Genomic DNA, 115,343 nt, shown 5'->3' on the forward strand with positions numbered 1-115,343 from the left:
GCACCTTGCCGTGAAAGACGTAACCCGCCTGCAATTCTTCGAGGACTGCGCCATCCGGTTTTTCCGTGGTTTTGACGTGTTCGATGGCGTGATGGAAATTCGGATCGAAGGGCTTGCCTTCTGTCTCGATTTTTTGCAGGCCTTGCTTGGCGAGGACGTCGAACAATTGCCTGCGGATCAGTTGCACGCCTTTGCGAAATTCGTCGTGCGCCGCGTCGCGATGCGCGGCGATGGCGCGGTCGAAGCCATCGAGAACGGGCAGCAGATGCTCGATGAGCGTCTCCGCGCCGCGATGGCGATCCTGATGGCGCTCGCGGTCGATGCGCTTGCGGTAATTGTCGAAATCGGCCTGCAAACGCTGGAGCGTGTTTTTCAAATCAAGTTTCTCGGCGACCAAGCGCTCGATTTCGCGGTTGACGGCGGTTTCGAGCGGCGACGGACTGTCTTCGCTGGACGCGGGGTCATTCTTCGGATCCGCGGCGTCGCCGGCAGCTAGATGCTGATCTTTTTCCGAATTGTTTCGCCGGTTCACGACGACTTCTCCTTCTCCGAATCTTCCGAGAAAAATTGCGACATCAGCGCGACGACGGTGATCACGCGCTCGTAGTGCATGCGCATCGGGCCGAGAATGCCGACCGTTCCCTGCGCTCGCTCGCCCGGGCGGCCGGACTCGCCGCGCGTGTAGGGCGCGCTGACGAGCGCGAGATGCTTGCCTGCACTGGACATTTTTTCCACGCCAAGCTCGATGTGCACCGGCTCGGGCGTCTCGATGCAGCCGCTGAGCAATGCGAGCAGACGATCGCGCTCCTCGATGGCGCTGAGCAGTTCGCCGAGCTGCTCCTGATCTTGAAATTCCGGCGCCGTCGCAAACTGCGCTGCGCCGCCGATGTAGATCACGCGGTCGGAATCCTCAGCGAGCAATTTCGGATCGCACAACATCAGCGCGCTGCTGGCAAGTTTTTCGTAGCGCTCGCGGTCGCGTTTCAACTGCGCCTTCAAATCGGCGCAGATCGCTTCGAGCGTCCAGCGCGGGTAATGCTTGTTGAGATATTCCGCGATGTGGTCCAGTTCACCCTGTTGAAATGTGCGCTCGGGGCGAATGCATTTGTCGCGCGTCATGCCGCCGCTGGTGACGAGCACGACGAGCACGCGGCCGTCGGGCAGAACCAGAAAACGGATGTGCTCGACGACGGTGCGCGCAAGCGGCGGCGAAACGATGATTCCCAGTCCGCGCGAAACGGCGGCGAGGACATGGCTGGCGCGTTCCATCACGCCTTCCGGCGTCGTCGCGGAATCGAGCTCGCGGCGAATCCATTCGCGATCCTCGACGCGCGGCGTGGCCTGCATGGCGATTTGCTCGACGTAAAAACGATACGCCGAAGCCGTCGGCACGCGCCCCGCGGAAGTGTGCGGCTGATAGAGATAGCCTTCGTCTTCGAGGTCGGCCATGATGTTGCGCATCGTGGCGGAGCTGAGCTGCTCGGCGTGCATGCGCACAATCGTGCGCGAAGAAACCGGCTCGCCGGTTTCGATGTATGCGCGGACGACTTCCGCGAGCACCTGACGATGGCGTTTTTGCTGTAGCGCGGGAACGGTTGTCATTCTTTCCGGACCATTGCGACCATTACAGGCAGCTTGCCTGTTCGAATCATTCTCGAATGCCTATTTTTAGTGTAAACGCCGCGCGCAGAAGCGTCAACTTAGGCACGGACCTAGCGTATGCTCATCGGGAAACGGTACGACTTAATGTCAACGGGCACCCTTATATGGGGCTATTCGTCGCCGTAACAAAACCAGAAGTCTCAGTTACGGATCACCTGCGCTCTTGCGAACGGCGCGCAGCATGTCTCGCGCCGCTGGATGGTCGTTGTCGACATTTGCTCGTTGGAATAATTTTCTAGCGTTCGGAATTGAAGCTCTCACGCCCTTGCCTTCGAGATACGCAATCCCGAGAAAGAAGAATGCGTCCTCTCTTGATGCTTCGCATAGGTTCTCCCCTTTTGTTGCCCTGCGAAAACATCGAACTGCTGCTGTGGGATTCTTCCTAACCCCTCTTCCCCAGAAATAGTGAATCCCGAGCTGGACCAGGGCATCCTCGTCGCCTGTGGCAATGGATTTTCGGAACCATCTAACAGCTGCCTCTAATTTTCGGTTTTCCCGATACGTCATTGCAATATTACTCGCAGCGCAGGCATCTCCGGCGTGAAATGCTTTTCTAAACCAGTAGAGTGCTTCCTGAACATTCTTTGTCACACCGTTCCCGTCACTGAATAGAATCCCTAGGTTATTTTGGGCGGACGCAACACCATGCTCTGCCGCGCGCCGAAGCCATTGCGCGGCTCTTCGAGCGGAGCGCCTAACAATAACCTTCCCTTTGTTATCTTTGCACCCGTCACCATATCGATCTGCGACGCCCCATTCCGCCTCTGGGTCGCCCCGCTTCGCTCGGGCAAGCAAGATTTGCCATTCCGAGGCGGACATCTTATAGCCACCCTGGAATCCAAGGTTTCTTCGCGTCATCTTCCAAGGAAATTCAGAGTCAATCGCCTCGCGGGATCCATCAAGTGATCGTTTCACGGTGTCCGTCTCAAAAGTCCTATGTTCCTTTACCGAACTATCCGTCTGCTACGAAGTGGAGTTGTCGATTTGCGCGCGCTGGAGGTGATCCGAATAGTCGACGTAAATCGTCTTCCACTCGGAGTAAAAGTCGATGGCGGCGAGGCCGGATTCGCGATGGCCGTTGCCGGTTTGTTTCGTGCCACCGAACGGCAGATGCGTCTCCGCGCCGATGGTCGGCGCATTGACGTAGACAATTCCGGTGTCGAGATCGCGCTGCGCGCGGAAGGCGTTGTTGACGTTGCGCGTGTAAATCGAGGACGAGAGGCCATACTTCACGCCATTGGCGACTTCGATGGCTTCGTCGAGGCTGCCGATGGGCATCACGGAAACGACCGGCCCGAAAATTTCCTCCTGGCTGATGCGCATTTTCGGATTGCAGTCGAGGAACACGGTCGGCTCGTGGAACCAGCCCTTGGCATATTTGCCGCTGTCGAGGCGATGGCCGCCGGCGGCGAGTTTTGCGCCTTCGCCTTTGCCGATTTCGACGTATTTCATGACCGTTTGCAATTGGCTTTCGCTAACTGAGGGGCCCATATCGACATCCATATCGAGACCGTTGCCGACGCGCAATTTTTTCGCGCGCGCGACGAATTTCTCCGTGAACTCGCCGTAGACTTTCTTGTGCACGGCGACGCGGCTTGCGGCTGTGCAGCGCTGGCCCGTCGTGCCGAATCCGCCCCAGATGGCGCCGTCGACAGCGAGGTCGATGTTCGCGTCGTCCATCACGAGGATGATGTTTTTGCCGCCCATTTCCAGATGCACGTGTTTGAATGCCGGCGCGCAGGCTTCGTTGATAAGGCGGCCCGTATCGGTCGAGCCGGTGAAGCTGATGAGCTTCACGTCGGGATGCTTGACGAGCGGCGAGCCAGCGGACGAGCCAGCGCCGGAGACGATGTTGACGACGCCTTCGGGAATGCCAGCTTCTTCGAGAATCTGCACAAGGTAATAGGTGGAAAGCGGCGTATCCTGCGCGGGCTTGATGACCACCGTATTGCCGCAGACCAGCGCTGGCATCATTTTCCACGACGGAATGGCGATGGGAAAATTCCACGGCGTGACGAGGCCGCAAACGCCAATCGGCGAGCGCACGCTCATCGCAAATTTGCTCGGCAATTCCGAAGGCGTGGTCTGGCCGAAGAGCCTGCGGCCTTCGCCGGCCATCAGATAGGTCATGTCGATGGCTTCCTGGACGTCGCCGCGCGTCTCGGCAAGCACTTTGCCCATTTCGCGCGTCATGTCGCGGGCGATATCCTCCTTGCGGCGCACGAGAATTTCCGCGGCGCGATAGAGAATCTCCGCACGCTTCGGCGCGGGCACGAGCCGCCAGGTCTCGAACGCGCGCTTGGCCGCTTCGACGGCTCGATTCACATCCTCTTCGCTGGACGCCGGAAAAATTCCCACGAGATCGTCGGTGTTCGCCGGATTGCGGTTCTCGATCGCCTTTCGGCCTACGGCGTCGACCCACTCGCCATTGATGTAATTTTTCTGCGCGTTCGGAAAGACTGCGGTTGCCATGAACGGGCCTCCTCGGAAGATTCGCCTGACTTATGAAGTTAACAGACCGCGCGAGGCAGCGTCAACGCGGCGAACGCTCGCGGTTTGGGACGGTTTCCTGCATCTCAAGCGGCAGGCAAACCTGGTATTGGATCGGCGTCGCTGCAATTTTCGAGGTTCAGGACGCCTCGGCGGCAGCATTTTTCCCTGCGATGCGCCCCTGCACGCTGCACCGCGCCAGGCCGTGCAAGCTGAATCCGCCCGCGCTCTCACCTGCGCAATAGAGTCCCGGAATCACATTGCCGGAAAAATCGATGACCTGGCATTTTGCGTTGATGCGGAGCCCCGCGCGCGTGTCGTGGACCACGGGCGTGGCCCAAGCGGCATAGAACGGCGGCGTGTCGACTTTGTACTTTGGCGCGGGCTTGCCGAAGTCCGCATCCTTGCCATCGTCCACGAAAGAATTGTAACGCGCGACCGTACTTTCCAGCGCGTCGCCGGGCATGGGCTTGCGCTGATGTTTGTTCACGATGGCGGCGGCCAATTCGGCGATGCTGTTCGCGGAGAAAAAATACCCTTCGGCGATATCCACGTAGGGCGGTTCGACCGTCCACTCTTCGCGCTTCGCAGCGTTGGCGTCAAAAATGGCCCAGATGGGCCCGCCGCCATTGACCGCATCGCCGGTGCCGGCAAGCGCGGCGTTGAGAAAATTGGCGGGGTGGTACTTGATGTCCGCAGCATTCAAATAACTTCCCTGCGTGTAAGGCCGAAGCGAGTTGTAGTTGTTGGATGTGTACGCGCCCTGCGTCTCGTCGTAGAAACGCGATCCCACCTGATTCACGAGGATCACATTCTGGTAATTGCGGACCAGAAGGCCACGCGCACGGGCGAGGTGGAATACGGGGCTTCCGGGTTCCCACCCCAGATTTCTATACCCATACTGACACCCGATGCGGCCCGCCTTGGCGAGGCGCAGGCCAAATTCGCCCGAGTCGTTGTACGCACCCCAGAGCGACGCCCCGACGGCGAGGCCGGCCAGTTCGCCACTCGCATCCTGGAAGGAATAAGGTTCGCCAGCAACGCCGTTGTATTCCTCGGTCAGGCGCGTATCGAAAATCCTGCGGAAGTTCACGTTGCTGCTGGAGCCGCCCGTGGCAAGGATGACGCCCTTGCGCGCGAGAATGTGCAGCGTCTCGCCCTCATGCATGGCCACAATGCCCAAGATTTTCCCCGCCGAAGGCTCCCCTCGAACGAGGCTCGACATTTTGTGTTTCAAGAGAATCACCACGCCGGCCTTGCGGGCCGCGACTTCGAGCGGCCGGATGAATCCGACGCCGGAGGATTCTGTAGCGGCAATCGCGGGGTCGACCGGCTTCCCAGTCTGCATCTGCGGCCAGGCCATGGGCGCGGCGTGGTTTTCGCGCGGAGCAGAGTTTCCGTCTGCTGTTCCGCCCGCGCCGTCAGGCGCTTTTTCCACAAAGATCACGCCGTGCGCGACCAGCCATTCATAGGTCGGCGCGCTATTGTCGGCGAAAGCGCGAATGATTTCCTTATCGTTGTAACGATAGTCGGGGAAGCCGTTGGGTTCGACAACGGACCAGTCGGTGAGGTCGCGAAATACCATGTCCGGCGAATCCTCGATGTTGTATTTCTTCTGCCGGCTCGTGCCGCCGCCGAGAGCGACGTTGCCGCCGCTGAGGATGGCGTGGCCGCCAACGTCAAAATTGGCTTCGATCAAAATGACCTTCGCGCCGTGCTCGGCGGCTTCAATGGCTGCGGGAAGACCCGAAGCGCCCGCGCCGACCACGACGACCTCCGCTTCCTTGTCCCAATGCGGCGTCCGGCTTTGCGCTTCGCCTTCCTTGAGGCCCAGGCCAGCCAGAACCGCTGTGCCGACTCCTGCGCCCGTTGTCTTGACAAAATCGCGGCGCGACAAATTTCTCTTGTCTTCTGGATCGCCCTTCATGATGGCACCCTCCAGATTCCGATTTGAATTTGCTCTCTGCCGCAGCGATCAGCTACGGCTTCACCGGCAAAAGCTCGAGTCGGTCGGTGGTCTGCGCTTCAACAGCCTGCCGGGAATACGTCAGCGGAAAATATTCGCCGTCGCGCCACAACGGAAGCAGGTCGGAGTAATGCGGGCTTCCGGGCTGGCCGCTTTCGCCGGGAACGTTCACGCCTTCGGAATGGTCCCAGTCGCTGAGGTCGAAAATCTCGCGATAACTCGCGCCGCCCAACTGATCGTAATTGTCCGGCAAATGCCACGTCGCATCGACGGTATTGTCGTCGCCGGGCCGCGCGACTGGCGGCGGATCGAGGAAGCTCGCGAGATCCTCGAGCGGATCGAGCACGTGCCGAAAACGCATAAAGTGCAGCTTTCCCCAGCCCCACGATTGCGGATCGTCGCCCATTCTTTTTTGCGCGTCGGCGTAGGCTGCGTCGAGTGTCTGGCGGAAAATCTCGTCGCGCATTGAGGTCGGATTGTCGCCGAAAAATTCTGACGTGGGATGACCGAAAAGCCTTGCAAAGGTTTCCGCGCTCAGGTAGATGGGGAGGGCCGCTTTGTCTGGCGCGATGATTTTCAGCATGGCATCATGGAGTTTGCCGAGCCAGATTTCATAGAGCGCGGCCGCGGGCGAATCGCGATGGAGCGCGCCGTTCCAGCCGATAAGCAGCTTCGCATGCGGATCGTCCGCCGCTCCGCTCGCGGCCAGCACGCGCACCAATGCCTGCGCGGGCGCCGAGACGACATCATTCTGCAGCGCGGCCATGTCACCGACGTCGAGCGCATGCTCTTGCGCCGCCGAAAGCACCTGCTCAATGCGAGCGATGCGGTCGGTGCTCCATTCAAACCCAACCGCGTACGGATAATTCTCAGGAATCGTTTTGTTATTGGCCGTGGCGATGAATCCGCGCGCAGGATTAAGTTGCCGCGGCAATTGATCGAGCGGAATGTAGCCCGCCCATTCATAGCCCGCCCAGCCCGGCGCGGGCAACAATCCACTTCCTTTTTTGCGCAGCGGGGTCAGGCCTGCGGATTGCTCACCGATATTTCCCTGCCGGTCGCCATAGACGAAATTTTCCGGCGGCGTTTTCCAGCGCCCCATGGCGGCAAGAAATTGCGTCCAGTTGTGCGCGCGGTCCACGGAAATTCCCGTGAGATACGGCGCTGTGCCCGGCTCGGCGCCGACCCAGTGCAGCGCGAGAGCGCGCTTTCCGTCCGACCAAAGCACCGGCCCATGCCGCGTGAACTTCAAATCCACGGTCACGTCTGCGCCGCCCTTGACGTGAAAGACTTCTTTCTCGACGCGCATGCGCGCCCAGCCCGAAGCCGTCCGATATTCGAGCGGGTCCTTCGGATTCAGCGCCTCATAAAAAAGATCTTCCTGATCGACAGGAAAAACCGTCAGTCCCCACGCGATGTCCTGATTGTGTCCAATGCTGACGCCCGGCAGAGCGGGTTCCGTGGCTCCGATAACGTCCCAGCCCGGGGCAACCAGATGCACGACGTAGCGCAGCGATGGCAGCGCCAGCGTGCGATGCGGATCGTTGGCAACGAGCGGCTTTCCGGTTTTCGTCAGTGCGCCCGCAATCGTCCAGTCGTTGCTGCCCTCGACTTTGTCGGGAAATTGGATTCGGGAGTCCGTACCGACGAATCCGCTGATCAAATTCGGCATGAGGCCCTGAAAATCTTCGCCTGGAAATGTTTCGAGCTTCGTGGGCGGGTCAAAACCTTCGAGATCCGTCGCCTTCTGCGCGCCGACGAGAGCCACAAGCTGCGCATCTGCCAGCTCTTCCGGCGCGTTTCCCGTGACGCTCAGCGTGGCCATGCGCGTGAGGCAATCCTCCGGCCTCCACATTTCCGGCGCAAAGCCGGCGAGCTGAAATTCAATCGGCAGCTTTGGCCCGCCGTGCGCCATGCGCCGGCGAATGTATGCATTAATGCCTTCGGTGAACGCTTCGAGGATTTCGCGCGTATCGGGCGCGTAGCTCGCATACTCTGCTTCCATCGAACCGCGGTAGCGCAACAGACGCGCAGCAATATCGCGCGGTAAGGCCGATTTGCCTGTAACTTCCGCGAGGCGCCCCTGCCCCGCACGCTTCCACAATTCCATCTGGAAGAGCCGGTCCTGCGCGGTGACAAATCCCTGTGCGAAAAACAGATCATGCGTATTCTGCGCGTAAATGTGCGGCACGCCCCAGTGGTCGCGCAAGACTTCGACTGGCGCGCGAAGTCCGGCGAGACGGAGTTGTCCGCGCGTCGTCGATAGCGCGGCGCGCGCCCTTTGCTCAAGTGAGTTCGTGGACGCGTCCTTTTGAGCTCTCGCCGAAAACGCAAATATCGCGCAGAGAAGGACAAGCGTTGGAAAACCCGCGAAGAACAAAACCGCAAATGCCAGGCGACTCGTCGGTTTCATGCGCGGGAGTATACAACTCTCCCGGGTTGAATCAATTCCGTAAAGTCTCTAGTTTAGCGGGAGCGATTTTAGAGACCGGGCGTCTTGGGTATGGAAGGTGAAGGACCGGCAGGATTCGCGGGCGGCTGATTTCCCGTTCCGATTGGCCGCGGCGCGCTCACGCCGGCAACATCCGAGCCGAGCCCGAGCTTCTGCAAGCTCAGCGCATCAAGCTTGCCGGTTGGAGGCAGCCCATTCGCGTCCTGGAAACGGCGCAGCGCAGCCTGTGTGTTCGCGTCCCATTTGCGGCTGGGATCTCCGGAGTAATATCCGCCGCGCTCGAGCGCCGATTGAATTTCATCCGTGCGGTCCGCGGAAGGTGCCTTCGGAAGCGTCACATGGTGGCGCCGCACCCTGCGATAGCGGCGGCGCCTTGTCGGCGTCTTGGAAAGGCTGCGCAGACTTGCGTTGCGCAGACTCCCTTTGCTTGACTTCATTTCCTTCGCGGAATTACGCCCCGAAGCGGACTTGGAAGGATGCGCCGCGCTCGCTTGGGATGGCGCGAAGCAAAAGGCGAATGCAAGCAAGGCAATTCCTGCGACGCCATGCATCGCCCACTTTCGCCAGGTTTGCCACGGGACTGTCATTATTTTGGCCCGATTTTCCGTCACAATTTCGTTTTTCGCTTCAACCTCTACTGGCCCGGCTGAGGAATTTTTCCGGCATGGAACAGAGTGTAAACCGGCCCGGTACCGTCGCCATAAATCACTTTGAAAAGGACATCTTCGCCGGGCTTCAATTTTCCGATGGCCTGTTTGTAATCCTGAATTGTATTGATAGCCACATGGTTGATTTCGACGATCACTTCGCCGCGATGGAAGCCCAGGTCTTCGGCGAAACTCGTCGGGTCGGGTTCGCTCGTGACGATCACCCCTGATTGCGCCGACTTCATGCCCAGGTGGCGCGCCACATCGGGCGTCAGCGCCTCGACGTGAAGCCCAAAGGTCGTCGGTCCCTGCTCGACATCGGCATCCGCCGGAGTCGAATCGTCGCCGGTATCGTCGGGGAAAATCTTATTCATGTCCGCAACATCCACGGACACATTTGCGGACCTCCCATTGCGGTAGTACGTGAGACTGACGGCACGCCCGATGGGCGTATCCACGACGGGATCAATCAAGTCGGATCCGGCGTGCACCTCATGGCCGTTGATCGCGGAAATCACGTCGCCGGGCTGAAGGCCCACCTTCGCCGCCGGGCCGCCGGGCGTCACATACTGGACCACAACGCCATAGGGCGCGGCGAGTTCTTTGTGCAGGAGCGCGTCTTGCGTCTGGTCGTCTTGGAATTTGATTCCGATCGATCCGCGCGTCACATGGCCTTGCGTCACAAGCTGGTTGTAGACGCCCACAACTGTATTCGACGGCAATGCGAAACCCACGCCTTCGAATCCCCGGCTGCCGGTGTAAATCGCCGTGTTGATTCCGATGACTTCGCCCGCGAGATTGACCAGCGGCCCGCCCGAATTCCCGGGATTAATCGCTGCGTCGGTCTGAATGAAATTCTGGAATTGCTGCCCGATGTGTTGCCGGTTCTTGGCGCTGACGATTCCGGCGGTCACCGTGCCATTCAGCGAGAACGGGCTGCCGAACGCCAGCACCCAATCGCCGACCTTCACGCCATCGGAATTTCCCATGTGCGCCACGGGCAAGGAACGGTCCGTATCAATCTTGATCACCGCGAGATCGGTCATCTTATCGACGCCGACCACCTTCGCCGTGTAGTGCGTGTCATCACCGTCGACGGCGACTTGAATCTTCGTCGCTCCATCAATCACGTGGTCGTTCGTCAGGATGTAGCCTCTTTTGTCGACAACCACGCCGGATCCCAGGCTTCTTTCCGCTTGCTCGGTCTGGCCTGCGTCCGGGTTTTGCTTGAAAAACTTATTGAAGAAATCCTGGAAGGAATCCTGGCCTTTTTGGCCCGGGCTCAATTTGCCTTTAGGCGTCTCGAAGACTTGCGTCGTCGAAATATTCACAATGGCGGGCTCGACGTGCGATACCACAGTGGCGAAACCATTCGAGAGATTGACGGGATCCGGAATCGTGAGCAGGGCGGGGGAAATCGGACTCACCGAGCGCGTCGCGGCCGCATGTCCGGGAATCAGAGTCCCAATGATAATCCCGATCCCCAGCGTCAAAACCAGCAGGATGCTGGCAAAGGCTTTCCGCTTGTTTATCCACGCGACCAACTCACGAATTTGAATGCCCATTCTCCCGCTCCCTTCAACATCCACTGCCGCTCAATGCTCTCAATAGGCTTGGTTAAATTATGATTATAACACCGCTCCGCGCGTTGCTTCTGTCCTCATCCGTATTTTCGAGCGCTTGCTGATTTGGCGTCACCTGTTCGAGCGGCCAGCCTTCCGTAACTGCCCGCAGGCACAGGACATGCCGGCGACGGACTCACTTCGTACCTGACATTGGGCAAGCGCCACCCCGCGAGATTCCGGTAAGCTAGCGCAAACATTAGAAATTGACAACCTCCGGCATCGAGGCATAGCCTCGCGATTGGATGTCTTCGGAACTAAACACCGGCCCCTTCCAATCCCGCCCTCACCCACACCTCTACGAAATTAACACCTGGGCGTGGCTCGAGGAACTTAGCGCAAGATTCAATCGCCACATCACACTTCGCGACGTGCCGGACTCCGAATGGAACTCGCTCGCCAGCCTCGGTTTCGATTTCCTCTGGTTGATGGGTGTTTGGGAACGTAGTCCTGCGGGGCGAAGGTATTTTCAAACCGATCCCGGCAGTTTTCCGAGTTTCGACGAGGCGCTTCCCGAATGGAAACTGAGCCAAATCGTCGGCTCGCCTTACTCCATTCGCCGGTATCAGCCAGACCCGCGCATCGGTTCCTGGGCGGACATTGACCAGGTTCGCGCGAAGCTCCGCGCTCGCGGCATCGGCTTGATTTTGGATTTTGTGCCGAATCACACGGCTCCGGATCACGAATGGACGACCGCGCATCCGGAATACTATATCCGCGGCACGCAGAGCAATTTTCGAAAAGACCCTTCCGCGTTTTATTTACAGCAAACTTCTGGCGAGCCGCAGCTCTTCGCCCACGCGCGCGATCCATATTTTCCGCCGTGGCGCGACGTCCTTCAGATCAATTATTTTGAGCCTGCCGCGCGCGCCGCTCTTCTCGCGGAGCTGCGGCAAATCGCCGGCCATTGCGATGGCGTGCGCTGCGACATGGCCATGCTTGTCTTGAACGATATTTTCGTCCGTACCTGGGCGCCTTTTCTCTCCGGCTATAGAGTTCCCGCGACCGAATTTTGGAGCGAAGCGACGGCCGCGGTTCCCGGATTTGTGTGGCTCGGCGAAGTCTACTGGAATTGCGAAGGCCCGATTCAGCAGCTAGGCTTTCAGTTCACTTACGACAAGGGACTCTACGACGCTCTGCACGACGGCGACATCAACGACGTTCACTCCCGCCTCGCGGCGGATTTTTCAAGCCAGTCCCATGCCGCGCGTTTCCTGGAAAATCACGACGAAGCGCGCGCCGCCGCAGCCTTTGGTTCGGCGAAGCTTGAAGCTGTGGGCACGCTCATCGCCACGCTGCCCGGTATGCGCTTCTATCATCACGGCCAGCTCGACGGCCGGAAAATTCATCTGCCCATGCCGCTGGCCGCCGCGGCGGCGGAAAAACCCGATCCCGCAACGCGCGCTTTTTACGAACGCATTCTGAGACTCTCGAACGATCCGGTTTTTCACTCCGGCCAATGGAATTTCCTGGAGCTCAGCTCCGCGGGCGACGACACGTTCCGCAATGTCGTCGCATATCAATGGCTGTCAGCGAACGCGCGAAAAGTTGCCGTCGTGAATCTCGGCGGCGTGACGTCGCAGGGCCGCGTGCCGTTTCCCAGGGGAATTTCGCCTTCCCAGGAATACAAATTCCTCGACCAGCTCCACGATGTGGCGTATCCGCGCGCCGGCGCGGAAATCGCCGAATCCGGCCTCTACGTCCGTCTCGACGCTTATCGCGCTCACCTTTTCGACGTCACCCCGCTCTAAGATCCATTTTGCAATTGCCGGACTATCCAGCTCTATTGTGTGTGCCCTTGCGCCGCGCGCAGCATCGCTGCAATGCTCTGTTCGACATCTTCATCCGTCGTCGACCAGTTGCTTACGCTGATGCGCATCGCCGTCTTTCCCTGCCACACGGTTCCTCCGCACCAGCACGTGCCATCCTCCTGAATTGCGGCGATGGTCCGTTGCGTCTGCTCTGCGGTGCCGAAGGAAACCAGCACCTGATTCAGCACCACATCATTGAGCACTTCATATCCAGCGGTGCGCAGCGCATCGGCGAATCGCCGCGCCTGGCGGCAATTGCGCTCGATCAATTCCGCGTAACCCTCGCGTCCTAGCGACCGCAGGGCCGCGTAAACTGGCACAGCCCTCGCGCGCCGCGACTCTTCCGGCACAAATTCGTGCGGGTCGCGCTCACTTTCCGTTGCCACAATGTACGCCGCCGCGAGAGACATCGCGCCGCGGTGCGCAGCCTCATCCGCGCAAAAAGCAACTCCGCAGTCGTAAGGAACGTTGAGCCATTTGTGCGCGTCTGTGGCGATTGAATCGGCCTTTTCGGCGCCGCGCACCAGCGCCGCATATTTGGGCGACGCCGCAGCCCACAGACCGAACGCCCCATCGACGTGCAGCCACGCGCCGCGCTCCTTCGCGCATTCCGCGATTTCGTTGATCGGATCGAATGCGCCCGTGTTCACGTTTCCTGCCTGCGCGCAGACGATGCACGGCCCTTTGCCTCCGCGCAACGTCGCAGCCAGCGCGTCCGCGCGCATCCGGCCTTGATTGTCTGTGGGGATTTTGCGAACGCGGTTCGCTCCCAGCCCCAATAACCGCAGCGCCGTCGAAATCGTATAATGCGCTTCTTCGCTGACGATCACTTCGATTGGCGGCGCTCCGAAAAGACCGTCCGCTTCGGTGTCCCATCCGGCATTGCGCAAGACGCGATGCCGCGCGGCGGCGAGCGCCGTGAAATTCGCCATGTGGCAGCCGGTGACAAATCCAAAACTCATTTTCGAGGGGAGCCCGGCGAGTTCGCGCAGCCATTCTCCTGTGATCTGCTCAATCACGGAAACCATCGGCGACATAATGTAGAGCCCGGCATTCTGATCCCACGCCGAAACCAGCCAGTCCGCGGCGAGCGCGGCCGGAAAACTTCCTCCGATCACGAATCCAAAGTATCTCGGCCCTGCCATGGCGACTGTCCCTTTCGTTCCCGCAGAGGCAAGCGCTTCCACCACTTTCTCCGGCGCTTCTCCTTTCTTCGGAGACGCGCCACCCAGTTCTTGCCGCAATTCATCAGCCGATGCCGTCGCGCGCACCGGTCGTTTGTCGAGTAACGCAAACCACGTCGTCGCATGCCGCTGCACACTGGCGAGCAAATTCGGAACATCCTCGCGCATTTCTGCAACCTTCATTTTTGCATCCTCCGCCGCACACGGATCGCGATTTCTTCCCTTTCATGCTGCCAGACTTCATCGGCGCGAGTCTAAATCCGATTCGTTATTTTCTGCCGTCGCCAAAGACATTTTGGCTGGTGATGGACATCAAACAAACAAAGTTTGTCATTCCGCCTGGCCTGAGTGCAGTAGCGAAGGGAACCCGGCCGCTTGCCTTTGACGGACGGTGTGAGGAATCTGCCTTTGCCTTTCCAGCCACTTCGCTCTCTCGACGCGAGGCGCTCTGTATGGCAAACTTTCTACTAGCCACTCAGCACGGGGAGCAGACAATGGCAAAGGCCACATTTGCCGCAGGATGTTTTTGGGGCGTCGAAGAAGCGTTCCGCCAAATCAAGGGCGTCACTGCAACGACTGTCGGCTACACCGGCGGCACGACGAAAAATCCGTCCTACAAAGACGTTTGCACTGGCGCGACCGGCCACGCCGAAGCCGTCGAAGTCGAATTCGATCCCGCGCAGGTTTCCTATCGCGAACTTCTCGCTGCGTTTTTTCAGAATCACAATCCCACGACGCTCAATCGCCAGGGCCCCGATTTCGGCACGCAGTATCGTTCCGCAATTTTTTATCACGACGCCGAACAGGAAGCGGCCGCGCGCGAAGCCGTCGCCGCGCTCGAAAAATCCAGCGTCTTCAAGCGTCCCATCGTCACGGAAATCAAGCCCGCGTCGGAGTTTTACCGCGCCGAGGAATACCATCAGCAGTATCTCGCCAAACGCGGCGCCGCCTCCTGCCACTACTGAGTCTTATGGTGGCTCATCCCTGGCGTAGGCCGTGGCTGTGCTGCTACTCCAAGCGCTCTTAACGCGCTTTCAGGAAGCTCTCAACACTGATCCCAGCTTCGCGCAAAATCGCTCGGAGCGTTCCTTCTGCCATGTCGCCTGAGTGATGTGGGATCGTAGCTTTCCGCCCTGTCTCCGCATGACGCTAAACTTCATGACTTCCAGCTCCAGAGCGATCGAAGCGAAAACCGAACACACGGAGACGCTGGACGACTTCGCGATAACGGAATCCTGATAGACGACCCATCAGGGCATTGGCACAGGCACGAGAAATTCGCGGGTCTTCTTGCGGTCTTTTGAGAATACAGCAGGGAGAGGATCCCCATGCTCACGGCACGATTCGACAATTTTGCGAGCGAGATCTTGTGCAATCTCGATCGTCTCGGCGATGCTGCGGCCTTCGGCTATGAGGCCCGGAATATCGGGACTCGTTCCGAGGTAGCGCCCCTCTTTGAGCGCCTCGATTCGGATGCGAATCGCTGCCTCTTCAACTTCTGTGACATGCTCTTGCCGCTTCATGCTCGCCTCTTTCGTTTCATCCTACCACAGTGCGCATTGAAACTCGTTGAATTGCAGCGCGCGGTTCACTATCATGCCGCTCTTCGCACCGCGCGAAAATGCCCACCGCGAACGGCACTTCCAAAACGCCGGTTGCTCTTGCAAGCGGAGTTTTTCGCCAAATCGGTTTCCTTCCGCTGCTCGCTGTTTTTTTCGGCTACACCTGCGGCGGGCCATTCGGCTACGAAGAAATTTTCAAGGACTCCGGCCCGGGCATGGCCATTGTGTTTCTCGCGCTCGTGCCGTTTTTCTGGAGTATTCCGATTTCGCTCGCGTCCGCCGAGCTGAACAGCATCATGCCCGTGCAGGGCGGCTTCTATCGCTGGACGCGCGCGGCGTTCGGCGACTTCTGGGGATTTCAGTGCGGATGGTGGAACTGGACGGGAACGTTTCTGCTGAACAGCGCATACGGCGCGCAGTTGATGGATTATGTGAAGAACTACTATCCGCAACTCACCGACAACGAACGATGGCTCGGCGCGTGCGCGATTCTGATTCTTCTCGCCATCGTGAATGCGCGCGGAATCAAAGTCGCGGGCTGGTTAGCGGTCGTGTTGCAAACCGCGGTCTTCATTCCGGTGATCTGGCTGTGCGTGGTTGCGCTTTTCCACTGGCACCACAATCCGATGCTTCCGTTTTCTCCGCCGGGAAAACAATTCGTCGGAGTTTTCGGTTCCGGCCTCGCGATCGCCATGTGGAATTATGCCGGCTACGAACAACTTTCCAGCGTCACGCAGGAAATGAAAGATCCGCAGCGCACGTTCACGCGGCTGATTGCGTGGAACACGCCGCTCTGCGTCATCACCTACATTTTGCCCGCGGCGCTGGCGCTCGCCGTGCTCGGCAACTGGCACGACTGGATCACCGGCTACATCGTGGATGCTTCGCGGCTCGTCGGCGGAGAAACGCTCGGCGCGGCGATGCTCGTCGCATCCATCATCGGGACGCTCGCGCTTTCGAACAGCACGATTCTTTACACCACGCGAATCCCCGCGACGATGGCAGAAGATGGATTTCTGTCCGCGTGGCTCGGCAAGATTCACGCACGATGGGGCACGCCGGCGCGTGCGATCGCGGTCTCGGCGATCATCTATTGCGTCCTCGCAAAGTTCGATGTTGTCCCGCTGGTGGACATTTATATCTGGACGCGCATCGCAACTTCGATGTTGACGCTGCTTTCGGCGTGGCGCATGCGGCGAAAAGCTCCCAACGCGCCGCGGCGTTTTCGTGTGCCCGCCGGAAAAATCGGCATGGCGTATGTTGTGATTGTGCCGGCGATTTTGTGTGCGATAAAAATCGCGTACAGCGAGCCGTTCGTGATGCGCTATTCGCCGTTGCTGCTCGCCACCGGCCCCGTCGCGTATTTAATTTTGCGCTTCGTCTTCCGAATAACCCCGCGGCCGACCATCGAACCGGTTGGAAGTGCTGCCCCGGAATAATTCTGTCACTTCGCGGGGAGTTTTTCGGCGACGACTTTGGCCTGCAGGAAAAGGAGCAAATAATCCTGGCCGCCGGCTTTGGAATCCGTGCCGGACATATTGAAGCCGCCGAAGGGATGGACGCCAACTTTTGCGCCGGTGCACTTGCGGTTCAGATACAAATTGCCGACGTGAAATTCCTTGGAAGCGCGCGCGAGTTTCTTTTTGTTTTTCGTGTAGACGGCGCCAGTAAGGCCGTATTCGGTGCCATTGGCGATATCGAGCGCGTCGTCGAAATCCTTGGCGGGCATGATGGCGAGGACAGGGCCGAAAATTTCTTCCTGTGCGATTTTCGCGCCGGGTTTGATATCGGCGATGACGGTCGGTTCGATGAAATAGCCGTCGCCCGCGGCTTTCGCGCCGCCCGCGAGCAAGCGGCCTTCTTTTTTGCCTGCGTCGATGTAATCGAGAATCGTTTTCATCGCGGATTTGTTGATGACCGGGCCCATGTAGTTGTCGGGATTTTCAGACGGGCCGACTTTGAGCTTCTTCACCTGCGGAAGCAGCTTCTCGATGAATTTGTCATAGACTTTTTCGGCGACGATGGCGCGCGAGCAGGCGGAGCATTTCTGTCCCTGAAAACCGAAGGCCGATTGCGCGACGCCTTCGGCCGCGGAATCGAGATCGGCTTCGTCATCGACGATGATGGCGTCCTTGCCGCCCATTTCGAGGACGGTACGCTTGATCCAGATTTGCCCCGGCTGCTTTTTGGCGGAGAGTTCGCCGATGCGGAGACCAGCTTCTTTCGAACCAGTGAAGGCGATGAAGCGCGTCTTGGGATGCGCGACGAGCGCTTCGCCGGCGGTGGCGCCCGGGCCGGTGAAGAAATTCACGACGCCATTCGGAACGCCCGCTTCGCGCATGATTTCCATGAAAAACGCTGCGACGGTTGGCGAGTCGCTTGAAGGCTTCAGGACGACCGTGTTCCCAGTGACGATGGCGGCCATGGCCATGCCGCCCATAATGGCCGCGGCGAAATTCCACGGCGGAATGACGATGCCGACGCCGAGCGGGATGTATTTCAAATAATTCTGCTCACCCGCGTTGGGGATGAGTTTTTGCGGGCCGGCGAGGCGGAGCATTTCGCGGCCATAGAATTCGCAAAAGTCGATGAGCTCAGCGGTGTCGGCGTCGGCTTCGGGCCAAGTCTTTCCGGTTTCGTAGCAGAGCCAGGCGTTCATTTCGAAGCGGCGCTTGCGCAGGATTTTCGCGGCGCTGAAGCAGCATTCGGCGCGCTCGTCGGCGGGTACCCATTGCCAGGAAGCGAATTCCTTGTGAGCGGCTTCGACGGCCTGATTGGCCATCTCGACAGTTCCCTTCTGAAAAATTCCGACTACCTGATCGGGATGCGAAGGATTGGTGGAGTGCGTTTTTTCCGCGGTAAAGATTTCTTCGCCGCCGATGAGGATGGGATACTCGCGGCCGAGTTCGCCGGAGACTTTTTTCAGAGCCGCTTCCATGGCCTTGCGATTTTCGGATTTGGAAAAATCCTTGATCGGCTCATTTTTGAATTCGCCGCGACCGAGGGACCGTGCCGGGGATGTCATGCCAATGCCTCCTTAGGATTGCGCTGCGCAAGAATTGTGAAACGACAATTATAGCGCAGGAAGGCAGTGGCGAGCGGCCCTTCGGGTTGCCTCAGGGCAAGCGAGTGACAAGTGGCCAGTGACGAGGAGGCAAAATGCAAGGAGCGATGAATCTGCCGGGCGCAAAATGCTCCAGCCCGGAAGCGGAGAGAATCGACGGCGAAAAGTGCGTATCTCTGTCGATTAGAAACGGACCCGAGCGTTTGTTTTGTGTGAGTTACGCGAGTTTCTAATAAATCATAGGTCTGTCGATTAGAAACGGAGCGGCGAGCTGTCACTGAGCGTGGGAGAGCGGAAATCCTAATCGAGTTAATTCCGAAAAAATTGCAGAAATACTCGATTAGAAGTGACCTGGATCCTTTGTTTTCAGTGAGTTGGCTCAATTTCTAATTCCCCGTATTTCCTCGATTAGACTCCTAAAAGCGCATGAAAAGCGAAAGGCCGCCGATGAGGCGGCCTTTTGCACGGGCGAATTGCCCGCGCGAAGACATGTTTACCACTTTAGAACTAAATTGTCAAGGCAGATATGGGGAACGCCAGAGGCGAGTTGAATCGTCGAGAGTAAAAGCGACAGCAGATTCCTCGTCGGATGCTGGTCGCATCCTCGCTCGGAATGACAAATGGCGCTGGTGGCGCGAGTTGGAATTAGGGCAAGCGACCGTGTGCGGTCAAAAGTAGACAAATAGGGTCAGAAATACACAGGCTGATAGCCCGTGCCACGCGAGCGGGCAACCGTTCGGAATCGTGAGAATGGGCGGCAAAGCGGCGTCGAGTTCCGGTTGCGTGTACGGATCGCAACCGGAATCCGCGTAGCGGACCGCCGCACTCCGAAAAAGGCAAAAGCAGATCCCTGCCTGCGGCAGGCAGGCCTCACACCGCTCGCAAACAACACGAGCGAGTTCGGGATAACAAATTGGGAGTCATGGGCGAGGTTGGCGCCGGAGGGCGCGGAGGATTTCGCGGGAGGAGTTGAGGGCGGAGGCGGCGGCGAGGGCGACGCCGGGATGAGTCCCGGAGCCGCAGAGAAAGAGATTGCGGATGGGAGTGCGATAGCGCGCGAAGCCGAGAAGCGGACGCATGGTGAAGAGCTGGTCGAGAGCGAGTTCGCCGTGGGAGATGTGGCCGCCGGTGAGGCCGTAGTCGATTTCGAGATCGAGCGGCGTGATGACGCGGCGGGCGAGGATTTTCGAAGGGAGATCGGGAGCGTATTCCGCGAGAGTTTTGATGACGGCGTCGGCGAGAGCGTCGCGGAGTGCGGGCCAATTTTTGGGAGAGGCAGCAGAACCAAAAGCAGGTTCCTCACCGCCGTTCGCCAGCCGCGGGCGACCGGGTTCGGAATGACAATTTGGGGAGGCTTCGCGAGAAGCCGTGCTCGGCGGCTTCACTTTGTAAGGCGCGTATTGCATGGAGATGGCCATGACGTGCCGCGCCTTCGCGGGCGAAGCTGCTTCGGCGGGCGAGCTTGCCTGAACCAATGATGGATCGAGGAGCGAAGGAATGGAGGCATCGAGATACGGCGCGGCGGAGAAATTGCCGTACTTCGAGGCGTCGAAGGCGCGCTCGAGATAATCGATCTCCGGGCCGATGTGGATGCGGCCGGAGAGCGCGGCGACGGCCTCGGCGGGAGATGAATTTTTGAGCGCAGTGAAATTCGGGAGCGCGTCGAGAGCAAGAAAAACGCGCGCGACAGTTCCCTGTGCGCGATAGTGCTGCATCTTTACGAGGAAGCTCGGTGCGAGGTGCACGGGCTCGAGCAATTGGAGGAAAGTGCGCTTGGGATCGGCGCCAGAGACGACGGCGCTGGCGGCGATCTCTTCGCCGTTTTTGAGCAGGACTCCCGCCACCGCGTCATTCTTGACGAGGATGCGAGCGACTTCGGCGTTGGTGCGGATTTCGGCGCCGGCGCGGATGGCGGCAGCGGCCAGGGCTTCGGAAAGAGCGCCCGCCTGCGCAAAAGAACCCGCCACGGCGGACAGGCCTGAGACGGCGGACGGTTTGCCATCGGGTAAACCTCCGGCGCCGAGACGCAAAAGCAGAAGCGCGGCAGTTCCCGCTGACCACGGGCCCGCGGCGGTGCCGGAAATTCCGGGCGCGGCGATGACGGCGCGAAGAAGTTCCGTCTCGAAAAATTCGGCGGCGAAATCGGCGACGGCCATCGGTCCCCAGCGGAGCAGGCGGCGCATGTTTTTCTTGCCTAGGCCGCGGAACGTTTTCCCGGTGCGAAGCAAATCCCAAATGGCGGAGGAAGTGAGGGTGTCGACGTCGGGCGGCGTCATGAGGAGGAGATCGCGGATGAGGCCGGAGGCGCTTTCGAAGATTTGCGCGAGGTCGAGGTAGCTCGCGGCGTCGGATTTGGAGAAGGCTTCGATGTTTTTCGCGGAGCGAGCGGCGTCGGCGTAGAGGAGAAGAGAGAGCGCGTCGGGCAAGGGAGCGAAAAGGCGGGCGGCGTCGCTCGATTGACGCGCGAGCGGCTGGAGGCGCATGTCGCGGGCGATGCCGGGAGCGAGCGGACCGGGAGCGTCGAGGACGGAGGCGCGAAAGCCGGGATGAAATTCGAGCGTCGAGGTGGCGCCGCCGACGGCCGAGCGACGTTCGAGGACGAGAGGTTTGAGGCCAGCGCGGGCGAGATAGAACGCGGCGACGAGAGAATTTTGGCCGGCGCCGATGATGAGGATGTTACGCGTGTTCATAAGTAAGACGAACCTCAGCGGCTAAAGCCGCCCCAAAAATCATTTGCGTTCTCCGCGAAGCACCGCAACAAATCAAAAACCAAATGCAGCGCCGTCCGATGGACGGCGACGGCCCGATGAAGTCGATCGGGCCCTACAACTGCCAAGGCAAAGCGGCGTCGAGCTCCGGCTTCGCCTGCCAAGGCAGGCAAGCCGGAGTCCGCGAGGCGGACCGCCACACTCCAAAAACGCAAAACCGAACTGCAGATTCCCGCCACGGCGGGCAGGCGCGGGCGGGGCAAGCCCCGCCCCTACGAGAGCGCAAGGCAAAAGCAGGTCCCTCACACCGTCCCGATTTAATGCATCGGGACGGGTTCGGGATGACACCTCTTAACGATAAAGACAGATTCCTCGTCGTCGCGATAAACGGCATCGGGACTTTTCGGAATGACAATGTGGGAGGTGGAGTCGAACAGGGCGATTGACGAAGCGTCATCGGCATGGCCGCGTTTGGCGAAAGAAAGGCCGACGAGGCGAGATTCTTCGTCGCCGTGAAACGGCTCCTCAGAATGACAGCGCTGCGAGACGGCATCAGGTAGCCCTCAGGTCGCGGAGGATTTCGAGGGCGGCGAGGCGGCCGGGCGCGCCCATGATGCCGCCGCCGGGATGAGTAGCGGAGCCGCACATATAGAGATTTTTCACCGGCGTGCGATAACGAGCCCAGCCGGCGACGGGACGCAGGAAGAAAAGCTGTTCGAGCGAGAGTTCGCCCTGAAAAATGTTTCCTTCGGTGAGGCCGATTTGATCTTCGATGTCCCACGGCGTGAGGACTTGCTTGCCGATGATTATGTTTTTCAGACTGGGCGCGTATTCGGAGATGGTGTCGATGACGGCGTTGCCGAATTCCTCGCGGCGATTTTCCCACGAGCCGTTTTTGAGTTTGTAAGGTGCGTATTGCACGAAACAGGAGAGGACGTGCTTGCCGGGAGGTGCGACGGAGGGATCGGTCAGGCTGGGAATAACCATGTCGATGTAAGGGCGATGGGAAAATTCGCCGTATTTGGCCTGATCGTAGGCGCGCTCCATGTAGTTGACGGAAGGCGAAATGGAAATCGCGCCGCGGAGATGATGGCCCGCGCCGGGCAAACATTTGAATTCGGGAAGCGCATCGAGAGCGAGATTCACTTTGCCGGAGGAGCCGCGATATTTGTAGCGCTTCACTTCGTCGAGGAATTCGGCGGGGAGATCTTTGGAATCCATCATTTTCAGGAATGTGAGATTGGGATCGACGCTGGAGGAAACGATTTTTGCGTGGATTTCTTCGCCGGACTGCAACACCACTCCCGAAGCGCGGCCGTTGCGCGTGAGAATTTTGGCTACGGGCGCTTCGGTGCGAATTTCGACGCCGGCTTCACGGGCGGCGTCGGCGATGGCGTTGGAGATCGCGCCGGTGCCGCCGCGGCTGAATCCCCAAGCGCGGAATGCGCCGTCGATTTCGCCCATGTAATGATGCAGGAGAACGTAAGCGGTGCCGGGAGAGCGCACGCCGAGAAACGTGCCGATGATTCCGGAGGCGGACATGGTGGCCTTGAGAACATCTGTTTCAAACCACTGATCGAGGAAATCGGCAGCGGACATGGTCATGAGCTGGACGAGATTGTATTTATCCTCGGCGGGGAGAGATTGGAAGCGGCGGGCGAGAAACATAAGTTTCTTGAGGCCTTTGGGATTGAGCGAAGTGGGATCGGGAGGCGTCATGGCGAGAAGCGGTTTGACGAAGCGGCACATCTGAAGCATGGCTTTGCCGAATTCGTCGTAGGCTTCGGCGTCGAGGCGCGAGTGGCGGACGAGTTCGCGGCGGGTCTTGGCGTGGTCGTTGACGCGCCAGAGATGGTCGCCCGAGGGCATGGGCGTGAAAGTGCCGTCGAGCGGAAGAATTTCGAGGCCGTGGCGCGGGAGATCGAGATCGCGAATGATTTCCGGGCGCAGAAGCGAAACGACGTAAGAGCAGACGGAGAATTTGAATCCGGGGATGATTTCTTCGGTGACGGCGGCGCCGCCGAGGACGTAGCGGCGTTCGAGGACGAGGACTTTTTTGCCCGCGCAAGCGAGGTAGGCCGCGTTGGTCAGGCCGTTGTGGCCTCCGCCGATGATGATGGCGTCGTAGGATTTGGGCATGGATTTCCTGTGCACGCGTCAGCGCGCGTGCGACGACGGGCCATTTTACAGGGGTAGAGTTATCCCGACAAGCGCAGTGGCAGCTACATCGAATTCGTTAATCGCTACTCGCGGACGAAGGAAAACACGACTCCAAGACCAAGCAAGATGAACGGCCAGAAACGAACGGGAATACCAAGCAACGAGTCTTCGAGGGATATCTTAACCTCTTGACCGGTCTCTCTCTCAATAAGTATCCGCTCCCGCCCGCAACCGAACCACGACCGGAGCGCATAAACCGACACGGCGGCGATGAAAAAACCGACCAGCTTCGGCCAGCCATGGTGTTGGTAATAGCCCTTATCAGTGAACATCGATCGCGTCGCTAGGTCGGTCAGAATCAGGCAGCCGAACGCGATGAGCGCGACGAGAAATCCTTTTCCACGCCAGACTAGCATCGAGACAGCTCCTAATGATCGGCGGCGATTACATTAACAAGAATAAGCTTATGCCGCTAGCTCTGCTAAATGCTGCGACGAAAGTTGTACTCCTGAGCTTCAAGGCGCGGCACCTTGATAGACTTGGAAAACGCGAATTATAATTCGCGAACAGTAGGCCGTGCAGTTTGCGGATGATAATTTGGCAAGAAACGCATGGAGAAGGGAGAAAAACATTGCCTATTGGGACGGCGGTGCATGAGAGGACGATGAAGCTGTGCGAGAGCCTGAATTACCGCGAATGGTCGGGCTACTACACGGTGAGCGCGTACGAGACGCATCACGAGCACGAATACAACGCGATACGCAACGCGGCGGCGCTGATTGACGTGACGCCGCTCTACAAATATTGGATTACGGGCGCGGATGCGACGACGTTTGTGAACCGCGTGATTACGCGCGACGTGCGGAAAATCGCAGTGGGACAGGTGATTTACTGCTGCTGGTGCGACGAAGAAGGAAAAGTGATCGACGACGGGACCGTGTCGCGGCTGGGCGAAAATGTGTACCGGTGGACGGCGGCGGACCCGAGCCTCCGGTGGTTCGAGCAGAATGCGCTGGGGCTGGACGTGAAGATCGAGGACATTTCCGAGCAGGTGGCGTCGCTGGCGCTGCAAGGGCCGACGTCGGCGCGCGTGCTGCGGCAGGCGAGCGATGCGGATTTGGCGAGCTTGAAATATTTTCGGGTGACGAGCGCGAAGATCGCCGGCGTGCCGGTGGATATTTCGCGCACGGGATACACGGGCGATTTGGGCTACGAAATCTGGATGCCGTGGAACGATGCGGTGAAAGTCTGGGACGAGCTTGTGGCGCGCGGGCGGCAATACGATTTGCACGCGGCGGGAATGCTGGCGCTGGACGTGGCGCGAATCGAGGCAGGGCTGCTGCTGATCGAAGTCGATTACATCAGCAGCAAAAAGGCGCTGATCGAAGCGCAGAAATATTCGCCATACGAAATTGGGCTGGGGCGGATGGTGGATTTGAACAAGGAGCATTTCGTGGGGCGCGAGGCGCTCGCGGAGGAACAGAAACGCGGGACGAAGCGGCGATTCGTGGGATTGAATATCGACTGGGACGAAATCGAAGCGCTTTTCGACGCCGCGGGACTGGCACCGCAAGTGGCGAGCACGGCTTCGCGCGCGGCTGTGCCGGTCTTTGACGCGAGCGGAAGGCAGATCGGGAAGGCGACTTCGACGACATGGTCGCCAACGCTGAAGCGGATGATTGCGCTCGCGAGCGTGGCGGGCGAATACGCGAAGCCGGGGACGAAGCTGAAAATGGAATTCACGGTCGAGGCGGTGCGGCATCGCGTCGAGGCCACGGTGGCGGAATTGCCGTTTTTTAATCCGGCGAGAAAGACGGCGAAGCCGGTACTCTGACGCTGCGCTGAATGAGTTAGGACGAGCCGTTCGGAACACCGCAGAGATTCTTAGCGAGAGAGTTCCCGGCAGAGATTTGCGCACAAAGCGGCGCAAAAAGGAAGAAATCGAAAATCACCGGTTTATGCCGGAGCTGAAGCCTGCCTGCCCGCCGCAGCGAGCAGGCAGCAGGCGGCTCCGGCCCCCTAAGGAGCACGTGACGGTGGCGGAATTGCCGTTTTTCAATCCGGCGCGAAAGATGGCGATGCCGACGCTGTGATTTTTTTCGCGGCTGAAAGAAAAGCGCAAAGCAGATTCCTCGTCGGATGCTAATCGCATCCTCGCTCGGAATGACAAATTGGTGGCTAACGGGGAAGACGACGGGCGCGGCGCTGTGATTTTTCTCAAGGCCAGAGAAAAAGCAACAGCAGATTCCTGCCTCGGCAGGCGATGCGCGACACCACTGTAAGCAGCCAACCTCTGAGGCTGCTCGCGGCGAGCGGCGATTTTGCGGAGACATATTCGCTTGACTATCCTGGCGGCATGCGGTATCCGCATCTTCGCGGACGAGCGGGACGGCGGATTATCCTCATAAAATTATCCGGCCGCTCGCCACGAGCACGACGATACACGGAATGAGCGTCAACGAACGCACGAAGAAGTAGTTTCGAGGCGGGCCTGCCATTGGGACATGAAATGCTATGGCTGTTTACAAGCGGAGGCAAACTCATGCGACGTTTTCCTGAATTTGGATACCTGAGCCTTGTTGTTGCGGTGATTTTCGCGGCTCTGCCGACGCGGGCGCAGGCGCCGGTGGCAAATCGAATCACGGCAATGGATATTTTCAATCTGCAGTACGCAAGCGATCCACAGATTTCGCCGGATGGGACGAAAATCATTTATGTGCGCCGATTTGCGGACATCATGACGGACCGGCGCGACTCAAATCTCTGGATTGTGAACGCGGACGGCTCGGAGAATCGTCCGCTGACGACGGGAAGCTATTCCGATAGCTCGCCGCAGTGGTCGCCCGACGGAACGCGCATCGCGTATATCTCCGACCGCGAAGGATCGCCACAGATTTATGTGCGCTGGATGGACACAGGACAGACCGCGAAGATCACGAGCATGCAGTTTGCACCGGGAGAAATCACGTGGTCGCCGGATGGGAAGGAAATTGCGTTCGATTCTCTGGTGCCTGTGCCCGGACCGAACATTGGAACGCTGCCGACGCCTCCGCCGGGAGCAAATTGGGCCGAGCCGCCGCACGTATATGACCGGCTGAGATACCGGTTTAACGGGATGGGCTATTTGCCGTCAGGATTCCAACAATTGTTCGTGGTGGCGGCAACGGGCGGAGCGCCGCGGCAAATTACGACAGGGGATTTCCCGCATGGGAACGGACTGACTTGGACGCCGGACGGAAAATGCCTGTTGGTGTCAGGTCATCTCTCGCCAGATTTCGAATACTACATTTATCAAACCGAGGTATACCAATTCTCCGTTGTGGACGGAACGATGACGCAATTGACGCATCGCAAAGGGCCAAACAATTCGCCGGCCATTTCGCCCGACGGGGAACTCATCGCGTATACGGGATTCGATGATCGCTACCAGGGATACCAGGTGACACATCTCTACGTGATGAACCGCGACGGGAGCAATCCGCATGAAATGCTGGCGAGCCTGGACCGCGACATCGAACAGCCGCACTGGGCCGAAGACGGCAGCGGAGTCTATTTCCTTTACGACGACAAGGGCAACTCAAAGCTGGGATTCGTGAGCATGGACGGCACGATGAAGACGCTTGCGGAACACCTGGCGAGCGGCGGCTCGACGTACACGGAGGGAGAGTCGTTCAGCGTGTCGCACGGCGGCACGTTCGCGGTGACCTATGGAACGGGGAGCGATCCCGGGGACATCGCCGTGGCGAGCCTTTCGAATCCGAAAGAGAAAGTGATTACGGCGCTGAATGGCGAACTGCTGGCGCAGAAAAAACCGGGAGAAGTCGAGGAGTTCTGGTTTGATTCTTCTTTTGACAAGCGCAAGATCGAAGGATGGATCATCAAGCCGCCGGACTTCGATCCCGCGAAAAAATATCCGTTGCTTCTGGAGATTCATGGCGGGCCGTTCGCGAATTATGGGGACCGGTTTGACATCGAGAAGCAGATTTTCGCATCCGCGGGATACGTGGTGGTGTACATCAACCCGCGCGGAAGCACGAGCTACGGCGAAGAATTCGGGAACTTGATCCACCATGCGTATCCGGGAAATGATTTCTACGATTTGAATTCCGGCGTGGACGCGGTGATTGCGAAAGGATATGTGGACACGAACAATTTGTTTGTGACGGGCGGGAGCGGAGGAGGCGTGCTGACGTGCTGGATGATCGACCGCACGAAGCGTTTCCGCGCAGCAGCGTCGCTATATCCGGTCATCAACTGGTATAGCTGGGTGCTGACGGCGGACATTCCGATCCTGGGCGGCGAATACTGGTTTCCGGGCCCACCGTGGGAATACTCGGACCAGTACATGAAACGATCGGTGATCTCGGAGGTAGGAAACGTGGAGACGCCGACGATGCTGATGACTGGCGAAGCGGACTATCGGACGCCGATCTCCGAAGCGGAGCAGTATTACACGGCGCTCAAATTGAGAAAGATTGAGGCAGTGCTAGTGCGCGTGCCGGGAGAGCCGCACGGGGTAAGCGTCCGGCCGAGCCACCAGATCGCGAAGACGACGTACATTCTGGATTGGTTCGACAAGCATCGGGCGAAGCAGTAACGGCGCGGATGGCTTAGGCTCTCTTCCGCGAAGCGCTTCGCGATCGACGATCGCGGACCGTTTCCTGAGCGGGAGGGTGCCCAGACGGCGAGGGGACGGATGCGGATCCGAGCGGAAAACGTTCTGGGGATACTGCTGGCGCTGGTGGGAGCGGTGACATGGATTCATCCGGCGTTCAGCTATCGCGTCAGCCAGAATACGGAACAGGTTGCCGGCGCCAGGACGATTCTTGAAGTGCGGCGAGTGATTCACTTTCCGCTTTGGTTCAGCATCGCGATGGTGACGATCGGCGTGGCGCTGTTTATCATCGGCCTTCGGCAGGATTGATGCGTGGCGACGCGCCAAGACGAATTCCCTTCTGAAGAAAAATCCAACTCGTAATGGTCTTCGCTGGAGACGTTCACTTTGCCTGCGAAGGCAGAAACACGATGATGACGACCAGACTCGCGACGGCGGCAGCGACTTGGCATGAGAAACACAAAGTGACATTATTTCTGCGGCATTTCCGTGTGTGATATTCGATGCGAGGAGGCTTAGCGATGGGTTCGGCGAGACGCCTGGCGTGGGTCGTGAGCATTTGTCTTTCTTGCTGCGCCGCGGTGCGCGGGCAGACGCAGAAGCACGCGATCCAGTTTGACGACATGATCGCGATGCATCGCGTGAGCGATCCGCAGATATCTCCCGACGGGAAATGGGTGGCATACGTGGTTTCGACGCCAGATGTGGAGGCGAACCATTCAGTGAGCGACCTTTGGATTGTCCCGGCAACAGGCGGGGCGGAGCGCGAATTGACGCGCGGCGGGAGCGATTCACGTCCGAGATGGTCGCCGGACAGCAAACAAATTGCGTTTCTCTCTTCGCGCGACGGAACGGCGGAGGTGTATACGATTTCGCTTTATGGCGGAGAGGCGTCGCGACTGACGTTTCTTTCGACGGATGTTGATAACGAAGTGTGGTCGCCGGATGGAAATTGGGTGGCGTTCACGTCGCGCGTTTATCCGGGCTGCGCCGACGATGCGTGCAACAAAGAGCGAGATGAAGCGGCGGAAAAGAGCAAAGTGAAGGCGCATATCGCCGAGCAACTGCTCTATCGGCACTGGACGGACTGGGCGGACGGAAAGCGCAGCCATTTATTTGCTATGGCCGTGAAGCAGGGAGCGCCACGCGACCTGACTCCGGGAGCGAATTACGACATTCCGCCATTCAATCTGGGCGCGCCGGAAGCGATTGCCTTTTCGCCGGACAGCCGGGAGATTTGCTTTACCGCGGACACGCAAAAAGACGAGGCGCTCAGCACAAATGGCGATCTTTTCACGGTACCTATTTCGGGCGAAACGTCGCCAAAGCGCATCACGACAAATTTGGGAGACGATTGGGGCCCGCAATACTCGCCAGATGGGAAATGGATCGCCTACCGCGCGCAGATGACTCCGGGATATGAGAGCGACCGGTGGCAATTGATGCTTTACAGCCGCGCGACGGGAGAACACACGGACATCACCACGAATTTTGACCGCAATGTGGAATCGTACCTGTGGTCAGCGGACAGCCAGACGATTTATTTTCAGGCGGAAAATCACGCGGAAATGCCGATCTATAGCCTCGCCGCCGCGCCGGGAAATATGCCGAAGACCATTGTGCGGGACGGTTTCAACGGCGAATTTTCATTGAGCGCAGATGGAAAGCGGATGGTGTTTTCGCGTTCGAGCATCGCGTACCCGGCGGAATTGTTTTCGGCGAACGCAGACGGAAGCGATATCCGGCAAATCACGCACCAGAACGAATCCATAGTCGCGAGACTGGAATTGCCCGCAGCAGAGCCGTTCTGGTTCAAGGCCGCGAATGGAACAAATGTCGAAGGGCTGATGGTGAAGCCGCCGCATTTCGATGCCGCGCAAAAATACCCGATGCTATTGCTCGTCCACGGCGGGCCGCAGGGCGCATGGGACGACGAGTGGGGCTATCGGTGGAATCCCGAAGTTATGGCCACGCCGGGGTACGTGGTGGTGATGATCAATCCGCGCGGCTCGACGGGCTACGGTCAAAAATTCACAGACGAAATTCAAAACGATTGGGGCGGAAAGCCGTACGTGGATTTGATGGATGGCGTCGATTACGCGCTGGCGCATTATCCATTCATTGATGGCTCGAAACTTGCCGAGGCAGGCGGGTCCTACGGCGGCTACATGACGGATTGGATCGCGACGCACACGGGCCGGTTCCGTTGCCTGATTAGCCATGCGGGACCGTATGATCTGGTGAGCATGTATGGCGCGACGGAAGAGTTGTGGTTCGTCGAGCATGATTTGAACGGGACGCCCTGGACGAATCCGGCGAGTTACGAAAAGTGGTCGCCATCGACTTACGCGGCGGAACTCGGAAAATTGCGCACGCCGATGCTCGTGATCGACGGCGAGCTGGATTTTCGCGTGCCCTATACGCAGGATCTGGAGCTTTTCACGGCTCTGCAACGGCAGGGCGTGCCCTCAAAGCTGATTATTTTCCCGGACGAAGGGCATTGGGTGCTGAAGCCACAGAACAGCAAGCTGTGGTATCAGCAATTTCTGAACTGGCTGGCGGCTTATTTGAAATAACGCGCAGAACGAGCGGCACTGGGTATTGGGCCCGTCTGAATTTGGCTCCTCGTGCCACGATCGAAAAAACCCAAACTGACCCATCATCAACACTGGCAAGGAATTGAATCCAGCGGTCTTTCCGGTACCATTGGAAAGCCAATGGCGACTGCGACGCTGCCCCCGGGACCTAGAGGAGTTTTTCTTCCCGGGCCGCTTTACCGCTTCACACACAATCCTCTCCAATTCATCATTCGCACAGCGCGCGCGTACGGCGATGCCGCGCGATTCCGGTTCATCAAATTCCCGGTCTACTTTTTTAACCGCCCGGACTTGATCGAAGAAGTGCTCATCACGCAAGGCGCGAAATTTATCAAGAGCGCGGACCTGCGCGAGGGCGGGAGCGTGCTCGGGAACGGGCTGCTGACCAGCGAAGGCGAATTCTGGCGGCGGCAACGGCGACTGGCGCGGCCGGCGTTCCATCGCGAGCGCATCATGGCATACGCACCCGTAATCATCGAATACGCGGAAGAAATGCTGAGGACATGGAAGAACGATGAGACGCGCGAAATTCGCGCGGAGATGATGCGGCTGACGCTGAAAATCGCGGCGAAGACGCTCTTTGGAGCAGATCTGCGCCCGGAAACCGTGGAGATCATTGGAGAATCACTCGCGGCGGCGATCCGGCAATACGATGCGCGAGTTAAAACGGGATTTCTGCTGAAAGCGAAATGGTCGACGCCGGGAAATGTGCGCGCGCGAAAGGCGGTACAGAGGCTCGACGCCGTTTTGTACGAGATCATCAATCATCGCCGCCAAACACCAAAAGAAACCGACGATCTGCTTTCGATGTTGCTGGAAGCGCGCGACGAAAACGGCGAAGGAATGAATGAGAAACAGCTTCGCGACGAAGTGATGACGCTGCTGCTCGCCGGACATGAAACCACGGCCAGCGCCCTGACATGGACATTCTATTTATTGGCGCAGAATCCACAGGCCGAGGCGGAACTCATCGATGAATTGCGGAGCGTTTTGCGGGAGCGCATGCCGGCCTATGAGGATTTGCCGCAATTAAGATTCACCGAGAACGTCGTGCGCGAGTCGCTGCGGCTTTACCCGCCGGCGTGGGCGATGGGACGCCAATGCGTCGAAGACTGCGTGATTGGCGGCTACGACGTTCCGCGAAGTACGACGATTTACATGAGCCAGTGGGTGGTGCATCACGACGCGCGCTACTTCGAGCAACCTGAGGAATTCCGGCCGAGCCGCTGGAGCGACGAATTTCAAAGGAAGCTGCCAAAGTTCGCGTACTTCCCTTTCGGCGGCGGGCCGAGGGTTTGCATCGGAGCTTCGTTTGCGATGATGGAAGCGACGCTGCTGCTTGCAGCGATTCTGTCGCGATTTCGTCTGGCGCTCGCGCCGGGACAGCGGGTGAAGCTATGGCCTTCGATTACGCTTCGGCCAAAGCCAGGAATTCAATTTTTGCTGACCCGGCGCTGAGCGATGATGCGGACATCAGGCTGTTGATGCCCACAGAGGACGAGGTTGCATGATCGCTGCGTACTGAAATGGCGGCGTTAGTCAACCTCAAGGGCCCGATTTTCGCCGGCGAACTGCAGCTCATAAATGTGTGCGCCGTTCAATACGACGCCATCTTGCTTTGACCTGTGACTGAGCGTTACTTCCCTCGCAGGAATGGTGGCAATCGTCTGACCGTCCCGCTCGACGAGAACCTGGTTCGCGCCGAAGTTGGCCACGAATCTATACTGACCAGGCTGCAAAAGCGTGTGGCCGATTGCCACGGGGTTCCCAAATGCCATGGGCGTCGTTGAACCTCCACTCGCCCAGACGGGGCACGAGAGCACGGAAACGGCAAGTACAGCGAGAAATGGAGAGACACGTATCCGCATACACATTTCCTCCTGATTTTGAATTTGACTGTTTCCCTCGGCGCCGTCTTACTGGGCCTGTAAGCCGCTGAAGGTGAGCGCAGGAGACGGTGACGCGCTCATGATGAGTTCTGATGCGAAAAGAAAAACGGAGGTTGCCGGAGATCTCGTCGCGTGCAAAAAGTTCTGTAATTTTTTTGCCGATGTACGGACATGAGAATCGTTCCTCCGGCAACAACCGCCATCTAGCTGCATCATCTCGGAACAAAAGTTAGTTGAGCTTGAGCGCTTCGGTTTTTCCGGTGAACTGAATTTCGGAGATACGCCGACCGTTAAATACAATGGCCGTCTCCTCGGATTTGGTCTGGAGCGTAACGGGCTTGCCAGCAAATGTCCCAATCACCTTCCCTTTGCGTTCCACACGAACTTGACCCGCACTGAGATTAGCAATAAGGCGATATTGACCCGGCTTTAAGGTTGTGTTCCCAATGGTCGCGGGCTGCGAGAGATACAACGGAGTGGATTCGGAATTCGCCCAAACAGGGCAAGACAGGAAAAGAACGGCCAAAAATGCAAAAGGTAAAGCGACACGTATCCTCATGATAATTCCCTCCCCATTTATGAAAGCAATTTTCCTCGGCGCTGCACTACTGGGCCTGTAGGCCGCTGAAGGCAAGCACAGAAGATCCGAAAAACGTTGACAACAATTTGGATGTTTGGAGGAAGACAGAGGTTGTCGAGAATTTCAAAAAACAAACACTTTTGCGGGAATCATTTTCACAGCGCGCAAGACTTTTCGACAAGAATCGACGGCTCATTTTTCTTGCGGCGGACATTTGTCAGGCAGGCCCCAGCTTGCGGGACGGGCGAGCGCGTGCCACGCGGCGATGCGCCAGTAGCCGCGCGACTTGGCGCGGAGATTTTTGACCGTGAAGAGCGTGAGGATACAGGCCAGAGAATTGGCAAGTGCATTGATAAAAGCCTTTGCCGGCAGAAGCACGGATATGAACCAATACACCGAGCGAGCGCGATTGTTTTTGAAATAGATCAGTTTCGAGCGCTGGAATTCGATCCGCGCATCGCTGCGAAAACGATTCGCGGTGTGGCCTTGTACATGAATCGCCTGCGCGGCGGGAATATAATAAACCTCGAGTCCCAGGCGATGAGCGCGCCGACACCAATCTGTTTCTTCCATGAAGAAAAAATAATCCTCGCCCATCGGCCCCAGTTTCTCTAATGCACTGCGGCGTACGCAGAGACAAGCGCCGATGACGCTCTCGACGGCGATGGGAGCGCTGGCATCGGATTTACCTCGAAAACGGCGAGGAAACATCCACTGCAGCAGCGCGCGCGGAATGATTTCGGCCGCAAGAGTAGGAAACGGAGCGATAGCATTTTGCAAGCGACCATCGGAATGCCGCAACTGACCTCCCGCGATGGCCAGCTTCGGAATTCGATCGAATGCCTCGGCGAACGCGTGCAGGGCGCCGGGCTGCAGTTGGGCGTCGTTGTTAAGCAGCAAAACGAAATCCGCGGAGGATTGCGCGAGACCTTGATTCACGGCGCGAGCGAAGCCAGCGTTGCAGGAGTTGTGGATGATTTTGACGCCAGGGACGCCGCGCTCGAGCTGCAATACGGAATCGTCGCGACTGCCATTGTCAACAACGATGATTTGCGCGGCAGGGACATTTTCGCGCACAACAGATTGAACGCAATCAGTGAGCAAGGCGCCGCCGTTGTAGTTGACGATGACAACGGAAAAGCGCGCGCCAGTATTGTCAACGCTCACGGGACATCCTCAACGAAGTGCAACGATGCGGAGGTTTCATCGGCAAGATAGTGTAAGCCACTACGGAGCGAGCGCGAAATCTTGCCAATCGTAAAGCGAGGCGGCTGGCGGCCATTGTTTCCTAATTGACTACTCATCGGGTAAGTGCCATGCTAGCCATCCTTGGGAGGCTCCCGATGAAGCTGCGGCGGGCCGCAATTCTTATCGGCGTTCTTTTCATTCTTACTGCGCACTTTGCTTTTTTGCCGAGAATTCTTCGCGCGGATACGCTCACGATCACCAGCACGCCGTCGGGCGCGACGGTGGAAATGAATGGCGTGAGTGTGGGCAAGACTCCTTACACCGTAAACATGCCGGGAGCTTATTTTCACAAACCGCACACGTCGTTCGGGGCACGGCTCGAACATCCGGTTGTGGTGAGGATTTCGCTCGATGGTTACACGAGTGCGCAACTGACCATCACGGAAGGACCCTATGCCTGGCACTCATTGCTGGGGAGGGCGGCGGGGGATTACTTTTTGTTGAAGACGAACCATTTCGACGTGACGCTGGAATCGACGGCAAAGATTTTCACAGGCGCTCCGGACATTCGCGCGGCAAGCACGGCTGCGGCCGCGGCGCCAACATCAACGCCACTCACAGTTGAAGCCGTCGCGAGCCAGGCGAATCCGGCGATTGTGCGCATAGAAGGAGACTTAAAGCGCGGAACAGGGTTTTTCGTGACGGATACGGGACTGATCGCCACGAACAAGCACGTCGTCGGTGAGCAATCGGAGCTATACGTTGTGACACACAGCAAGGTTCGTTTGCCAGCCAGGGTTGTTTACACAGATCCCGACGTTGATCTGGCCATCGTTAAAGTGGATGGGAACAATTTTCCGCATCTGCCGCTTGCGGCCATCGATTCTGTGCAGCGGGGAGAGACGGTCATCGCCATCGGCGACCCGGGCGGCGGATTTGCGGATACGCTGACGCGCGGAGTCGTCAGCGGAATCGGCGTGGACCGCGGCCTGGGCGATGGAACGTGGATTCAAACCGACGCGACGATTAATCCTGGAAATAGCGGCGGGCCACTACTGGACACGTATGGGAGAGTGGTGGGAATCACGGCGCTATCGCGGATCCGCAACAATGCTGGCGAAGACGTCACAGGACTGAACTTCGCGCTGAGCGCGGAGAATTTGATTCGAGTCTTGAGGCGGTTTTATCCCGAGACGGAAGAAGCGAAGCGGCCGGCGGACGCGGGAGGATACGGTTCCGTGAGCGTGTCGTCAGACCCAGCGGGGGCGGATATTTATCTGGACGGAAAATTTGTCGGGAACACGCCCTCGATGTTGCATCTCCCGGCAGGCGCGCACAAAATTCAGATCCAAGCGGCGAAAACAAAAACGTGGGAGCGCGATTTGGATGTGCTGAAGGACAGCGAAATCACGGTGCATGCAATGTTGGAAACACAGAAGAACTAGCGAGATCGCGCGCTACGGCTAACGCTTGAGCATGGCGCGGCGAGCGGCACCGCGCAAAGCAGCCTGATCGTTCAAAATCACGCGAATGGGCATGGACTGAAGCACGGGCGCAAGGCGGCCTTTATCGGCAAAGGCGGCGAGAAACTCGGGCGTTTTCAACTTCGGCAGAATTTTCGGCGCAATGCCGCCGCCGATGTAAACGCCACCAATGGCGAGAAATTTCAGCGCGAGATTGCCCGCTTCGGAAGCAAGCAAGTCAACGAACAAATCGAGGGCTTGCGCGCACAGCGGAGATTTTCCGCTGAGCGCCGCTTTGGAAATTACGGGCGACGGGTCATCGACTTTGAGCTCTTCGACAAGCCAGGCTGGCTCCTCGCCGCGGCCGGTGTCGCGCAGGAATCGGTACAAATTAAACAGGCCGGGGCCGCACACGGCGCGCTCCCAACTGACGTGCTCGCCAAATTGCGCGCGTAAATGGACGAGCAGTTCGTCCTGCAACGCGTTGCGTGGCGCGAAACTCGAATGACCTCCCTCGCTGGCTACGGGCCAATGGTGTGTGCCGTCCCAGTAAAGACCGGCTTCGCCGAGGCCCGTGCCGGGAGAGATCACTGCGGCGTTTCCGGAGGCATCTGGCGCGCCAGGCTGCAAGATTTCGAAATCGGATGAGCTGAGCGTGGCAATGCCATAGGCGTTGGCTTCCAAATCGTTGATCAGCGTGAAGGAAGAGATGCCACTGCGCTCAACGAGCCGGCGGATGTCGACGACCCAAGGGAGATTTGTAGCGCGGCAAACGCCATCGTGAATGGGGCCGGCGATGCCGATGGTCGCGGCTTCGGCTTTCAGTTTTTGCGCGGAGACGAAATCAGCGACGATATCTTCGAGACTGGAATGACTACGGCTCGGATAGATATGCTCGACGACGACGGCGAGCTGGCCATTGCGCCGCTCGAAGAATGCGAGCCGGGTATTCGTGCCGCCGACGTCCCCGGCCAGAATCATTGGCCGGGCTCTCTCCACTGGCGGCCATCGCGATCGAGGAGATCGCTGGCTTCCCACGGTCCCCAGGAACCGGCGGGATAATTCGGGAAATTGCGCGGCGGAAGAGCCTGCCAGACATCAAGGATGGGCTGGACGACGCTCCAGCTTGCTTCGACCATGTCCGCGCGCTGAAAAAGCGTGGCGTCGCCGATCATGCATTCATAAAGCAGGCGTTCATAGCCCGTGCTCGGCTTCGACCCGAAATAATCGGCGTAGCGAAAATCCATATTTACGGTCCCAAGCTTCACGATAGGCCCGGGAATCTTCGCGCCAAATTGCAGCGAGATTCCTTCCTGCGGCTGAATGTGAACGATAAATTGATTGGGCGCAAGGCGCTCGACCGCCGTCTTGCGGAACAACTGGAACGGAACACTCTTGAATTGAATGACGATTTCGCTGGCGCGAACCTTCAGGCGTTTGCCCGTTCGCAAATAAAGCGGAACGCCGGCCCATCGCCAGTTGTCGATCAGAAGTTTCAGGGCAACGAACGTTTCCGTGGAGGATTTCGGATTCACGCGCGGCTCGGAGCGATACGCAGGAAGCCGCGATTTGCCATCGCTGCCCTCCCCATACTGGCCGCGGACGGTGCGCATGAGAACGTCCTGCTCGCTCAAAGGCTGCATGGCGCGAAGGACTTTGGTCTGCTCGTCGCGTACAGCATCGGCGTCGAAAGAAACCGGCGGCTCCATGGTGACGAGGCTGATGAGCTGGAAAATGTGATTCGGAACCATATCGCGCAGCGCGCCGGATTGGTCGTAATAGCCACCGCGGGTTTCGACGCCGACGGTCTCAGCGACGGTGATTTGCACGTGGTCAATATAGCGGCGGTTCCACACCGGCTCGAAAATGCCATTGCCGAAGCGGAAGGCTAAAATATTCTGCACAGTCTCTTTGCCGAGATAATGATCGATGCGGTAGATCTGATTTTCGGCGAGGACTTCCTCGATTTCGTGGTTCAATGCGTGGGCGGAAGCGAGGCCGTCGCCAAATGGTTTCTCGTAAATCACGCGGCGCCAGCGTTTCTCGTTCTGCTGCGTCAGTGCAGCGGCGCCGAGCTGGCGAGTGATTTCACCGAAGAACTCGGGAGCTGTGGCAAGATAATAAAAGTAATTTCCCTCTGTGGAATGTTTCTGATCGATCTGCCGAAGGAGGTCGCCGAGCTTCTTGTACGTCTCTGGCTGCTCAAAACTGCCGACGGAGTAGTAGAGACGCTCAGTGAGCCAGTTGACGAGCGCGGGCTCGACGTCGCTGGTGGCGAATTCGTTCAGCTCCTGGGCGATCTTCTTTTGAAAATCGGTCGTGGAAGTTTCGTGGCGGCCGACGCCGACAATCGCAAAATCCTTCGGCAGAAGATTTTCCTTGGCCAAGTTGTAAAGCGCCGGGAAAAGCTTTCGCTTGGTCAGATCGCCGCCAACGCCAAAAATGACCATCACGCAGGGACCGACCGCGCGGCCTGCTTCGCTCGCGGGCCGATTTTGTGGAACCGTCTGCGTCATTTCACCCATGCCGTCTTGCCTCATGGTCAGAGATTTCGAGCTCAATCATTGGATGTCACTTACCCGCCGCACGTTCCACGTGTCCACCAAACTGGTAGCGCATGGCAGACAACAACTTGGCGGCGAATTCGGCTTCGCCCCGGGAAGAAAAGCGTTCGTAGAGCGCCGCGCTGAGAACCGGCGCCGGTGAGCCTTCGTCGACGGCGGCGAGAATCGTCCAGCGCCCTTCGCCGGAATCGGAAACGCGACCTGAAAAGGAGGCTAAGTCGGGCTGCTCGAAAAGCGCGATGGCCGTCAAATCCAAAAGCCACGAAGCGATGACGCTGCCGCGCCGCCACACTTCAGCGACATCGGCGAGGTTAAAATCATACTGATAATGCTCGGGATTTCGCAGTGGAGTGGTTTCGGCGTCGGCAGCGTGCGTGCCCTTTCCGACATTGGCGTGCTTCAGGATATTCAAGCCTTCGGCATAGGCGGCCATGAGGCCGTATTCGATGCCGTTGTGGACCATTTTGACGAAATGGCCGGCGCCGGACGGACCGCAATAGAGGTAGCCCTCTTCCGCCGTGCCACCGGAGGATTTCTCGCGTCCCGGCGTGCGCGAGAGATTTCCGCGGCCCGGGGCGAGCGTCTTGAAAATTGGATCGAGGCGCTTTGCGGCTTCGCTGGGCCCGCCGATCATCATGCAATATCCGCGCTCGAGGCCCCAAACGCCGCCGCTGGTACCGACATCCATATACTGGATGCCCTTGGGATCGAGGTCTTTTGCGCGGCGAATGTCGTCGATGTAATAGGAATTGCCGCCGTCAATGACAATATCGCCGCGGCCAAGAAGCGGAACCAGTTGGCTCAGCGTGGAGTCCACGACTGCGGCAGGAACCATGAGCCAGACGGCGCGCGGGGTTTTCAATTTCTGGACGAAATCGGCGAGCGAGGCAGAACCGGTGGCGCCTTCGCTTGCCAACTGCTGAACGCTCTTCGCGCTCATATCAAAAACAACGCATTCGTGCCCGCCGCGCATAAGACGCCGAACCATGTTGGCGCCCATGCGCCCGAGCCCCACCATACCCATCTGCATCGGATGACTCCTTTAGAAGCCGCTGTGATTGAGAACGATTCGGTTGCGCGAAGTACCCCCGCGAATGGGAAGTCCACGCACTATTAAAACAAGCACATGCTGTTCAGGCCAGAGCTCCTCGCGTGGCTGCGCCGATTGCGGCAAGGCCCGCGCGAACGTCCTTGCCCAAATGAATTCGCAAAATTCGCCGATTGCGCTCCGCGAGTACGGCAAAATCGCCGCGCGCCTGCGCTGCTTTTACGATGCCAAAAGTATATTTCTGTCCTGGAACAGGAAGATCCATGGCATCGTCGCACGTGACCTGCACGAAAACACCAGTGTTCGGACCGCCCTTATAAGCCTGGCCTGTGGAATGCTGGAATCTCGGGCCGAAGCCGAGGCACGTGGCGACACGCTTCTTGTCCCGCACGGCGTGGCGAATAGATTGCAAGGCCGCTTCGTTCGCATCGTTCATTTCGACGTAGGCAAGCGTAGCGAAATAGTCGCCTGCTTTCAGCCGGCCGTAATGCGCGCGCAAATACGCAACGAGCGACTTGCTTGCACCGACAGCCTGATTCAGCGCGGCAGCGTTTTTCTCGTCGGTGAAAAGTTTGATGCCCTTCTCTTCGAAAAGAGGTTGTTCGGCTGGAAGAGCGCCGGTTTTTTCATACTGATCGGTCAGGCTGCGCGTGACGATTTTGCTGGCCTCGACATCGGGCTGATCGAAAGGATTGATGCCAATGACTGAGCCGGCAACGGCTGTGGCGATTTCCCAACGGAAGAAAGATTGCCCCAGATCATACGCATCGCGCAGAGACATGCGAACCACGGGCTGGCCGGCTTTTTCGAGCGCGGCGACTTTGGCGTCCTGAGCGGCGTCAGGAGCGGAATCGAGGCGGACATACGCAAAGATGCGGTCGTTGCCGTAGACTTCCGGCGCGCCAAGCGCTTCGCGATCGACGGGGATTAATCCCTTGCCCTGCTTGCCTGTGGATTCAGCGAGCAATTGCTCGAGCCACGCGCCGAGATCACCGATGGCCGGCGAAGTGATGAGCGTGACTTTGTCGCGGCCATTTTTCGCCAGCACGCCGAGAATAATGCCGAGTACAGCGCCAGGATTTTCATTCAACGGAACGGAGGGCGCGCAGGCGTGGACCATCTCTTCCGTGCGGTCGAGGAATTTCTTGATATCCAAACCCATCACCGCGCCGGGGACAAGGCCGAAATCGGAAAGAGCGGAATACCGGCCGCCGATGCTTGGGACGCCATAGAAAATGCGGCGGAAATTGTCGCGCTGGGCTACTCCTTCCATTTTCGAGCCTGGGTCCGTGATGGCGATGAATTGCTTCCCCGCATTTAGAGCGTTAGAGGCTTGCTTCACTTTTTCAAAGAAATATTGTTTGAAGATATTCGGCTCGAGCGTGCTGCCGGATTTGCTGGACACGATAAAAAGGCTTCGCTCCAGATCGATTTTGGATTCTATGGATTTGATTTGTGCCGGGTCCGTGGAGTCGAGAACGTGGAATTCGGGAAAGCCGGCGGATTTGCCGAAAGTTTTGCTCAAAACCTCAGGACAAAGGCTCGAGCCGCCCATTCCGAGGAGCAGAGCAGAAGGAATGTTTTCCTTTTTCACTTCCGCGGCGAGATCAGCGAGCTGGCCCGCGTGTTGCTCCTGGTCATCAGTGATGCCGAGCCACCCGAGCCATTTGGCTTCGTCGGAATTCGTCCACAGGGAAGCGTCGCGAGACCAAAGGCGGCGCATCTTCCCGTTGTTTGACCAGTCTTCGACTGTGCTTTTTACGGCAGAATCGAGCGGCTGCGGAAGCGTGTACGTTTGCATGGCCGCGCGCGGAGTAGCCGCCTTGCGGATTGTCGATTGAACGGCGGCAATCAGCTTGTCGAACGCGTCGGCGAACAACTGCACGCCTTCCACGACGAGCTGATCGGTCACTTGCTTCATGGAGATGCCGACTTTGGCAAGCATCTGCATCGTCTGGTGCGCGGCGGGTACGTCTTCGGTCAAGCTGGCGCGAACCTGGCCGTGGTCGCGGAAGGCATCGAGCGTCGCGGGCGGAATGGTGTCGACAGTGTCGCGGCCGATCAATTCCTCGACGTACATCACATCGCGATACGCGGGATTTTTCGTGCTGGTACTGGCCCACAAGAGTCGCTGGACATGTGCGCCTTTGGCGGCGAGAGCTTCCCAGCGCGGGCCGCGGAACAGGCGCTCGTACATTTCATAGGCCATCTTCGCGTTGGCGATAGCCACTTTGCCAAGCAGGCCCTGCAACTGCGCACGTTCAGCAGAATCTGTCGCTTGCTTCAGACGCTCGCTCAATTGCTGATCGACGAGCGTGTCGATACGGCTGACGAAGAAGCTGGCGACACTGCCCATTTTGCTGACGTCGCCGTCGTTCTTCGCGTACGCCTCGAGCGCGGCGATGTACGCCTGTGCGACTTTTTCATAGGCCTCTTGCGCGAAGAGGAGCGTGATATTGATGTTGATGCCTTCGCTCAAGAGTCGTTCGATCGCCGGTATACCCTCCACGGTCGCAGGAACTTTGATCATCACGTTTTCACGGTGGACCGTTTTCCAGAGGCGGCGCGCTTCATCGATTGTGCCCTGCGTGTCGCGAGCGAGAAGCGGGGAGACTTCCAGGCTGACGTAGCCATCGGCGCGCTTCGAGGCGTCGTAAACTGGCCGCAAAATATCGGCGGCATCCTGAATATCGCGGATGGCAAGCATTTCGTAACGTGCCTTGGCATCGAGATCGGGGCGTGAGTCGAGCGATTTCAGGAAATCGGCGTAATCCGTGCTGCCGGTGATGGCTTTTTCAAAAATTGCCGGATTCGAAGTCATGCCGCGCAGGCCATCCTCTTCAATCAGACGGCGCAGCTCGCCGCTGGTCAAAAGACTCCGGCGAATATAATCGAGCCAGACGGATTGGCCGAATTTCGCGAGAGTCTTCAGCGGATTTTCCGTTTTCACCGCTTCGCGATTCCCTACTGCCTGCGTGGACATGACCCTACTCCTTCCCGGCCTTCGCAGCCGGCAAACTATAACGCCGTTCAATGGCAGCTATCTTATCGACTCTGCGCTGGAGGCGCTCCTGACCCTTCTGCAGGCCTTTGTAATTCGCGCCGAGGAAATTCGTCACCAATTCCTGGGCCAGCATCTGGCCAATCACGCGCGCGCCGAGGACGAGCACGTTCATGTTGTCGTGCTCGACGCCCTGATGCGCGGAATACGTATCGTGGCACATGGACGCGCGAATGCCGGGAATTTTGTTTGCGGCGATGCACGCGCCGACGCCGCTGCCGCAAATCACGATCCCGCGCTCGACGCGCCCGGAGATTACCGCCTCGCCGACAGCCTGCGCAAAATCCGGATAATCCACCGGCGCAGGCCCGTTGGTGCCGAAATCAACGACTTCGTGCTTTGCTTCGCGCAAGAAAGCTGCAAGCTGATCTTTCAGCAAATACCCTGCATGATCCGCGCCGATGCCGATTCGCACGCTTACCTCGCTTTCCCGAGCAGCTCTTTGGCTGTCGCGACAATACGCTCCGGCATGAAGCCGAATTTCTTTTGCAACTCTTTCAGCGGTGCGGAAGCCCCGAACGTGTGCATCCCTATCATGCGCCCCTCGAGACCGACGTAGCGCTGCCAACCCATCGTCGAAGCCTGTTCGATGGAAATGCGGGCCTTCACTGCGGGCGGAATCACAGAATCGCGATACTCCTGCGACTGGTGATCGAAAATTTCCCACGAAGGCATGCTGATGACGCGCGCGCGGATACCCTCGGCTTTTAAGCGTTCGTAGGCTTCGATGGCGAGCGAGACTTCACTGCCCGTCGCGAGGAGCAAGACTTCGGGTTTGCCGCCATCCGCATCCGCGAGAACATAAGCGCCTTTCGCTACGCCAGCGGCGGAAACGTATTTTGTGCGATCGAGAGTGGGGAGAGCCTGCCGACTGAGAATTAGCGCAACGGGCTCATGATGAAGCTGAAGAATTACCTTCCAGGCTTCGGTGACTTCGTTGGCGTCCGCGGGACGAAGAGTAATCAGACCGGGAATCGCGCGCAGCGAAGGCAATTGTTCGATGGGCTGATGCGTCGGGCCATCTTCGCCCACGCCGATGGAGTCATGCGTAAAGATGTAAATCACCGGCAGTTCCATTACAGCGCTCAGACGAATGGGTTCGCGCATGTAGTCACTGAAAATCAGAAACGTCGAACCGTAAGGCCGGATTTTTGAAAGCGATAGCCCGTTGAGAATCGCGCCCATAGCATGTTCACGAATCCCGAAATGAAAATTGCGGCCGCCGTAGCTTGCGGCTTCGAAATCACCGGTATTGTCAAATGTGAGGCGCGTCTTGGTTGAAGGCGCGAGATCGGCGGAGCCTCCGATGAGCCAAGGGATGTTCTGCGCGACAGCGTTGAGGACTTTCGCGGAAGAATCGCGGCTGGCAATGCCCTTGGCGTCAGCGGGAAAGACAGGCAAGTTCATGTCCCAGCCGTCGGGGAGCTCGCGGTGCTGCATTTTCAAAATCTGCGCGGCCAGCTCAGGATACTTGGCCTTATAAGTGTCGAAGAGCGACATCCATGCGTCTCGCGCTTCCTTACCGCGTTTGCCGATGCCCGCGCTGAAATTTTCGCGGACGCCATCCGGCACAAGAAACCTAGCGTCTTCTGGCCAGCCGTAGTTCTCTTTCGTGAGCCGGATTTCATCTTCGCCAAGAGGTTCGCCGTGGGCAGCGCTGGTGTCTTGTTTGTGCGGCGCGCCATAAGCGATGTGGCTATCGACAATGATTAGCGTGGGCCGGTCGGTCGTTTTCAGAAAAGTCGCGTAGGCGCGGCTCAGCATTTCCATATCGTTGGCGTCGCCGACGCGAGTCACATTCCACCCGTACCCCATGAAGCGCGTGGCCACGTCTTCATCAAACGCGAGTTCCGTGTGTCCTTCGATGGTGATGTGATTGTTGTCGTAGACCCAGCAAAGATTCGAAAGTTTCAGATGTCCCGCGACGGAAGCGGCTTCGCCGGAAATTCCCTCCATCATGTCGCCGTCGCCGCAGATGGCATAGACATTGTAATGAAACATCTCGAAGCCCGGACGATTGAAATATTGCGCCAACCAATTATTCGCGATGGCCATTCCGATGCTTGTCGCTACGCCCTGGCCCAGAGGGCCCGTGGTTGTTTCGACGCCGGAAGTCCAGCGATATTCTGGATGACCAGGGCACTTGCTGTCGAGCTGGCGGAAACGCTTGATGTCTTCAATCTTTACGGAAAGCTCGCCCAGCGTTTCGTACTTGGGGTTCACAGCTTTCACACCGGCTAGATGCAGCAAAGAATAAAGCAACATCGAGGCATGGCCATTCGAGAGCACGAAGCGATCGCGATTGGGCCAGATGGGATCATTCGGATCAAAGCGAAGGAAACGCTGCCACAGCGTATAGGCAACGGGAGCGAGCGCCATGGGTGTGCCGGGGTGACCGGAGTTTGCCTGCTGAACTGCATCCATCGAAAGAGTCCGAATGGTATTGATGCAAAGCTGATCGATTGTTTGTTTCGCAGCCGGACTCTGCGTCAGTACCCCCATTAATCCCAAGCCTCCATTCCAACAGATGCGCCGCGCGGCCAAGCGGGCCGCGCAAATTATAACCAATCAATTCTATCGCTTTGGCGCGTCTGTGGCGAATGAACTGTCTGTTACGTTTTCCGGCGGAAAAGGAAATCGCGGGAGTGAAGCAAACGGAAGTTCAGCTCATCAGCTTGAGCAGAAGAGCCTTGCCTTCTTTGTCCGTCAACACGCCCTTGCGCATGAGCGTGATGATCAACTCGTTCAGGACGTAGCGAGGCTCATCGTTGGTGGTGGAATCGGGTTCCGGAGCGCGTTCCGTTTCTATCACCTTGAGCTTGGCCAGCGGTTGACCTGAAAGCTCGCCGATCCATTGATCGAGAATCCATCTCTGGTCTGGGCCGACAGAAGTGAACTCCAAGCCCATTCCCATGCCGTTTTGGGAATAGGCGACGCGAGCTTTGGCTTCGAACTTCTTTTGATCAAGAGTAAGAAAAACGGCAACAGCGGTTCCAACTGGGAACGGACTCATGGCGTCAATGAAACAGCCGCCGCGCGCCAAATCGGAACAGCGTCCCGAGACGCGAGCATTCGCCTGCGGCTCAAAAACCTCCGCAGCGGCGGAAAATGGATAGCGTGCGTGCTTCCGGCGCTCGTCCGGGCGAAGTTCAACGGCTGTCGAGGGCTTTTTGACTTCTTCGCGCATGCTATCCCGAATAGGAGCATGCAAACCGATGGCCAATTCTATAATTGTGATTGCCCGTCCTTATTTATACTGCCCGAGTTGATGAAGAGAGGCAGTGCAGTGCATCGCACGGCCGATGAATTTTTGCCGTTTTGGGATGATCAGTACAAGAGCACGGCGATATGGTACTGGCTTAAACCATCTTGAGAGGGTTTCGCGCAGGCGCCAATCTGCGCGGAATGATATTGGTCAGAGTGAACCGCACGCGTAAGAGCCTCGGGCAAAGCGCGCAAGTCGGTGGTCGAGAACTGTTCGATGAATCCGGGTTGTGCACTCTGAGGACGACCACCCTGGCAGACGCGGCGTGCATCGCGATGGTCCGATCGAATGGTGAGTCCCGCTGCGTGAATTGATGTACTCACTACATTTTCCTGGTCGGTAAGTGAGAGCGCCGCGAGTGCGCGAGAAAAATCCTCGACAGCAAATAGATTTTGGCCGCGCTGCACGACGGCGATTCCTACAGAGTTCAACTGCGGATCGAGAAGATTGTGACGGTGAGGCGGAGAATGCATCCAGCCGGTTTGAATCGCTGCTGCGCTGGGTCCAACGGCGACATTTTCGGCGGCTTCGGACATCTTCTCGCCGGCTTGCATTTCCCGCGTGGGCACATCCGGCTCACCGGCAAATTGATGGGCCAGCGCATTTTCGTCTGCCATGCGCCGCGCATGGAAGCGAGCTGCTTTGGCCAGTGCGGAATCCCATTTCAACGGAGGGATGCCGCGCGAAGCGCGTTCGTGATTCGCTGAATTGAAGAGAACGCCTTCCGCCCCCGCGATTTTCTCCTGCGCTGATGCGATCCCGGCAACCAAGACGAACGCCAAAAACGCAACAATCGAAAACTTCATACGACGTATGGAAATCATGTCTTTGAAATTATGCAATTGGGACGGGACAAACTGCCGTAGAAACACGTTTGACGTGCGCAAAATCGCAGCGTGACGTAGGCGAAGTCACGGCGTATAGTTGTGGACAAGCGAATCATTTTTCACGCGCCAATGAAGGCAACTAGTGCCCGCAGTTCGTGTTGAATACTTGAAGGCACTGGCATTTCGGCCGCGCGCTGATTAAAGTTATAAATATTGCCTGATGCCCGACACGACTGATAAACAGAATCGCCCCGCCAGCCCGGCTATGGTATCAAGACACAAGGTCACATGGAGAGACCATACAATGAAGAGCAAACGCTTCTTCCGCAACTTGGTTATCGTTGCAGGCACAGGCCTGCTCATGCTGGCGGCGTTTCCGTCGCGCGCCACAGCACAGGACGATCCGTCCTCGCGGGTAGCACGCCTGAACATGGCTCAAGGGAGCGTTTCCTTTCAGCCTGCGGGCGAACAAGACTGGGTGGCGGCTGATTACAACCGCCCCTTGACCACGGGCGACGGCCTTTGGGCGGATCAGGATTCGCGCGGCGAACTGCACATCGGCAGTACAAGCATCCGCATCTCCAGCCTGACCGGATTGACGTTCCTCAATCTCAACGATCGCACGGTGCAGATTCAGCTGGCGCAGGGCACGATGGAGGTGACGCTTCGTGAGATCGACAATGGAGATGCGTTTGAAATTGACACGCCCAACGTCGCGTTTTCTGTATCGCAGCCAGGAAGATACCGAGTGGACGTGGACCCGCAAGGCCAAACCACGGCTATTTCGGTTCTCAGCGGACAGGGGCAAGTCACCGGAGGCGGAAATTCATACGACCTCAGTTCCGGCCAGCGTGGCAGTTTTACGGGCACGGACACTCCCTCCTACGACATTACCAACATCAGTGCAAACGATGACTTCGACAATTGGTGCCGCTCGCGCGACGAGCAAGAGGACCAATCGGTATCCGCCCAATACGTTTCGCCCGATGTGACGGGCTACGGCGACCTGGACAACTATGGCACGTGGACGGAAGTTCCCGATTACGGCGAGGTTTGGGTGCCATCGGCTGTTCCTGCAGGGTGGGCGCCCTATCATTTCGGACATTGGGTCTGGATCGAGCCGTGGGGATGGACATGGATAGAAGACGAGCCCTGGGGATTTGCACCTTTTCACTACGGACGCTGGGCGTATGTCGGCGTGCGATGGGTGTGGGTGCCGGGTCCGCGCGTCGTGCACCCGGTTTATGCTCCGGCTCTCGTCGTATTTGTCGGCACGGGCGTGAACATCGCCTGGTTTCCGCTGGGGCCGCGCGAAGTTTACGTTCCGGCGTATCATTGCAGTCCGCGCTACGTGCAATACGTGAACGTGACGAACACGCGCGTCACCAACATTGAGGTCACAAACGTTTACACGCACCGAGTGGATGTAACGCGCGTCACATATATCAATCAGAATGTCCGCGGATCTGTCACAGCGGTCTCGCATGACACATTCGTGAACGCGCGGCCCGTCGCGCGCGAAGCAGTGCGTGTGGATTCCGGGCAGTTCCGCAGGTCTGCGGTGATCCCCGCGCCGCCGGTGGCTCCGCAACGGCAGAGCCTTGTACGCGAGGATGCGCGTCCCGCTCCGCATCCGCCCGCCCGCGTAGCTTCCCGGCCTGTGGTTGCAAAACTTCCGGCGCCTCCGCCGCCCGTTCCTTTTGAGCGGCGTGAACCGGAGCTTCAACAGCAGCCGGGCCGTCCGCTGACTCCGGAGAAGGTCCAGGATTTGCGCAAGCCGGGCGAGGAATACCAGCATCCCAATGTAAAGTACGCGCCGCCGCGACCTGCGCCGAAACCACAACCGCATGTGCAACAGCCGAGGCCGCCGAAACCCAAGCCGGCCAAGCCGCACGGACGTCCGAAATAAGGAGGGGCACTTCCAGCAGCGCCCTACTGCAGCGTGCCCAACTGAAAATCGAGTGTGGCAATCTGCGTTTGATAATCATAGCGGGCGCTGGTTTCCTCAATCTGCGCCTGCGTCTGATTCAACTGGGCCTGGCTAAGTTCGACGATAGAGCTGAGGCCGAGTTTGTAGCGAGACTGCGCCAAATCCAACGCTTGATTTGCTTCATCCAAAAGCTGATTTGTGACGGCGAGGCGCTGAAACGCGGAATTGGCGTCCAGCCAGGCCGTGCGGACATCGCGCGCGATCGTGTCTTGCATGTCCCGAAGATAGGCATCTTCTGCCCGCGCCCGAGAATTCGCCTCGGTGTGCAGAGCGCCAAAGAGATGACCGTTGAAGATCGGGATGTTGATATTGAATCCGGCCGCGGCGTAACGAGGGGAGCGCAGCGTGGAGTTATCCGGCGTTTCCGGAGTCAATCCCGCCGTTCCAGCGGCGGAGACTGTCGGAAACCACAGATCGCGCTCTGCCGTAGCATAGAGGTGAGCCGAAGTTGCGTCCCGGCGAAGGCTGATCAGCTCTGGCCGGTTCTGAAACGCTTCCTGCAATAGACTCGAAAATTCCGCGGGAGGAGTGGGCGGCAACGGCACTTCAGTTAATTGATACGTTTTCTGTTCGGAGTATCCGAGCGCGGCGGAGAGCTGGGCATAAGAAGCATCGAGGTCGTTTTGAGCCTGAATTAGCTGAAGCTGCGCCTGAGCGAGGTTGACGTTGGCAAAACTAACATCCAAGCCAGAGCGAATTTTGTTGTGCATAAGAGCGGTCACCTGATCGGAAACCAGTTGACGCTCTTTGACCGTTTCTTGCGCCACTTTCAGCAGTGCCTGGGCCTTCAATACTCCGAAGTAGGACTGGTTCACACCGAGCAAAACATCCTCGCGCGTCGTCACAACATTTTCTTGCGCGGCCTGTGCATGCAGATTCGCGCTTTTGACCAAATTATGAGTGCGGCCAAAATCGGTGATCAACTGTGTGACCGTGAAGCCATTGGCATACTTTTCAAAAACTGTTGGAGAATTCAACGCTCCGGCGGTAATGCGGCTGTTGTTCTCCGCATCCACGCCGGTGAGGTCTCCGTAGACCGTAGGATAATATGCCGAACTCTGCTCCGTAATCTGCGCCTTGGCCTCGAAGGCTAGGTTTATCGCTGCTTGAATCTGCGGGTGATTCTGAATGGCGATGCGCTCAGCCTGCTGAAGCGTCAACGGTTGCGGCGCGGGCTGAGGCGCGCCCTGCGCTCCCGCGAGCGGAGCGAAAAATGAAAGAAGGAACAGACAACCCCACGTTCTCATTGCGCTTCCTCCACAAGCTGTGGCGATTGCGACTGGGAACGGCGTCCGTAAATCATGAGGTAAGCCGCGGGCACCACGAAAATCGTCAGAATTACCGACACGATCAGGCCGCCAATGATCACGCTGGCCAGAGGAGCGTAGGCCTCGCTGCCTGGTTCGAGCTTGAACGCCATGGGCAGCAAGCCAACGATGGTTGCAAGGGACGTCATCAAGATTGGCCGCAGGCGGATGCGGCAGGAGTGCGCCACGGCTTGGCGAACGCCGTGACCTTCCTGGCGAAGGCGATTGGCAAAATCCACGATCAAAATGCTGTTGGAGACCACCATTCCGGTGAGCATAACGATGCCCATCAACGATTGAATATTGAGCGTCGTGCTGGTGAAAGCTAATGTCAGCATGACCCCGACAAGGCCGGTGGGAATAGCAAGAACGATCAGGAAGGGATCAAGAAAAGAGGAAAATTGCGCGACCAGCACAAGGAAAACGAGCAAAAACGACAGGAGTAGCCCGATGCCAAAACTTCGGAACGACGTGAACATGGTGTTAACCAGCCCTCGAACATCGATCCGCATGTTCGAGGGGATCTTCGCGTTGGCGATGACCTTTTCCACTGCGCTTGCAGGACGGCTCAGATCCTCGCCTGAGGGCGACACGTATACGTCAATGACTCGTTCCGTCTGATAGTGATCCACTTCCGACGGACTTAGTTCCGGAACAATCGTCGCTACCTGATTCAGATAGGTTGGAAGATTCATGTGGGCGGAACGAAGCGGCATCGTGTCGAGGTCCTGAATGGATTTTGTAGAATTGTTCGGGTACTGAATAGCCAAGAAATAGTCGTTTCCCGTTTTCGGGTCGATCCAATAATTTGGCGCAATCATCACGTCCGATGTGAGCGAAGTGACGATGTTATCCACGACTTCGCGAGGATCGAGTCCCAACTCGCTGGCACGTTCGCGATTCATGTTCACTTGAAGAGTCGGATAGTCCATGTCCTGGGGGATATATACTTCGGAAACCCCTTTAATCGCTCGGAATTGACGCGCCAGGCCAAGTGCAACGTTATCATCTGCATTGAGGTCCGTTCCGCTCACTTGCACGTCAATCGGCGCAGCCTTACCCTGATTCAGCACAGAATCCACAAGTCCTCCAGATTGAAAAAACGTACGCAACTGCGGAAGCTGGTCAGCGATGGCGGTGCGCACACGATCCATGTAATCGAAACTGCTGACCTTGTGATCCTCTTTCAAAGCAACTTCAACGAAAGCCGTGTACATTCCAGCGTTCGGCGTTGTCAAAGACTCCAACCCGGAATTAATTCCGATATTCGATACGACGGTGTTCAAATCCGCCGGGTGAACTACGTGACGGATAATTCTTTCCACCTGTTTCACGTAGCCTTCGGTGTCTCCGATGCGAGTCCCGGTGGGAGCTTTCAGGTTAATCATGAACTGGCCAGCATCCGTGCGCGGGAAGAAGGCCATTCCGACACGCGGATAGAGAGCGAAGCTTAGGAGAAATACGCCGATGAATCCAAATACAACTGCCTTGGGATGATCGAGCGCCTTCTTCACAGCAACTTCATACGTACCCAGCATGGACTCAAATTTCTCATTGAAAGCGGAGTGAAACCGCGACCACCAGGAGCTGCGAGCCGACCCACCGCCCTGTTCTTTTTCGCCTCCAAGCGAACCTTCGTCATGGACCGGACTTTTCAGCAGATGCGCGCAATAAAGTGGAACGACCGAAACAGCAACAAAGTAGGAAGCAAGGAGTGCAAGGACTACGCTGATAGCGAGCGCCGTAAAAAGATACTTGCTTACACCGTAGAGAAGTGTGACCGGGAAGAACACCACAACCGTAGCGATGGTGATGGCGAGGACGGCCAACGCCACTTCATTTGTCCCCTTTTCGGCGGCGGTCCGCGGCACTTCCCCTAACTCCACGTGACGAAAAATGTTTTCAAGGACGATCACGGAGTTGTCAATCAGCCTGGAGAAAGCCAGCGCCAATCCGCTTAAGATCATGCTGTTGATCGTCGCATTGCCGAGGTGCAGGAAAAAAAATGTCGCCATTACAGAGATAGGAATGGAGAGAAAGACCGCCGCAGTCGCACGCATGCTGCCGAGAAACAGCAGAATCATCAGCGCCGTCAGTACCAGGCCAACTCCGCCTTCGCGCAAAACCGTGGAAATCGCCTGCCTGACGAACACCGATTGGTCGAAGACCACGCGAGCCTTCATTTGTGCGGGGATATCTCGCAGGTGCTGAATGGCCGCTTTGATGCCATCAACGACAGAGATCGTGTTGCTGTCTCCGCCCTGTTTCTGTACCGGGACATACGTGGAACGCTGGCCATTCACGCGAACGATGTTGTATTGCAGCGCCGAGCCATCCACAGCCTTACCCACATCCGAGACGAAGACAGATTTTTCGCCGACGGTCTTCAGTGGAACATGACCGATAGACTCTGCATTCGGCACCAACGCATTGGTGTACAGGTTGTAGTCCAGGGGGCCGATACGAACATCGCCCGCGGGCAAAATCAGGTTGGAGCTGTTGACTGCGCGCACGACGTCCATGGGGCTCAACTGATGCGCCTGCAATTTCAACGGATCAACGTACACCATGATCTGCCGGTACTTACCGCCATATGGCGGAGGGACAGTCGCTCCCGGAACCCCCGCGATTTGGTCGCGTATTTGAAATTGGAGATAGTCGCGCAGCTGCGTTTCAGATAAGCCTTCGCCTTCCACAGTCAGAAGGCAAACCGGCAATGTAGAGGCCCCAGAGTTGACGACCACTGGAGGCAACGTGCCTGGCGGCAAACGCCGCAAATCTGCCATCGCCAAGTTAGAAACCTGCGTGACATCCGCGTTTGCATCGGTGGTGGATTGAAAGTACACCTTAATCAGGCTCACGCCCGGCAGTGACCGTGAAGTAATGTGGTCGATTCCGGCTCCCAGTGTGAAAAAACGCTCGAATCGACCGGTGATATCCGCCTCAATCTGTTCCGGCGGCATGCCGTTGTAAAAGGTGGCCACCTCAACGACAGGAAGATTGATACGAGGAAACATATCCACGGGCATTTGCACGAGGCTAGTGACGCCCAACACACAGACAAAAAGACAAATAACGACGATGAAGTACGGATGACGCAGAGAAAATGATGACATAGAGCTCCTATTCCGTTTGGGGAGGCTTCACGACCGTCGGAGTCACAAGTTCACCGTTTTTGAACTGTTGTTGCTCTCCGAACACAACACGTTCATCTGCTCTCAGGCCGGATACCACTTCCACGAGAGCGGCATCTTGAAGGCCCAAAGTCACGTTGCGCTTCTCGATGTGATTGCTGCCATTCACAATCAGGACAGTACCCTGGCCTTGGCCGGAGAATTGAACTGACTGAATTGGCACGGTCAGAACGTTTTGTGCCGTTTGCAAAGGGATGTCGACCGTCGCATACATTCCGGGAACCAGTTCGTAACGTGAATTGGGGACGTCCACTTCGGTATGCATCGTTCGTGTTTGTGGATCGATCTCGTCGGAGAAACGAACGATCTTGCCTTGAAATTTTTTATTGAGGCCGGAAACCTTTATGGCAACCGTATCGCCAATGCGTATATCCGGAACTGCGCGCTCCGGAACCGGAATGACAAGCCGCAGCAAATCATTTTGCGAAAGATGGCAAAGAGCTGAGTTGCCAATGTTGGAAGACGTCCCGGCAGGAAGCAGAGCACCGGTATATGCGTACACTTGAGTCACGACGCCATCAAATGGCGCGGTCATGTTTGCGTATCCGAAGAGAGTTTTATCCTTGTCTAAGGCGGCCCGTGCGGCGAGCAGCGCCTGTTGTGCCGCGGAAACCGCGGCATCAGCTTCAAGGTCTTTGCCCTGGGCGACGTCGATATCTTCCTGAGAAATCAGTTCTGGCCGCACCTTCTGCACGCTGGCGAGGCGCTGGTAGGTGACATGCGCAACGGAATAGGCCGATTGCGCGCGATGCAGTTCTCCTCCCGCTTCGGCCAATGCCGCTTCATCGTGCTGAATCTGCTGCTGGAGTTCCGGGATTTCCAGAACCGCCATCAACTGTCCGGCCTGGACGTGTGTGCCCCAATCGAAATAAAGTTTCTTGATGTAGCCGGAAACTTTTGCGTAGACGTCGATCTCCTGAAAAGGCTGGAATTCGGAAGCGATCTCAAGAGTTGTAGAGATGTTCCGCCGCGTCACCGGAACCACAGCGGCGCGCGGGATATCGGGAGCAGCGGCTGCCGCGGACTTGCTCGATGCTCCACAACCTGCAAGAGCGCCCGCGAGAAGAAGGAACATCGGTGCGATCCAAAAACGAACCGACGAATTGGTGAGATCGCAGAGCGGCGTTACCGCTTTGAGCCGCTTCAAAGGCGAAAGAACAACTGCGATTTTGCTATTTTTCAATTTGATCATGAATGGCACTCGTATCCTTTATAGCCGCTTGAAGCTTCTGCAGCGTGAAATCTGCTGAGCGGCGGATGGCAATCAACTGCTGCCGTCGGCTCGTCACCGCACGCGCGGCGTCCGGCACTCGGGCGGCAATCTCCAGCGGAACCGTTTGTACACCATGACAGTCCGCATGAATCAGGTCCCCGGGCGCGACTGTCAGCCTGCCCACGCAAACCTTGGAACCAAAATCAAAGAGGTGCGCGTACGCGTGAGAAACGGAAACATTGCCGGCAAACATCGAAAATTCGGTGCGGCCAACTTCCGGGACGTCTCGCACCGCGCCGTTGGTGACAACTCCCAGGCATCCGAGGCCCAGCAAGATGTTGGCGTGGACCTCTCCAATGAATGCACCTAATCCCGGCGGGTTATCGGCGTCTTCGATGACAACGATTCGAGGAACGGGAATCGTGAGAATGTTATTCCACCAATCGGTGCGGTCATAGTAGTCAAAATGCGTGCTCCGCTCCATCGGAGGGTTGGACGTCCTGATGCGCGCTGTGACAGCGTAGCCGGCAATCGGCGCGCGGTTCGGGTAGATGCAACGGATGCTCGAATCGGCGAAGCCCGTGTTCGGCAGCCGCACCTGAAACATCTCGATTGCGCTGGCCACAACACACGTGCTCCATCGATGGAACTGCTCCAACTGAGCAGGTGTCAATCGCTCCGCATTCATGCGGTCTCCTTATTAGGCATTCCGGACGGCCGTAATCGGGCCTGGCCCCAAATCCACAAACGTTCTGTCAGCTATCGAAAGAGATTTTGAGGTGCTAGGAAATTAGTTGCGGGGGAGAACGAAGCTGCATGGAAACGACAACGCCAACCGATTCTATTCGCGGAGCAGCAAAATCAACAATGCGTGCGAGGCAAACGCGTGGCCTGGACTGGACTAAATCAATTACCCACTGCTGCGGTCCACGGTCGAGGACTATCGACGGTGAGACCATATCCATCTTAGTCGACAGCGAAACATGCTGCGCTGATTTCTTGTTCGGATAATATTTGCCATCCTTGGCCATCGTCGAGAGCCCAGCTACCGTGAATAGCAGCAAGGAAACGACAATGCGAACCGCCACGCGTCGCCACAGATAATTTTGCGACGGCAATATCCCGCTCTGTTTGCGAGGTTTCATGTTGCGTCTGTGACGCTGCGACCTTCACCTGAATCGCGCCTAAATTGCAGGCTCCAAGAACGCAGAATTAATCCTACAGCCATTGTGATGCACAAATCAAGTCACAGGCAGCTTCAGTCTGTTTCACTCTGCGAAACTTGATGAAGATGGTTTCGGCGAGCGTCTGAACTTGCAAAGTATTTTGGAGGCGCGGGTGGGAATCGAACCCACGTATAAAGGTTTTGCAGACCTCTCCCTTACCACTTGGGTACCGCGCCCGTGGCTGACTTAAGTATAGCGAAGTTTCCGCGACCCCGGCCAGCGAATTGGGATTCTCATGACGCCGCGGAATCAGCGAATCGTCAAAGTGAAAGGCATCTGAACACGCACGGGTTCCGTGCGCGCCATGACCGACAAGCGATGGATCATCGATTGAACGGCTGTGTACTCGTCGGGCGGCGCGGAAACGTCGCCTTGCAAGCGATTGAAGAGCAATTCAAAGAACGTCTCGGGTTTGGGTAGCCGCACAAGTTCGACGGACTCGCCGGCAGGAATATGAGCTAGTTGTTTGGCAATGGCGATGGCGCGATCGGTTCCGCCCAAGTAGTCCACAAGCCCCAGGCTCTTGGCTTGCTCCCCACTCCACACGCGTCCTTTGCCGATTTTATCTACTGTGCCCAGGGAAAGATTACGGCCCTTGGAAACGCCGCGCGTGAAATTCGCATAAATGTCCTGGAGCATTTTTTGAACGGACTGCTGTTGCTCCGGCGTGAAATCGCTCTGGTCAGAGTAGAGCGTCGCATTCTCGCTGGTGGCAATATAGTCGGTGCTGATGCCGAGCAGTTGATACAAGCCCGAAAGATTCATCTTGCCGCTAAAGACGCCGATGGACGCTGTGATGGTCTCCGGGTCGGCCACGATCTTATCCGCCGACATCGAAATCCAATATCCGCCCGAAGCGGCCAAATCGGACATAGAAACAACGACAGGTTTTTCGCGCCGAGCCAATTGCACTTCGCGGCGAATGACTTCGCTGGCAACAGAGGAGCCGCCTGGCGAATCCACCCGCAAGATTATCGCGCGAATGTCGGAATCCCTCCGCGCGGAGCGAATTTCCCTGGCGATTGTGTCTCCACCCATCATCGATCCGCCTGTCGGTGTAGTTTGGGAGTCACCCGATACAATTTCTCCGGAAGCATAGATGATGGCGATTTCCGGTCCCGATCCGTCGCTCAGGCTCTGCCGATATTGCCCAAAACCCACCGGATTCCAGTCTCCGACTCCGTGGCGGAAGAAATCCTGTACCTGATCCCAATCCCCGAGGCGATCAACGAGCCTGTCTTGCAAAGCCTCCTTCGGCAAAAAAGGCCCTTGGGGCACGAGATTTGCAAATTGAGTGCGGTCCATGCCGCGCGCAAAAGAAACATCCGTGAGGTATTGATTGTAAACGCTTGTCAGCAGCGCCTGCACTTCCTCGCGATGCGCCGGCGTGAATTTCTTTTCCGTGTATTCATTGGGAGCTGTCTTGTACTCCGCGATATGCAAGAAGTCGGGAACAATTTTCAGTTTATCCAGGCTTCCGCGCAAGAATGTAGCTTCCGCCATCATCCCGCGAACGCCCAATGGATTGGTGGGTTCAAGCCAAACCTGGCTGCAGCCCGTAGCAACGTAATATTCCTCGTTTTCAGCCCCGTCGTAGCCCAAGTAACAAATACTCGGCTTCCGGCTTCTGCGGAAAGCGAGAAGATGATCGTGAATTTCTTCGAGCTTCGCCCATCCGGCTTCGATAGGCGCGATACGCACGACTAGTCCCTTTATCCGATTGTCATCCGCGGCCTGATCGATCGCGTCGTTTATCTCGTGGAGCACACTCACCTGCGACCCGAATAGCGCCGTAGAAAAATCATTAGGCTGCTGTTCCACAACGGAACCACTTAAATTAAGCACAAGGACGGAGTCGGAAGAAATCATCTGTGTGGGGGCAAAAGTCCAGTGCGGAATAGCCCAAAGAAGCAAAATCACGCCAGCAATTACCAGCAGAATTACAAGTGTTCGCCTCTGACCCCACGTCATCAGTTTATCCTTCGCGCACCGACGTGCATTCGTCGTGACTCTCCAAAATTACCATCGGTGCCCTGAAAATTCCATTGGACGCAACATTTTCCACCTGTTCGTTCGTACAGGAGCGCGATGATAGAAGTACAGTTACACGCATTGGGCAATTCTAGTGACAAATTCCATCAAGTCACGCACCGGGTTGTTACCATTTTAGGGCGAGACGACGAAGGCTGCCGCGGGATAAAGAATATTTCTCGGGAGGGGAAGGCCGTGAAAAAACCGATGATGTCCCGAATCATGGAGATCAACAAAGAGCTCCTGCTGATCTTCTCGATCATAGCGTTTGCGGCGGTCATCAATTTCTTTGTGTCAGGCGAGCGGCTGGTTTTGTCGTTCTACAACCTCCCGACCCTCTTCGCGGCATACTATTTTGGCCGGTCGCGAGCCGTCCAGACTGCCTTGGCCTCGGTCCTGATCGTCTCTTGGCTGAATATCATGAATCCGGTCGCGTTCGCAGCGGGACAATCTGTAGCAGAGAGGCACCTGATCAGCTGGGCGGATGTCGCCATTTGGGGTGGCTTCCTCCTGATAACCGCGTATGCCATGGGCACGCTTTACGAAGTCAAAGAAGAAGGGATGGTCGAACTGCGCGAGACGTATTTCGGCGTTCTCCAGATTCTGTGCCAGGTCATTTCCAATGATAAATACACGCAGAACCATTCGTTCCGCGTATCCGTCTATTCAGCAAGACTGGCGGCGGAGATGGGACTTCCCGAGGACCAGATTGAAGACGTTCGCGCCGCCGCTTTGCTCCATGACATCGGCAAGCTCGAGGTGAGCCGCAACATCCTCTACAAGTCAGCGCGGCTTTCGGAAGATGAAATCGCTGAAGTGCAATCGCATTTGCCGCGCGGAGTAGAGGCGCTGCGTCCCGTGGCCGTCGGCGGGACTTTGCGCCGCGTTCTGCCAATTATTCTGGCGCATCACGACAAATTTGACGGAACGGGCTACCATCCGACGAAAGGCGAGGACATTCCCATCGAAGCTCGAATCATCACCGTGGCGGATGTCTATGACGCGCTTGTCAGCGACCGGCCATACCGCAAGGCGATGTCTCCCTTCGAAGCGCGCGACATTATCCTGAAGGGCGCCGGGGCGGATTTTGATCCCAAGGTTGTCGCCGCTTTCGAATCCGCGTTCCGCGGCGGACGGATGGAAGTTCCCGAAGTGCTGGTTTAGTTCGCGGACCAGATCAAATCTGCGCCTCGCGCAAAAAGCGCGCTGCTTCTTCTGGTGGCGTGGGATTGATATAAAAACCGGTTCCCCATTCAAAACCAGCCACGCGCGTGAGCTTCGGCATCATTTCCACATGCCAATGATAATGATCGTTGATTTCCTCGCCGATCGGAGACGTGTGAATCACATAATTGTATGCTGGCCGGTTCAGAACGGCATCGAGACGCGCGAGGAATTCATGGAACAGTTTCGCAAGGCTGGCATAAACGGGACTCGACTGATTCTCAAATGACGAGCTGTGCTGGCGTGGCAGAATCCACGTCTCAAACGGAAAGCGCGGCGCGTAAGGCGCGAGGGCGATGAATTGATCATTGCCCAAAATCACGCGCGTGCCGGTTTCCAGCTCCTGGCGGATCATGTCGCAGAAGATACAGCGCTCCTTGACGTCAAAATACCGCCGCGAGTTATCGACTTCTTCCCGGACGCGCTTGGGAACGATGGGCAGAGCGATGAGCTGAGAGTGCGTATGTTCAAGAGAAGCGCCCGCCGCTTCGCCGTGATTTTTGAAAAGCAAAATGTAGCGGAAGCGTCGGTCGTTTTTTAAGTCTAAGACGCGATCTCGATAGGCCCACAGAACTTCCTCGAGGCATTTCTCGGGAAGCGTCGCAAGTGTGCTCTGATGATCCGGCGTTTCGATAATGACTTCATGCGCGCCGATTCCGTTCATGCGATCAAACAGGCCTTCGCCTTCGCGATCGGCATCGCCTTCAATCCCCAGGGCAGGAAATTTGTTGGGCACGACTCGGACGGTCCAGCCGGGAGTGTCCTTTCCGCATCCATTGCGGCCATAGGCCAGAATCTCTGGGGGCGTCTTCCCTTCGTTTCCCGGGCAAAATGGGCAGAACGAACCGCCCTTCATCTGAACGGGTTCGCGAACGAAATCTGTGGGGCGCTTCCCGCGATCGCTCGAAATAATCACCCAGCGCCCCGTAATCGGATCCTTGCGTAACTCAGGCAATCTTGCATCCTCCTAACTCAGGATATCGCAAATCAAAACTCTATCTTACACCGCGGAGGTAATTCAGGAAGGAGACTCGGTATTCATGCGGGCTATGAATCACTGGCTTCCTGCCGCAAAAGCATTCTTGTGCAAACGAACCACGGGTGGACGCCCCTCGCGGCTCTCAATCGCCACCAAATCGAATCGCCAAGGCGACTCAAGCAAGCGGCGCTCTCGGAGAAATCGCTTTGCCACGCGCTCGATGTGCTGACGCTTCTGAGAAGTCACGGCGAATTCAGGCTGCACCGAGCGCTCTTCCGTTCCAATTCGCGTCTTCACTTCGACAAAAGCAAGGACTGAGCCGTCGTAACCTACGAGATCAATTTCACCTTTGTCTTCCGGAACCCTGTAATTCCGTGCGACGAAAACATAGCCGTGGCGCCGCAGGTACCAATACGCGTATGTCTCACCGTGGATCCCAGTGCGGCGGGCGCGCTCTTTCATCGATTCGCCGATGCGCGATTCCGCCAGTCCCTTTCGGGCAGCAAATTGCATAACCCCAAATACAGCGCGCGAAAACAGCGGCACGGCTACTTGATCACCTCCAACTCAAATTCCATTACCTTACCGCGAACAACATAACAAAGATAAAATTCCCAAAATCGCCGGAAGCGCAGGGAATGGTTCACCAGAAATTCGAACCCGAGATACCGCCACAACTGCAACAGCCGCACGCGGAGTCGCCGCTGCCTTAGGCGCACGCGAGAATACCAGTGATCGTGGCCGTGGATTCCCTCGGAGTAAAAATATCTAAACGAAAAACTATTCAAATGCCACTTATGGGTTGGATCGCAAAAAGAACTGAAATCCGTGTAGTGCGGCGTGATGAGGACGATCATCCCGCCCGCGCGCGTGACACGATGGAATTCCTCAACCGTCTTAATAATATTGTCGACGTGTTCGATCAGATGCGTCGCATGAACCTCGTCAAACACACTGTCGCGAAACGGCAGCGCTCCCTTATCCAAATTACACAGGACGTCGGCCGCGGTATCGGGATTCATATCGATTCCGATCGACCCTGGATACTTTGTCGGTCCACAACCGACGTCCAAAATGCGAGGCAATCTTCCTCCGTACAAATATTCGATAACGCTTTAAAAAAGCTCTATGCTTTCTTCTGCACCTCGGCGATGCATTCGCCAAGAATGCGAAGAGCATGCTCCGCTTGTTCCTCGTCAATCAAGAGCGGCGGAGCGATCCGAATCGTGTTGTCACCGGCTCCAAGAATCAGCAGCCCCTTGTAAAAAGCAAGGTCAACGATTTTGTTGCGCAAATCGGGCGCCCTTTCCTTGGTCTTCTGGTCGCGCACGATTTCGACGCCGATCATCAAGCCAGGACCGCGCACATCTCCGACGATCCTATACCGATCGCGCCAATCCGCCATCTTCGCCGTGATGAACTTGCCCACGCGGTGTGCATTCTGCATGTATTGCTTCTCGATCAGGTCAATCGTGGCGAGCGAAGCCGCAATGCAGATCGGATTGCCGCCAAATGTGGACGCGTGCGCTCCCGGAGGCCAGTTCATGATGTTCGCACTGGCAATCGTCGCGCAGAGCGGCATGCCGGAAGCGATTCCTTTCGCCACGCAAACAATATCCGGCTCGATTTGCGCATGTTCCGAAGCCCACCATTTTCCGGTGCGTCCCATGCCGCATTGAACTTCGTCGGCAACCAGCAAAATTCCGTGCTTGCGGCAGATTCGCTGCAGCTCCTGCAAAAACTTCGCCGGAGCCGGAACGTACCCGCCCTCGCCCTGAATAGGCTCGATGAAAATCGCGGCTACGTCGGAAGGATCCGCGAGACGATGAAAGATCTGATCCTCGAGGAACTCCAGGCATTCCGCCGTTGCTGCATCGGCGCTTTCTCCGGGAGTGCGATAGGCATTGGGAAAGGGCATGTGCATCACGCCGCCGATGAGCGACCCAAATCCTTTGCGCTGGATGGATTTGCTCGACGTCAGCGAGAGCGATCCCATCGTTCGCCCGTGGAAAGAACCGTAAAAGGCGATGAATTTTTCGCGCTTCGTGTGATACCGCGCAAGTTTCATTGCTGCTTCGAGCGCTTCCGTGCCGGAATTGCCGAAATAAACGCGTTTCGAGTCTTTCCCCGGAGCAATCGTTGCCAGTTTCTCGGCCAGCGTCACCATGTTCTCGTAATAAAAATCTGTCCCCGACATGTGGATCAATTCGCCGGCTTGCTTCTGAATCGCAGCGACCACCTCCGGATGGCAATGGCCCGTAGCGACGACAGCTATCCCCGCGGCAAAGTCGAGAAAACGATTGCCGTCAACGTCTTCGATTACCGCGCCTCGGCCAGTCTTGGCAACGAGCGGATAACTTCGCGTGTACGACGGGGAAACGAATTTCGCGTCCTGATTGACGAGCTTCTTTGCCTTAGGTCCCGGCAAAGAAGTGGCAAGGCAAGGCAACTTCCAATTCTCGGCTTTCTTCATAATCTTCCTCTCAAATGGATTTTGTCGCGCGGTCAAAAGCCGCTGCGCCTTTGCGTGAGGAAGGGTCGTTAGTCCACGCCGAAAAGATTGGGTCTTTGCCGAGAAGGCAAACTGTGCCAGGAGGACGGATTTTGAAATCGCAAGCTCACTTCTTCTTCCAGCGAATCCCGCCATCGCGGGTATCTTCCAAAAGAATACCACGGTCCGCAAGTTCCTGGCGGATTTCATCGGCGCGCTTGAAGTTCCGCTGCTTGCGCGCCTGCTGCCGCTCTGCTACAAGCGCATCGATTTCCTCGGGCGTCATTTCCTCGCTGGCCGATTTGAAACCGAGAGAGCGTAGCTTACTTGCGTCGTTGTCTTCGAGCACGGAGAAAATCTGATCGAATTTCTTCATCGCCGTCAGAACGTACGGCGCATCCTGCTGCCGGAATTCGCCGCGATCCATGGCCGTGTTCACATCGCGCACTAAATCAAAAATCGCCGCCAGCGCGACCGCAGTGTTCAGATCATCCACAAGCCCGGCTTCGAAATTTGCAATGGCTTCCTGCGCGCGTTTCTGCATCGCCGGATGATTACCCGGCGGAAATTTGCCTTCCTGAAGCCGCGCCACGAAGTTGCGCAGCCTTTCAACCGAGCTCGCTGCCTGCTGGATGCTGTCCGCCGTAAAGTTGAGCTGCCGTCGATAAGGCACAGACGCAAGCAGATAGCGCACTGTGGACGGTTTATTGCCTTTTTTCAGCAGGTCGCGCAGCGTATAGAAATTGCCGAGCGACTTGGACATTTTCTCGCCATCAATAATCAAGTGCTCGGCATGCAGCCAATAGCGGACGAAGGGATGCCCAGTGGCAGCTTCGCTTTGCGCGATTTCGTTTTCGTGGTGAGGAAACGCGAGATCAACGCCGCCCGTGTGAATATCCAGCGTTTCCCCCAGATACTTCATGGCCATCGCTGAGCATTCGATATGCCAGCCGGGGCGGCCCGGGCCAATACGCGTCTCCCAAAAATGCTCGCCGGGCTTCGGTGCCTTCCACAATGCAAAATCCCGCGCATCGTCTTTCTCGTAGCGATCCGTTTCTACGCGCGCGCCGGCTTGAATGCCGCTCAAATCAATCTTGGAGAGCTTGCCGTAGTCCGGAAATTTCGCGATGCGATAGTAAATCGAGCCGTCGCTTCGGTAGGTCATGCCCTTGGCTTCGAGTTTTTCGATCAGCGCGACCATGTCGTCGATGCAATCGGTGGCGCGAATAAGATGCTCCGGCGTCTCGCAGCTCAGTGCGTTCATATCGTCCTTGAACGCCTGAATATACTGAGCGGTGTAATCGAAGATGCTGATTCCCTTTTCCGCGGCGTTTTGAATGATGCGGTCATCGACGTCGGTGAGGTTCATGACGTGATTCATTCGGAAGCCGCGCGATTTCAAGAATCGCCGCAAAATATCCTGAAAGACAAAAGTTCGGTAATTTCCGATGTGCGCGTAGTCGTAGACCGTCGGGCCGCACGTGTACATGCGTACTTCGGCTGGACGAAGAGGTGTAAACGGCTCCTTTCGATTCGTCAGCGTGTTGTGGAGCAGAATTTCGCCCATTCCGGCGCTCTCCGTTTCAGACATGAATGGAAAATTGGTGGTCTAGCAGCTGCACATTCCGCGCGCGAAGCAAAAATACAGAAACCGACATTCTAGCTGAGGCTTCCTGACGTGGCAAACAGGCGTGACTGCGTGCAGCGACGCGGATCGAACCATTATGGCTTCAATGTGACATGACGCGTGACCGTCACCGCATCGCCACTGTTATTTGCCACTGCGGTATCTGGCCGAGCATTTGCCAGGAACGCTCCCTGCGGCGGAAGACCATAACTCTCGTCGATGAGCAGCGCTTCGACGGGCGCTGCGCTCGGCGACGTAAACTTCATCTCTAGCCCATCCGCCGGAACGTCGACATCGCCATATAAATGCCAGCCGTGCGTGTAGCGAAGCATCCGGCTATCGAGTGGCGGAATGGAATGTCCGAAGGCAAAAACAGATTCGACATCCGCATTCGGCGGAAAACCCAAAATAATTCGCGGCGCGCCTCTCGGGGATTTCAAAAACACGTCGTATTCGTATTTACCCTGCGAGGGTGTGACGCTGCGAACCGTCAGTTCCGGCGCGGGCAAGTTCAGCAAGGGCGCGCTGGCAGCGTATGGCGTGCTCGCGTCCCACGGATAAGTCGCTGTTTTTGTGCGCGCGAATGACGCTGCTTTCCTGAAAGCCGGTGGCAAACGGCCGGAACTTGGATAGGCCAGCCACTCCGCCTGATTTGCATCTGCGTCCAGATGATATTGCAGATTGAGTCCCTCGGGGGAAGTCGCGGAAAAATGCGGCGCGAACAAAGCGGCGATGGCTCCGATCGCCACCGCCAAAACCGTCAGCAATGGGAACTTCCAGCGATTCCCGGCGGAGATGGCTCCGGCAAATGGAGCCAGCGGCGCGGCAATTAGAGCAACGGATACTGCAATCCCCGCCAGGAACACATTGCCCAGCGCGACGTACAAAAACCAAAGCATCCCAAAGCCCGCGATCGCCGCAACGACGGCTGGAATGATCGTGCCAACAGCGATCAACCCTCCGTTGTCGCGCCCCGCAAACAATATGGCCAATCCGAAAATTGCCGCGGTCACGGATGGCACAACAAAAAAATAACTCAAGCCAGGCGCCGAAATTCCCAGCACAAGAGCAACAATGGCCCACCAAATCCAGATGCCGCTCCAAAGTCCCCAGAATCCCGCGAGACGCGCAAACAAAACTCCCACAATCGCCGCAGCGGCGAATCCCAATGCCCAAAAGGCAACGAGGAGTGGCGCAGAATGCGCAACCCAGTTCGATGGAATCGCGCCCGCTTTGCGCAGGAACCATTGCAATACCACGCCGATCACCGCGCTGACGGCGAGAATCGATGGCCAGCCGAAAAGCCCAATCGCATAGGCTTTCATCCGCATCTTTCCGCGCCGCACGAGCACAGCGGCTTCGATAAGCAAGAGCACAAGCGCCAAAATCGCCAGACCGGCAGTCTCGCGTGCGGGCCACCAAATGGTCTTCCACCCAAATAAACCGGCATAAACGGCATCGGACGGCGGTCCGAAATTCAAATCCGAATTCGCAAGCGCGCGAACGGCTTCGAGTCCACTCTCTCCTTCTTCCTGAATGCTCGCGGCGCTGGCATTGTCATAGTTGTCGAGCGGCGTGTGATAGTGCGCGACGTCGTTGATAAACGCAAAATTCAGTCCCTGATAGCCCGCATGCTTGAAAATCGTGAAATCCGTATCGTTCGGCAGGCTCTTATAGACCGTATATGAAAGCGATGTGCCATCCGCGTGGTGAACGGATTTCGCAAAGAGGCGAATCACCCATTGATTGGCATTTCCTGTCTCAAACATCGCCGTGGGCCCGGAGGTCCCGCGATTGTCCATGTTGACGTCGGCGCGAACTTCTTTCGCCCACGGATCGTCCTGAACAAAAGCAACCGCGCCGAACAAACCGGCTTCTTCGCCTTCGTCGAGGAGAAAAACGACAGGATGGCGAAGCGGCGGAGACGCCTTTAGAGCGCGTGCAATCTCGAGCACAGAAACCGTCCCAGCGCCGTCATCCGACGCTCCCGGTCCCGCGGGCACCGAATCGTAATGCGCGGAAACGAGAACAGCTCCCGGCTCGCTCCCATCGAGACGCGCCTCCACATTCTTCACTTCGGCGCATTGACCAAATTCGCCGCAGACGAAGCTATCTTGAACGCGGGATTGATAACCCAACTGAGTTAATTGCGCGACGATGCCATCGCGCACAGTACTGTCCGCAGCGCTGCCCACGGGATGCGGCGCGCCGTTGCCAAGAAGCTGTTTCAATATGTCTTTCGCGCGCGTGGCGGAGAATGCGTTCGTCGGACCATCAGCAGGCTTTGGCGGAGGAGGCTGCGCGCGAAATGCCGCCAAACAGATCACTGCGGCATATAGCGACAGAACGACTACAAACGTACCGCCGCGCGGGGTTTGCTCCGTGAGGTTCACAGGCTCTCCGTATCGATACCGATGATGTGCGCGACATCCTATGGCCACAACGTGGCCAAGTCAACGGGGAGAACGTAGAGAAACAAAATTTGCTCGTTGACGAATCGCCGCACCACCCCTACATTGTCGCTTCACTGAGGAGCTAGCCATGAAAATTCGTTCACTTCCCATTGCAATCGCGATTCTATGCCTCGCGAGCTCCGCCGTCTTCGGCCAGGGAGGCGGCGCCAGCAACACATCGGCGAGCCAGGTCCTGACGCCGCAGCAGGCTCTGAACATGCGTCGCATTTCGGATTTGCGATTTTCTCCGGACGGCATGCGCCTGGCATTCACGCTCGCCGAACCTCCCAAAGGCACCGACAATCCCCACCATATCTGGATACTGGATGTGGCGACCCGGCAAATGCGTCAGTACACATTCTCGGACAAGTCCGATGATTCGCCGCGATGGTCGCCCGACGGCAAGTTTCTGGCGTTTCTTTCCAGCCGCGAAGAAAATCAGCAAATTTATCTCATGCCTTTAAGCGGTGGCGATGCGTACCCGATTACCGAAGGCAAGCGCAGCATCAGTTCGTTTGAATGGTCGGCAGATGGAAAGCAAATCGCCTTCCTCGCTCCCGACGAGCCGACAGCCGCACAACAGAAGAAAGAAAAAGACAAAGACGATGCGATTGTCGTCGATCATCAAGACAAGAATAATCGTCTCTGGCTTCTGGATGTCGCGACAAAGAAGGCTCACGCGGTTACCGCTGCGAATTGGGAAGTTCGGCAGTTGGAATGGACGCCTCAAGGTGAAAGCATCATCGTCTCCGCGACGGATCATCCGGAATCGGAAAACGATACCAACCGCATCTTCGCCGTCGATGTTTCGACGGGAAAAATGTCTCTGTTGTTCGCTCCCGTAGGACCGTTCGGAAACATTCTCGTTTCGCCAGACGGAAAGCAATTCCTATATGCAGGCGCGCGCGTTGATGGTCCAGAGCCACACGACATCTATGTGCGTTCGATTGACACTCCAGCTTCCGACGCGAGTCGTAATCTCACCGCCGCGGGGCTAGATCGCCCTTCGTTCGAATTTCAATGGCGGCCCGACGGCAACGTGATGGCCGTTGCCCAAACAGGGTTCAGGACAACGCTTTATTCCATCGCCATGGATGGCTCAGCGAAGCCCATCGACAATGCCGAGCCGAACCCGCACAGCTTTGCCGTTTCATCTTCCGGGGAGCTTGCATTTGTCGGTCAATCTGCCACGCAGCCGCCAGAAATCTATCTTTCCGCAAACGGCGGCGCACCGGAACGCGTCACCCATTTGAATGCAAGCTGGGATTCCATCACGCTCGCAAAACCGCAGTTTTTCCATTACAAGAGCTTCGATGGCCTCTCGATCGAAGGAGAACTTCTGCGCCCGCTCAATTCCACCGGAAATTCGCCGAAGCCTACGGTGATTCTGGTTCACGGCGGGCCGACAGGCGCATGGTCCGACAACATCGACATCTGGGGACAGTTGCTCGCGGCGCATGGCTTCGCTGTCGCTTACTTCAATATTCGCGGCTCGACGGGCTACGGCGAGAAATTTGTGGAGATGAACCGAGCGGATTGGGGCGGCGCCGATTTCAAGGACGTAATGGCCGGCGTGGATCACTTGGTCGCGCAAGGCGTCGCCGATCCGAATCGCCTCGGCATCGGCGGATGGTCCTACGGCGGTTACATGGCGGAATGGGCCATCACGCAGACCAATCGCTTCAAGGCGTCCGTTTCCGGCGCCGGCATGGTGGACCTGATCGCCGAATTCGAAACGGAAAATGGCCCGTCGTACGATAAATGGTTCTGGGGCCTTCCCTACGATCAACAGGAAGTGATGCTGAAGCACTCACCCTATCTGTATTTGAAAAACGCGCACACGCCGATTCTGATTCTTCAAGGCATCAACGACACGACCGATCCGCTCGGCCAGAGCACGGGCCTTTATCGCGGATTGAAATTTTACGGCGCTCCAGCAGAGCTGGTGGAATATCCGCGCGAAAATCACGGATTCCACGAAGAAAAGCACGAACTCGACCGCCTCAACCGCATCGTCGCCTGGTACGAGGAGTATCTGAAATAGGCCACGAGATTTCGCACTCTGGGGCTCCCTCCCCGCGTTCTCTGCTGGCACATTTCCCGCGCAAAGGCTTTACACGCCTCTGGCCTCGTGCTATCGTCGTCCGCATCACCGCCGATCCGAAGCGCCAGGCGGCTGGGCCTGCTCCGCGCGACCCGCCACGATTTTTGTCCCTGTATTTCGCAATACGGAAGCCGAATTGCGGCCAAATCCGCGTATGATGCGGAAGCGCCAGACCGAATCCGAGGAGCGGCGTGCTCAAACTGCGTAAAGTCGAAATACTGGGCTTCAAATCCTTCTGCGATAAGACGCAGATCGTCTTCAGCGGCAGCGGCGTCACGTGCATTGTCGGGCCGAACGGCTGCGGCAAATCCAACGTCGTGGATGCCGTTTCCTGGGTGCTCGGTGAGCAGAGCCACAAGATGCTTCGCGCCGAGCGCATGTCGGATTGCATCTTCAATGGCACAGCCAAGCGCCCGCCGCTCGGCGTCGCCGAAGTTTCCCTGACGCTCGTTGATCCCGAGCTCACCGATGCGGTTTCGAAAGTATTGGGCGACGGCGCGGAAAATTCTGCCGAAGCACCGGTCGAAGAAGTGGCCGCGCAGATAGAACCTGGTCCTGCTGAATCTTCCGAGACAGCGGTCGCCGCTGAGGCAGCGTCCGACGAAGGCAAGCCAGTCAAGACATTTAAAAAGCGCGGCTCCGAAAAACCAGCAATCCACATGAAGCCAGGAGAAGTTGTCGTCGGCCGCCGCCTCTACCGCTCGGGCCAGAGCGAATACCTGCTCAACGGCCGTGTCGCCCGTCTTCGCGACGTGCAGGAACTTTTCATGGGCATGGGCCTGGGGCCAGACTCATACGCCATCATCGAGCAAGGCCGCATCGGCCAGATTCTCAACTCGCGCCCCATGGATCGTCGCGCACTCATCGAAGAGGCCGCAGGAATCACGGTTTACAAAACGAAGCGGCGGCTCGCCGAAGCCAAGCTGGAAGCGTCGAAGGTAAATCTCGCGCGAGTCAACGACATCCTCGTCGAAGTCGAAAAACAGCTCGCCTCGCTCAAACGCCAGGCGTCCAGGGCGCGGCGATATACAGAATTGCGCGAAGAGATGCGCGGCTTGATGTGCGTTGTGCTCGCCAGCAAAGCGCGCCGCCTCGAATCCGAAGCCGAAAGGCTCGAAGCGGCCCTCGCTGAAATCATTTCTGCGGAAAGCCGCGGCATTTCGGAGATCCGCGAACTCGAGGCGGAACAAGAGCGCCTCAACGCGCGCAACTATGAACTCGAAGGCGAGCTGCGCCAGCTTCAAAATCTCTTGAATCAGTCCGCGCTGGAGCTCGACCGCGCGGAAAACCGCGTGGCATTCAATCGCGAGCAGGCCGCGCAGATCTACGCGCGTATGGGGACTCTCGCGGCGGAAATTGCGCAATCGGAAGCGCAGGCCGCGCAAGTGGAAGCGCGTCTCGCAGGCCATCGCGAAAGCGTGGCAGCGCTGCGCGAGGAATCCCTGCGCATCGAGACGCACTTGCAGGAATTCGTAAGGCAGATCGAGTCCGATTGTGCTGAGCAAGTCGCGCTCGAGCAAAAGATCGCGAGCCTTCGCGACGCAGCTTCGCGCAGCGGCGAGGATTCCGTCCGCGCGCAAGTGGAATCTCTGCAAGCCGAAGATTTGCTGACGCGCATTTCCCTGGAACAAAGCCAGCGCCAGGAAACTTGCGCGCAGATCGAGGCACAGCGCGTGGCGCAGATTGAAAAAAACCAGGAAGCGCACGCCCGGCACCAGCAAGCGGAACAGATCGCTCGTCAGCTTGAGCAACAGGTTCGCGCCGGGCAGGAGGCGTCAGTCGCGCTCCGTCATTCGCACCAGGAAGCGTCGCAGCGCAACGAAAAGTTGCGCGAGGAACTGAGTGCCGCGCGTGCTCGCCGCAGCTCCCTCGAACAAATTTTGAATGACCGCGCATACACGGCCGAGGCAGTCCAGAAACTATTTTCAGCCAATGGCGGGAGCGAATCGCGCGGCTTCCGCGCTGTCGGCGTGCTCGCCGATTACGCCGAAGTCCAGGAGCAATACGAGGGAGCCGTCGAGCAATTTCTGCGCGATGAGCTGGAATATGTCGTCGTCGAGACATTTGATCATGCTCGCGCAGGCGTCAATTTGCTGCGCGATGAAATGGGCGGCCGCGCCACCTTCTTTGTCGATTCTCTGCGCCATTTGAAATACGAGCCCAAATCAGATCCGGCCATGCTTTCCTCCGCCGGAATTGTTTCTCGGCTCGATAAACTTGTTGATTTTCGCGATCCTCTCGGCCCGGCGGCGAAGCAGTTCCTCTCCAAGCTGCAGGACGCCTATCTGGTGGAGACCGCTGCGGAAGCCGAGCAGCTCGCGCACGCAGATCCCCAAAAACATTTCGTCACGCTCGATGGCACCTGCTACCACGGCCGCATGGTCACCGGCGGACGCCCCGGCGAAGCTGGTCCGCTCGCCTTGAAGCGCGAATTGCGCATGCACGAAGCCGAAGCCGTGCGCCTCGAACGCTTGACCGCGGAAACGCATGCGGAATTGACTCGTCTCGAAGAGGAACAGCGCCGCGTCGAAGCCGATCTCGCGCAAAATCTCGTCAAGCACGTGGAAGCCGAGCGCGCTCGCGTCAGCGCGTTTCATCAGTTGGAACAAGCCCACGAAGAGCTGTCGCGATTCGAGCAACAGCTTGCCGAAGTTGAGCGTGAAGTCGCCCGGCTTGCCGGCGAAGCCGAAGAGGCGCGCGCGCGCGCCAACGATACTCGGCGTTTGAGTGAGCAGGCTCTGATGTCGCGCGCCGGCGCCGAACAGCAAGCCTCAGAAGCCACCGAGCGTTTAGCTGCCATACGCGAACAAGTGCAGATGCAACAGGGAATCCTGGCCACTCGGCGCGAGGAGCTGGCGGCCATGTCCGAGCGGCTGGCAAACGCCGAAACCCTCGAAGCGCGCTTGGCGGAGGAGTTCAATCAGGCGCGTGAACGCATGGGCGCTCTTCAGGAGCAGCATGGCGCCCTGACGCGCGAAAAATCTGAACGCGAGGCCGGCAGCGCGCAGCTCGAACAGCAAATCGAACATCATCGCAATGAGAAAAATCGGCTGCAACAGCGCCAAATGGAACTCGAATCGCAATGGAACGCGCTGCGCGACCGCGCCGCGAATCTCGATGACGGCCTGCGCACAAAAAGGCAGCTTTTCGAGGAGGTGCGCGCCAATCGCAACCAGAGCGAGATCGAAAAGGCCCGCAACGATTCCGATCGCGAATATCTGCGCCAGACGTGCATGGCCGAGGCCAATGCCCAGCCCGAGGAGCTGGTCGCGCAACAGGAACACTGGATCGAGGGCGAAGAGCTCGCTGCTGCGGAAGCGAGCTACGCCGAAAAGAAAGAACGCCTCGAGTCCATGGGCCCGGTCAACATGATGGCCCTCGAGGAATATCAGGAATGCGACCAGCGCAACACCTTCCTCACGCGGGAGCGTGACGACCTCGTCGAATCAATACAAAATACGCAGCAGGCCATCACGGAGCTGGACACCGTTTCGCGCCAGAAATTCGAGGAAGCCTTCACGGTCATCAATCGGAATTTCTCCGAGGCATTTCGCGTTCTATTTGGCGGCGGCTCCGGAGAAATGCGTTTGACCGAGCCGGATAGCTCAGGCGATTGCGGCATCGACATCGTCGCTCAGCCGCCCGGCAAGCGTCTTCAGAATATTATGCTTCTTTCCGGCGGCGAAAAGGCTATGACGGCTCTCGCCCTGCTGATCGCCGTGTTCCGCTTCCAGCCGAGCCCGTTCTGCATACTCGACGAAGTTGACGCGCCGCTCGACGAAGCCAACGTTGGCCGCTTCAATCGCATGCTCCTCGATATGGGCGAGCAAACGCAATTCATCATTGTGACGCATAATCGCAAGACCATGGAGATGGGTTCCGTGCTCTATGGCGTCACGATGCAGGAACCCGGCGTCTCCAAGCTCGTCTCAGTTCGTTGGGACGAGCCCGTCGAGCGCGCGCGATCCACGGCTGCGTAGCGTGCGCCGCGCAGCCGGCTGCGCACTGTGAAAAAGTTTTCCTCAGGTCCACCTTATCCGTTGACAACGTTTCTCTCTGCGCTAGAATTGCGTCCTCTTTTTTAACGAGGAAAAAATCTTGGCGACTCCAGCAAATCATCCAATTTCACAGACAGATTTTCCGGGCCTGAAGCTCATCGCGCGGGGAAAAGTTCGCGACATCTACGATCTCGGCGAGCATCTGCTAATCGTCGCAACCGATCGTCTCTCAGCGTTCGACGTCATTCTCCCCACGCCGATTCCCGATAAAGGTCGCGTGCTGACGCAGCTTTCTCTCTTCTGGTTCGATAAGCTCGCAAGCATTTGTCCGCATCATGTAATTAACGCGACGGACTTTTCTGGTTCGCTGGCAAATTATCGCAGCGAGCTGCAGGGCCGTTCCATGATCGTCCGCCGCACGAACCCGCTTCCGATTGAGTGCGTCGCGCGCGGCTATATTTCCGGCTCGGGCTGGAAGGACTATCGCGCGACGGGAAAAATCTGCGGCATCCCGCTGCCTGCGGGATTGAAGGAATCTGATCGCCTTCCCGAACCGATCTTTACGCCAGCGACAAAAGAAACCACGGGCCACGATGAAAATATTTCTTTCGAGGAAACGGCATCTCGCATCGGACAGGAGCTTGCCGCGCGCCTCCGCGACATCACCCTTGAAGTCTATAAGCGTGCATCGGAATACGCTGCGGAACGCGGAATCATTATCGCGGATACAAAATTGGAATTCGGCATGGACGGCAGCGAGTTGATCTGGATCGATGAAGCGCTCACGCCGGATTCTTCGCGCTTCTGGCCCGCAGACTCGTATGCGCCTGGCAAAGCGCAGCCTTCGTTCGATAAGCAATTTGTCCGTGATTATCTCGAGCGCATTGGCTGGGCGAAGCAGCCGCCGGCGCCCGCGCTCCCGCCGGATGTCGTCAACGGAACGCGCGCCAAGTATCGCGAAGCCTACGAGCGATTGACGGGACATCCGCTTCCTTGAGGCTTCGTTTCGCTGACCCGCAGCACGCCCCCGGAGCAGTACTTCGGAGGATGAAAACTTGAGAGATCAATTGGAAGCCCTCGTAGGGCAGATGGTGGAGCGCGGGATTCTGCTTGAGGAAGCAGTCGCGGAATTCGAGCGGCGCTTCATCAAACGCGCCATCGATCAGTCCGGCGGCAATCAGACCCGTGCCGCGCGTGTACTGGGCATTCACCGCAATACGCTGAGCCGCAAGATCGGCGAATACAAACTGGAGAGCAACGGCCATCGCCGCGCCCATCGCTGAATCCTGAACTAAAAGCTTTTGCTCTCCGACTCTGTTGCCTTCCCGAAAAAGAAAATGGCCGCCGCGTAACCTGCGTGCGGCGGCCGTACTCCAGCGAATCTATATTTCTACTTCGCGCCCGGACGATGCGGCTTCTTCTCGCCCTTCTCCGGCGGAATTACCGACGGATCGACCGTGCATTTATCGAAATGCACAAGGAATGGCTGCGCATCATAGCTCACCAGAGTTCCGGTGAATTTGATCTCGCCATTCTTTAGCAAACGTGCCGCTTCCGGTTGCACAGGAACATCCGTCGGAGCCGCACCGCCCGCTGGTGCCGCTGGCGGCGCCGTGTGAACCAGCACATCCAGATTGGGCGTCGTGCCAGCTTCAATCGCCTCTCCCGTCGCGGCCGTGAACACCTTGAAATCAATCGTATCCGTCCCCGGCGTAACATCAGTGATCTTGCCAACCACGGAAGGAATTTCCTGCCCGCAGACCGCAAGCCAGGTCATCTTCGCTTTGTCGCCGCCAGTCTGCAAATCGCTCAAAATCGAAAGCAAATTGCTGGCCTGGAGAATTTTGTTCAAGTCTGCGGCATTCGGAATCGAATACGTTGTCGGCCGCGTGCCCTGCGTTCCGGCCAGTTGAATCAGCTCATTCAGTTGCGCATCCAGCAAAGTACCGCAGGCAGGCTGCTCATAATTGAACATTTCTGCGCGCAAGTACGACTGAATCTGCGCCTTGCCTGAACCGTTCAGAGCCACGGCGCGCGCCAAATCCCAAAATCCATTCATATACAGATCCGTGAGCGCGCTGCTGTCAGTCGCCGGCGCTGGTGTCGCGGCACCCGTCGCTGGAGTAGCAGGAGTCGTCGATGCCGCCCCATTCGCAGGCGTTGCTGGCGTCTGCGACTGCGCAGGAGCCTGCTGCGCTGCCAACTGCAAATACGAAACGCCAAGCCGATAATACGTCGCCGCTGTGGTTTGATCCGCCGTGCTGCCCGTGGCGGCAACGTCCGCATTGAATGAATCAATGGCGTTCTTGTAGTCCTTCATGTCAAACGACGCAATTCCCGCCGTGTAATTAAAGAGCAAAATCACCGGCTTCTTCGACTGCGCGAATTGATCGTCCGTCTGATTGGCGGGCTTGGGAATCTGAGCCAGAACCTTCAAACCATCCAGCGCCGATTGCCGCGCTTTCGTCAATTCATCCTGCGCGTTCGCATCCTTCTCGTTGAACGACTGATTGAACGCCACAGCGCGCAGATAGAGTGCCTGCAGCCGGTCGCCCGTGATGGCTTCCTTCGATTCGCCTGGAATCAAGAGCAGCTTGTCATCCGGAACCGCCAGAAACTTGTCGACGTATTCGATGGTTTTTGGAAAGTTCTTCAGTTGGTTGTACGTCGTGTAATAAATCTTGTACGCGAGCGGCACAAGAACGGAGTTCGGAAATTTGGAGACGAAATCGTCGAGACCTTGAACCTTCGCTTGCGGGTCATTTTGTCCCGCAGCTGTCTGGAATGCGTTATATTCCGACAGCGTGTACGGCGTTTTCGACGCTTGCTGGTCCTGCGCGTACGCCATCGAAGCGCTCGCTGCCAGCAACGCTGTCGCAAACGTCAAAACTGAGATCCCGGCGAACCACTTTCGCATCATCGTCCTATTGCCTCCTCGCTCGGATCCGCAAATCTCGAAATTCACATCAAGCTTGCGCGTATCAAAATTGCGGATGAAGAAACCCTCGGATTATAGGGAAAGCCTGCGAGTCACGCAAGACGAATTCCCTTTTCTTTTCGTCCCTGCGAACGCGCTTTCCGTCCCAGTGATGCCACGACCTATTTGGTGAGATGATGACTCAGCGCCAAGTGTCGCCTCGAACTCCAAGGAGGTAAATCTCATGCCCAATGAATCAACCCTCGCCGGTCAGCACGCTCTCATCACCGGCGCCAGTCGTGGTATCGGGCTTGCTATTGCTCAACGCCTCGGACGCATGGCCGCGCGCATCACCATTTGCGGCCGTAACGAGAGATCTCTCGCCGACGCTCGCTCGCAACTCCAAAAAGAAGGCATCGACGCATTCGCTTTCGCCGCCAACGTCGCCGATAGCCACCAAGTTTCTAGCCTCGTCGAAGCCGCCAGCGCAAAATTCGGCGCCATCGAAATTCTCGTCAACAACGCCGGCGTCGGCCGTTTCGGTCCCATTCAGCAGTTCACCGAAGCGGACTGGGATACCGTGTTAGACACCAACCTTAAAGGAGTGTTCCTGGTCAGCCGCGCAGTCATGCCCGGGATGATTTCGCGCGGCCGCGGCCACATCGTCAACATCAGCTCGCTCGCCGGCAAAAACTCCTTCGCTGGCGGCAGCATTTACTGCGCATCGAAATGGGGTCTGCTTGGCCTGACCTATTCCATGGCCGAAGACTTGCGCGCTCACGGCATTCGCGTCGCCGCCGTCTGCCCCGGCTCTGTCGCGACGGAATTCTCGCCCCACGCCGGCAAAGACCCGCGCAAAATGCTTCAGGCCGAAGACGTCGCCCACGCCGTCGCCATGATCCTCACCGAAGCGCCGCAATCCTTCATCAGCGAAGTCCTCCTCCGCCCCACCCAAAAGCCATAGCGCGTGGCAATGACCCCGGTGCGGCGCTTTAAGACGACGTGCTCGAGCCGAACGGATCTTCGAGTGACGGGCTCGCCGGAGTCAACAGCTCGGCTCCATCTTCGGTGACGTGCATGTCATCTTCGAGCCGAATTCCAAATTCGCCCGGGATGTAGATACCCGGCTCGTCGCTGGTCGTCATGTTCGCTTGCAGCACCGGATGCAGAGGCGAACCCCACATGTTGTTGTCGACCAGGTACGGCCATTCATGCATGTCCATGCCCAAGCCATGACCGACGCGATGAGTGAAGTACTTGAAGCCAGGGCCGTAACCAGCGTCAACGATGACTTTGCGCGCGGCCGCGTCGACAGTCCCCGTCACTACGCCGGGCCTCGCAGCTTTCAAAGCAGCCTGCTGCGCTGCGTGGACGATATCGAAAACCTTCGCCATCTTGTCAGTCGGTTTGCCCAGCACAAATGTCCGAGTGATGTCCGACGTAAACCCTTCCACCCTGCAGCCATCGTCGAGCATGATGATTGTGCCTTCGCGGATGGTTTGCGGCGTTCTCGACCCGTGAGGCAAAGCCGTGTATTCGCCGATATTCATGCTCGCTTCTCCCACGAATCCCACTTGGGCGTAGGCGGCATGGATCAAAGCTTGCACGTCGGCTCCCGTCATCCCCACTTTCAGGGACTTGTAGACCGCTTCATAAACGCTGAGCGTAGCGTGCGCCGCCAGCCGGATGCACTCGACCTCGTGGTCGCTCTTGATCATGCGGCACCCGGCCGTGACCGGCGTTGCGCTGACGGTCTCGATTGCGTGCGCGCCCGCGTTGGCGAGACTATTCGAGAAGACGTATTTGACCTCCTCTTCAATTCCCAGCCGGCCAGTGCTGATGCCGTGATCTTTCAGGCTCGTAATGAGCAGCGCGAACGGATTCTCGTCTTCCTGCCATATTCGGATGTCAGCCGCTGATCCGAAAGGGCTATTGGCCAAAATCTCTCGCGCGCGTCCCTCCTCGAACGCCGGACATACGATGAACGGATTCGCTCTGGCGGGAATCACCACCGCCCACAGACGCTCGCCTCCGCCGATCTGCGCATTGGCGAAATAGAGCGTCGACGTGCCTCCGCACAGCGCGATGGCGTCAATCTCGTTCGCCGTCATCAGGCTCTTGGCCTTTTCGACGCGCGCCATGCGCTCCTCGTTCGTGATCGGACGCACACGCGGCGTCATCGACGGCAGCGCCGCAATCGCTGGCGGCAGCGGCCCGCGCATCGCTTCCTGAGGCTGCCGTTCCTGCGCCAAAGTCGAAGCACCCATCAGGGACTTGCTCGCGGCGGCTGCCGCAACACCTGCCGACGTCAATCGCAGAAATGAGCGCCTTGACCACATCGCTTCCTCCTCAGTCCGAAGATGACTTCTTCCGTTCCATCCAGCGCCTTGCCTCGCCGCGATGGCCTGTGAATCCTACGCGCCTTCCGCCATCGACACAACAAATCTGAACCTTCAGCCGACGTTCCACGCATCCCTGAGTTCGTGAGAAGAATCCGAGCCAGCGAGAGATTCTTTGACGCCTGCTCGCCGTGGCGAGTGGCGGGCGCAGCCGAAGGGCGCACGCCGTGCGCGCGCAAGGTAGTCGGCGTCTCACGCCGTGCGCCAGGGCAACACTATTCAAATCGGAGGGCGATCATTGGGTCGGACTTCGCGGCGCGATACGCCGGAAGAAGCGCTGCGATTACAGCCACAAGCATCATCACGCACGTCGCAAATGCAAAACTTACGGGATCGCTTGGACTCACCCCCCACAACATCGAGCGAATCATCTGCGCCGCGGCAAATCCCGCCGCAACACCAAGCGCGACTCCAGCGAAAACTACAATCACCGTCTCGCGCAAGATCATCTGAAACACATCGCGCGGCTGTGCGCCCAACGCCATTCGAATGCCGATTTCGCGAGTCCTTTCCGCAGTGGTATACGACGTCACCCCGTAAACGCCGATCATCGCCAGCAGACCAACGAACAAACTGAAGGCCATCGCGATCAGTTCCATGGCGCGATTTCGGTGAAGGACGTTGTTCATCCCTTCCATTAGCGACCCATATTTGACAGCGACACCCGAATCAACAGTCCCTGCTGCACTCTCCAAACGTTTTTCGATCTGGGGAAATGCTCCGGCAACTCGAATTTCATAGCTGCCCAGTCCCGAGCATGAATCCGCGCACTGCGAGACTGGCCTATACAAGATGAGAAGGGGCCCGTAATCGGGCCGGCGATATTGAATATCTGCGGCGACGCCGACTACCTCGACGGTGTAGTCCTGCCCCTTGCCGTTGCTGTCGTTTTCGCGAAATCGAAGCCCGACGGGATTCACTTTCCCAAAAAATGTTTCCGACAAAGTTTTGCTGAGAATCGCTACCGGAAGTGAAGCGCTTCTGTCGCCGTCATTAAATTCCCGGCCTGTCAGTATCGGAGTGCGCCGGGTTTTGAAGAAATCAGGGGAAACAAAGATTGGAATAGGAGCAAGCCGCCGCTCCAATCCATTTGACCCATGAACGGCCAGCCGGACCGGGTACATCTGAGAAAATGTGCGAGACCACGACGCGGAAACGACGCCGGGCACGGAACGAAATTGCACCAGTAGTTCCTGGCCGACGAATGCTTCGCGCTGTGAGTTTTCGCCGGTCTCCTGCAAGGTCGCATGGGCCACCAGCACGCCCTTAGGGTCATAGCCCAGATCCGCTGTGAGGAACGCGTGCAGTGTCCGCGCCAGCAAGCCTGCGCTGACGAGCAGCGCCATAGACAACGCAACTTGCACGACAATGACGAGAGAATTGGAAATGCGGTTGGTACGTTTCCCCGTCGCCACGCCATTGTTCATCGCGGAATAAAGTGGAATGCGAGTTGCGCGAATCGCCGGCGCCAGCCCAAACAGGAGCGCGCAGAACAACGTGATACCTACGACAAAGAAAACGAGCTTCGTGTCCCAAGACAAATCGAGGGAGATTTTCTCGTCGGGCCAGGAGAGCGCCCATAACAGCGTTTGGCTAGCCCAGCGTTCGATCAGAAGTCCCGCCGCCGCGCCGATCAGCGACAAGGCAACGCTTTCTGTGAGCAGTTGCCGCACCAGGCGCCAGCGCGATGCGCCCAGCGCAAGCCGCGTGGCGATCTCGGCTTGGCGTTTCGTAGCACGCGCGAGAAGCAGGTTGCCCAGGTTCGCACAGGCGATGATCAGAGCGACAGCTGCCATAATCATCAGAAGCAGGACCGTACTCGTCTCGTTCCATAATTCAGCGAGGGCCTCACTCCGAATCGAACTCACTGTGAGAGGCGTGCGCATAACTGTTCGCTCGCTGGCGTTATCCGATTTTGGCGGCAAAGCTTTGTCTATTTCCGAACTTAGGACTTGCAGCCCGGCGTCGGCCTGGCTCAGGCTTTCTCCTGGCTTCAGCCTGCCGACGATGGATATTAGTGTGGCTGAATCGTCCAGAGACGGCGTATGTTTTCCGTAGAGCAGCGGATAATCCCGGTATGTTCGCTCTGCCTCAAGCGGCATGAATATCTCAGACATTTCTCCGATAACCACACCGAAAAAAGAGCGCGGGGCCACTCCAACGATGCGGAATTCATTCCCATCCACAAGGATCGTTTGGCCAAGCACGTCTCGCGATTGGCCGTACAACTGACGCCATGATCCGTAGCCGATCACGCATACGGGCGGCGCACCGGGCCGGTCATCGGAAGGCTGCAAAGCCCGGCCGATAACCGCAGGAACGCCGAGAGTTTGGAAGTAATCTCCGGAAACGTACAAGCCGGAAACTTCTCGGCTTTGCTTGTCGGCAGTGATGTCGAAATTCGCGTCAAAATAATTGTAGGCAAGGACGCTCGAAAACATATTTTGACGGTCACGAAGGATTTTCCACTCTGCGTATGTGTGCAAGTTTCCTGCAACCCCGCGTACAACTTCGACGAGCTGATCGGCTCGCTCTATTGGCAAGGGCCTGAGCGCCAGCGCGTACATGACGGAGAAGATCGCTGTCGTCGCACCGATTCCCAGCGCGAGCGAGAGAACCGCAACGGCAGTCAGCCCCGCGCTGCTGCGCATCGTGCGCAGGGCATAGCGAATGTCATCGAAGATCGACTCGAGCAGTCGCATAGACGGATGAACGGATGTTACCACCCGCACGCCGCGCTATGCTCCCTCAGGTCGAGAAGGTTTCGGCGTGGACAACAGGCAAGTGCCCCTCTCAGAGACAAACCGCTTCGTCAGGCCCTTGCTGCTTCATTTTCTCTTGACAGATAGTTAATCATCTGGTACATAGTAGTTAGCAGCCTGGAAAAACCCAGGCTGCAAACGATAGCGATGGAAGTATGCAAGGCCACGGCGACGTGGCCTTTTTGTTTTCACGAAGCGCCGTAGCTGCATTCTGGCGAAGGAGTTTCGCTTTTAGGAGGGAACCCGGCACAGCCACTGCAGCGTCGGGCGCGCCGTAGCCAGCCCCCCCTGGGCGGGCCTTGGCGAAGGCGGGCTTTTTATGCGCTTTAGGAGATTCGAATCGCGAATCTATGAAGAATTAGAACTCGAGGCAACTGACACAGAACAAACAACGGGAGGTCGTTCTAATCGCTGATTCTTTCGATTTTTTGCGAAATCCAGCGATTAGAAATCCTCGCCTCCGTCCGCCATTTTTCCCGATTCGGGAAATCGCCCGCCTCGTCAGGCTTGCCCACCGCGGCGGGAATTCTAATCGAGTTTCTATGAGAAATAAGAACTCAATGCAACTCGCACAAAACAAACAGTCGGACTCATTTCTAATCGAGTTTTCTCGCCAAAATTTCTCGCCTTCCGTCCGTTCTCGGACACCACGGCTCGCCGTTGGCAGACGCGCCGCCGCCCCTCAGCCGCAAGCCGGCACAGCTTCCCTACAGTCGCGGCAGGACGATTCCCTGCTGCGACTGATACTTGCCCTTTTTGTCTTTGTAGGAGATTTCGCAAACTTCGTCGGATTCGAAAAAAATCACCTGGCAAAGCCCTTCGTTGGCGTAGATGCGCGCTGGCAGCGGCGTTGTATTGCTGATTTCCAGCGTGACGTAGCCCTCCCACTCCGGCTCGAATGGCGTCACGTTGACGATGATTCCGCAGCGCGCGTATGTCGATTTCCCCACGCAGATCGTCAGCACGCTTCGTGGAATGCGGAAATATTCCACGGAGCGCGCCAGCGCAAACGAATTCGGCGGAACGATGCACACAGGCCCTTTGAACTCCACAAACGAGCGCGCGTCAAATTGCTTCGGATCGACAATCGTCGAATTGACGTTGGTGAAAATGCGAAATTCATCGGCTACGCGCATATCGTAGCCATAAGACGACACGCCATAACTGATGACGCCATCGCGCACCTGGCGATCCGCAAACGGCTCGATCATTTTATGTTCGCGCGCCATCTTCGTTATCCAGCGATCCGACTTCACGCTCATTCGATTCCTCCGGAGAAATCCATTTCGAAAAGGCGCGAAATGTTATTACACCGCGTGCAGCTTGACAACCTGCAACCGCGCCATCTAGCATACCTTGCGGCAAAGGAGCGGCTTGCTTCCATGATCAAACTCGATATCGTCAATGCAGTCGTGCAGCGCACCAACATTCCTCGCACCAAGGCCGAACAGGCTGTCGAGACTGTTTTTGAAGCTTTGAAGAACGCTCTCGGACGCGGCGAGCGCATTGAACTTCGCCGTTTCGGTGTATTTAACGTCAAGCCGCGCAAGACGGGCATCGGACGCAATCCGCGCACGGGCCAGCAGGTAAACATTCAGCCGGGAAAAGCAGTTCGCTTCAAACCCGGAAAAGAGTTGCAGGCGCTCTAGCTCCATTTTCTTTCGCATCCGAAATTTGCGTCTTCTCCAGTTGGCGCGGTCGCTGCCAGCGTGTAATCTATAATTGTGGATTCTGGCAACGGACATTCTCGCCCGCCAGTAGAAATTGTTGATCCGGGCTATCCCCTTTTTCTCCAGCCGCGGATTATTTATCCTTCGCCGCAGAAGCGGCCCTTTGTTCTTTCGCTCGTTCTTTTTGTTCTCACGATGATTTCGACGCTGGCTGTTGGCCGCGAATTCTGCGTATCGTATGCGCAAAATCGTGCGCCCTTCTCAGGAATCGATAATCCTTATGTCCCCACGTTTCACGCTCTGATTCATCCGCGCCTGTTGCTGGGCGGAATTCCTTTTGCGTTCACGTTGATTGGAATTCTACTGGCGCACGAATTGGGGCATTACTTTACGTGCCGCTATTACAGAATTGACGCGAGCTATCCGTATTTTCTTCCGGCGCCGACGATCATTGGAACGTTCGGCGCGTTCATTCGCATTCGCTCGCCGATCGTCAACCGCAAAGCATTATTTGATGTGGGATTTTCGGGGCCGGTCGTGGGATTCATCCTGGCAGTCCCAATTCTTGCGTATGGCGTGTATACATCCAAGATCGTGCCGGGCGTGCAAAGTGGCGCGGCTGTCGTCTTTGGCAGTCCGCCGCTGATGAAATTTTTTTTGGAGCTTTTTCATCCGGGCGTGCGCGAAAGCAATATTCTTCTGAGCCCCATCGCCCTTGCGGCATGGGTGGGACTGCTGGTCACGGCGATCAATCTTCTGCCGGTCGGGCAGCTTGACGGCGGGCACATCGTTTACAGCGTCACCAGCGGTTACCACCGATTGATTTCGCCGCTATTCGGAATCGGACTTCTTATCATGGGCATCACCTACTGGCACGACTGGGTGGTGTTTGCCCTGCTGCTGCTTTTCCTGGGATTTCGCCACCCGCCGTTGATTGACGTATGGACTCCTCTTGACGCCAAGCGGCGCGCCTGGGCGGTTTTTGCGCTCATCATGTTTTTTCTTTGCTTCACGCCGACGCCGCTGAGCATCCCGCGCTGAGGGTCTTTTTTCAGGCGCTGAGGATCGCAACCTCAAAGCAAGCTAGCGGGATCGACATCCACGATCACGGCACTATCGGGAATTTCTTTTTTTGCACAGAATTCCAGGCAGCCATCGAGCACTTGAGCGAGCAGGCGGCGGTTCGGCGTTTTCAATAAAATTTGGAACCGAAATTCGCGCCGCAATTTTGAGAGAGCAGCGGCGGCCGGCCCGAGGACTTTCAGTTCGCTGATTTTCTTGGCATCCAGGAAGCTCGTGAGCGCACGGCACCATCGGATCGCATTCTCTATCTTGCGATCGCGCACCAAAATATTAGCCAGCGCGATGAACGGCGGATAATGCATCATACGGCGAAAATGAATCTCTCTCTCGAAGAATCTGCGATAGTCCTGGTCCACGGCATGCTGAATCGCGTAATGCTCGGGATAATACGTCTCAATCAGCACTTCGCCCTGCAGCTTTCCGCGTCCGGCGCGTCCGGCCACTTGAGTGAGAAGTTGAAATGTTCTTTCCGCGGCGCGGAAATCGGGCCGCCCCAGCGCCAAGTCAGCGGAAACAACGCCCACCAGAGTCACGCGCTCGAAGTCATGTCCCTTTGCAACCATTTGCGTGCCGACGAGCAAATCAAGTTCGCCGCGCGCAAAAGCGCCGAGGACTTTTTGATACTCTTTTTTTGTGCGCACCGTATCGCGGTCGAGGCGAGCGATGCGCGCTTTCGGAAACTGTTCGCGCAAATATTCTTCGACGCGCTCCGCGCCATCACCCACGAAATACAAATACTCGGATTTGCACTTGGGGCAGAGTTTCGGCACAGGCGCCGAATATCCGCAATAATGACATTCGATGCGTGCGCGGTTTTTGTGGTACGAAAGGGCGATGCTGCAATTCTTACATTCGATTCCCGCGCCGCAGCTCCGGCAAAGCAAGTACCAAGAATATCCACGCCGGTTGATGAGAACGAGCGCTTGAGTGCCTGCTTCGAATCGCAGTGCGATCGCCGCCAGGAGTGAAGCGGAAACTGGAGCGGCGCGCTGCATCTGGCGAAATTCCTCGCGAAGATCAACGAGCTTTACGGCTGCCAGCGGACGATTTTCGACGCGCGTCTTCAGCTCCAGCAAGCGATATTTTCCTATCTGGGCATTGTGGAAACTTTCGAGAGAGGGCGTGGCGGATCCAAGCAGCGCCACGGCGCTCTCGAGCCGTGCACGAACGATCGCCACGTCGCGCCCGTGATAACGCGGCGTCTCTTCCTGCTTGTAGCCTGACTCCTGTTCCTCGTCGACGATGATCAGCCCCAAATTTTCCAGCGGCGCAAACACCGCCGAGCGTGTGCCGACAACGATTCGCGCCTCGCCGCGCCGCACGCGCCACCATTCCCGCGCGCGCTCATTTTTTGCGAGCCCGCTATGCAGCACGGCGACAAAATCGCCGAACCGCGCGCGGACCTGGCGGCTGAGCCACAACGTGAGCGCAATTTCCGGGACGAGGACAATGGCAGTCCGCCCTTGTGCAAGGGCCGACTCGATGGCGGCCAGGTAAACCTCCGTCTTTCCGCTTCCTGTGACTCCATGAAGCAAAGCAGCCGTGAAAGTTTTCGAGGCGAGCCATTCGCGCACGATGGTCGCGGCTCTTTCCTGCTCGGCATTCAGCACATTGGCAGGCGGAATGAAATCCGTATCCCATGGATCCTCTTCGGCGGTCAGCGGTTCTTCCCAAGTTGTTACTTTCCCCTGCTTTTCCAGGCGCGCAACGACGGCGCGGGAGACGTCCTGTTTCAACAAGAACGGCAAGGGCAACGGCCCGCGCTCGGCCGAGAGCATTTCGCGGATTTTTTCTTCTGTCGCGCCACTAGCGGCCGCATGCGAGCTCCACGCGACGATTTTTTTCATGCGCTCGCGCTTGCGGCGCATGCGGTCACTGGCGCGCAAATATCCGCGGCGCACAAGGCTCTCCGCCGACGCCTCGCCTCCCGAGATGCGTTGCAGGCGCGAAGAGACAACCGGTTTCCCCGCGCGTTCGAGGATTTCCAGTAATGCTAGATCCAAGGAATTTCCTGGACTCAGCGACTCTCGCTGCCGCAATTCCTGCAGGAATCCGCTGCCGTGTTCCGTGAGCGCATATTCACGGCCATGGCGCAACTCCGCCAAGGGAGGCAGCATGGCACGCAACGTCTCGCCGAGGGGCGCGACGTAATAGCGGCTCACCCAAATTCCCAGTTCGATTAATTTCGCGGACAGCACGGGGACAGGATCCAACAGCTCGGCAATTTCTTTTGTGTTCTTTCCCTCCGGAGGTTTAGCGCCGACGCTCACGACGACACCAACCATTGCGCGATTGCGAAACGGCACGACGACGCGGCTCCCGATGAGTTCCGCAGAGGCCAAGGATTCAGGAATCGCGTAGGTAAACGATGAACGCAGCGGAACGGGCAGCGCGACTTCGCAGAATCTTGCAGTCATGTGGGATTAGTGTAACAGCATGGCTTGAGACGCAGAACCGGCTCTGCCTTAGCGCCTCGTTACACGCTGACGAGCGCGACTCCGGCAAAAATCAGCGCGACACCCAGCCACTGGCGCCGACCCAGCCTCTCGCGCAGGAATGCTGCGGCGAACAGCAACGTGACCACGCCATAGAGAGACGAGAGCACAGTAGCGATGGCGATTTCCTCCTGCTTGAATGCAAGATTATTGGCGACAAAGCCTGCCGTATCCGCAAGGGCAATGAAAAAAATCAGCCATGCCGAAGAGCCCCTCGGAATCTCCGCAGATTGTCCCAGCGGGCGAAGCAAGAGCAGCAGAACCGCGAAGGAAATGAGACGGATTACCCATACGGAAGCGAGTCCGCCGAAAATGGGCATCACGCGAAATCCCAAAATCCAATAATTCACGCCAAAACCCAGGGCTGCGGCGAGCGCCCATGGCACGCCGCGCAACACGTGGCGGCGATGATGGCCGGGGAGCTGGGAGTCATCGTGCGCTGCGATTTTCGATGGCAGCGCCAGAGCGGCGACGATTACTCCGACGATTACAAAGATCACACCGACGGCATGTGCGCGCGTCAATCGCTCGCCGGTCGAAATCGAAAGAACAACGGTCAACGCGGGATAACTTGCGGCAATGGGAGAAACGAGCGCGAGGATGCCAATTTCAAAGGAACGATAAAGCGCCAGCGATGCCAGCACACTCAACATTCCTGCCAGAATGATCCATCCCCAAATGTCCCACCGCAGAGGCGGAAAAAATCTCGTCCAATGGCCCATTGCCGCCATGCAGGCCGTGAGGGCAAAAAGCCCCGCGAGCTGCATGAACATGAGAGCGCGCAACGCTCCCACGCGGCGCGTCGCGAAGCGCGCCATGAAGTCCGCCACTCCCCAGCCGAAGGCCGCCGAAAGCCCGAGGAAAATTCCCAACGCGCGTCTCCCTCAAGAGGCTTGAAATTTCGATTTGCAATACGCTGCACTGCCAACGAATTGCAGCGCAACAGTGTAACAGGAGGGTTCGATTCAACCGAAAGCTGAATCGTCAACGGATGTGAAAGGAAAATAACAGGAACTTACCGCCGCGCCGGAGGCTTCAATCCGAGATGCGCCATCACCTTTTTCAAATCTTCCCAGACTTCGCCCTTGGCATTTGGATTGCGGAGCAAATAGGCAGGATGGTAGGTGGCGAGCATCGGCACGCCGCGAAAATCCATCCACTGGCCGCGCAGGCGCGAAATCGACATCTTGGATCCCAAGAGCGATTGAAACGCCGTGGCACCCAGACAAACGATCGCCTTGGGGCGGATCACGGCGAGCTGGCGGAAAAGAAATGGCGAGCAAGTCTCGACTTCGCCAGGCTCAGGCACGCGATTCTGCGGCGGCCGGCATTTCACGACGTTGCAGATATATACGCCCTCGCGGCGCAAGCCCATGGCTTCGATCATTTGCGTGAGCAATTTTCCCGCGCGGCCGACGAAAGGCAGGCCTTGCACATCTTCGTCGTGTCCAGGGCCTTCGCCAACAAAAACCAATTCCGCCCTAGGGTTGCCGGAACCAAAGACAATGTTTGTTCTCTGCTCACAGAGTTTGCAGCGCTTACAGTCGCCGATGTCCTCGCGAATGCGCTCCAAAGTGTCGTTTTCGATGCGTTCGCCGGATTCAAACAAAGAAGCGCTCTTGACGACAGGAGGCGCAGCCGCCAGCGACGCATTCTGGGATGGCAAAGGGAGATTGGGAACTGGAATGCGCGCCGCGGGAATGGAGTGGGAGGCCGGAATTTCCTCTTCTGCAGAATTGACTGCAGGCGCAACGGTGCGGGAAGAACGGCCGAGATAGAAAGAGGAAATATTCAGGTCATCGAAATACTGCAGCCAGGCTTCGACGCGCGCGCGGCTTTCCGAATTCACTTCAAGCCTTTGCGAAGCTCCGCGACGTGATCGAAAATGCGGTTGGCGAGTTCGAATTTCGACATTTTCGGCAAGGCCAGTTCGCGGCCATCGCGCAGGAACAAGGTTACGATGTTTGTGCCGGTGTCGAATCCCGCGCCTTCCATCGTCACGTCATTAGCCACAATCATGTCCGCGCCCTTGGATTTCAGCTTATGGCGTGCGTTCTCCGCCACGCGCTCCGTTTCCGCAGCAAAACCGACCAGGATTTGTCCGGTCTTGTCTCGCGCGAGTTCACCGAGAATGTCGACCGTGGGCTCAAGTTCGAGCATTACGTGCCCCGCGCCACGCTTCATTTTCTGCGCCGCAGCGGCAACAGGCCGATAGTCCGCGACCGCCGCGGCCATAACCACGGCATCGGCAGAGCGAGCGCTTTCGCGCACGGCGCGATGCATCTCCTCGGTGGAACGAACGGGCACCCAGTCCACTTCTGGAGGAGCTTTGAGTTCTGCCGGGCCGCTGATCAGGATGACATGCGCGCCACGCCGCGCGGCAGCATCCGCGAGGGCATATCCCATCTTCCCCGACGAGCGATTCGTCAACATCCGGACAGGATCGAGCTCTTCGACCGTGGGGCCTGCGGTGACGACAACCGTCATGCCGTCCAGATCGTGCTTCAAACCAAGAGTCTCGCACACGGCGCTGGCGATGGCTTCGGTACCTGCCAGGCGACCCGGCCCGGTCATCCCACAAGCGAGGTAGCCTTCATCCGGCTGGACGACACGCACGCCGCGCGCCCTGAGCGTCTCCAGATTTTTCTGGGTCGCAGGATGCTCCCACATGTTGACGTTCATCGCGGGGGCGACGATCACAGGCGCTTTGGTCGCAAGGTACAACGTTGTCAAAAAATCGTCTGCGACGCCATTGGCGAGCTTCGCCAAAATGTCCGCCGTTGCCGGCGCAACGAGGAGCAAGTCGATCCGCTGCGCGACGGCGATATGTTCGATGGCGCTTTCGACATTTGCAGCGGATTCCCTTTCGCCAAAAAGTCCAGTAATTACCTTTTGCCCGGTGAGCGCAGCGAATGTGAGCGGCGTGACGAATTCCTGCGCTCCTCGCGTCATCACAACCTGGACGTCGATTTTTTCCTGCTGCAGACGGCGAACAAGCTCCGCCGCCTTATAAGCAGCCACTCCGCCCGAGACTCCCAACGCGACGCGCATCGATATTTCCTACGAAAGCCTAGGACTTCCTCTGCTTTCCGTCTTCGGCTGAACCATCGGCCGATTCCGGAAGCTCAAACTCCAACATTCCCTTCTGCAATTCCTCTTCGGCGACGCGCGTGTATTTGTGATTTCGGGGATTTTCAATCAATGGCCGGCCCCCAGCCATCAGTTGACGGGCGCGGCGCGCCACGAGGACAACGTAAGCGAATCTGCTATCTGGTGTTTCGGATGAAACCGCCATAAATGCATTATCCTCCAAACGATTCCAGTATTTTGCGAACGCGATCCCGATTTTGCATTGTCCGGCAACGCGCTCCGTGAGCGATTGCCTGAACAGCGTGGCCCGCCGACTCAAGATTTTCGTTAATCACGACATAATCGTAATCCACGTACTGCTCCATCTCCAAGCGCGCCTGTTCGAGCCTCCTCCGTATCTCATCTTCGCCATCCAAGCCACGGGCGCGAAGGCGCGTTTCCAACTCTTCCCTTGATGGAGGCACAATAAAGATGGCGATCGATTCCGGGACTTTCTCCCGAACCTGCCTTGCGCCCTGAACATCGATTTCGAGCACTAGATCCTTTTTCTGCGCGAGCGCTTCAGCCAGCCATTTCTTCGGCGTGCCGTAGCTGTGCTTTCCGAAAACACAGGCATACTCAAGGAATTCGCCATCTCGCGCCATTCGCTGGAACTCGTCCTGAGATACAAAATGATACCACCGGTTATCGCTTTCCCCCTGACGAGGCGGGCGCGTGGTGACGGAAATCGAAAGCATCGTCCCGGGAAGCTCCAGCAACTTTTTCACGAGCGTAGATTTGCCCGACCCCGAGGGCCCCGAAACGATAAAGACGAGTGGTTCATGCGATTCAGCCATCGTTGCCCGACAATGTTACTCGACGTTCTGCACCTGTTCGCGAAGTTTTTCGATCTCGGATTTCAATTCAAGCCCAAGCTGCGTGATTTCGAGTCCGCCGCTATCGATTCCGTTTGTCTTCGAGAGCAGTGTATTCGTCTCGCGCTGCATTTCTTGCAGGAGGAAATCGAGCTTCTTGCCAGCTTCGCCGCCCGCTTCCAGCAAGCCGCGGAATTGCTGGACGTGGCTCTTGAGGCGCGCCAATTCCTCGGTCGTGTCGCTGCGCTCAGCAGCAAACGCGGCTTCCTGCGCCAGCCGGTTTGGATCGAGCGAATAATTTCCGAGCAATTCTTTCAAGCGCATCTCAAGTCGCTTCGCGTATGCGGGCTGCGCGCGCTGCGCAAGCAATTCGATTTTCTGCGCCGCCTGCGTCACATTATCGAGGCGACCTGATAACTCCGCGCCGAGCGCCCGTCCCTCCACTTGCTTCATTTGTTCCAGCCGGTCGATTGCCTGCCCCAAACAAGAGCGGACGACAGTACTGAGCGCTTCAAGCTCATCATCCGCAGGAGCTCCGGATGACGCAACGCCGGGCAAACGGAGTATCGCTGCCACATCCGGATCTGCTTTGAGACCAAATTGCTCGCTCAATGACATCGCAGCTTTCAAATATTCGGCGGCAACTTCGCGATGAATGGTAATCGAGTTTTTCTTCCCCGCCTCGACCTGCAGGGTCACATCCAGATGTCCGCGGCGAATTCTTTCGCGCGTCAACTGGCGGATTTCCGTTTCGAGCGCGTCCCATCCTTCCGGCATTCGAATACGCACGTCGAGAAAACGATGGTTCACGCTTCGCAGGCTCAGTTGAACGGCCCAGCCATTTTGCTCAACGCGCGCTTGCGCGTATCCGGTCATCGACTTGAGCATCGGGGCAGACATATTACACGGGTCCGGCAGTCATCGGCGGCTCGATTTCCTGGAATTGAAGATTGTAGAGCCGCGCATAGGCGCCGCCCTGGGCGAGGAGTTCCTCGTGCGTGCCGCGCTCCTTGATTGTTCCTTCTTCCAAGACAACGATCAAATCGGCGCGGCGGACGGTCGACAGACGGTGCGCGATTACAAATACAGTGCGGTTCTCCATCAAAGTGTTCAATGCGCGCTGCACGAGCATCTCGGACTCCGTGTCCAGTTCCGATGTCGCTTCATCGAGAATCAGAACCGGCGCATCTTTCAACAAGGCTCGCGCGATGGCGAGCCTCTGGCGCTGGCCGCCGGAAAGACGCTGGCCGCGATCTCCGATCCTTGTCTGATATCCCTGCGGCAATTGGGTGATGAAATCGTGCGCCAGCGCGGCTTTCGCTGCTGCGACCACGCGCGCTTCTGGCAAATCGGGCCGGCCATAACACAAATTGTTCCAAACCGTGTCGTTGAACAGAATCGTTTCCTGCGTCACGATCGCCATCTGTTCGCGCAACGAACGCAGATTCACCGCGCACACATCTTGTCCATCGATGCGCAGCGTCCCCATCGTTGGACTGTGAAATCGCGGCAGCAGATTGACGAGCGTAGTTTTCCCCGCACCGCTCGAACCTACGATTGCCACAACGCCGCCGGCCGGCACTCGCAAGTCGATATCATGGAGAACGATCGGCCCGCTTTCGTAGGAAAATCCGACGTCTTGAAATTCAACTTCTTTCGAAAAACGGGGCAAATCGACGCTTCCCGGCTTTTCCGCAAACTCCTCCTTAAGCGCGAGGAAACCGATGACTTCCGCGGACGCGCCGACGGCGAGTTGAAACTGATGATACAAACTGCCCAGCCGCTTGATTGGTTCATACGCGCGGAAAAGAGAATAAATAAACCCGATCACCATGCCTGTGGTCATGACATTCCGGCGTATCTCGTCGCGGGCATAGAGCAACAGAACGGCGAAGACGACCGCCCCTAGCAAATCCATGAGCGGTGAGGTCACGACATACGCTTTCACCCAGCGCATGTTCTCGCGCAGCAGGCGCCGTGCCGCTTCATGGAATTTCTGTATTTCAAAATTCTCCATGCCGAAGGCTTTCACGACGCGGTTGCCACTCACCGTCTCCTGAAGGATCTGACTCAGATCCGCGACGCGCGACCTGCTGTTCTGCACCGACCGCCGGATGCGGCGGCCCAGCTTGCCGACCGGATATACAACAAGAGGTATGATGATTGCGGAACCAAGAGCCAGCCGCCAATTCAGCCAGAGCAAAACGCACACGAAGGCCACGAGTGCAAACACTTGCTGAAAGAAATCCGCCAGATGTTCCGACAGCGCGCTGCGAACCTGGTCCACGTCGCTGATCGCAGCAGACATCAGGCGTCCCGTCGGATTATGCTGAAAGAAACCAATCGGCTGCCGGACAAGCTTGTCATATACCTGGTTGCGCAAGTCGGTCACGCCGGCATGCCCGGCATATTGGATCATCGTGCTTCCAAAAAACTCGGCGCCGGCTTTGAAAAAGAACAGGGCCACGAGGCAAATCGCGAAAACTGTCCAGACGTAATGAATATTCGAAGGCAGGAATGAGTTGAGATAGATGACGCGGTTACTGAATGGCAGTGTGACGAGCTTTACCTTCGTCGCCGTGCTGTGCGGGTTCAGGATGGTATCCACGGCGGGGATGATCATCAATGCGATCAGCCCTTCGCAGACTCCGACGACCGCCAGCAGCACAACTCCAAAAATCAGCCGCAGCCGGTATGGCCGCACAAATTGAAATAAGCTTCGAGGTTGGGAGGGCATTTTCCCTTACGATCTTCCTTGTGACCAACCAGCGTTTCTTCTTCCACTTTACCGAAGGCTCGTTTGCCGCGCCAGAGTTCGTAATGCAAACAGTCACGATACAGAGCGATCGAGGTCTCTGTGCTCGATCTTGGTCGTGTAGCCGCGCTTCGCAAGGACTTTGGCTACTGCCTCAGCCATCATCACGGAGCGGTGCCGGCCACCGGTGCATCCGAAAGCGACCGTAAGATAGCTCTTTCCTTCGCGAATGTAATGCGGAATCAAATACGCGAGCAGCCCATCGATACGGCGCAGAAATTCTCCCGTCTGCTTGAAAGAGCGAATGTATCTGGCTACGCGGGCATTCTGGCCGCTGTAGGGCCGCAGCTTGGCGACGAAATATGGATTCGGCAAAAAGCGAACGTCGAAGACCAGGTCCGCGTCCGCAGGCAAACCGAAGCGGTAGCCGAAGCTCGTCAGAGAAATCAACAGCGGCTTGCGTCCTGCTTTTTGAAAACGTTCAATAATGAACTGGCGCAGATCGTGTACGGTGAACTTGGTCGTATCGATCACGACATCCGCGAGAGCGCGAATCGCTGCCATCTGTTTCTGCTCGAGGCGGATTCCTTCGGCAATGGAGAATTCAGCGCCCATCGGGTGCGGACGCCGCGTCTCGTTGAACCGGCGCGCCAGAGCCTGCTCGCTTGCCTCGATGAAAACCAGCGTTGCCGGATATTCCCGCCGCAATTTGCGGTACACATCCGGCAGACGCTTCAGTTGTTCTCCTTCACGCGCATCCACGAGAAGCACGGCGCGCTCAAATTCGCCGCCGCCCTCCATATACAATTCGGCGAAAGAAGGAATGAACGATACGGGAAGATTATCGACGCAATAAAATCCAAGATCTTCGAAAGTCCGCAGAACCGAGCCTTTGCCAGAGCCGGAAAGGCCCGTGAGAATGACTAGCTGGCGATTCTGTTGCGTATGGCTGGGCGCCAAAGCGTCGCTCTTCAGTTCTTTTGCCGTCGCTGATGCGTGCTGGGAATGCGCAGATCTTCGCGATACTTGGCCACGGTCCGCCGCGTAACGTGAATGCCCTCTTCGTCGAGCCGCTTGGCAATCTGCTCGTCGGTCAGCGGATGCGTCGCGTCTTCTTCTTCGATCATTTTCTTGACCCGCCGCTTCAGAGAGAGAAGCGACATGTCGCTGCCCTGCGGCCCGTTCACGGATTCCGAGAAAAAGTAGCGCAGCTCGAAAACCCCCTGGGGCGTGTGCGCATATTTGTTGGCCACGGCGCGGCTTACGGTGGACGGGTGCACGCCGACCTCTTCGGCAACTTCTTTTATCATCATCGGCTTCAGATGATCTACGCCGTAATTCAGAAAATCCTGCTGGCGGCGCAGAATCGACTGGCAGACGCGCACGATCGTATGCTTCCGCTGCTCGATATTTTTCATCAATTGCACGGCCGCACTGAAGCGCTCTTTGACGTAGTTGCGCACATCACGATCGGCCGCGTCGCGCGCCAGGAGCTTGCGGTACACCGGGCTCAAGCGAAGTTGCGGCATGTCGTCGTCATCCAGGAAAGCCTGCCATTCGCCGTCGACTTTGCGGAATTGAATGTCCGGTTCGACGAGACGCGGTTCGGTCCGGTTGTAGCGCAGGCCCGGCTTGGGATCGAGACGCTTTACGAGGTCCACGGCGCGCTTCACGGCTTCTATCGGACGGTTTAGCGCTCGCGCGATTTCTTTGAGCTGATTGTTTTGCAGCATCTTCAGGTGGTCGGAGATGATTTGCTGCGCGAGCGTATTCTGCGGATCAAGGAGCTTCACCTGCAAGAGCAGGCATTCCTTCAGGTCGCGCGCGGCGATCCCGGGAGGATCGAATTCCTGAACCACAGCGAGGGCCTCCTCGACATCTTCGGCTGAATATCCGCCGGATTGGGCAATTTCCTCGAGCGTCGCCACCAAATATCCGTTTTCGTCGAGATTTCCTACGATGACTTCGGCGATCTTCTGCACTTGTTCACTGCAAATGCTGACACTTAACTGCCAGAGGAGATAATCAGCCAGATTTTGCGGCGAAGATAAAAACTTGTCGAATCCCGGCTTTTCGGTTTCTTCGCGTTCGCTTCCGGCACCGGTGGATGCTCCGGTATCCAGATATTTAGTAAAAAACGAGCCGATATCGAACTCGTCGAATGGATTAGCTTCTTTCGTCTCCGGAACTTTCTCCGTTTCCTCTTTGACGAAAGTTTCGTCGGTGTAATTCTCAGTGACCACGCCGTCATCCCCGAGCACTTCCAGCATCGGGTTCTCCATCACTTCTTGATTGATCATCTCGCGCAGTTCGAGCCGGTTGAGCGCCAGCACGCTCACCATTTGCACGAGTCCCGGCGTCAGAACTTGCCTTTGCGCGAGCCGAAGATTCAATTTGGGCTGGAGAAAGTTCATGGCCTTAGTTCAGACGGAAATTCTCTCCCAGGTAGAGCCGGCGGACTTCCGCATCCTGGCTCAATTCGTCAGGCGTTCCCGAACTCAAAATCTTCCCGCCATGAATGATATAGGCGCGGTCGGTTACGGCGAGAGTGTCGCGGACGTTGTGATCGGTAATGAGCATGCCGATGCCGGCGACGCTCAAATCGGCGATAATTTTCTGCAAGTCCAGGACGGTGAGCGGGTCGATTCCGGAAAAGGGCTCATCAAGGAGCACAAACGAAGGCTGCAGCGCAAGCGAGCGCGCAATTTCCAAGCGGCGCCGCTCGCCGCCGGAAAGCACATAACCTTTGCTGTAGCGAATTCCTTCGAGTCCCATTTGCGCCAGCAACTCCTCCACGCGATCGCGCCGTTGCTCTGCGGTGATAGGGAGCGTTTCGAGTACGGCGAACAAATTGTCTTCTACAGTCAGCTTGCGAAAGACAGAAGGTTCCTGGGGAAGATAGCTGATGCCGCTACGCGCACGAAGGTACATGGGCAGGTCACTGATATCCTCGCCATCCAGTAGGACTCGCCCGAAATCCGGCCGCGCCAGCCCGACCAAAATATAGAACGTCGTGGTCTTACCAGCGCCATTCGGCCCGAGCAGCCCAACCACTTCACCCTGGTGAATCTCCAAACTGACGTTATCGACGACCGTGCGGCCTCGGTAGCTCTTGCTCAACTCGGCGGCTTGGAGTTTCAACATGCGAATTCATTTCGCAATCCGGTGCATGGTCACGGTTCGCGTGCCCTTTTTCGACTTCACAAGAATCGTATCACTCGCTAAAAAGAAGGTCAATTCACGGCCCGTTGTCGTGTTTCCAGAACCGTCTGACACTGTGGGTTGTCCTCCGGAAAGTGTGAATTTCCCACCGGGAGCGTCGTATTCGCCCTGCTCGGCGGTGCCGATGCGTCCGTTCTGTTCGATGCGCACAGCGCCCTCGGCAGTGGCATGGTCGAGCTTTCGCTGGCCACCATCGCCATTCGACAGAAAAAGCTCCATAGTACGGCTCGAAATTGTGCCTTTCGCGGAGCGCGCATCGACGCCGCCGGACAGATTCACTCTGTTCAGATCACCCCGGTAATCGACCTCTGGTGCGCGCACTTGCCAAACCACCGGGCCCCGGGTCTTCGCACTCTTGTCCGCCGGTTCTTCAAAGGTCGCTAACACGTTCCCGCGAGCCTCGGCCCGATTGGCATCTCCCCAGAACTCGATTGTCTCCCCCTGGAGCAGCGCAGAGTCTTGCCAGAAGCGCGCGTGTCCGGAGAACGTGGCATGCCCGCCGCTCTGTGGAGCGATGGATTCGCGTGAGGCAAACGTGCCGGTCATCTCGTCCGCTGAAACATTCGCGGAAATCGTCTTTGCGAGGCTATCCCCGCTGTCCTTCGTTGCGACATAGCTTGCCACTACGTTGTCATTCGCACGCATTTCTCCCGTTTTTTGATTCATCTCAATGCGCGATGCGCTTAATCGCGAAGCCGCGTCAGAAACCTGAGCCGAACCTGTCAGAATGAGCTGGTTCGTATCGCGTGTGATTCTCGCTCGCTCCGCACGCGCTGTTCGGCCCGCCTGATGGATCGTTACGGAGCCATCTTCGTTGATCGTCTGCCAGCCGCCGCCGCCGCCGCCGCCAGCGCCGAAGGTGGCCGTAAGATTCTGCGCTGAGGTCGTCTCTGATGGCTTGGAGTCTTCCGCATGAATCACTTCGACACCGGAGGCGCCGTGGAGAGCATCCAATTTGCTTTTCGCGTCAAACGCTGCAGTCAATCTTCCGGCGCGGATCTGATCGGATTCACCAGGGCCACTGATAACAACCTGCCCCGGTGCTAAAGTCTCCGCTGTATCAACGTGCATTGTTTTTCCGTCCGTGTCCGGAGCAAAATTCATGCGCATTGCTTCTGTTTCCAAAATTCGTTTCACCTGACCATATTGGGTCTCCGCGTGGACATTCCCTGTCGCCAAAACTTCGCGCGGCATGCTGCGACCATTACCCTCAACCATCACGAGCTGAACGCGGTTGGCCGCCAATCGGTTCGTTTCGTAGCGCCGCTCCTCCTGGCAATGCACGTTTCCGCTGGCGACTATTTTTTCCAATACATCCCCGGCGCCCAATGACGCTCGCATCTCTTCCGCGGTGAGAGACACCGTTCCTCGTGCGTCCTTGCCGTTCAGCGCCGGCTGCCCGGTGGCAACCACACTTTTCGGCTGCATTGCGGCGTCCAGTACCAACTCCAGTGCTCCGGTCGTGATTTCTTGTCGTCCTTCTGTGGCCCGAACCGGCCCTGACAGCAACAAATCGTCAGTTTCTCTTCGAAATTCCAGCGCACTGCCGCTCAGAAACACCGGGAGCACGTCTCCCCTGCTCACAGACGTGAGCTTCAATTCCACGTTGCTTTTGAGTTTTACATCTTCGTTTTGTGGATCGTATACAACTCCCGTTCCTTTCCCTTCGCCTCCGGGAAATGTGAGCGTCACATCGTTCGGTGTGCTGACCTGGCCTGAGTCATGGTCAAATAGGATGTTGCTTGTCTGCAATTGCATGCCTTGTGCCGACGATGTGGCGTCGGCGTTTCTCAAATCAACCTGCACTTGGCCCTGGCACCGGATGCTACCCGAAGCGGGTTCATAGCTGCACTCGCTCGCTCGCACGGAATCGTCGCGGTCACCTTCTTTTCCATAAATGGTAATCAGCACGTCTTCGAGCAGGCTGCGATTTTGGTCCTTGTACTCCGTCGCTCGCGATGCGCGCACAGTGAACAACACGCGGTGGTTGACGGTCCTCGAGATTGCAAAACCCGCTGACTCCTGGGCCACGCTGGCGGGTACGGGCGCTGGCAGATTTTTTTGCATAACTCGCGCACCGATCCGCCCCCGCAAATAAATGGCAAATACTACGAGCACAATGGCGATTGCAACGCCAGCGGACCATCGGGCGTAGCGCGCAGCCTCTTTGTTTTTCATGCCGCTAATTCCTGCCGGACGATCAACTCATTTCTCCACATTACTTAGAGGCTGAGTATAGGAAACAGGTTTGTGGATCACAATAGATACCCGTGGGCGCGAATCCTACTGCGCACGCCCAGCATCTCACTTTCTGGAGAAAATCATGCCAAAAATGAAAGCCGCACAAGTTACGAAGCCTGGCGCGGATTTCGAAATCGTCGAACGCGAGATCCCTCAACCACCAGCAGGACATGTGCGGATTCGCGTGCGCGCTTGTGGGATCTGCTTCAGCGATCATTTGACAAAGGATGGCCTCTGGCCGGGCGTCACGTATCCGCGCGTGCCGGGGCACGAAGTGGCGGGAGAAATCGATGAGGTTGGCCCAGGTGTTACGAATTGGGAAAAAGGGCAACGCGTCGGCGTCGGATGGCACGGCAAGCACGACGGGACATGCTTAACTTGCCGCCGCGGAGATTTCGGCAACTGCCCGAGTCTGCAGGTATCCGGGATCAGCTTCGATGGCGGCTATGCGGAATATATGATTGCACCTGTCGAGTCACTTGCGGCGATGCCGGATAGCCTTGACGCTGCCGAAGCTGCACCGCTGCTGTGCGCGGGCGTCACGACATTCAACTCATTGCGCCACGCCGGCGCACTTCCCGGGGATCTGATTGCCGTGCAAGGAATCGGCGGCCTCGGCCACTTGGGAATCCAATTCGGCAGTAAGTCTGGCTATAAAGTGGCCGCGGTTGGCCGAGGATCCGCGAACGCGCCCCTCGCGAAAAAACTGGGAGCAAACGTGTACATTGATAGCCAAACCGCCAATGCAGCAGAAGAGTTGCAAAAACTTGGCGGCGCACAGGTCATTTTGGCGACGGCGCCAAATTCGAAATCCATGTCTTCGCTGATCAATGGCCTCGGGCCGAACGGCAAGATGATCGTGCTTGGTGCGGCGCCGGAGCCAATCGAGGTTGCGCCGATTCAACTCATCAGCGGAAAGAAAAGCATTCAGGGCTGGTCGTCAGGGATTCCGGCGGACTCGGAAGACACGCTGCGATTCGCGGAATTGACCGGCGTCCGGCCGATGGTTGAGAGATTTCCTCTTGCCAAAGTGAACGAAGCTTTTGCACGAATGGCCAGCGGCAAAGCAGAATTCAGAGTTGTGCTGACAATGTAATTTTGCTGCCGAAGGCTCAGCGGCGAGGACTCGACTGCGGAAGCTGTGGAGTTAGGCTTGTGGCAATACGCCCGTATTGGCCGCGGCAACCCGGTCACGCGTTGTATTCTTCACCAGGTACATGGCCTCATCGGCCAAATGCAGAAGTCCGGCCTTGTCGGCAGAGTCGACGGGATACGAAGCGACGCCAACGCTCGACGTGACGTGCACATTCAAGCCGACATCCTTCAGCCACGTTGTGCTGCGGATCAACCCATGCAATCGCTTAGCCACGCGGCAGGCGTTCTCTTTGGAAGTCTGCGGCAAAAGCAGCACGAATTCGTCGCCGCCGTAGCGAAACGCGAAATCAATCAGCCGGCAGTTGTCCTTGATCACGTTGCCGATTTCGCCCAGTAGTTTCGATCCCATCAAATGCCCGTGCGTGTCGTTCACATTCTTGAAATGGTCGAGGTCAATGAAAATAAGCGAAAATTCGTAGCTGTAGCGATGGGATCGATAAATCTCCGTGTCCAGCATGAAATTGAGATGCCGCGCGTTGTAAAGACTCGTGCAGTCATCCGTAATCGTGAGTTCGTGAATGCGCTGGACGTGACGCGCGTTTTCAATAGCGATCGCTGCATAATCGGCAAGCGCCTCAAGCAAAGCCAACTCTCGCGGGCTGAAGCCGGCATCGCCCACGCAATTAATCAGCTCGATTACGCCGAGGCATTGGTCGCGGAAACGCACCGGCACGGCCACAATGGAACGCGTCTGCATCTTTGTCTTTTCGTCGACCTGAGAAAAGAAGCGCGAATCCGTTCTGGTGTCCGGTACCACGACGACTTCACCCGTCTGCGCAACCCAGCCGGCAATTCCCTGTCCGAGTTTGATTCGCACGTCTTTCAGGGCGTCAGACCCTTCGCCTGTGGCGATTTCGAAGTAAAGTTCCTGTTTTTCGGTGTCCATCAGCAGCAACGACCATGTGTCCGGCCGCAGTACTTCATTGATTTTCTCCATGATCGTGCGCAAGACCTGATCGAGTTGCAGAGAAGAAGTCAGAGCTTTGCCGAGTTCATGGAAGACGGCAACTTCGTTTCCTTCGGGAATGGGTTCGTGGCGCACTACGGCTGGGTTTCGGCGGCGTTCGATTCCGTGAAAGGGTTTGGGTTCGGGCACTTTTCGGTTTAGACCGCCAAGAACTGGTTCGGTTGGATGCGATTCACCTTCGGGCATCGTTGGCATTATAAGTACGCGAGAGCGGGACTGCAACCGACAGCATTCGTGTCGTGCGTAAGAGTCAAATCGGCTCAACGGCATGGTACCAGCCACGAGAGCATTGATTGACACCCCTCTCATGGCCGCCTATATTTTTTATTGAGCACGTTCCCATGAGCCCTACTTCGCATGTGTTTGGTGAACATTTGAAGCGCGAGCGCGAAATGCGCGGCGTTTCGCTGGAGGAAGTGGCTGCGGCCACGCGCATCAGCATCCGATTCCTCGAAGCCCTGGAAAATGAGCAATGGGAGCGCCTCCCGGGAGGCATCTTCAACCGCGGATTCATCCGCTCTGTCGCCAGATTCCTCGGTTTGGATGAAGAGGGTCTCGTCGCGGAATACGCACTTGAGACGCGCGAGCGGCCGGAGATTGCAGTTTGGACCAAAGAGCCCGTTCGCATGCGGCCGAACTGGTTCGCAATTGTAATCGCAATATTGGTTGTGGCCGGAATAGTCGCGGGTGCTATTTACGGATATCGCCGGTATGGCCCAACCATCCGTGCATGGCACGAGTCCCACCCAATTTTCAGAACCGTTTTGGCGCGTTTCAGTCGTCCGAAAACCCCTGTTTCGAACGGCTCACTGAATGGAAATACAGCTACAGCACCAGCGCCAGTCCAAACTCCGGCGCGCTCGACGGTTGCTCCCAAAACAGAATCTCAATCCCCCGCCCAAACCCAAATGACAAAGAACCTCGCGAGTTCCTCTGGCACTGCTGCTCCGAGTTCGACAGCCCCACCGGCGCCAGCTCTTTCTCCCTCTTCCGATTCCGCATCGAGTTCCGGCCCGATGGAGTTGAAGGTTGAGGCAGGGGAAACGTCGGACGTTGTTGTTCTCGCGGATGGCAAGACAGTTTTTTCCGGCACATTGGATGCTTTGCGCACGTTGACTCTGCGCGCACAGACGAGCTTCACAGTTTCTTCCAGTAAATCCAGCGCCGTTCTTTTGGAACTGAATGGCCGCACAGTTCCGCCGCTTGGCCCTCCCGGACAGCCGGGCAAAATCACGCTCACACGCGACAATCTGAAATCGAATTTGGGAGGCCCCAATTAGCAACGACGTTCGCGAGGAAATTAAATCTGGCCGGGCTCGTCCGGAGCGGAAACTGGCGGTCTGCACTGGCGGTGTTTCGCTTACTCCAGCCGAGCGTGCCGAGATCCTGGCGGTTCTCGCCTGGGATCCCGAAGAAGGGGTTGCGCAAAGGGCATCCTCGGCCCTTCTTAGCATGCCTGCCGAGAGTTTTATAGCGGCGCTCGAACGTGTAGATGTTGCGCTTCAGCTTTTTGATTATTGCGCTGAAAATCTCGGCGGCAAGCCAGGAATCGCCGACGTGATGGCGAAAAACCCTTCATGCCCCGCCACGACGGTTCGCAAGGTCGCGGGATTTCTCACGACCACGGGCATCCAGGCCCTGCTCGATAATCTGGAGCGGCTCACCGCTAGTGTCCCTTTGATTGACGCGCTGGCATCTTCGGCTGAGGCGAATGCGGAACAACGAGGATTGCTCCAAGAACTGCTGGGAGGAGCTCTGGGCGAAAGCCATTATGAAGATGCTGTCTCGGCAATCCCTATGGATCAAGGGAAGCGCCAGACTCTCATCCAGCGCCTGTCCAAAATGAACGTTGTCCAGCGCGTGCAATTAGCGTTGCTCGGCGGGCGCGAAGAACGCATTGCGCTGATTCGTGATCCGAACAAAGTCGTTCAGCGTTCTGTCCTGCAGTCGCCGCGGCTAACCGAGTCGGAAGTCGAAAGCTTCGCCGCGATGACCACGCTCACCCAGGAAATTCTCCGCATCATTTCGAACAATCGCCTCTGGATGAAGAATTACACCATCGTCCGCAACCTCGCATCCAATTCGAAAACTCCGCTCGACATTTCCTTGCGTCTCTTGCCCCGCATCAACCCGCGCGACTTGAAAATCCTCTCGGCCAGCAAGAATATTCCGGAAACTCTTCGCGCCATGGCCGCAAAGATGGGAAACGCGCGAAACGAAGCCCGCAAGGAGTAGACTTCGCGGGACGGGCCGTTCCGCTCGCAGCCCAGGAAAGATTCTTGCAGAAATTCAGTTTTTGGACGCGGGAGCGTGAGTGGCCAGCGACGCCTGGATCTTTTTCGCGTATTCTCGGGCCTTCGCGAGAATTTGCGCTTCATCGAGCGTCAGCATTCGTCGATGTTCCATCACAACTCTTCCATCGACGATCGTTGCGTCCACGTCGCTGGCTTTCAGCGCGTAGACAAGCTGGGAATATACGTTATACATGGGCGTCGCGTGCGGAGCGTCCGCACGAATCAGGATCACATCCGCTTTTTTCCCCGCTTCGAGCGAACCGATTTCTTTCCCCATGTGCAGCGCTCGCGCTCCGTTGATTGTCGCCATTGCTACGGCCTCTTCCGCGGGGAGAGCCTGAGGATTCAAGCGAGCCACTTTTTGCAATTTCGCGGCAATGTCCATTTCTTCAAACATGTCCAGATCGTTGTTGCTCGCCGCTCCGTCGGTTCCGAGCCCCACGGGAACGCCTGCTGCGATCAAATCGGGCACGGGGCTGACGCCGCTCGCCAATTTCATGTTGCTCGAGGGATTGTGCACGCACCCGACGTGTCGGCTCGCCAGCAATCGCATGTCTCCGGCATCGACCCAAACGCAATGCGCAGCGGTGACATCTGGACCGAGAAAACCGATGCTCTCCAGATATGCAGTCGGCGAAAGACCGCATTTCGCACGGCTTCCAGCGCTTTCCGCTGGCGCCTCCGCGAGATGAATCAAAATCGGCACATGATACTTCCGCGCTAGCGCCGCGGCTTCTTGCAGCGTCTTCGCCGAACACGTATAGATGGAATGCGGGGCTACGGCGGGCGTGATCAGCGGATCGCCCTGCCAGTGCTTGATGTACGCTTCGGTATAAGCAATCATCTGCGGCACGGACTTGTTATCGGGAGAGGGAAAATCGATGAACGTCTCTCCAAGCACGCCGCGCATCCCAGCCTCTTTTGTTACGCGCGCGACATCGTCCTCAAAATAATACATATCCGCGTACGTTGTGATTCCACCGCGTAGCATCTCCAAAATGCCGAGGCGCGTTCCCCACTCGACGAAATCCGGCGTGACGTTTTTCGCTTCCGCTGGGAAAATGTATTTCTGCAGCCAGTCATTGAGCGCCAGATCGTCGCCAAGCCCGCGAAACAAACTCATGGCCGCGTGCGCGTGCCCGTTGATCAGGCCTGGCATCACGATTTCGCCAGTCGCGTCAATCGTCTTCGTTGCTTCGTAGCGCGACTCGATTTCTGCTTCAGGCCCCACAGCCAGAATCGCTTCCCCGCGCACGGCCACGGCGCCCGGGTTATATATATGCCGCGCTGCATCCATCGTCACGACAGTCCCGTGCGCAATGATCAAATCCGCCTGTCGTTTCGATTGCGCCGGAAGATTCACGGCAATGAAAAGCGATGCGAGGATAAATGATGTCCATTTCACGCTTTGCCTCAACCTTCGATGTCGGTCAGCACTGAAGTGCATTTGTATTTTTAGAGATGAGAGGCGTCAAACGGCCGCGGCAACAATTTTGCCGAGCGCTCGCGTTCGACTTTGCCTTTCAAATTCGCCAGTACAACGGGCACATCTCCGCAAAATTCCCAAATGATTTGACGGCACGCACCACAGGGTGGCGTAAGCTTATCCGTGTCCGTGACGACGGCAATCGCGTCGAAATCTTTCTCCCCTTCGGAAATTGCCTTGAAAATCGCCACACGCTCCGCGCACAGCGTCAGCCCGTAACTCGCGTTCTCTATGTTGCACCCGCCGAAAATCCGTCCTGATTTCGTCCGAACCGCTGCGCCAACGCGAAATTCAGAGAAAGGCGCATGTGCATGTTCGCGCGCCTGGCGCGCCGCCACGATTAATTTTTCTTCTTCGCCCATCTCAATTCCTGTCCGTTCGTTCAATCCATGTGCGCGGCGATTCTGGGCAAAACCGCTTGCAGCAGAGCGATGAACTGTCCGCTGACGCGATCGCCCGTTTCGAGCACCTCATTGTGATCGAGCGGATCTTTAAGCACTCCTGCAGCCATGTTCGTCACGCACGACAAGCCAAGCACATTCATTCTCATATGCCGAGCCGCAATGGCTTCCGGCACGGTGGACATTCCGACGACATCCGCGCCGATCGATCGCAGATAGCGAATCTCCGCTGGCGTCTCATAACTGGGTCCAGTCAGCGCTGCATACACTCCTTCGGAAACTTGCAAACCTAGCCGTTGCGCTTCCGTCTGAGCAATTTCACGATAGGCTTTCTTGTATACCTCGGTCATGTCCGGAAACCGTGGTCCGAAACGCTCTTCATTTGGCCCAATCAACGGATTCGAGCCTTGCAAGTTGATATGGTCACGCAGCACGACGAATGTTCCTCGCCGGAAATTCAGATTGATGCCGCCTGCCGCGTTCGTCAAGACCACCGCGCGAATTCCAAGTCTTCCCAGGACGCGCATCGGAAAAATGACGCCTTGAAGCGAATATCCTTCGTAGAAATGCACACGTCCCTGCATGACGGCAATCGCAGCACCCGCGGCCTTGCCAATGACGAGGTTTCCCGCATGGCCAATCGCCGTCGAACGCGGGAATCCGGGGATGCGTTCGTATGGAATTCGCGTCGCATCTTTCAAACCGTCGGCAAACGAACCCAGCCCTGAACCCAGAACTATGGCAATTTTCGGCCGTAGCATTGTTTTCGAGCGAATGAATTTTGCGGCCCGTTCCGCGCGCGCGAATTCGCCCCTTTGACTTGTTTTTGCTCTTGATCCTGGGCTCACTTCAGCATGATCCCCACAATGGACGCCGACATCAAATTGGCCATCGTTCCTGCAAACATAGCGCGAAGCCCCAGCCGCGCCAGCTCGTCTCTTTTGTTGGGCGCCAGCGCACCGATGCCACCGATCTGAATCCCAATGGAACTGAAGTTCGCAAAACCGCACAGCGCGTAAGTGGCAATCGTAAACGACCGCGGATCGAGCATAGCTTTCATTGGCCCGAGCTGCCCATACGCAATCAATTCGTTCAATACCATTCGTGTTCCCAACAGGCTACCGATATGACCTGCGTCGCGCCAGGGCACGCCGATCAGCCACGCGATCGGCGAAAGTGCCCAGCCCAATATCTGTTCGAGGCTCGAGGGAAAATGCGTCAGCCCATGCGGGGCGAGCCAGTTGTGCAGCCCGCCAAGAATTCCGTCGCACAAATAAATGAGTGCAATGAAGGAGATCAGCATCGCCGCCACGTTCAAAGCGAGATGCAATCCGTCAATCGTGCCGCGCGAAAGTGCGCCGAGGGCATTCGGATCCTTTTCGATCACGCCAATTTCCACGCGTCCCGCCGTGATCGGCGTCTCCGTTTCCGGGACGAGCATTTTCGAAAGCAGCAGCGTCCCCGGCGCGGTCATGATCACCGCGGTAATCAAATGCTTCGCATCGACTCCAAAGGCGATGTAGGCAGCCATGATTCCGCCGGAAACGTGCGCCATTCCGCTGGTCATGATGGTCATCAATTCCGAACGCGTGGCTTCCGGCAGGAACGGACGAATCGTCAGCGGCGCTTCTGTCTGCCCCATGAAAATGCTCGCCGCGATATTCAGCGATTCCGCGCCGCTCGCGCCCATCAATCGAGTCATCACTTTCGCCGCTTGCCGCACGATGAACGGCATGATTCCGTAGTAGTAGAGCAAAGCAAAAAGTGCGGCGATGAAAATAATCGTGGGCAGAACCTGAAAAGCGAAGAACATGCCGAGGTGCGAACTCTTTTTCCCCAGCTCGCCGAAAACAAACGTCGATCCGTAGTACGAATAATCCAGCAACTTGTTTACTGCCGCGCCGATGTCGCCGAAAAGATTGCGGCCAATCTCCGTGTCGAGGACGAAGAACGCAAAGCCAATTTGCAGCGCTAAGCCCCAGCCGACAGTCTTCAGCCGAATCGCCCGGCGGTTCGTGGAAAAAAGGTAGGCGAGCCCGAGAATTGTCGCCATTCCCAGAATGCCGGTCCAGTGGCGATGAAACATTAATTCCCCCGAAACTCTCCAAAGATTGCTCTTCTTTATGTGCCCACGATCTGGCGAATCAGCGAAGTTCGCTGTGGCGCTTCTGCGCCGATTGTGAAGCTCGATTCCAGCATCTGCAGCGCTGCGCCAAGCCGCTCCGCAGCGTTGTAATGCACGGTGCAAAGCGGCTCGCCTGCCTGAACCCTATCCCCGGCTTTCTTCTCAAGCACGATGCCAGCCGCCGGATCGATCGTATCGTCCATTTTTTCGCGTCCGCCGCCCAGTACGACGCTTGCTTGTCCGATTCTTTTGCATCCCATGCGCGTCACAAATCCGCCGTTCTTGGCCCGCACAACTTCCGTATTACGTGCTCGCGGCAGGCGCGCCAGGTCCTCCACGACGCGCTCATCGCCGCCCTGCTGCCCGACGACTCGCCGAAATGTATCACGAGCCCGTCCGCTCGCAATCATTTCTTCTGCAAGACGCTTCCCTTCTGCGACGCTTGCTGCGCGCCCGCCAAGAAAAATCATCCAAGCCGCGAGTTCCAAGCAAAGCGTGCGCAGATCGTCCGGTCCGCGCCCGTGCAAAACATCGAGCGCTTCTTCGACCTCCAGCGCATTGCCGATTTTTCGCCCAAGAGGCTGACCCATCTCCGTAACCAGCGCCACGGCGCGCTTGCCCATGCCTTTTGCCGTATCAACGAGCAACTCCGCCAGCGCCGCGGCTTCGCTTTCGCTTTTCATGAACGCGCCGTCGCCGACCTTTACATCGAGAACCAGCGCATCAATTCCCTCTGCGAGCTTCTTGCTCATAATGGACCCACAGATCAGCGCCGGGCTCTCGACCGTCCCGGTAACATCTCGCAGCGCGTAAAGGCGTTTATCAGCGGGTGCGATTTCTGGCGTCTGGCCTCCAAACGCGCATCCGCAGGCCGCCAGCGATGTTCGAAACTCGGGGAGCGAGAGATTGACGCGAAATCCCGGAATCGATTCCAGCTTATCCAGAGTTCCGCCCGTATGTCCCAACCCTCGGCCGCTGATCATGGGCACATACAATCCGGCCGCTGCGACCACAGGCGCGACGACCAAGGAGGTTTTGTCGCCAACGCCGCCGGTCGAGTGTTTATCAACCTTCGCCGCACCAAGGGCGGAGAAATCCATCACTTCGCCCGACCGCAGCATTGCTTCCGTGAGCAAAGCGGTCTCCGCGCGCGACATGCCGCGGCACGTCACCGCCATCAGCCACGCTGCAAGCTGATAATCGGGCACAGTACCCCGCGCAGCGCCCTCGACAAGGAAATTGATTTCGTCGCGGGTCAGTTCCCCGCCGTCGCGTTTTTTGCGGATCAGATCAACTGCGCGCATGAGGGCAGGCGGAATGCCAGCCATCAGCAATCGCGAGTCGGGCGGAAAGCTCCCGATGCGGTTCGAGGATCAGTCGAGGAATTTCGGAAGGACATCCATAACGCACCGGCAGGACTACCGTGCCAATGCCTCGGCTTACGTAAATCTGCGTTGCGCCCAGGGAATCGCGCCCCTTCTTGAATCGCATGCGCTCTTCGGAGCGTCCGTAGAGGCAGCCGACCAGCGGCAGGCGAATCTGCCCGCCGTGGGTGTGTCCAGAGAGCACCAGGCTGATTTTCATTTGCGCAGCGTCATCAATGATGCTCGGATTATGGGAAAGCAGGATCGTCGGATCTCCCTGCGGAATCCCGCGCATTGCCTTGGGCAAATCGGCGCGGTAATAAAAGTCATCGATTCCTGCCAGATAGCACCGCTGTCCCCGGCGTCTTAGAGATGTGTGCTGATTGCGCAGCACGTCAATTCCATGTCGTTCCAGGGCACTCGCGATTTCTTCCGGCCCGACGCGGAAATCGTGGTTTCCCAGCACGGCGTAGACGCCTTCACTGGCCCGTAACCCGCTCAGGATATCTGCAACTGGCTCGATGTAATTGCGCGACCGTGTAACAAAATCTCCGGTGATAGCCACCAAATCCGGCTCCAGCTCGTTGGTCATCTCCACGAGCGAGGCCAGTGCTTCCGCCGGAAAATACAACCCATAGTGGATGTCTGTCAGATGGACGATGCGGAAACCGCGGAATGCATCCGGCAGGCCCTCGAGGCTCATACGGTGCTCTGTGACTTCGAATCCGCCGCGAAACCGCAGGCGCCGCAGCTTGTGCATGCCATGCGACTGGCCCAGTGAATATTGCTCGATGCCACCGTTGTGCCACCGGCCGGCCAGCCGGTGCCACGGGTCAGCCAAATTAGGACGCCGCCTCGGTTGTTCTAGCGCGTGAGCGTAAGACATGCTCTCCTCAGAAAACTGCCGCGAACTTGCAGGCTACCACTCGTCAGTTGTGCTAGTAAAGGCGCAAATCCCTGCCGGCACACACAGGATTACCTGTACCTTGGTGCAACTTCTTTTGATTCGTTGCGGTTGCGAAAATACTTGCCAGGATCCGTTCCGGCCGACGTGGAAACCTATCCCGGGACGAAGGTCCCCTCATCCGATTTCTTCGCGGCAATCTTGCAAGCGAGTTCGCGCATTTCTTCGTGTACCAGTCCATTCGATGCGAGGATTTCCCTCCCTCCCGGCGTGTACGGTCGCCCGGAAAAATCCGAGACTACACCTCCCGCTTCCTGTACCAGCAAAATCCCCGCAGCCGTATCCCACGGCTTTAGCCCAAACTCCCAGAAGCCATCGAAGTGACCGCACGCAACGGAACACAGGTCCAGCGCCGCCGCGCCGGCGCGCCTCACGCCATGCGAGCGGAGCGTGAACTCCCAATAGTAATCAATATTTGGATTCTGCACGCGCTTGTGCGTCGGGAATCCAGTGGCCACGAGGCTTTTCGCGAGCTTGTCCACGTTCGAAACGTGAATTTTCCTTTCGTTTCGATGGGCTCCCCCGCCACGCATCGCGGTAAAAATGTCTCGCGTCACTGGATTGCAAATTGCAGCAACAAGCGGCTGCCCCTCTTCGAAGAGGCCTATAGATACCGCAAAAACCGGATAGCCATGCGCGAAATTGGTCGTCCCATCGAGCGGGTCCACGTACCACTTATATCTCGCCGAGATATCGGGACCGGAGATGCCCCCTTCCTCGGCAATAATCGCATGCTGCGGGAAGTGCTTTCGCAGCCATTCGACGATCGCGGCTTCCGATTTCTTATCCGTCTCGGTCACCAGGTCCACTTCGGTCTTGTATGTGACGTTCTTCGGGCGATCCATGGCCTCGGCGATAATTGCTCCGCCGCGTTGGGCGGCCTCGACGGCAACCTCTAGAAATTCTCTGGCGCTGGTGCCTTCTTTGCTCATTCTTCTCCCGGCACTCCCGTAGCTAGATATCCCTGCCGGTAATGCAGGGTATACGGCCCTCCCGAAATCTCCAGTTCAATTCGGCAATACGTTCCCGGCTTTTCTTTCGGCACGGGATAATAGCTCAGCAAGTACTGCGTGCGCAGCTCACGGCTGATCTGCTCGAACATCGCATCCAGTTGGCTCATTGCATCTGCGTAATAGACGGCTCCGCCAGTCGACTGGATAATTGTTTCGATAGCGTGTTCTCCAGCCGTGTTCCTGCCATTCTCATTTTTCACCGCCCGTATGAGAATCGTATACAGCAGCGCTTCGGACTGGATCGCTGCCTGCCGTGCCTCCTCATAGGAGGAGCGGCTCGTCGTCTCTCCAGCGTCCGTCACGAGCACGATGACGCGCCGCCGGTCTCGCGGCAATCTTTCAAGCTCTTGCGATCCCAGCACAATCGCATCGAAAAGCGAAGTTCCTCCGCCCGGGGAGATCTTTTGCGCCGCTGCTTGCAATTTCAAAATATTCGAGGAAAAACCGGCCGAAAGCTCCGTCACATCGTCGGAGAATTCGAAGACCCCAAGCACATCGCCGGGGCGCACGACGAGTTTGATAAACCGCGCTGCTGCCTCATTCTCAAATTTCATCTCCATGGTCGTGCTCATGCTCGAATCCACCATGAGCGACAATTCGAGCGGCCGGTTTGTCTGCGTCTCGAATCTTGCGATTTTCTGCTCGACGCCATTTTCGTCGAGCTTGAATGCCGATTCCGGCAAATCCGCGACGGGCTTGCCGGTGGAATCGAGGACGGTCGCCGGGACGCTCACCAAATCCGTCTCCACGCGAATTCGTCCGTCCGTTTGCGCCTTGGCTGCCGGCACAAAGGCAAGCACCAAAGAAACGGCCACGCAGGCCGCCACAATTGACGTCAGCCGGTTCATTTATTGTGTAGATGTGTTCTCGGGAGAAAAGGCTTCCGCGGAGACTTTCGCACCTTCCGCCCAAACGCCGCCGTCTGCGAAATACTCCTTCTTCCAGATCGGCACGACCCGCTTCAGCGTATCGATTCCATATCGGCAGGCATCGAATGCTGCTCCCCGATGGGCCGCGCTTACGGCAACCAGCACACTGGTCTCCCCGATCTCGAGCCGCCCGAGCCTGTGCACCATCGCCAGCCCGTCAATGGCAAACCGTTCTTTCATCTGCGCGCCGATCTCCCGCATTTTCGCCAGCGCCATCGCTTCGTAGGCTTCATATTCGAGATAAAGTGTCTGCTTGCCGCGCGAATGATTTCGCACGATGCCCTCGAACAGAGCCAGCGCGCCATCTTCTGGCCGCTTCAACTTTGCCGCGACTTCGCTGGTCGCGATCTTCTCGCGCACGATCCGGTAGATTTCTTCGCTGATTTTCGACTCCTATCCCCCGCTCACTGGCGGTAACAACGCGACTTCATCTCCCGGGCGCAGCACGGCGCTCCAATGGGCATATTCTCGATTGACCGCCGGCGCCACGGAGTCGCGGAACCCCTTCAGCCGCGGAAATCGCTGCGCATAGATCGAGAACAAGTCCTCCACGCTCGCGCCTTCGGAAGCCTCCAACGTCGCTTCTTCTGTGCCCACGATCTCCTTCAATTGTCCGAAGAAAAGCACGCGCACCTGCATGTTTCTATTCTATCCCTCAAAGCACGCTCTCGCTATCTTTCCCGACCCGCGCTTTTTTCCGCATGAGTGCCGTCCTTGACGCTCCTGCCATCTCCACGTAGTTTAGAAGTGCTCGATCGCTGAACCCCGGATTTGCCAAAGGAGCTTTGCGTGAAAATCATCATCTCGGGTTCGTCCGGACTCATTGGCAGCACGCTCGTCGATGCTCTTCGCTCCGATAATCATCAGATTGCGCGCCTCGTCCGTTCTGGTTCGCCATCGCAGCCTGGTCCTGCTTCGGAAAGCATTCGCTGGGAGCCGCCGGCCGGCTCGATCGATCTCGCCGCCATGGAAGGCGCGGACGCTATCGTTCATCTCGCTGGCGCTTCGATCGGCGACGGCCGCTGGACCTCCGCCCGCAAGGAAATTCTTCGTCGCAGCCGTGTCGACGCGACACACCATCTTGTCGGCGGCCTGAGAAAGCTGCAGCGCAAGCCGCGCGTCCTCGTTTCCGCGTCCGCGGTCGGCTTTTACGGCGACCGCGGCGACGAAACTCTCACCGAATCTTCCGGACCGGGCAATGACTTCCTCGCTCAGATTTGCCGCGGCTGGGAATCTGAAGTCGCGCAAGCAGAAGAGTCGGGTATTCGCACAGTTTCACTCCGTTTCGGTGTGATCTTGGCCGAAAAAGGCGGCGCGCTTAAGCGCATGCTTCCTCCGTTTCGTCTTGGCGTCGGTGGACGCCTGGGCAACGGCCGCCAGTGGATGAGCTGGCTCACGCTTGACGAAGCCGTCTCCATCATTCGCTATTCCATCGATAAGGATTCTCTGCATGGCCCGGTGAACGCCGTTTCCCCCAATCCAGTCACGAATTCTCGTTTCACTAGCACACTGGCCAGTGCATTGCGCCGCCCAGCTATCTTTCCTGCGCCGCGCGCGATTCTTCGCTTGGCGCTCGGCGAAATGGCTGATGCCCTGCTCTTTTCCAGCCAGCGCGTCATTCCCCAGAATCTGCGATCCAGCGGCTATCAATTTCGCCATTCGGATTTGAGAGAAGCACTTCGATCCCTGTTTCACTAGATTTTTTCGCGCGCCGGATGACTCGCTGTTTTTTAATTGTTCCCGTTGACATCGTCGCGCATTTTGTTAGCCTTTAACCAGCCCGGCGAGATGAATTTCACTTGGCTCATGGCGTCTCGGAGTAGGCGGAATGCGTAAGCCGGCAAGTTCTTCTGCTGATGTTTTGAAGGTCGTTCGCCAAGCTCTCTCCATCGGAATCGCCGCCCTCGTTGCTGTTCCTCTTTGGGGAAGTCCCGCCGTCATCGGAACAGTTACAAATAGCCAATCTGCATCGGTTCGCGGCATTTCGCTCGTTGAAGGCACGAACATCTACGACGGCGACATCGTTCAAACCAGCGAAAAAGGCGATGCTTGGTTGGCTTTGTCGGGTGGCGCGGGTATTCTTCTCGGGCAAGACACGCAAGTTCAGCTTAGTGAAGACCGCATTTCGACTCCGAATACCCCAGATGCTCCCATCGATTTCGATGTGTCCCAAGGCACCGTCAAATTCCGCAGTACGGCGCAAACGATGGTTGAAGGTTTACTCTACGATGCCACGATTCGCCCGGCGAATTCGCCCGAGGCTTCCGGATACGTTTATTTTACGTCGCCAACTTCAGCGATCATTGGCTCCGAAAAGGGTGATCTCCTCGTCACCACCGAACACGACGGCGCGACGCGCCTGATCCCTTCGGGCTCCGCAATCGCCGTGGACATGATTCCTTCCGAGCAGAATCAGGACCAGAATCCCAATCAGAATCGTTCTGCGAGGCGCCGCAAGGGTTTAATCGTTATCTTTGCCGCCGCTAGCATTGGTGCGATAACCATCGTGGCAATCATCCTAAATCACCACGAACGCCATCACGTAAGCCCGTCGAGCTTTCCGGGCCCGTAATTGGTAACTGTTCGAAAAGAGCTTTGCCGAAATAAAAAAAGGCGCTTCTTTATTGGAAGCGCCTTTTCTTGTCGCAGAGAGTTTTCTTCCGAACCGTTATTTCACAACGTGTAGTGTCACCATAACTTTCAGCACATGGCCATTGAACGGATCCGTGGCCGAGGTCCCCTCTGCCGTTTCGCCATCGTGTAATTTCAGACTGAAATGCGCATTAAAATTGCGTATCACCGGATATCCACCCACGGCCTGAAGGATTTGATCGGTCTTGCCTTGGGTGTTGTCCGTGGCATAAACGGACGACCGATCGATGTTCACCAGCAAATCGTATGAATCGTCCGCGAGAATCAATGGCGTGCAGTCGATGCCTGTTCCGACATCCTGGTAGGAAATATCATTGCCCCGGGAAATCGGAACTCGGACCCCCATCCTCAGCTGCCCCATCTGGCGGCCTCTTCCTGCCGGTAGCGCCTCGACATACATCGTGTAAGGCATGCTGCTGATTTTCTGCTCGCCATTATATTCCGTGAGCAGAAAGTCGACTCGCAGATGCTTCGCAACCTCCTCGCTTGAACTCTTCGCTTGATCCTGTGCTCGCACCGCTGCTGGTATCATCGCCAGGCACATCAGGAATCCGAATATTCGCCTTCCAAGCTTCATCGTTCGCTCCTTTTGGGGTTTCCGCGTCTATCGATTGTCGCCATCCACAAACTTGGGATTCGCATCATTCACGCCGCCTCCGGCCGTTGCGCCGCCTTCCTTGGTCGCATCGAGCGGCGCGATCTCAAGCGGCTTGATCTCCAAAGGCTGATCGGATTGCGTTCGCTTCAGTCCTGCGACAATCGTCGCTCCATTCGCTCCTTGCGCGCTTTTCAACATCGCCGCCAGCTTCATCACCAACTGCATCTCTCCTAATGGCACGAGCACTTCCGGCTCGCGTTTTCCATTCTGCGTCCTGCGCACTGCAATTCGCCGGCCGCCGGCAATCACCGCCTCTGTTCGTGCGCCGGGGATTTTCGATGTTTCGCTGGATTGAATCGCCGCCGGAACCGACGGCCACCTCGCCGGCTCATTCTTTGCTGCGACCCGTACTCTTTCTCCTGCGGCAGGAAAAGTTCGTTCTTGTCTTCGCATTGCCCACGTCACCGCTGCTAAGACCATCGCCGCGCATGCCGCGATTGCAAGCCATCGCGGCGCCATCGCACTTTTCGCCGTCCCTTCTTCCGCTATCCTTTGCCACACGACGCGAAGCAAATCCGCCGATGGTTCACCCGCCACTTCACTCGCCACGCCCTTGTCAATTTCTCCCAACAGCATCTTCGCGCGCCGCAATTCCTCGCTGCATGTTGGGCATTTCTGAACGTGCATCTCAAAATCCGTGCGCTGCCTCGCTGCCATTCCATCCGTCGCCGCTTCGATCATCACAGCTCGATACTTTTCACAGTCCGCGACCACGCCTCTCAACGCATTGTTTACCTGCCGCCTCATCGCAAGCTCTCCGCCAGCCTTTTCCGCGCCAGCCGCATCCGCGATTTCACCGTGCCCTCTGGCAAACCGAGCAGCTTCGCAATTTCTGGCGTGTCGTAGCCCATAATTCCCGTCATCACCATCACGATCCGCAATTTTTCAGGCAACGCATCCATTTCCTGTCTCAGCCGTCCCTGAAATTCTCTCGACGCTGCAATCTCTTCTGCGCTTTGCTTCGCATGAGCCATTTCGCGCGTGTCATTCATCGCCGCATCTTGTTCGTAATTTGTCCTTCGCCGCCCGGCGCGCACGTGGTTCAAAGCTGTGCGCCACGCGATTCGCACGAGCCAGCTTCGGAATTTATCCCGGTCGCGCAACCTGTGAAATTTACGGTAGGCACGCAGCAAAGCCTCCTGCGCCACATCCTCCGCTTCCGCACGATTCCGCAGCACCCCCAGCGCCACGCGAAACGCTAGCGTCCCACACTCCTCCAGACGCGCCTGAAATTCGCGCTCGAGCGAATCGTCCTGGCTCACTAATATCTCGCCGCACCCCGCCGTCAATGCATCCATTGCCTTCCCGCTATACAAGACGCCGCTCGCCTCGTTTCCGATCACCCATGTTGCACACGTTCTCCACAACATTCGACTCGCCAGTGGCTTTATTTACTCCCAAGAGGGATAAACTCCCATTTTGTAGTTCCATTCTGAAACGCTACATCGCAATCAACCCCCGACTCCCCTCTCCATCCACACTCGACCAAGAACTCCCAAATCTCCATAGCCCTTCGTTTCAATCAGATGCCACATATTTGCGATCCTTTCTCGCCATCTCACCAGTCTGCCCCGATCTGGAACAG

At 57.4% G+C, this 115,343-nt stretch carries 91 protein-coding genes and 1 tRNA gene (1 of these 92 only partly in view); 24 read left to right on the forward strand and 68 right to left on the reverse strand.

The window, feature by feature from the left end:
* The 8 genes from grpE to VGR81_13605 form a co-directional block, all read right to left on the reverse strand.
* A protein-coding gene (grpE, locus tag VGR81_13570; protein HEV2289967.1) for a nucleotide exchange factor GrpE crosses the window boundary here: on the reverse strand, positions 1-532 show its 5' portion. 74 nt of this gene lie to the left of the window's left edge; only the first 532 of its 606 coding nucleotides appear in the window; it begins with the start codon at positions 530-532; its stop codon lies beyond the left edge, outside the window.
* Entirely contained in the window at positions 529-1,602 is a 1,074-nt protein-coding gene (hrcA, locus tag VGR81_13575) for a heat-inducible transcriptional repressor HrcA (GenBank protein ID HEV2289968.1), read from the reverse strand. Before hrcA ends, grpE begins: the two co-directional genes overlap by 4 nt.
* 204 nt (positions 1,603-1,806) lie before the next feature.
* Positions 1,807-2,577 (reverse strand): tetratricopeptide repeat protein, encoded by a 771-nt coding sequence (locus VGR81_13580; protein ID HEV2289969.1) that lies wholly within the window; start codon positions 2,575-2,577, stop codon positions 1,807-1,809.
* 48 nt (positions 2,578-2,625) lie between these two features.
* The gene (locus VGR81_13585) at positions 2,626-4,134 is read right to left on the reverse strand and encodes an aldehyde dehydrogenase family protein (protein ID HEV2289970.1); all 1,509 of its coding nucleotides are present in this window, start codon (positions 4,132-4,134) and stop codon (positions 2,626-2,628) included.
* Between the two features lie 157 nt (positions 4,135-4,291).
* Positions 4,292-6,079, reverse strand: a complete 1,788-nt coding sequence (locus VGR81_13590; GenBank protein HEV2289971.1) for an FAD-dependent oxidoreductase — start codon at positions 6,077-6,079, stop codon at positions 4,292-4,294.
* Between the two features lie 52 nt (positions 6,080-6,131).
* Entirely contained in the window at positions 6,132-8,531 is a 2,400-nt protein-coding gene (locus VGR81_13595) for a penicillin acylase family protein (GenBank protein HEV2289972.1), read from the reverse strand.
* A gap of 68 nt (positions 8,532-8,599) precedes the next feature.
* Positions 8,600-9,007, reverse strand: a complete 408-nt coding sequence (locus VGR81_13600) for a peptidoglycan-binding domain-containing protein (GenBank protein ID HEV2289973.1) — start codon at positions 9,005-9,007, stop codon at positions 8,600-8,602.
* Between the two features lie 197 nt (positions 9,008-9,204).
* A complete protein-coding gene (locus VGR81_13605; protein HEV2289974.1) occupies positions 9,205-10,782 on the reverse strand; it encodes a Do family serine endopeptidase in 1,578 nt (525 codons plus the stop codon).
* A gap of 302 nt (positions 10,783-11,084) precedes the next feature.
* Between VGR81_13605 and VGR81_13610 the strand changes: the two genes are divergently transcribed.
* On the forward strand, positions 11,085-12,590 hold the full coding sequence (locus tag VGR81_13610) for an alpha-amylase family glycosyl hydrolase (protein ID HEV2289975.1): 1,506 nt from the start codon (positions 11,085-11,087) through the stop codon (positions 12,588-12,590).
* A 32-nt stretch (positions 12,591-12,622) separates the two neighbouring features.
* Here the strand turns inward: VGR81_13610 and VGR81_13615 are convergent, their stop codons facing one another.
* Positions 12,623-14,017, reverse strand: coding sequence for an aminotransferase class V-fold PLP-dependent enzyme (locus VGR81_13615; protein HEV2289976.1), 1,395 nt, complete (start codon positions 14,015-14,017; stop codon positions 12,623-12,625).
* 311 nt (positions 14,018-14,328) lie between these two features.
* Here VGR81_13615 and msrA point away from each other — a divergent pair, with 311 nt between their 5' ends.
* Complete coding sequence (gene msrA / locus VGR81_13620) at positions 14,329-14,799, forward strand: peptide-methionine (S)-S-oxide reductase MsrA (GenBank protein ID HEV2289977.1); 471 nt, start codon at positions 14,329-14,331, stop codon at positions 14,797-14,799.
* 285 nt (positions 14,800-15,084) lie between these two features.
* Here msrA and VGR81_13625 read toward each other — a convergent pair whose 3' ends face one another.
* Entirely contained in the window at positions 15,085-15,357 is a 273-nt protein-coding gene (locus VGR81_13625; GenBank protein ID HEV2289978.1) for a type II toxin-antitoxin system HicB family antitoxin, read from the reverse strand.
* A 98-nt stretch (positions 15,358-15,455) separates the two neighbouring features.
* On the opposite strand from VGR81_13625, the gene VGR81_13630 reads away from it, so the two are divergent.
* The gene (locus VGR81_13630; GenBank protein ID HEV2289979.1) at positions 15,456-16,835 is read left to right on the forward strand and encodes an APC family permease; all 1,380 of its coding nucleotides are present in this window, start codon (positions 15,456-15,458) and stop codon (positions 16,833-16,835) included.
* A 5-nt stretch (positions 16,836-16,840) separates the two neighbouring features.
* Here VGR81_13630 and pruA read toward each other — a convergent pair whose 3' ends face one another.
* The 4 genes from pruA to VGR81_13650 all read right to left on the reverse strand — a co-directional run bounded on the left by pruA (position 16,841) and on the right by VGR81_13650 (position 23,744).
* Entirely contained in the window at positions 16,841-18,421 is a 1,581-nt protein-coding gene (gene pruA, locus VGR81_13635; protein HEV2289980.1) for an L-glutamate gamma-semialdehyde dehydrogenase, read from the reverse strand.
* Between the two features lie 959 nt (positions 18,422-19,380).
* On the reverse strand, positions 19,381-21,150 hold the full coding sequence (locus VGR81_13640; protein ID HEV2289981.1) for an NAD(P)/FAD-dependent oxidoreductase: 1,770 nt from the start codon (positions 21,148-21,150) through the stop codon (positions 19,381-19,383).
* A 570-nt stretch (positions 21,151-21,720) separates the two neighbouring features.
* Positions 21,721-23,307 (reverse strand): NAD(P)/FAD-dependent oxidoreductase, encoded by a 1,587-nt coding sequence (locus VGR81_13645; protein ID HEV2289982.1) that lies wholly within the window; start codon positions 23,305-23,307, stop codon positions 21,721-21,723.
* Positions 23,308-23,411: 104 nt separating this feature from the next.
* Entirely contained in the window at positions 23,412-23,744 is a 333-nt protein-coding gene (locus tag VGR81_13650; GenBank protein HEV2289983.1) for a hypothetical protein, read from the reverse strand.
* A 248-nt stretch (positions 23,745-23,992) separates the two neighbouring features.
* Here VGR81_13650 and VGR81_13655 point away from each other — a divergent pair, with 248 nt between their 5' ends.
* The 6 genes from VGR81_13655 to VGR81_13680 all read left to right on the forward strand — a co-directional run bounded on the left by VGR81_13655 (position 23,993) and on the right by VGR81_13680 (position 31,998).
* Positions 23,993-25,162, forward strand: a complete 1,170-nt coding sequence (locus VGR81_13655; GenBank protein ID HEV2289984.1) for an aminomethyltransferase family protein — start codon at positions 23,993-23,995, stop codon at positions 25,160-25,162.
* A gap of 76 nt (positions 25,163-25,238) precedes the next feature.
* A complete protein-coding gene (locus VGR81_13660) occupies positions 25,239-25,421 on the forward strand; it encodes a hypothetical protein (GenBank protein HEV2289985.1) in 183 nt (60 codons plus the stop codon).
* 449 nt (positions 25,422-25,870) lie between these two features.
* Positions 25,871-27,925, forward strand: coding sequence for a S9 family peptidase (locus VGR81_13665; GenBank protein ID HEV2289986.1), 2,055 nt, complete (start codon positions 25,871-25,873; stop codon positions 27,923-27,925).
* Between the two features lie 99 nt (positions 27,926-28,024).
* A complete protein-coding gene (locus VGR81_13670; protein ID HEV2289987.1) occupies positions 28,025-28,252 on the forward strand; it encodes a hypothetical protein in 228 nt (75 codons plus the stop codon).
* A 212-nt stretch (positions 28,253-28,464) separates the two neighbouring features.
* A complete protein-coding gene (locus VGR81_13675) occupies positions 28,465-30,519 on the forward strand; it encodes a S9 family peptidase (GenBank protein HEV2289988.1) in 2,055 nt (684 codons plus the stop codon).
* Positions 30,520-30,660: 141 nt separating this feature from the next.
* Entirely contained in the window at positions 30,661-31,998 is a 1,338-nt protein-coding gene (locus VGR81_13680; protein ID HEV2289989.1) for a cytochrome P450, read from the forward strand.
* Between the two features lie 77 nt (positions 31,999-32,075).
* On the opposite strand, the gene VGR81_13685 is transcribed toward VGR81_13680, so the two are convergent.
* The 3 genes from VGR81_13685 to VGR81_13695 form a co-directional block, all read right to left on the reverse strand.
* Complete coding sequence (locus tag VGR81_13685) at positions 32,076-32,408, reverse strand: hypothetical protein (GenBank protein ID HEV2289990.1); 333 nt, start codon at positions 32,406-32,408, stop codon at positions 32,076-32,078.
* A 250-nt stretch (positions 32,409-32,658) separates the two neighbouring features.
* Positions 32,659-32,808 (reverse strand): hypothetical protein, encoded by a 150-nt coding sequence (locus VGR81_13690; protein HEV2289991.1) that lies wholly within the window; start codon positions 32,806-32,808, stop codon positions 32,659-32,661.
* A 393-nt stretch (positions 32,809-33,201) separates the two neighbouring features.
* A complete protein-coding gene (locus VGR81_13695) occupies positions 33,202-34,176 on the reverse strand; it encodes a glycosyltransferase family 2 protein (GenBank protein HEV2289992.1) in 975 nt (324 codons plus the stop codon).
* Between the two features lie 176 nt (positions 34,177-34,352).
* Here VGR81_13695 and VGR81_13700 point away from each other — a divergent pair, with 176 nt between their 5' ends.
* Positions 34,353-35,642 (forward strand): trypsin-like peptidase domain-containing protein, encoded by a 1,290-nt coding sequence (locus VGR81_13700; protein HEV2289993.1) that lies wholly within the window; start codon positions 34,353-34,355, stop codon positions 35,640-35,642.
* A gap of 18 nt (positions 35,643-35,660) precedes the next feature.
* Here the strand turns inward: VGR81_13700 and glk are convergent, their stop codons facing one another.
* From glk to VGR81_13740, 8 genes are all read right to left on the reverse strand, one after another.
* Complete coding sequence (gene glk, locus VGR81_13705; GenBank protein HEV2289994.1) at positions 35,661-36,641, reverse strand: glucokinase; 981 nt, start codon at positions 36,639-36,641, stop codon at positions 35,661-35,663.
* Positions 36,638-38,185, reverse strand: a complete 1,548-nt coding sequence (gene zwf / locus VGR81_13710) for a glucose-6-phosphate dehydrogenase (GenBank protein ID HEV2289995.1) — start codon at positions 38,183-38,185, stop codon at positions 36,638-36,640. The genes glk and zwf overlap by 4 nt, the downstream gene beginning before the upstream one ends.
* Before the next feature lie 46 nt (positions 38,186-38,231).
* A complete protein-coding gene (gene gnd, locus VGR81_13715) occupies positions 38,232-39,254 on the reverse strand; it encodes a decarboxylating 6-phosphogluconate dehydrogenase (GenBank protein ID HEV2289996.1) in 1,023 nt (340 codons plus the stop codon).
* 103 nt (positions 39,255-39,357) lie between these two features.
* Positions 39,358-42,255, reverse strand: coding sequence for a bifunctional transaldolase/phosoglucose isomerase (locus tag VGR81_13720; GenBank protein HEV2289997.1), 2,898 nt, complete (start codon positions 42,253-42,255; stop codon positions 39,358-39,360).
* Between the two features lie 4 nt (positions 42,256-42,259).
* The gene (gene rpiB / locus VGR81_13725) at positions 42,260-42,748 is read right to left on the reverse strand and encodes a ribose 5-phosphate isomerase B (GenBank protein ID HEV2289998.1); all 489 of its coding nucleotides are present in this window, start codon (positions 42,746-42,748) and stop codon (positions 42,260-42,262) included.
* Positions 42,749-42,750: 2 nt separating this feature from the next.
* Positions 42,751-44,835, reverse strand: a complete 2,085-nt coding sequence (gene tkt / locus VGR81_13730; GenBank protein HEV2289999.1) for a transketolase — start codon at positions 44,833-44,835, stop codon at positions 42,751-42,753.
* A 160-nt stretch (positions 44,836-44,995) separates the two neighbouring features.
* Positions 44,996-45,520, reverse strand: coding sequence for a PilZ domain-containing protein (locus tag VGR81_13735; GenBank protein ID HEV2290000.1), 525 nt, complete (start codon positions 45,518-45,520; stop codon positions 44,996-44,998).
* A 140-nt stretch (positions 45,521-45,660) separates the two neighbouring features.
* Positions 45,661-46,404, reverse strand: a complete 744-nt coding sequence (locus VGR81_13740; protein HEV2290001.1) for a CAP domain-containing protein — start codon at positions 46,402-46,404, stop codon at positions 45,661-45,663.
* Between the two features lie 325 nt (positions 46,405-46,729).
* Between VGR81_13740 and VGR81_13745 the strand changes: the two genes are divergently transcribed.
* Entirely contained in the window at positions 46,730-48,334 is a 1,605-nt protein-coding gene (locus tag VGR81_13745) for a DUF6600 domain-containing protein (protein HEV2290002.1), read from the forward strand.
* Between the two features lie 23 nt (positions 48,335-48,357).
* Here the strand turns inward: VGR81_13745 and VGR81_13750 are convergent, their stop codons facing one another.
* The 7 genes from VGR81_13750 to sppA all read right to left on the reverse strand — a co-directional run bounded on the left by VGR81_13750 (position 48,358) and on the right by sppA (position 57,326).
* A complete protein-coding gene (locus tag VGR81_13750) occupies positions 48,358-49,662 on the reverse strand; it encodes a TolC family protein (protein ID HEV2290003.1) in 1,305 nt (434 codons plus the stop codon).
* On the reverse strand, positions 49,659-52,838 hold the full coding sequence (locus VGR81_13755; GenBank protein ID HEV2290004.1) for an efflux RND transporter permease subunit: 3,180 nt from the start codon (positions 52,836-52,838) through the stop codon (positions 49,659-49,661). The genes VGR81_13750 and VGR81_13755 overlap by 4 nt, the downstream gene beginning before the upstream one ends.
* A 7-nt stretch (positions 52,839-52,845) precedes the next feature.
* Positions 52,846-54,108, reverse strand: coding sequence for an efflux RND transporter periplasmic adaptor subunit (locus VGR81_13760; GenBank protein ID HEV2290005.1), 1,263 nt, complete (start codon positions 54,106-54,108; stop codon positions 52,846-52,848).
* Positions 54,089-54,817, reverse strand: a complete 729-nt coding sequence (locus VGR81_13765; protein HEV2290006.1) for an RraA family protein — start codon at positions 54,815-54,817, stop codon at positions 54,089-54,091. The genes VGR81_13760 and VGR81_13765 overlap by 20 nt, the downstream gene beginning before the upstream one ends.
* Before the next feature lie 94 nt (positions 54,818-54,911).
* Entirely contained in the window at positions 54,912-55,274 is a 363-nt protein-coding gene (locus VGR81_13770) for a hypothetical protein (GenBank protein HEV2290007.1), read from the reverse strand.
* A gap of 182 nt (positions 55,275-55,456) precedes the next feature.
* Positions 55,457-55,531 (reverse strand) — tRNA-Cys (locus VGR81_13775).
* A 73-nt stretch (positions 55,532-55,604) separates the two neighbouring features.
* Positions 55,605-57,326, reverse strand: a complete 1,722-nt coding sequence (gene sppA, locus VGR81_13780; GenBank protein ID HEV2290008.1) for a signal peptide peptidase SppA — start codon at positions 57,324-57,326, stop codon at positions 55,605-55,607.
* 255 nt (positions 57,327-57,581) lie between these two features.
* Here sppA and VGR81_13785 point away from each other — a divergent pair, with 255 nt between their 5' ends.
* Positions 57,582-58,550 (forward strand): HD-GYP domain-containing protein, encoded by a 969-nt coding sequence (locus tag VGR81_13785; protein ID HEV2290009.1) that lies wholly within the window; start codon positions 57,582-57,584, stop codon positions 58,548-58,550.
* 13 nt (positions 58,551-58,563) lie between these two features.
* Here the strand turns inward: VGR81_13785 and galT are convergent, their stop codons facing one another.
* The 6 genes from galT to VGR81_13815 all read right to left on the reverse strand — a co-directional run bounded on the left by galT (position 58,564) and on the right by VGR81_13815 (position 66,100).
* A complete protein-coding gene (gene galT / locus VGR81_13790; GenBank protein HEV2290010.1) occupies positions 58,564-59,565 on the reverse strand; it encodes a galactose-1-phosphate uridylyltransferase in 1,002 nt (333 codons plus the stop codon).
* A 99-nt stretch (positions 59,566-59,664) separates the two neighbouring features.
* Positions 59,665-60,135 carry a YraN family protein gene (locus tag VGR81_13795; GenBank protein HEV2290011.1) on the reverse strand — a complete coding sequence of 157 codons (471 nt, stop codon included), beginning with the start codon at positions 60,133-60,135 and terminating at the stop codon, positions 59,665-59,667.
* Positions 60,136-60,137: 2 nt separating this feature from the next.
* The gene (locus VGR81_13800; GenBank protein HEV2290012.1) at positions 60,138-60,611 is read right to left on the reverse strand and encodes a methyltransferase domain-containing protein; all 474 of its coding nucleotides are present in this window, start codon (positions 60,609-60,611) and stop codon (positions 60,138-60,140) included.
* Between the two features lie 104 nt (positions 60,612-60,715).
* Positions 60,716-62,062, reverse strand: coding sequence for an acetyl ornithine aminotransferase family protein (locus VGR81_13805; protein HEV2290013.1), 1,347 nt, complete (start codon positions 62,060-62,062; stop codon positions 60,716-60,718).
* A gap of 145 nt (positions 62,063-62,207) precedes the next feature.
* Positions 62,208-63,647, reverse strand: a complete 1,440-nt coding sequence (cysS, locus tag VGR81_13810) for a cysteine--tRNA ligase (GenBank protein ID HEV2290014.1) — start codon at positions 63,645-63,647, stop codon at positions 62,208-62,210.
* A 155-nt stretch (positions 63,648-63,802) separates the two neighbouring features.
* Positions 63,803-66,100 (reverse strand): M28 family peptidase, encoded by a 2,298-nt coding sequence (locus tag VGR81_13815; GenBank protein ID HEV2290015.1) that lies wholly within the window; start codon positions 66,098-66,100, stop codon positions 63,803-63,805.
* Positions 66,101-66,248: 148 nt separating this feature from the next.
* Here VGR81_13815 and VGR81_13820 point away from each other — a divergent pair, with 148 nt between their 5' ends.
* From VGR81_13820 to VGR81_13835, 4 genes are all read left to right on the forward strand, one after another.
* On the forward strand, positions 66,249-68,204 hold the full coding sequence (locus tag VGR81_13820; GenBank protein HEV2290016.1) for a S9 family peptidase: 1,956 nt from the start codon (positions 66,249-66,251) through the stop codon (positions 68,202-68,204).
* Positions 68,205-68,455: 251 nt separating this feature from the next.
* Positions 68,456-72,244: a chromosome segregation protein SMC gene (smc, locus tag VGR81_13825; GenBank protein ID HEV2290017.1), complete on the forward strand. Its 3,789-nt coding sequence runs from the start codon at positions 68,456-68,458 to the stop codon at positions 72,242-72,244.
* A 118-nt stretch (positions 72,245-72,362) separates the two neighbouring features.
* Positions 72,363-73,259 (forward strand): phosphoribosylaminoimidazolesuccinocarboxamide synthase, encoded by an 897-nt coding sequence (locus tag VGR81_13830; GenBank protein ID HEV2290018.1) that lies wholly within the window; start codon positions 72,363-72,365, stop codon positions 73,257-73,259.
* A 58-nt stretch (positions 73,260-73,317) separates the two neighbouring features.
* The gene (locus tag VGR81_13835) at positions 73,318-73,545 is read left to right on the forward strand and encodes a helix-turn-helix domain-containing protein (protein HEV2290019.1); all 228 of its coding nucleotides are present in this window, start codon (positions 73,318-73,320) and stop codon (positions 73,543-73,545) included.
* A gap of 107 nt (positions 73,546-73,652) precedes the next feature.
* On the opposite strand, the gene VGR81_13840 is transcribed toward VGR81_13835, so the two are convergent.
* Complete coding sequence (locus VGR81_13840; protein ID HEV2290020.1) at positions 73,653-75,182, reverse strand: hypothetical protein; 1,530 nt, start codon at positions 75,180-75,182, stop codon at positions 73,653-73,655.
* A 241-nt stretch (positions 75,183-75,423) separates the two neighbouring features.
* On the opposite strand from VGR81_13840, the gene VGR81_13845 reads away from it, so the two are divergent.
* Positions 75,424-76,143: an SDR family NAD(P)-dependent oxidoreductase gene (locus VGR81_13845; GenBank protein ID HEV2290021.1), complete on the forward strand. Its 720-nt coding sequence runs from the start codon at positions 75,424-75,426 to the stop codon at positions 76,141-76,143.
* A 28-nt stretch (positions 76,144-76,171) separates the two neighbouring features.
* Here VGR81_13845 and VGR81_13850 read toward each other — a convergent pair whose 3' ends face one another.
* The 3 genes from VGR81_13850 to dcd form a co-directional block, all read right to left on the reverse strand.
* Positions 76,172-77,518: a Xaa-Pro peptidase family protein gene (locus tag VGR81_13850; GenBank protein HEV2290022.1), complete on the reverse strand. Its 1,347-nt coding sequence runs from the start codon at positions 77,516-77,518 to the stop codon at positions 76,172-76,174.
* Positions 77,519-77,793: 275 nt separating this feature from the next.
* Entirely contained in the window at positions 77,794-80,304 is a 2,511-nt protein-coding gene (locus VGR81_13855) for an ABC transporter permease (GenBank protein ID HEV2290023.1), read from the reverse strand.
* 743 nt (positions 80,305-81,047) lie between these two features.
* A complete protein-coding gene (dcd, locus tag VGR81_13860; GenBank protein ID HEV2290024.1) occupies positions 81,048-81,602 on the reverse strand; it encodes a dCTP deaminase in 555 nt (184 codons plus the stop codon).
* Between the two features lie 120 nt (positions 81,603-81,722).
* On the opposite strand from dcd, the gene VGR81_13865 reads away from it, so the two are divergent.
* Together VGR81_13865 and VGR81_13870 are read left to right on the forward strand one after the other, a co-directional pair.
* Positions 81,723-81,989, forward strand: coding sequence for an HU family DNA-binding protein (locus VGR81_13865; GenBank protein HEV2290025.1), 267 nt, complete (start codon positions 81,723-81,725; stop codon positions 81,987-81,989).
* A 75-nt stretch (positions 81,990-82,064) separates the two neighbouring features.
* The gene (locus tag VGR81_13870) at positions 82,065-83,051 is read left to right on the forward strand and encodes a site-2 protease family protein (protein HEV2290026.1); all 987 of its coding nucleotides are present in this window, start codon (positions 82,065-82,067) and stop codon (positions 83,049-83,051) included.
* Positions 83,052-83,083: 32 nt separating this feature from the next.
* On the opposite strand, the gene priA is transcribed toward VGR81_13870, so the two are convergent.
* The 12 genes from priA to lptC form a co-directional block, all read right to left on the reverse strand.
* A complete protein-coding gene (gene priA / locus VGR81_13875; protein HEV2290027.1) occupies positions 83,084-85,510 on the reverse strand; it encodes a primosomal protein N' in 2,427 nt (808 codons plus the stop codon).
* A gap of 59 nt (positions 85,511-85,569) precedes the next feature.
* On the reverse strand, positions 85,570-86,460 hold the full coding sequence (locus VGR81_13880; protein HEV2290028.1) for a DMT family transporter: 891 nt from the start codon (positions 86,458-86,460) through the stop codon (positions 85,570-85,572).
* 143 nt (positions 86,461-86,603) lie between these two features.
* The gene (locus tag VGR81_13885) at positions 86,604-87,437 is read right to left on the reverse strand and encodes a uracil-DNA glycosylase (protein HEV2290029.1); all 834 of its coding nucleotides are present in this window, start codon (positions 87,435-87,437) and stop codon (positions 86,604-86,606) included.
* Positions 87,434-88,639, reverse strand: coding sequence for a bifunctional phosphopantothenoylcysteine decarboxylase/phosphopantothenate--cysteine ligase CoaBC (gene coaBC, locus VGR81_13890; protein ID HEV2290030.1), 1,206 nt, complete (start codon positions 88,637-88,639; stop codon positions 87,434-87,436). Before coaBC ends, VGR81_13885 begins: the two co-directional genes overlap by 4 nt.
* A 19-nt stretch (positions 88,640-88,658) precedes the next feature.
* Positions 88,659-88,883, reverse strand: a complete 225-nt coding sequence (rpoZ, locus tag VGR81_13895; protein ID HEV2290031.1) for a DNA-directed RNA polymerase subunit omega — start codon at positions 88,881-88,883, stop codon at positions 88,659-88,661.
* Positions 88,884-88,890: 7 nt separating this feature from the next.
* Positions 88,891-89,514, reverse strand: a complete 624-nt coding sequence (gene gmk / locus VGR81_13900; GenBank protein ID HEV2290032.1) for a guanylate kinase — start codon at positions 89,512-89,514, stop codon at positions 88,891-88,893.
* A gap of 15 nt (positions 89,515-89,529) precedes the next feature.
* Positions 89,530-90,432, reverse strand: a complete 903-nt coding sequence (locus tag VGR81_13905; protein ID HEV2290033.1) for a YicC/YloC family endoribonuclease — start codon at positions 90,430-90,432, stop codon at positions 89,530-89,532.
* Between the two features lies 1 nt (position 90,433).
* Positions 90,434-92,269: an ABC transporter ATP-binding protein gene (locus tag VGR81_13910; GenBank protein HEV2290034.1), complete on the reverse strand. Its 1,836-nt coding sequence runs from the start codon at positions 92,267-92,269 to the stop codon at positions 90,434-90,436.
* Between the two features lie 93 nt (positions 92,270-92,362).
* Positions 92,363-93,247, reverse strand: coding sequence for an RNase adapter RapZ (gene rapZ, locus VGR81_13915; GenBank protein HEV2290035.1), 885 nt, complete (start codon positions 93,245-93,247; stop codon positions 92,363-92,365).
* A gap of 11 nt (positions 93,248-93,258) precedes the next feature.
* Positions 93,259-94,701 (reverse strand): RNA polymerase factor sigma-54, encoded by a 1,443-nt coding sequence (gene rpoN, locus VGR81_13920; protein HEV2290036.1) that lies wholly within the window; start codon positions 94,699-94,701, stop codon positions 93,259-93,261.
* Between the two features lie 4 nt (positions 94,702-94,705).
* Positions 94,706-95,431, reverse strand: a complete 726-nt coding sequence (gene lptB / locus VGR81_13925) for an LPS export ABC transporter ATP-binding protein (protein ID HEV2290037.1) — start codon at positions 95,429-95,431, stop codon at positions 94,706-94,708.
* Between the two features lie 6 nt (positions 95,432-95,437).
* A complete protein-coding gene (lptC, locus tag VGR81_13930) occupies positions 95,438-97,687 on the reverse strand; it encodes an LPS export ABC transporter periplasmic protein LptC (GenBank protein HEV2290038.1) in 2,250 nt (749 codons plus the stop codon).
* A gap of 145 nt (positions 97,688-97,832) precedes the next feature.
* Here lptC and VGR81_13935 point away from each other — a divergent pair, with 145 nt between their 5' ends.
* Complete coding sequence (locus tag VGR81_13935; GenBank protein ID HEV2290039.1) at positions 97,833-98,846, forward strand: alcohol dehydrogenase; 1,014 nt, start codon at positions 97,833-97,835, stop codon at positions 98,844-98,846.
* 51 nt (positions 98,847-98,897) lie between these two features.
* Here the strand turns inward: VGR81_13935 and VGR81_13940 are convergent, their stop codons facing one another.
* Positions 98,898-100,058, reverse strand: coding sequence for a sensor domain-containing diguanylate cyclase (locus VGR81_13940; protein HEV2290040.1), 1,161 nt, complete (start codon positions 100,056-100,058; stop codon positions 98,898-98,900).
* Between the two features lie 155 nt (positions 100,059-100,213).
* Here VGR81_13940 and VGR81_13945 point away from each other — a divergent pair, with 155 nt between their 5' ends.
* Positions 100,214-101,152, forward strand: coding sequence for a RodZ domain-containing protein (locus VGR81_13945; GenBank protein ID HEV2290041.1), 939 nt, complete (start codon positions 100,214-100,216; stop codon positions 101,150-101,152).
* Between the two features lie 172 nt (positions 101,153-101,324).
* Complete coding sequence (locus tag VGR81_13950; protein HEV2290042.1) at positions 101,325-102,107, forward strand: hypothetical protein; 783 nt, start codon at positions 101,325-101,327, stop codon at positions 102,105-102,107.
* A 54-nt stretch (positions 102,108-102,161) separates the two neighbouring features.
* On the opposite strand, the gene VGR81_13955 is transcribed toward VGR81_13950, so the two are convergent.
* The 10 genes from VGR81_13955 to moaD all read right to left on the reverse strand — a co-directional run bounded on the left by VGR81_13955 (position 102,162) and on the right by moaD (position 111,087).
* Positions 102,162-103,571, reverse strand: coding sequence for an amidohydrolase (locus tag VGR81_13955; protein HEV2290043.1), 1,410 nt, complete (start codon positions 103,569-103,571; stop codon positions 102,162-102,164).
* Positions 103,572-103,621: 50 nt separating this feature from the next.
* Positions 103,622-104,014 carry a cytidine deaminase gene (gene cdd, locus VGR81_13960; GenBank protein HEV2290044.1) on the reverse strand — a complete coding sequence of 131 codons (393 nt, stop codon included), beginning with the start codon at positions 104,012-104,014 and terminating at the stop codon, positions 103,622-103,624.
* 20 nt (positions 104,015-104,034) lie between these two features.
* Complete coding sequence (locus tag VGR81_13965) at positions 104,035-104,901, reverse strand: purine-nucleoside phosphorylase (protein ID HEV2290045.1); 867 nt, start codon at positions 104,899-104,901, stop codon at positions 104,035-104,037.
* Positions 104,898-106,139, reverse strand: coding sequence for a nucleoside transporter C-terminal domain-containing protein (locus tag VGR81_13970; GenBank protein HEV2290046.1), 1,242 nt, complete (start codon positions 106,137-106,139; stop codon positions 104,898-104,900). The genes VGR81_13965 and VGR81_13970 overlap by 4 nt, the downstream gene beginning before the upstream one ends.
* A 35-nt stretch (positions 106,140-106,174) precedes the next feature.
* Positions 106,175-107,506 (reverse strand): thymidine phosphorylase, encoded by a 1,332-nt coding sequence (locus VGR81_13975; GenBank protein HEV2290047.1) that lies wholly within the window; start codon positions 107,504-107,506, stop codon positions 106,175-106,177.
* Positions 107,469-108,428: a metallophosphoesterase gene (locus VGR81_13980; protein HEV2290048.1), complete on the reverse strand. Its 960-nt coding sequence runs from the start codon at positions 108,426-108,428 to the stop codon at positions 107,469-107,471. The genes VGR81_13975 and VGR81_13980 overlap by 38 nt, the downstream gene beginning before the upstream one ends.
* A 173-nt stretch (positions 108,429-108,601) precedes the next feature.
* Complete coding sequence (locus tag VGR81_13985; protein HEV2290049.1) at positions 108,602-109,438, reverse strand: inositol monophosphatase family protein; 837 nt, start codon at positions 109,436-109,438, stop codon at positions 108,602-108,604.
* A complete protein-coding gene (locus VGR81_13990; protein HEV2290050.1) occupies positions 109,435-110,334 on the reverse strand; it encodes a VWA domain-containing protein in 900 nt (299 codons plus the stop codon). The genes VGR81_13985 and VGR81_13990 overlap by 4 nt, the downstream gene beginning before the upstream one ends.
* A 33-nt stretch (positions 110,335-110,367) precedes the next feature.
* Complete coding sequence (locus VGR81_13995) at positions 110,368-110,808, reverse strand: molybdenum cofactor biosynthesis protein MoaE (protein ID HEV2290051.1); 441 nt, start codon at positions 110,806-110,808, stop codon at positions 110,368-110,370.
* A 33-nt stretch (positions 110,809-110,841) separates the two neighbouring features.
* Complete coding sequence (gene moaD, locus VGR81_14000; GenBank protein HEV2290052.1) at positions 110,842-111,087, reverse strand: molybdopterin converting factor subunit 1; 246 nt, start codon at positions 111,085-111,087, stop codon at positions 110,842-110,844.
* Between the two features lie 150 nt (positions 111,088-111,237).
* On the opposite strand from moaD, the gene VGR81_14005 reads away from it, so the two are divergent.
* Both VGR81_14005 and VGR81_14010 read left to right on the forward strand, forming a co-directional pair.
* Entirely contained in the window at positions 111,238-112,146 is a 909-nt protein-coding gene (locus tag VGR81_14005; protein ID HEV2290053.1) for a TIGR01777 family oxidoreductase, read from the forward strand.
* 130 nt (positions 112,147-112,276) lie between these two features.
* The gene (locus VGR81_14010) at positions 112,277-113,020 is read left to right on the forward strand and encodes a hypothetical protein (protein HEV2290054.1); all 744 of its coding nucleotides are present in this window, start codon (positions 112,277-112,279) and stop codon (positions 113,018-113,020) included.
* Between the two features lie 96 nt (positions 113,021-113,116).
* Here the strand turns inward: VGR81_14010 and VGR81_14015 are convergent, their stop codons facing one another.
* Genes VGR81_14015 through VGR81_14025 form a run of 3 tightly spaced genes read right to left on the reverse strand, consistent with a single transcriptional unit; the run spans position 113,117 to position 115,056 of the window.
* Positions 113,117-113,677: a hypothetical protein gene (locus VGR81_14015; GenBank protein HEV2290055.1), complete on the reverse strand. Its 561-nt coding sequence runs from the start codon at positions 113,675-113,677 to the stop codon at positions 113,117-113,119.
* Between the two features lie 27 nt (positions 113,678-113,704).
* Positions 113,705-114,505 carry a hypothetical protein gene (locus tag VGR81_14020; protein HEV2290056.1) on the reverse strand — a complete coding sequence of 267 codons (801 nt, stop codon included), beginning with the start codon at positions 114,503-114,505 and terminating at the stop codon, positions 113,705-113,707.
* Positions 114,502-115,056, reverse strand: coding sequence for a sigma-70 family RNA polymerase sigma factor (locus VGR81_14025; protein ID HEV2290057.1), 555 nt, complete (start codon positions 115,054-115,056; stop codon positions 114,502-114,504). Before VGR81_14025 ends, VGR81_14020 begins: the two co-directional genes overlap by 4 nt.
* Positions 115,057-115,343: the final 287 nt, after the last annotated feature.

This window comes from Candidatus Acidiferrales bacterium (assembly GCA_035934015.1).
Lineage (GTDB): Bacteria > Acidobacteriota > Terriglobia > Acidiferrales > UBA7541 > DAHUXN01.

Coding starts and splice junctions, on each gene's coding strand:
- VGR81_13605 (HEV2289974.1), bottom strand. CDS start 10,782: ATGGGCATTCAAATTCGTGAGTTGGTCGCGTGGATAAACAAGCGGAAA.
- VGR81_13590 (HEV2289971.1), bottom strand. CDS start 6,079: ATGAAGGGCGATCCAGAAGACAAGAGAAATTTGTCGCGCCGCGATTTT.
- VGR81_13750 (HEV2290003.1), bottom strand. CDS start 49,662: ATGAGAACGTGGGGTTGTCTGTTCCTTCTTTCATTTTTCGCTCCGCTC.
- VGR81_13970 (HEV2290046.1), bottom strand. CDS start 106,139: ATGTTTCATCGCCACTGGACCGGCATTCTGGGAATGGCGACAATTCTC.
- zwf (HEV2289995.1), bottom strand. CDS start 38,185: ATGGGTGAAATGACGCAGACGGTTCCACAAAATCGGCCCGCGAGCGAA.
- VGR81_13805 (HEV2290013.1), bottom strand. CDS start 62,062: ATGAAGAAAGCCGAGAATTGGAAGTTGCCTTGCCTTGCCACTTCTTTG.
- VGR81_13645 (HEV2289982.1), bottom strand. CDS start 23,307: ATGCCCAAATCCTACGACGCCATCATCATCGGCGGAGGCCACAACGGC.
- VGR81_13680 (HEV2289989.1), top strand. CDS start 30,661: ATGGCGACTGCGACGCTGCCCCCGGGACCTAGAGGAGTTTTTCTTCCC.
- moaD (HEV2290052.1), bottom strand. CDS start 111,087: ATGCAGGTGCGCGTGCTTTTCTTCGGACAATTGAAGGAGATCGTGGGC.
- VGR81_13935 (HEV2290039.1), top strand. CDS start 97,833: ATGCCAAAAATGAAAGCCGCACAAGTTACGAAGCCTGGCGCGGATTTC.
- glk (HEV2289994.1), bottom strand. CDS start 36,641: ATGATTCTGGCCGGGGACGTCGGCGGCACGAATACCCGGCTCGCATTC.
- VGR81_13905 (HEV2290033.1), bottom strand. CDS start 90,432: ATGTCTGCCCCGATGCTCAAGTCGATGACCGGATACGCGCAAGCGCGC.
- VGR81_13610 (HEV2289975.1), top strand. CDS start 11,085: ATGTCTTCGGAACTAAACACCGGCCCCTTCCAATCCCGCCCTCACCCA.
- VGR81_13625 (HEV2289978.1), bottom strand. CDS start 15,357: ATGAAGCGGCAAGAGCATGTCACAGAAGTTGAAGAGGCAGCGATTCGC.
- gnd (HEV2289996.1), bottom strand. CDS start 39,254: ATGCAGATGGGTATGGTGGGGCTCGGGCGCATGGGCGCCAACATGGTT.
- VGR81_13760 (HEV2290005.1), bottom strand. CDS start 54,108: ATGATCAAATTGAAAAATAGCAAAATCGCAGTTGTTCTTTCGCCTTTG.
- VGR81_13745 (HEV2290002.1), top strand. CDS start 46,730: ATGAAGAGCAAACGCTTCTTCCGCAACTTGGTTATCGTTGCAGGCACA.
- VGR81_13910 (HEV2290034.1), bottom strand. CDS start 92,269: ATGCCCTCCCAACCTCGAAGCTTATTTCAATTTGTGCGGCCATACCGG.
- VGR81_13865 (HEV2290025.1), top strand. CDS start 81,723: ATGATCAAACTCGATATCGTCAATGCAGTCGTGCAGCGCACCAACATT.
- VGR81_13650 (HEV2289983.1), bottom strand. CDS start 23,744: ATGCTAGTCTGGCGTGGAAAAGGATTTCTCGTCGCGCTCATCGCGTTC.
- VGR81_13820 (HEV2290016.1), top strand. CDS start 66,249: ATGAAAATTCGTTCACTTCCCATTGCAATCGCGATTCTATGCCTCGCG.
- VGR81_13850 (HEV2290022.1), bottom strand. CDS start 77,518: ATGTGGTCAAGGCGCTCATTTCTGCGATTGACGTCGGCAGGTGTTGCG.
- VGR81_13600 (HEV2289973.1), bottom strand. CDS start 9,007: ATGAAGTCAAGCAAAGGGAGTCTGCGCAACGCAAGTCTGCGCAGCCTT.
- VGR81_14020 (HEV2290056.1), bottom strand. CDS start 114,505: ATGAGGCGGCAGGTAAACAATGCGTTGAGAGGCGTGGTCGCGGACTGT.
- VGR81_13940 (HEV2290040.1), bottom strand. CDS start 100,058: ATGCCCGAAGGTGAATCGCATCCAACCGAACCAGTTCTTGGCGGTCTA.
- VGR81_13585 (HEV2289970.1), bottom strand. CDS start 4,134: ATGGCAACCGCAGTCTTTCCGAACGCGCAGAAAAATTACATCAATGGC.
- cdd (HEV2290044.1), bottom strand. CDS start 104,014: ATGGGCGAAGAAGAAAAATTAATCGTGGCGGCGCGCCAGGCGCGCGAA.
- VGR81_13945 (HEV2290041.1), top strand. CDS start 100,214: ATGAGCCCTACTTCGCATGTGTTTGGTGAACATTTGAAGCGCGAGCGC.
- VGR81_13755 (HEV2290004.1), bottom strand. CDS start 52,838: ATGTCATCATTTTCTCTGCGTCATCCGTACTTCATCGTCGTTATTTGT.
- hrcA (HEV2289968.1), bottom strand. CDS start 1,602: ATGACAACCGTTCCCGCGCTACAGCAAAAACGCCATCGTCAGGTGCTC.
- VGR81_13670 (HEV2289987.1), top strand. CDS start 28,025: ATGCGGATCCGAGCGGAAAACGTTCTGGGGATACTGCTGGCGCTGGTG.
- VGR81_13665 (HEV2289986.1), top strand. CDS start 25,871: ATGCGACGTTTTCCTGAATTTGGATACCTGAGCCTTGTTGTTGCGGTG.
- lptC (HEV2290038.1), bottom strand. CDS start 97,687: ATGAAAAACAAAGAGGCTGCGCGCTACGCCCGATGGTCCGCTGGCGTT.
- VGR81_13655 (HEV2289984.1), top strand. CDS start 23,993: ATGAAGCTGTGCGAGAGCCTGAATTACCGCGAATGGTCGGGCTACTAC.
- rpoZ (HEV2290031.1), bottom strand. CDS start 88,883: ATGGCGGTTTCATCCGAAACACCAGATAGCAGATTCGCTTACGTTGTC.
- rpoN (HEV2290036.1), bottom strand. CDS start 94,701: ATGAACTTTCTCCAGCCCAAATTGAATCTTCGGCTCGCGCAAAGGCAA.
- VGR81_13975 (HEV2290047.1), bottom strand. CDS start 107,506: ATGGCTGGCATTCCGCCTGCCCTCATGCGCGCAGTTGATCTGATCCGC.
- VGR81_13765 (HEV2290006.1), bottom strand. CDS start 54,817: ATGAATGCGGAGCGATTGACACCTGCTCAGTTGGAGCAGTTCCATCGA.
- lptB (HEV2290037.1), bottom strand. CDS start 95,431: ATGTTGAAACTCCAAGCCGCCGAGTTGAGCAAGAGCTACCGAGGCCGC.
- VGR81_13980 (HEV2290048.1), bottom strand. CDS start 108,428: ATGTCTTACGCTCACGCGCTAGAACAACCGAGGCGGCGTCCTAATTTG.
- VGR81_13840 (HEV2290020.1), bottom strand. CDS start 75,182: ATGATGCGAAAGTGGTTCGCCGGGATCTCAGTTTTGACGTTTGCGACA.
- VGR81_13950 (HEV2290042.1), top strand. CDS start 101,325: ATGCCTGCCGAGAGTTTTATAGCGGCGCTCGAACGTGTAGATGTTGCG.
- VGR81_13770 (HEV2290007.1), bottom strand. CDS start 55,274: ATGAAACCTCGCAAACAGAGCGGGATATTGCCGTCGCAAAATTATCTG.
- VGR81_13740 (HEV2290001.1), bottom strand. CDS start 46,404: ATGAAGTTTTCGATTGTTGCGTTTTTGGCGTTCGTCTTGGTTGCCGGG.
- VGR81_14015 (HEV2290055.1), bottom strand. CDS start 113,677: ATGAAGCTTGGAAGGCGAATATTCGGATTCCTGATGTGCCTGGCGATG.
- dcd (HEV2290024.1), bottom strand. CDS start 81,602: ATGAGCGTGAAGTCGGATCGCTGGATAACGAAGATGGCGCGCGAACAT.
- pruA (HEV2289980.1), bottom strand. CDS start 18,421: ATGACATCCCCGGCACGGTCCCTCGGTCGCGGCGAATTCAAAAATGAG.
- gmk (HEV2290032.1), bottom strand. CDS start 89,514: ATGGCTGAATCGCATGAACCACTCGTCTTTATCGTTTCGGGGCCCTCG.
- VGR81_13685 (HEV2289990.1), bottom strand. CDS start 32,408: ATGCGGATACGTGTCTCTCCATTTCTCGCTGTACTTGCCGTTTCCGTG.
- VGR81_13615 (HEV2289976.1), bottom strand. CDS start 14,017: ATGAAGGTTGCAGAAATGCGCGAGGATGTTCCGAATTTGCTCGCCAGT.
- VGR81_14010 (HEV2290054.1), top strand. CDS start 112,277: ATGCGTAAGCCGGCAAGTTCTTCTGCTGATGTTTTGAAGGTCGTTCGC.
- VGR81_13675 (HEV2289988.1), top strand. CDS start 28,465: ATGGGTTCGGCGAGACGCCTGGCGTGGGTCGTGAGCATTTGTCTTTCT.
- VGR81_13800 (HEV2290012.1), bottom strand. CDS start 60,611: ATGAATCCCGATACCGCGGCCGACGTCCTGTGTAATTTGGATAAGGGA.
- VGR81_13700 (HEV2289993.1), top strand. CDS start 34,353: ATGAAGCTGCGGCGGGCCGCAATTCTTATCGGCGTTCTTTTCATTCTT.
- cysS (HEV2290014.1), bottom strand. CDS start 63,647: ATGGGCGAAATTCTGCTCCACAACACGCTGACGAATCGAAAGGAGCCG.
- VGR81_14025 (HEV2290057.1), bottom strand. CDS start 115,056: ATGGATGCATTGACGGCGGGGTGCGGCGAGATATTAGTGAGCCAGGAC.
- coaBC (HEV2290030.1), bottom strand. CDS start 88,639: ATGCGCGTCGCGTTGGGAGTCTCGGGCGGAGTGGCTGCTTATAAGGCG.
- VGR81_13640 (HEV2289981.1), bottom strand. CDS start 21,150: ATGAACACGCGTAACATCCTCATCATCGGCGCCGGCCAAAATTCTCTC.
- sppA (HEV2290008.1), bottom strand. CDS start 57,326: ATGACGTGGGGTCAGAGGCGAACACTTGTAATTCTGCTGGTAATTGCT.
- VGR81_13735 (HEV2290000.1), bottom strand. CDS start 45,520: ATGCGCGAAGAAGTCAAAAAGCCCTCGACAGCCGTTGAACTTCGCCCG.
- VGR81_13595 (HEV2289972.1), bottom strand. CDS start 8,531: ATGAAACCGACGAGTCGCCTGGCATTTGCGGTTTTGTTCTTCGCGGGT.
- VGR81_13985 (HEV2290049.1), bottom strand. CDS start 109,438: ATGAGCAAAGAAGGCACCAGCGCCAGAGAATTTCTAGAGGTTGCCGTC.
- VGR81_13845 (HEV2290021.1), top strand. CDS start 75,424: ATGCCCAATGAATCAACCCTCGCCGGTCAGCACGCTCTCATCACCGGC.
- VGR81_13630 (HEV2289979.1), top strand. CDS start 15,456: ATGCCCACCGCGAACGGCACTTCCAAAACGCCGGTTGCTCTTGCAAGC.
- msrA (HEV2289977.1), top strand. CDS start 14,329: ATGGCAAAGGCCACATTTGCCGCAGGATGTTTTTGGGGCGTCGAAGAA.
- priA (HEV2290027.1), bottom strand. CDS start 85,510: ATGACTGCAAGATTCTGCGAAGTCGCGCTGCCCGTTCCGCTGCGTTCA.
- tkt (HEV2289999.1), bottom strand. CDS start 44,835: ATGGGGGTACTGACGCAGAGTCCGGCTGCGAAACAAACAATCGATCAG.
- VGR81_13720 (HEV2289997.1), bottom strand. CDS start 42,255: ATGTCCACGCAGGCAGTAGGGAATCGCGAAGCGGTGAAAACGGAAAAT.